This is a genomic window from Bartonella sp. HY761, assembly GCF_026743145.1.
GTDB lineage: Bacteria > Pseudomonadota > Alphaproteobacteria > Rhizobiales > Rhizobiaceae > HY038.
This window is the reverse complement of sequence record NZ_CP104887.1, coordinates 3,075,001-3,190,343: the sequence shown is the minus strand read 5'-3', so window position 1 is coordinate 3,190,343 and position 115,343 is coordinate 3,075,001. Positions and strand designations below refer to the sequence as shown.

The following is a 115,343-nucleotide window of genomic DNA, read 5'->3' as shown; positions in this document are numbered from 1 at the left end:
GCACCCGTTGATAGTCTTGATATGTTCTTCAAGCCAGAAATTGCAGAAAAATTTGCCAATTGCGGTATTGGCATCAATGATTCGCCAAATGAAATTATTCCTATTGCCTTGAACTATCTTGGACTTGATCCTTACTCTACCAACAAGGAAGATCTTGCCAAGGCAAAAGACCTTTTAATGAAATTGCGTCCCTATATTCGCCACATGCGGACAGGACAATTACTTGATGATATGGCATCAGGTGAACTTTGCCTTGCATTAATGTGGAATGGCGACGCAAATATTGGTGCCCAGCGCGCTAAAGAAGCCAATGCTGGAGTTGAAGTGATTTATCGCTTACCAAAAGAAGGCACCAGTATAACTCTTGATAATATGGTTATCCCTGTAGATGCGCCAGATCCTGAAGAAGCTTTGAAATTCATCGATTATATCATGGAACCAAAGGTAACCGCTGATATTACCAATGCAGTGTTCTTTCCTAATCCAAACACGGCGGCAACACCGTTTGTCGCCTCTGATATTCGTGACAATCCCAATCTTTATCCACCTGAAGAATTACGCAAAAAGCTTTTTGTTGATAAATTATTGTCGCCACGTGATGCGCGTGAACGCACACGTTTATGGACTGCTTTTAGAGCAGGAAAATAAGCTATACAAAGGGTGGTTTCACAACGGCCGCCCTTTTCTTACCATATTGTGCGATATGTGATTTGTGTCTTTCCGTTATTTTAGCCTGATGATTTATGGGGATAGTTAACCATGACTCCATGTGTTTCGATTAAAAATGTAACCAAGATTTTTGGTTCCTTTACTGCCGTTAATAGTATCAATCTTGATATTGGCGAAGGTGAATTTTTTTCCCTGCTCGGGCCATCTGGCTGTGGAAAATCAACCCTTCTGCGCATGATTGCCGGATTTGAAGTGCCAACAGCCGGCACGATATCCATTGCTGGAAAAAACATGACCGAGGTTGAGCCTAATAAGCGGCCAACCAATATGATGTTTCAGTCCTACGCACTTTTTCCCCATCTTACTGTTGCCAAGAATATTGCATTTGGCTTGGAACAAGAAAAGCTGTCCAAAGCTGAAATTCATTTACGATTAAAAGAAGTTGGTGAAAAATTAAAACTAACCGAATTTATGGACCGCAAACCATCAAGCCTATCTGGTGGGCAAAAACAGCGTGTGGCATTGGCACGGGCGCTAGTCAAGCGGCCAAAAGTTTTGTTGCTAGATGAGCCTTTGGGTGCATTGGATAAGAATTTGCGCACCCAAACGCAATTAGAATTAATGCGACTACAAAAGGAACTTGGTATTACTTTTATCATCGTCACTCATGATCAAGATGAAGCGATGACTGTTTCATCGCGTATTGCTATTTTGGAAAAGGGCGAAATTATCCAAATTGGCACACCAAGCGAAATTTATGAAAAGCCACTCACGCGCTATGTGGCAAAATTTTTGGGTGAAACCAATATTATCACGGCAGATTCAGCCGAAGAAGACGAAGATGGTAATAATCTGATCATTGAAAGTGCGGAAGTTGGTGGAACAATCAAGGCAGCTTATTCAGATCGTGTGTCTTTAAGTGAGAAGTTTTGGTTATCTATTAGACCAGAGCGGATTGAAATTGCTAAAGTTGGTACTCAAGGCGTTGAAGGTTTGAATGCTGTTATCGATGCAATCACCTATACTGGTATTAAACGTAACTATCGCATGCGTCTTTCAACCGGCAAAATAATCGATGCCATCCGTGTCAACCAAGGCATTGAAGATGATTTTGAAATTGGTGATAATGTTATTGTCCATTGGCAACCAGATGCTGCCTTGTTATTGGCAGATTAGGTAGGAGGCCTTTGCTTATGATAAATCCTGATAAAAAAAGTTGGGGAGCAAGGCTGCTCATCGGCATACCGGGGCTTTGGCTATTTCTATTTTTTCTTGCCCCTTTTGCCATGGTCGTGGCGATTAGTTTTTCAACCGCCCGCATTGGCATACCGCCTTATGATTTTTTGGTCGCGGTAAAAGACGAAATTGTCTCTATTACCCTCAATCTTGAAAATTTCCTTTATATTTTCTCAAGCGACACATATCTTCTTGCCGCTTGGACAAGTATCCGCATTGCCGCCATTTCTACAGTAATTACCCTGCTCATTGCCTATCCGCTTGCTTATGGTATTGCATCAGTTGATCGGCGCTATCGCAACTTTTTGGTTTTTTTGATTATTATCCCATTTTGGAGCTCGATGCTTATCCGCGTCTATTCATGGATTGCAATATTGCGCAATGACGGCTTATTAAATAATTTCTTAATGAATCTTGGCCTTATCCATGAGCCTTTGGTGATTTTAAATACCGAAATCGCTGTGTTTATTGGTATAGTCTATACTTATTTACCATTCATGGTATTGCCGCTTTATTCAACCCTTTCAGTAAGTGACCGCACCTTGATTGAGGCAGCTCAAGATCTTGGTTGTTCGCGCATTAAAGCCTTTTGGCGTATAACCGTGCCATTAAGCATGCCTGGTATTATTGCTGGCTGTGCCCTTGTCTTTATTCCAGCTATTGGTGAATTTGTAATCCCTGATCTTTTGGGCGGAGCTGATACTAATATGATTGGTCGCGCTATCTGGATCGAGTTCTTTAACAATCGCGATTGGCCGCTAACTGCTGCGGTTACTGTTGTGTTGCTCGGTGTGCTTATTATTCCGATAAGCATCATGCAAATGCTACGTTCACGACAATCAGCAAATGGGGGGAAATAATTATGCATCGCGCAACTTGGTTCAATTATTTATCCATTGGGTTAGGATTATTTTTTATCTATCTACCCATTTTTGTTCTAGTTTTTTACAGCTTTAATGCTAACCGCTTAGTATCAGTTTGGGGCGGATTTTCTACCCAATGGTATAGCGCAGTTTTTAACAATCACTCCTTGTTAACCGGAGCAAAAATCAGCTTTATTGTTGCCGCTTGTTCAGCAACAGGTGCAACATTTTTAGGCACCTTATCTGCTATTGTTCTTAACCGCTTTAAAAGATTTCGTGGTCGTAGTGTCTTTAATGCAATGTTATTGTCGCCAATGATTATGCCAGAAGTGGTTTTGGGCATATCTATGCTTTTGATGTTTGTGGCGCTTGGTATTGATCGCGGACCAATTACCATCATTATCGCTCATATTACTTTTACCATGTGTTTTGCTTTTGTGGTTATTCAATCGCGGTTGAGCGAGCTTGACCCATCACTAGAGGAAGCCGCCCGCGATCTTGGCTGCACGCCTTTTAGTGCTTTTGTCAAAGTGGCGTTACCCAACCTGGCCACCGCTTTAATATCGGCTTGGTTATTGTCTTTTACGCTTTCACTTGATGATTTGGTTATTGCCAGCTTTACCACAGGGCCGGGCGCATCAACCCTGCCAATGAATATTTATTCGCAAATTAAATTCGGTCTGACGCCAGAAATTAATGCGATTTCAACCATTATTCTTGGGGTTGTGGCAAGTGGCCTAATCATTGCGCGATTATTAACGCGGAATTCAAAATCCGCCGCTGCTGCCGCAACTATATGATGATGCGCTATCATGGTGTAAAGATTTGATAAAAAGCCGTCAGCTTTCAAGGCTGATGGCTCTTTATACCTTCAATAACGTGGACTGGGTTTTGACAACTCTCCGATTAAAACTGCGATTAAAAAAACGGGAGTTAAAAGTATAAGCTCAAAGGTGCTCATGGGTCTCGATTGCCGCGAACTTTCGCTTCGAGGCTGCGCTTTGTCCGTTTCTTTTTGTTTTTGTCGATTGTTTACATTATTTGGATTTAATTTAGGCTTACTATCATGCTTCTCACCGCTATATGCAGCCTGATAATATTCGGGCTTTTTAGTGCATGCTGCTAATAGCGATGATATAAGCAATATGCTAATTGCTATTTTAAAAAATTTGATCATTGAATTACCCCTTTAAATTGAACAATGTTCATAAAATTTACAAAAAAAATACAGTTTTTTTGCATTTAGTTAAAACCCTCGAAACAAATGCAATCTCGTCGCAAGGAAAAGCGAAGAAAACTCATTCAAAACAAGAATGCTCTAGCGTTGATTAAATCCTAATGATTTAAACTGAAGGTCAACCGGTTCAAACTTTGCCTATAAAGCTTAATCAATTTAAGATGTTAGTAACTTATATGATTGCAACGCCGCAGCAAAAAAAATGAGTTTCATGGATGCTTCCCAATTTTTTAGAAAAGCATTTTTTAAAGTCATTTAAGCCGGTTTTTAAAGTTTAGTTAAAACTGATTGGAACGACCATTAGCAAAAAATCTTTACCCCCTTTAATTGAACATCGTTCATTTTTGCAAAAAAATCAAGCGGTATTTTTGAATAATTGATAATCCAAGATATTTGAGTTAATGCGGGATAATTATAGTGGAAAAACTAAAACAGGCACTTGAGATTAAACTCATGGTCAATAAACGCCTGCCTCTAACCCGATAGACGTTTAAACTTAAATTGCTACGTTTATGGTTTCAAATTACCAATCAATTCTAACTACACCTAACAGCCATGTTGCGCCACGAAGAAAATTTTTCTTTGTGCAAAGATGCGATCTTTTAATCAAATTTACGTTATTAATAACTTGACATACAAACTCATGTTTGTTAGCGAGATATAAATCTACTTACATTCATATATTATAATAAAAAAATTCAAAATAGAATTTAAGCTTATTTTAATATAAAAAAATTTTATGTAAGAAAAAATATATCCAATATTATTGATATATAAATGCACAAGAGAATGGACATTCCAGATGAAAAGTAAAAATCAGATTTTAAGAACTTTAATGTTAACTTCAACTGTTTTTTGCCTTCATTACACCGCGGCGAATGCGCAAAGCTTAGAACATGAACAGTTAGATACGGTTGTAATTCAGGCTGATAATAATCCTAATAATAAGGATATATTGGTTGACAAGATTTCAGCCAAAGAGATAAGCGCCAAACAGGTGGACAATGTGCGTGATATTTCTCGCTTGGACCCGTTGATTAATTACAACCGTCAAAATAATAGTTTTAACATTCGTGGTCTTGATAGTAATCGCGTTTTAACCACTATCGATGGTATTCCAATGCCGTGGTTAAACGACATTTCACGCGGTGTTAAAGGTGGCCCATCGTCCTTTGACTTTGGTGCATTAACCTCGCTTGATATTGGACGCGGTTCTGATTCAAGTCTTTATGGCTCGGGTGTTTTAGGCGGCATTGTCATGCTGCAAACCATCAATCCCGAAGATCTTATTAAAAATAATAAAAACTGGGGTTCCATCACCAAGGGGTCTTATGACTCATCGGATAATAGCTGGCATATAAACCAAGCCTTTGCAGTTAAGGCGCAAAATACATATGTCATGTTGCAAGGCGGATATGTCGACGGTAAGCAGCGCCGCAATAATGGTGAAGGCGGTGGCTATGGCACGGCACGCGTTCTTGAAAACCCCGAAAATTACGATCAAAATAATCTTCTATTTAAGCTTAACCACTATATAAATCCTAATCATAAAATTGGTTTTACTGCTGAGCGCTTTAGATCAGATCGTAATATTGATGTTTACAACCAATCAACTGTTACCTATCAGGCTGGTACTGCCGAGCAAGAACAGAAAAATCGTCGTGATCGTTTTTCTTTATCTTATGATTATTATGGTGATGGTCAACAATTTCTTGACCGCTTTGCAACGGTTTTCTATTGGCAAAACCAAGAAAACAATATTGAATCTCATGCTCAACGCCTTGTGGTGCCGAAGGGAGATTTTAGGCGAAATAATGAAATCAAGGATGAAAGTTACGGCTTTAGTTTAAGGGGCGAAAAGAAGATTGAAACCGGCACAATAAGCCATAATTTCCGCTTTTTGGCCGATGGTTCATCATCAAAATTCCAACAATATGCTAGCGGAAGTGATAGCTGTCCACCTCCACCCCACACTGGTATTTATTTACAATGCCGGATGCTCCACACCAACCAATCCGATGCACCCGACACCAAAAGCAAAAGCTTTGGCTTTTCTATAGAAGATGAAATCGGCTTTTTTGATAATCGGTTACGGCTTACCCCCGGTGGACGCTTTGACTGGTATGAGCATAATCCGCAAAAAACGGCCAGCTTTGAAGTTAATCCATCCTTTAAAGGCTATCCTGAAAAAAATAACGCATCACGGTTCTCACCAAAGCTTCGGGCTGAGTGGCAAGCCAATAATGAGTTGATGTTTTATGCACAATGGGCACAAAGTTTTCGTGCGCCAAGTGTAACAGAACTCTATCTTGATTATACCAATCCTGGAATTTATCACGTTATCGGTAATTCTGCCCTAAAAGCAGAAACAGGCAATGGCTATGATATTGGATTAAAATACGGCAATGAAACTCTAAATGGTTCCCTTGGTTTATTCACCAATCGCTATAAGAATTTTATTGATTATATAGAGTTGGCGCCAACGCGTGAATATATTCGTGGGCAACGTGCTTATATTAATAAATCACGGGTAAAAATTTCCGGCATTGAAGCAAAAGGCCAATGGCAGATCACCCATAATTGGCAGGCAAATATTGCTCTTACTTATATGGAAGGTAAAGATACAGAAACAGGCGAATATCTAAATTCCATTCCACCATTTAAAGCCGTTTCCAGTATTGCATATCAACAAGAGAATTGGGGCGCAGAATTATTTATGACTGCAGCTGCAAAACGCGACAAGGTCGCCGCTAATTCACAATATGCAGTTGTACCCGGATTTGCAGTCTTTGATATGACAGCTTGGTGGCGTCCAATTGGTGAAAAGGGTCCAAGATTACAAGCTGGGATCTATAATATTTTTGATAAAACCTATTGGAATAGTGTGGAAATGCCCGCCCTTTCAAACTTTAAGAAAGACTATTATAGCGAGCCAGGCCGTAACTTTAAAATTTCTTTTGTACAAGAATTTTAATTTTTATGACAATTGGCCAAGGCAAAATTATTTGCTTTTATCAAAGTTAGGCAAGACCAAATTATGGATCATCAGACAGCACAAGCGCTGATTTCACGCTTTGAAACTGCAGTTGCAACATCAAAGGGCTTTATTCGTGAGCGCGATTTTGCCAAACAAAATGGTATAACCGAAGCAGATATTTTTGCCGCCTATAGCATTATCTCTCAATTTGAAGAATTCGTCCCCAATCTTGGTTTGCTTCTCTCCATGCTCAACCAATTGGGGCCGATCATGATTATCACGCGCAATGATTATGCAGTCCACCAATTGCGTGGTTGTTTTGACGGCTTTGATGATCAGCATGGGATTATCACAACCTTTGGCGATATAAATTTATCACTTTCAAAAAATCAATGTCATCGTATGTTTTTTAAAACCAAAATCATCGATGGGCAAAGCTATTCTTGTTTAGCCATATTTGATAATCAAGGGGTTGCGGTATTAAAATTATTTGAACAACCAAATTCCAATCATCAAGCATGGCAAGATTTGATTGAGACTTTACGAAGCAATAAGACCTTGCCAAGCAATCCATCAGTCGGTGAAATAAGCAATAATCAACCAAAACAACCAATAGAAGACAAACAGGTCACTCCTGAATTTTTAAAATCTTTAATAGAATTTTCAATTCAAAAAGGGCTTATATTTCATTGCAAAGTATGCAATCAAAGCTGCTGTCAGAGCTTTAGCGGTATCATCCATAATTTTAAAATTATAAAAACATGGTTTAACATTATGGATGGCAGTTTTAACCTTCATCTAGATATCAGCCAATGCCAATTAAGTGTTCAAAAAGATAATAAGAGATTATTCTTAAATGCAAAAAGCAGCGATAATCGCGAAGCTTGTGAAATAAGCTTGAATTTGGCTGACGTATCGGTCGAAGATTATTTTGATGAGATTACCAACCAATATGGGATAAGCAAACAATGATAAAATATTTATTGCGCATTGTTTTACTGCTATCGGCTTTTTTAACTTTTCATGTCAATTTGGCAAACAGTGCCGAACCTGCTCAGTTAAGCGAAACCCCAATAAATGAAAAGCCAGTAAATGAAAGGCTTGTGGTTATTGGTTCAGGCCTTATTGAGACAGTTTTTGCCTTGGGCGCTGGCGATGAAATTATTGGTCGTGATACCGCTTCAACTTATCCAGAACAAGCAAAAGCGATTGCTGATATTGGCTTTATGCGCGCCTTGTCACCAGAAAGCATCTTATCGCTCAATCCGCAAAAAATAATTATGTCCAAGGGAAGTGGGCCAGCGACATCAATTGAACTTTTAAAAAAATCATCGGTTCCACTTATCATTATTGACGAGGAATTTTCGCAAAAAAGCGTTATGCAAAAAATTCAAGAACTCGGACAATACTTAAACAGACAGAATGAGGCCAAGGCACTTGCAGAAAGTGTTAACCGTCAGTTTGATGAATTAACGAATTACGTCAATAAAATTGAACAAAAAAAACGTGTCTTGTTTATAATGTCTGTTCGCAATGGCCGGATCATGGCAGCTGGACAAAACACCGGCGCAAATGGCATGATCAATTTAGCCGGTGGTATAAATCCAGTGCAATATGACGGCTATAAATTGATTAATGATGAAGCAATTATTGAGCTTGCTCCTGATGTTATTTTAACAATGAACTATAATGGCATGGCGGTAACAAATGAAGAAATATTATCTGTGCCTGCACTGCGCTCAACTCCAGCCGGCAAAAACCAAGCTTTTTTTAGCATGGAAGCTCTTTATTTGATGAATTTTGGCCCAAGAACTGCAAAAGCAGCTCTTGAACTAGCAAAACACCTATATCAATAACGTCAAAGCCAATTAATCTAAGTTTACATTTTAAGCATAGCGAGAAATATCAAGCCCACTTGGGTCAATGTCGGGGCGATTACCGCTAATAATATCCGCTAAGAATTTACCGCTGCCTGTTGACATTGTCCAACCCAGTGTGCCATGGCCCGAATTAACATAAAGCCCTTTAAATGGCGTTGCACCAAGGATCGGCACACTATCGGGTGTAACCGGACGACGGCCTGACCATAATTCGCTTTGCGATGAATCGCCAGCACCTGGAAACATTAAATGCAGGGCTTCTTGCAATGTATTACGCCGCGCCTCTTTATAGGTGAGATTATAGCCAGAAACCTCTGCCATACCGCCAACGCGAATGCGATCCCCAAGCCGAGTAACGGCCACCTTGTAAATATCGTCAATAACCGTTGATACTGGTGCCTTTGCTTCGTCAATAATTGGCACGGTAATCGAATAGCCCTTTACTGGATAAATTGGCGCATAAAGACCAAGCGGCTTTAACAAAAACGGCGTAAAGGAGCCAAGGGCCACCAAAACCGCATCGGCCGTAAAACGCCCCTTCGATGTTTGGGCGCCAATCACCTTATCACCATCACGCATTAGGGAATGAATATCGGTATTAAATAAAAACTCGACGCCTTTTTCTTGGCAAAGTTTCGCTAATTTTTCAGTGAAAATTTTGCAATCGCCGGTTTCGTCATCGGGCGTACGTAAGCCACCAACAATTTTATCGCCAAGATCTGCTAAACCTGGTTCAATGGCGATACAACCTTTAGCATCTAACATTTCAAAATTGACGCCATCAGCGCGCAAAACATCAATATCCTTTTGCACTGCCTCTAATTGATGAGGATCACGAAAAAGTTGTATCGTCCCACGCATACGTTCATCATAATGGATATTGGTTTCTTCGCGCAATTCTTTAAGGCATTGCGCGCTATAATCAGAAACTCGGATCATTAAAGCCTTATTTTTTTTATACTTGTCTTCGCTACAATTACCAAGCATAGCAAACAACCAGCGAACCATATCAAGATTAGGACGCGGATGAATAATCAATGGCGAGTTTTTACGAAACATCCATTTCATTGCTTTAAGCGGCAAACCGGGGGCTGCCCATGGCGTTGTATAGCCAAAAGACACTTGACCTGCATTGGCAAAACTTGTTTCTTCTGCCGGGGCGCTTTCACGGTCAATAATGGTGACCTCATGGCCAAGCTTGCTAAGATACCAAGCTGAGCTAACACCAATAACGCCACTTCCCAAAATAAGAACTTTCATAATCATTTCCCCTTTTATATATTGCTGCATTTATAACTATGACAGTCAAAATAAGTTTTATGATTTATAGAACGAAACCCAAGGCGCTTTGCGCAATTGGCTGGCGTTATTTTTAATGCCTCCTAATTTGAAATATAACGCCGCTCATAACGCCGTCCAAGTGACGTCAATATTTCATATGGAATGGTTCCAGCATCCTTTGCCACTTCGTCTATAGTTTGATGTTTACCAATAAGTTCGACATAATCGCCACGTTTTAACTTACCCTCTGGCAAATCAGTTATATCAATGGTCATTGAATCCATTGAAACACGGCCAATGATTGGCAAACGAATACCGCTAAAATAAGCAGCACTCTTGTCGCCAAGACAACGATGCCAACCATCAGCATAACCAACAGCAATTGTTGCTAAGCGGCTTGGACGTTTGGTGACATAAGTGCCGCCGTAGCCAACCCGCACACCTTCTCCTACCAAGCGTTGTTGAATAACGCAGGCCTCAAGACTAACCACAGGGCGCAAAAATTTACCGGTTTCGCCCATTGGGTCAATGCCATATAATGCGAGGCCAGGTCGCACCAGTTGAAAGCGAAAATCTGGCCCTAAAAAAACACCGCCAGAATTAGCCAAAGCAACAGGAGTTTTCGGCAAACGCTCTAGCATTGCCTTCATACGGTTTAATTGATCAAAATTAGCAAGGTTTTCAGGTTCATCAGCGCAAGCCAAATGGCTTATTATGAATTTTATATCAGCATATTCAAATATTTCAGGATTATCCGCCAAAATTTCAAATTCTAGCTCATCAAGCCCAAGCCTACTCATGCCAGTATCAAGCTGTAATAATGCAGGTAGTTTTTTATCCAACTTCTTACAAAGTGCTTGCCATTCTAAAATAGAATCAAGCGAATTTAAAACTGGAAGAATTCCGCGTTCCGCAGCTATAGGGGCAAAACCTGGTTGAATGTCATTAAGGACGGCAATCTGGGCATCGCTTGGCAAAATCGTTTGCAATTCAATAGCTTCATTGGCTTGCGCTACAAAAAACATACGCGCCCCAGCTCGGTAAAGTGGTGGGGCAATAATATCAACACCAATACCATAGGCATTGGCTTTCACAACCGCCGAAACTTTGGCCGGATAAGCTTGCCGGACCAAAATTCGGTAGTTATGAACCAGCGCATTGAGATCAATGGTTAAAACTCCCCCCGCAGAGAGTTCCATCAACTCATCCATATCTGCCGCTGATTGATCGAATTCTAATTCTGTGCCCATAACTATCCTGCCTGACCCGTGACAGACTATTATTTTCATGAGCACCACGCCCTAAAACTAATAATAGCCCAATTTTATTCGAATGTTGTGTTTAAATATAAAATATTATACGAATTATGCATCAATATTATTAGAAACTGCGAAAAACAAAAAGATAATTGCTATGTTTCATCTCGATGCCATTGATCGTAATATAATTAGAGCATTAAGGCGAGATGGGCGCATGACCAATGCCCGTATTGCCCAAGAGGTTGGCTTGTCGGCGTCAGCCTGTTTGCGGCGTGTGCAAATATTAGAAGAAACGGGAGTTATACGCGGCTATACCGCCATTATTGGTGAAGTTGGCAATGACGAAGGCCTTAATATTATTGTTCAAATTACTTTAGAGCGCCAAAGTGAAGAATTTTTACAAAAGTTTGAAAATGCAGTGCGCCGCCATCCAGAAATAAAGGAATGCTACCTTATGGCAGGTAGCGCCGATTATTGGTTACGGGCAGAGGCGGAAAATGCCGCCGCCTATGAAATCATCCATAAGCAAATATTGTCACGCTTGCCGGGGGTTATGCACATTCAATCTAGTTTTTCGATAAGATCGGTTTTGACACAAAGACAATCATCCCAATATTGAGTAAAAACTATAGGCTGCGTCAATAGAGGTGATAGTAATTTGCGCGCATTTGGGGTACTGACTGATAGATCTTTAAAGCCTTTGCGGAACGACATCTCATGAGCGATACATTTAAACCATCTAATAAACTGTCAGACCTTAAGGTCCCCAACGACAAGCGTAAGCTACAGGATATGATCAAAAAGGCCAACCAGACCGTTACCATCAATGAAGGTGGTGTTATGATTCCTGCGGCATTTTTGATGTTTGGCATCGCTATTATATCGCTCGCCATACAAGAATTTTTAATCGGCAAGGTTTTAAGCGTCATTTTTTTGGTAGGCTTTGCTATTGTGCTATTTACCTTGTTTACCCGCGCATTATTACGCCGCCGGACGCCTTTTTTCGTTCTGACCCCACAAGGGCTTGAAACAAGTGTTTTTCAAACACCCTTGCCGTGGCGTGGTATAACAGATTTTCAAATTAATGCGACAAAATCCAATGCCTTTAATATTACTGTGGTTATGGAGTTTGACATTGATGAGAAATATTTGCCTGCTTTAAATGAAAAATGCCGCCCTGCGTCCTATTATGATGAAAAGCGTAAAATGCTTAAAGTTTCAGGTCTTAATTTTCGCCTTGATATGGGGCGCGATAAACTAAATGATTTAATCAATGATTATCGTTTAGCAGCCCTTGCAGAGCAAAAATTAACAATGCGCAAATTTAATTAGCTTTTTATCAAAGCAATATTGCGGTTATCACGTCAATATTGAACAAAAAAATGACATGTTTTGCCGCTATTTTTATGCTATCTTTCTTTATGCGCCCACCAAATGATGAGTGACGGCGATTTAGATACATATACGTAACATCAAACTGTTAGACAGCATATTCATTGTAAAATATGATAAGGCTGCACCTTTAATCTATATGATACCTTCTATATTGACTATCTTATCCACAGCCATACTTTATTTTGTCATATTGATGCGCAATTTTAAGCCATCCGATTTGAAAACCCGATTGCCGATCCAAATGTTGACCAAAGATGTCATACCAAATATCGAAAAACTCGGTCTTCAACTCTTTGGATTTGTGATAAGGAGATGACAATGCCACGTCTTTTTACAGCACTTGAAGTTCCCCATAATATTGCTTCTTCTTTATCGCTTGTGCGTGGTGGTTTGCCCGGTGCGCGCTGGCTTGAAAATGGCGACCTTCATATCACTTTAAATTTCTTTGGCGATGTTGAAGCGCATATAGCCGATGAAATTGTTCACGCCCTTGATCGGGTAGAATTGCCACGTTTTAACCTTCGCTTACGCGGACTTGACGTATTTACCCGCAAGAAACCAAGTACACTTTATGCGGGGATTGAAGCGAACTCCGCTTTGATGACCTTGCACGAAACTATAGGACGAAAATTGCGTCATCTGCCATTAGAGCGCAATAAGCGCAGTTTTACTCCCCATATTACCCTTGCCCATGTGCGGCAAAGCAAAATTGATGATCTTATTAAATATTTAACCGAGCGCGGTGGCTTTTTAACCGACACATTTGAAGCAAAGCGCTTTGTGTTAATGTCATCACGAGAACTGGTGGGTGGTGGCCCATATATTATTGAAGAAAGCTGGCCATTACACCAAAGTGTTCCAGCGACAAAAACGGCTACTGCGTTTTAAACGCTAAAATTTGATGCCGATTTTTAACCAAATAGCGCCAATCTTTATTGATTGGTGCTTTTCTATTTTACTATTGGCTAATAACAATACGGGTAATAAGCGCCTGTAATGGCGATAATGTTCACTAACACTACAGCGCTCAACAATTTTAATGCCTTGCCTATTAGCTTAAAATTGGGCAATTAAAAAATTCTATTTTTGAGTAATAATAGGCAAGTTTTCTTTAATTGCTTTTGCAATTGGTGAATTGGGTTTCTCCATCAGATTTCGTTTAATCCACGCAACTAAACTTATTGGATTAGTATTTCTTAAGATTTGCGAAGCTACAGCAAGCATGCCTTTATTATCATATATTTTTAAAATCAAAGGCAAATCTTCTTCTTGAATTGCTCTTTTTAGCCCTTCTTCAAAGCTAACCACTATTTCATCAATGTTTAGATCATTGATTTGCTCTTTGATGCTATCTGCAATTGATTGATCTTTTGTTGTTTTATCAAGAGTGATCGATGCTAACCTACTATGTAAAAACCGTTTTAAAATTCTTAAAGTTACCGCCTCAATATTTTTTTCAGAGCTAAGGTGTTTTAATAAACCCATTTTAATTTCGGCTAATTTTTCTTCAAGTTGAGGCGAAACGTAATTTTCAGATTCTAATATTGCTTTGCTCACAGTTGGCAACAAGATGATATTTTCAATTTCATTTACGGGAAGAACGTGGATATTATGTTGCAGTAAGCTTTTTATATCATCTTCTGAGCGGTGATCATTATCTACTATCCCCGCGCAGGTAATACGGGTAAAACTGCTATTATTCTGCAAGGTTTTAACCGCATTAATAACTTCAGTGCAAGACGAGCGTGGAATAACTGTCCAATTTGGATAACAGCAGCGATAAAATGCAACATCAAGGCTATCATCCGTACCCTCAACAAAAAGAATAGGATGCCTGCTACCCAATATTAGTGTTGCTAATTCTTCACTAAATTCACTATTTTGAGGTACTTCCTCAATCATCCATGCTGGTTGTGGCTTTGCATGATAATTGCGAAGGACATATTTTTGCGCATTTTGCCGCTTGGCAAATGTTAAATCATGGGTAATGAATAAAAAGGCGCAATCTGGCCGCTGTGCTTCCAACTCATCCCATAATTTAGACATGATCGATGGATGAATATGCAATTCAGGTTCATCAATAATAATAAGCTGGCCACTATCAACTGCAAGAACCTGTCCAATCAAGTAAAATAGCGACCTTTCCCCATCGCTCATTTCTGAAGCGTTATAAGGTGCAGCATTAGCTTTTTTCACAAGAATATTATCAACTGAAATATCAAGTTTGAAATTAGGCAACAATCGCGACAAAATCTCGGCAATTATTTCTAGTTTAGTGATTTGATATTCAATTTCCTCTGATTTTTCTTGGTCAAAGAATAATTTATGGGTTTTCCAAGCAACACCGGTTAACTCAGCAAATAGATATTGTATTAAATTATCATAGTCATTTAATAAAGATGTCGCCGCGTTTCTCTTCCAACGCGTCATCTCTCGATGCGAGATAAACGACATCGCCCCATGAGTATTACCAAATTTTAAATAGCTTTTTGCTCTAACTTCGTCGATTTTTTCTACATTTGCATTTAAATTTAGCGCGCGATGAGCAGATATACGATGGGCCTTTTCCTTTAGCTTATCCTCTATAAAAACCGCTAATCTGGTTTTACCGCTGCCATTTGCACCAACAAAAATGATTGGCTTTCCTACCTCAATATTGAAACTCTTTTCACCAGTATTATTTTTGTCATCAAAAATAGGTATTGTAAAACTAAGCATAATATTTCCCTATTATTCCACCCAAATATAATTTTTGCAATGATAATAATATTAGCGATGATAGCAAAGCAGAATCTAAACTAATTTCAAATTATTGCTTATTGCTATTCATTAACCAGCATTAATAACAACACGGGTAATAAGCGCCTGTAAATGTAGCGCATAGGCATTATCAAGAACCGAGCGATTAGGATCAGAGGTTACAACCACCGTTAGCGCCTTATCAGGCACGACAAAAATCATTTGTCCGCCATAGCCCCATGCATAATAAATCGGTACACCACCAGCACCGGAAATAAACCAACAATAACCATAGCCATGACCAGTAAAAATCGAGTTGGTGCGCTTAACCCATGATTGCGTTATCCAATCTGCGCTTATTAATTGCGTTCCATCGCTAAGCCTTCCTTTATTGCGATAAATCTCACCAAAGGCAGCCATTGAGTGCGGTGTCATAGCCATTTCATTGCCGCCAATAGCAATGCCTTGTTGGTCCTTTTGCCAATTGGTGATTTTAAATTCACGGCAGGGGGAAAACCATTTTGCTGCAAGCACGTCAGTAGGTGTGCCGCTTGCCTTCATCAGTATCGCTGATAAAAGATGGGTGGAACCAGTTGAATAAAGCATGCCGTCACCCGGACGGCCAATAAAGGGTTGCGCAAGGATAAAAGCAACCTTATCACGAGCCTTGGCAAATTGCCCATATTTAGGGCCAGATAGCGGCGCAAGTCCAGATTGCATCGATAATAAATCACCGATAGTTATATTATAAAGCTGACGATTGGCATTCCTAGGAAACTTGTTTTCCAAAAAATCGGCAATTTTCTGGTCAGTGTTATGAATAATATTCTTATCAATTGCCATACCAATAAGAGCTGAAACAACCGACTTTGACGCTGATTTTATATTGGTTGGTTTATTGACACTCGCGCCATTAAAACTCGCCTCATAAATACTAGAACCTTGTTCATAAATCACTATAGTTCTGATAGATTGAAGTTTAGAATAGTCCTTGATTATTTGACTAAGCTTTTCTTTTTTATAGGTTAATGTATTTTGTGAAAAACTGTGAACACCGCTCAAAATCAATGATGAACTTGCAAGGCCAGTTATAAAGCCGCGCCGATGAAGTGGTTTCATCTACCCCCCTTAAATTATCGCTCATATTTATTGTTAAAGCATTGCATAAATAATGCATAGGGCTATTTTAAGGCTTATATTTAGCTTTTATCGCCCCATTGCTCATTAAAAATCAATTCTTGCAAGGGCAAGCGATCACGCCAACCTTTACATTGCAATTCTGGCTCTTCATAGAAAAATTCCACATAGCCGAGACAAAGATAAGCGATAATTTCGATATTTTCTGGAATTTTCAATAATTGCCGTAACTTCGCTTCATGATAAATTGATACCCAGCCAACACCAATATTTTCGGCGCGTGCTGCAAGCCAAAGGTTTTGCACGGCGCAAACGGTGCTAAATTGCGACATTTGCGGGTTATGATACCGGCCAATGCCGCTTGTCCCATCGCGCTTAGTATCGCAAGTAACGCAAATATTAAGCGGCGCTTTGACAATGCCTTCAAGTTTCAATTGCCGATAAAGGCTTTGCCGTTCACCGCTAAAAACTTCAGCTTCTTCTTCATTGGCTAATTTAAAAATATTTTGGACAGCTTGTCGGCGGGCAAGGTCGCGGATAAGCAAAAAGTTCCACGGTTGCTGAAAGCCCACTGATGGCGCAAGATGGGCTGCCGATAAAATCCGCATCAAGGTTGCATCATCGATCGGCTTTGGCAAAAATTCATCGCGTACATCGCGCCGCGCTGCCATTACACGATAAATGGCTTGTTTATCCATCATGTTATTTGTCCAAATCTTTTTCAGTTAGCGCATGAAATAAGCAAGTTTTCATATTGTCGCAGCCAATTATAATTCGATTGCAGCGCAACCATTTTCGCTATAACTTGTTTTAAAGAAGTTAGCATCAACTACCAACCAAAAAATATTGGTGCAATAGAATTATTATCGCTATTTAGCGTAAATTGAGGAATATATGGAAAATTCAGCACGAAAAACTCTTGTTTTAACTGGTGCAAGTCGCGGCATTGGTCATGCCACGGTCAAGCGTTTTTCCCATGCCGGTTGGCGGGTTATCACCTGCTCACGGCAAGATTTTGCCGATAATTGCCCTTGGCCAGCTGGGCCAGAAGATCATATCAAGGTAAACCTTGCCGATGCTGAAGATGTTGGGCGTGCTATTTCAGAAATCCGCCGCCGTTTAGAAGCAGAAGGCAGCGTGTTGCATGCTTTGGTTAATAATGCTGGCATTTCTCCCAAGGGGGAGGGTGGTAAACGCCTCAATTCTATTGAAACCAATATGCAAATTTGGCGTGCCGTCTTCCAAGTTAATTTTTATGCGCCAATTATGCTAGCACGCGGTCTTTTCAATGAATTAAAGGCCGCCAAGGGTGCAATTGTCAATGTAACTTCAATTGCTGGTAGCCGAGTGCACCCTTTTGCTGGTACCGCCTATGCAACTTCTAAAGCAGCCCTTGCTGGCCTTACCCGTGAAATGGCATCTGATTTTGGCCCCCATGGCATAAGGGTTAATGCCATTGCGCCGGGTGAAATTGATACATCTATCTTGTCACCGGGTACTGAAAAGCTGGTGGAACAATTGCCTATGCGCCGTCTGGGGCTTCCTGCGGAAGTTGCTGATACCATTTATTATTTATGCGGCAGTGAAGCTTCCTATGTAACGGGGTCAGAAATCCACGTTAATGGCGGCCAGCACGTATAATAATTTCATATCTTTAAAAATATTGAAAATCCCGAAGCTAACCATCTTCGGGATTTTTTATTTGTTTCATGTGAAACATTTAACCATGCTAAACACGCTTCTATTTACGCTAAAACTGGTAGTTTAAAAAAAATAGCGTAACTACTATGATTTTTCATCACGAATAACATCATAGCAAAGCCAAACGAAATCACGTTCAATTTGCTCAACATGGCTTAATTGCAGGTAAAAGCCTTGGTTAATTTTGGCAATATCATCGCCCATATACTCCATAATTGATGGAGCGCCCGATTTACCGTAGATAGCAGGATAAACCATAATGCTATAAGCATCAATTGCATCTGCACCAAAAAAGCCGCCATTAAGCACGGCGCCCCCTTCAAGAAGTAGGCTACGCACATTGAAATAGCGTTTAATTTTTTGCAAAGCAAGATTAACATCATTACCATCTTTTCCCGCAAAAATATAAGAAATATTGAGTTGCTGCAAAGCGGCAAGATAATTAATATCTGCGCCCTCAGCAATAATTGTTACAACTTGTGCGCCTTCAATTTTATTACTTGGATAATGCACTTTGCCGTGGCGATCGACAACAATCATCAATGGTGAACCATCACGCGGCACATAAAAATCTTCATTCGCTTTGGCGGTTATATCGGTAGGAACCGCCATTTTAATGCCATCACCCAACATTTCCTCGGTGGTAGCGCGTCCCATGATAAAGCCGTCGGCATGAAATTTATGCCCTACATCATGATAAATACGCAATAATTCTGGCACATCCATTGGCTCTTTAGTCTTAGAATAATAATCGGTTTGCAACCGACCATCAATGGAACTCACCATATGACAAATAATTTTAGGACGCATATAAATTCTCCCACCCAACAGGCACTTCATTAAGAAATGCATTAAAAAAAATCATAATTTCAAATTACCTTATTATAAGTTTTAATTATCGCATTTTACAGCCGCAATATAGCCTAAAAATGAACCAACGGTATTTTAAACAGCTTACCCAAATGGTCTACAACTCACTGAAATTATTAATAATTAAAACAGTAATATGACGCAAAATGCAATTTTCTTCAAATTTTTAATTTATATTGGAACCAAATAGCCTTTAAATTAGTTGTATCTAATGTAGTCAAGAATTTAATAAAATGGAGTACTATTATGCGTCTATTTACACTAGTTGCTGCAGGCACCACCCTATTGAGTTCCGTTGCTTTGGTGCATAGTGCACCTATTGTGCAGGAAGTTTTCGTCACAGCAAATCCTACCAGTATTATCACCAGTAATATTTTAGGCTTAGATATTACCAATCATAAGGATGAAAATATTGGTAAGATAGAAGACGTTATTATTAATGATGATGTTCTTACCGGTTATATCGTCTCGGTCGGTGGTTTCCTCGGCGTTGGCGAAAAATATGTTATCGTATCACCATTGTCGGTTAAAATTACCTATTCAGAAAGCGACAAAAAGTGGTGGGCAAAAATGGATACTACCAAAGAGCTTTTGGAAAAAGCACCAGAATTTAAATATGAAGGTCGTTGGGGCAAGTAAGATTTATTAACGTACAAATCACGCAAAGCGTTTTGTATTTTAGTAGCTTATTTCACAGTCAATTTTAATTTAAAGGAAACCCAAAATGGATTGGAACCGTATCGAAGGCAATTGGAAACAATTTAAAGGTAAGGCCAAAGAAAAGTGGGGCGACTTGACCGATGACGATCTTGATAAAATCAATGGCAAAAGAGATCAGCTTGAAGGCATAATACAAGAACGTTATGGCATTGCCAAAGATCAAGCTAAAAAAGACATTGATGATTGGTACAATAATCAATAGTTGTAATATTTTTGTATTTAATCGAGTATTTTGATAATTTGTATTTTTTAATTGCGAAGCAGCTATTCTAGTCTGCTTCGTTTTTATTTGCAGATATAATTGCTTGAAATACCAAAATCTAAAGTGGTAGTTTTAACGATTTGGCCGCGACAAAACAAAAGCCGCGCTTGCGATAAAAATAACTGCGACAATAATTAGCCAAAGTAGATCTGGTTTTACTAAAAAATAAAACATGCCAAAGCCAACCACCATGCTCACTGCGGCTATTATTTTAGCTTTTGGATTGATCGCACCACGCTCTTCCCAATCACGAAGCATGGGGCCAAACACAGGTTGGTTGTAAAGCCAGCGGCTAAAACGTGGTGATGAGCGTGAAAAGCACCAAGCTGCAACGATTAAAAATGGCACCGTTGGCATAACAGGAAGCCAAACGCCAATAAACCCCAATGCAACAAATATAAAACCAATGGTTAAATAAACATAGCGCATAGAAGCGCTCCTATATTGTTTCTTAAATAACGCTACTTAAAAGCATGTTTACGAAACATAACAGCTTTAAACCTTAATAAAACCACTAAAACAAATCCGCTTCATTAATGTTTTAAATTGGCAGCCACATAAAATTTAGAACATGACCAAAACACAATAGCAATGCATTTTATTTTGAGTATTAGGTAAACTTCGCTTAAAATTAATTTTTACATTAGAAATTGTGATTTTAAAGGTAGGATCCAAAAGACTATTATTATTTCGATAATGAACCTTAACTTTTTTAAAAATAATAAACATAGTCGAGGTAGTATCAATTTTATAAAAAACTCCCTATTGCGGTCAAGTTAGTCCTGAATGAAATTTTTCATACCAATATTTACGCCATGCAAGGTCATCGCGGTCAAGATGATAAACCAGATTTAGAAGCCTATCATTTAATGGAAATTCATATGGATAGGTTGCCATTGACAAAATTCTCACATATTTGTTTAATTCATCAAATATTACCTGACTTTCTTTAAAAAGATTTTCCCTTTATACTTAATATTAATTGCTCGCACTTCATTTTATATCGTGCTGTAATCATCCTAATAGACGATACATATCTCGATATCTAATTAACTCACCTTCAAAAAATCTCTATATTCCACTAAAACACCGCTATTTCTACCGTAAATGGATGAAATCTTACTAGTTTTGGACAAAAGACTTTAATATTGCTTAATATCAAAGTTTTAAATACAAAATTTCACCTGTTATATGTAGATCTATTTAAACAATATTCATATGGTAAGTTTTACCTATAATCGAGGGAAACAATGACTGAAATGACATCTGAACAAACGGTAATTGAAATAGGAAAAATTTTGTTTCGATGCGCAGGGGAATACGCGTCTGAAGAACTGGGAAATTTTAATAATTGGGATTATGCAGGCGCTATTTTTGAAGAAGGCGGTGGAGCAGCTTTTTTATATAAAAATAGAGTTCTTTATAGTTACGGCTTTAGAGATTACCAACTCGAAATCTCAAATCTTTGGCGACAATTTCGAGCCTTGACGCAAGTCGAAGGTGATAAGCCATGGCTTAAGTGTAAAGCTGTCATTAGGAATGATGGTAGTCTTCAAATGTTATTTGAATTTGATGATGAGGATAAATGGTCAATTGGACCAAGAAACATTGATCAAATGTATGAGATTATGCTGGGCGATATATTTCCAGAAGCACTCGAAATACAAGCATAGCTTAGAGTGCTGATCTGATTGGATCAGATCGGCGCTCTAATCCATTGTTTACACCGCGTTTTTTGTCCGAAAACCGCTTCACACTTTTCGGAAAACGCTTTGAACCGACCTGCCGTTACGACACAAACTTCAAATAAAACGTCACAAAAAAACCCGCTAAAAAGCGGGTTTTCTTATATTTATGTAAGGCAAGTATTAGTCTTGGTCTTGCTTCTTAAGAGCTGCGCCAAGAATATCGCCAAGAGAAGCACCAGAATCTGCTGAACCATATTGAGCAACAGCTTCTTTTTCTTCAGCAATTTCAAGAGCCTTGATAGATACTGAAATCTTACGGGTCTTCTTATCAAATGCTGTTACACGAGCATCGATTTTCTGACCAACGCTGAAGCGTTCTGGGCGTTGTTCTTCACGGTCACGAGCAAGGTCTGCACGACGAATGAAAGCATCAAGATCATGATCAACAAGCTTCACATCAAGACCAGTTTCTTGAACGCCAGTAACTTCACAAGTTACAACGGCATTCTTACGAAGATCGCCAGAAGCAGCAGCTTCGCCAACTTTATCTTCAGAAAGCTGTTTAATGCCAAGAGAAATACGTTCTTTCTCAACATCAACATCAAGAACAACAGCCTTTACAGTGTCACCCTTTGAGAATTCTTCGATAACTTGTTCGCCTGGACGGTTCCAATCAAGATCAGAAAGGTGAACCATGCCATCAACATCGCCTTCAAGGCCGATGAAAAGACCAAATTCAGTCTTGTTCTTAACTTCGCCTTCAACGATTGTACCAACAGGGAATTTGTCAGCAAATGCGTTCCATGGGTTTTCAAGAGTTTGCTTGAGGCCAAGTGAAATACGACGCTTAACAGGATCAACTTCCAACACAACCACTTCAACTTCCTGCGAAGTTGAAAGGATTTTACCTGGATGTACGTTTTTCTTGGTCCAGCTCATTTCTGAAACGTGGATAAGACCTTCAATACCTGGTTCGATTTCAACAAATGCACCATAATCAGTGATGTTGGTAACAGCGCCAGAGATCTTTTTGCCAACTGGATATTTTGCACCAATGCCATCCCAAGGATCGCTTTCAAGCTGCTTCATGCCGAGTGAAATACGATGAGTATCTTGGTTGATACGGATAATCTGTACCTTGACAGTTTGGCCAATGGTAAGGATTTCTGAAGGATGGTTAACACGGCGCCATGCCATGTCGGTCACATGCAACAAGCCATCAATGCCACCTAGATCAACGAATGCACCGTAATCGGTGATATTCTTGACCACACCATCAACAACCTGACCTTCTTCAAGGTTCTGAACGATTTCAGAGCGTTGTTCTGCACGGCTTTCTTCAAGAACGGTACGACGTGACACGACGATATTGCCGCGGCGACGGTCCATTTTCAAGATTTCAAATGGCTGTGGGTTGTGCATCAAAGGTGTAACATCGCGGATTGGGCGAATGTCAACTTGGCTGCGTGGCAAGAAGGCAACCGCACCATCAAGATCAACGGTGAAACCACCCTTAACTTGACTGAAGATTGTACCATCAACGCGCTGACCAGCATTGAATTTTTCTTCCAAACGGATCCAGCTTTCTTCACGGCGCGCTTTTTCGCGCGAAAGAACAGCTTCACCCATGGCGTTTTCAATACGCTCAACGTAAACTTCTACTTCATCGCCTGGCTTTAATGAGCCATCTTTAGCTTTTAAACCAAATTCCTTTAAAGGAATACGGCCTTCAACTTTAAGACCTGCATCAATGATAGCCATATCTTTTTCAATGGCGATGATGCGGCCCTTAACAACATTACCTTCTGCAAGGTCTTGTTTCTGGAAAGATTCAGCTAATAGGGCTTCAAAATCTTCGGTGCTTGGATTGGATAGTGACATAAAAACTCCTGAATGTGCTTTAGATATTTCAAAGCACAAGGCGCCGGGGGTTGGTGTTGAACAAATATGGCAAAAATCCTTTGATCCATAAAATGGATACCGGCGCAGGATCTACCATGGAAAAATTGTGTATGAGCGAGCCAGATAAAACATCTTAAAATCTTTCTTTAAAAGAAATAACTATAATGATGTATCAATCACTTGGCATGCTGTTACAAACGCTGTTTCTATACTCAATTTTGTTGTATCTAGCAAGTAGGCATCTTGCGCTTGTTTAAGCGGTCCCTCATCTCTATTGCTATCACGGGCATCACGTTCAATAAGATCCGCTTCAATTTGGTTCAAATCTGCGCTGCCACCACGCGCGACTATCTCGTCAAAACGCCGCTTTGCTCGCACTTCAACCAAAGCAGTTACAAAAAATTTGACCGTTGCATCAGGACAAACCACGGTGCCAATATCACGGCCATCAAGTACAGCACCCGCACCATTTTTTGCAAATTGACGCTGTGCATTAACCAAAGCACGGCGTAATTTTGGAAAAACCGCTATTTTTGATGCAGCTTCACCGATCAAGTGATTCGATAAAATAGCCCTATCCATTTTTGAAAAGTCAACGCTTTCAGCAGTCTTAATCACCGTTTCTTCATCATCAAGGGGTAAATTATCTTCCAGCATTTTATGGGCAACGGCGCGATAGGTAAGCCCCGTATCCAAATGCGGCAAGTGATAATGCTCGGCAATCATTCGCGCCAGCGTTCCCTTACCAGAAGCAGCCGGTCCATCAATGGCAATGATCAAAGCTTCTTTCTCTGTATTGTTATTTACTGACATTCTAAATCCGCTCCAAGATTGCCCATAAGTGTGATAAATTCAGGGAAACTTGTGGCAATCATTGTACTATCATCAACACTTACCGGCTTTTGGCTCGCACAACCCATTACAAGAAAGCTCATGGCAATACGGTGGTCAAGATGAGTTGCAACTTTGCCGCCGCCAAGACCTTTGCCTTCTGGTACGCCCTCAACAATTAGGTAATCTTCACCCTCTTCGCAAACAACATTATTGGCTTTTAGACCAGCTGCAACGGCCGCAAGGCGATCAGATTCCTTAACCCGCAATTCTTCCAAGCCGGGCATAATTGTGCGCCCTTGCGCAAAGGAAGCTGCAACGCTTAAAACTGGATATTCGTCAATCATCGATGGTGCGCGTTCAGCTGGAACCGTAACGCCGCGCAAATCAGACGAGCGCACACGCAAATCTGCAACATCTTCGCCACCGGTTTGCCGTTCATTCATTAATTCAATATTAGCGCCCATTTCCAACAATGTGGTGATAAGTCCAGTTCGCGTTGGATTCATCAAAACATTGCGAATAATAATATCAGAACCCGGAACAATTAATGCCGCGACAATGGGAAAAGCTGCCGAAGAGGGGTCGCCCGGTACTTTTATGGTTTGGCCGGTTAATTTGCCTTGCCCTGCTAAGCGAATAATCCGCTCGCCATTATTGCCAATTTCCACCTCAAGATCAGCACCAAAACCGAGCAGCATTTTTTCCGTATGGTCGCGGGTCATCACCGGCTCAATCACCGTTGTAATGCCCGGAGTATTAAGCCCAGCAAGAAGAACAGCTGATTTAACCTGCGCCGATGCCATGGGCACTGTATAGGTAATAGGATTAGCCGTTTTAGGGCCAATCAATGTTAAAGGCATTTTATCGCCTTCACTTGCTTCCACTTGCACCCCCATGAGGCGTAGCGGATCAAGCACACGTCCCATTGGCCGGCGACTTAAAGAAGCATCGCCAATAAAACTTGTTTTCATGTCATAAGTGCCAACCAAGCCCATGGTAAGACGGGCGCCAGTACCGGCATTGCCAAAATCTAATGCTTGTTGCGGCTCTAATAATGCGCCATTGCCAGTACCGTGAATAATCCATTCATCGCCTTCACGCCTGATTTCTGCCCCCATAGCGGCAAAGGCTTTACCAGTATTTAAAACATCTTCGCCTTCCAAAAGCCCAGTAATACGCGTTTCGCCGCTAGCAAGCGCGCCAAACATAAAAGAGCGATGCGAAATGGATTTATCGCCAGGAATATGCACTTCACCCTTCAGGGCACGACATTGATTGGAAACCATTGGCAGGGGTTTAAGATCTGAAGACATGATGTTTTAAGCTTTATATTGAAGTGAAAACAGAATAATGCGCAAGTTAGCTATTTTAACTGCTGAGTGCAATGCTTAAAAAGACGTTCATAAATTAAAATAGCGATAAGCATTTATGGGCGATCTGCCATTAAAAGCGTTAGTTTATCCAATAAGGATTGCCAACATTGTTGTGAATAATAAAAATATCATTTTTTATCTTTGACAAATTATCAAAATTGCGCTTAACCAACAGCCAACTCTTTGCCAAAAGGCAAAATCAATTGGGCTTATTTGAAAAAAACAAACAAGCTTTGGTAAAATTATTGCAGTCTGGGTTTTTTTGTGCTTGTGATACACTAGATACAACACAAATTGTTCCCTTTAACTTTTAAGAGGCTTGCTTATGGCAAAACCTGAATTAGGCACCAAACGCATCGATCCTGAAACAGGCAAGAAATTTTACGATCTTAATCGTGATCCTATTGTTTCGCCTTATACCGGAATTTCTTATCCCCTTTCTTATTTTGAAGCATCAGCTGAAGCTAAGGGCGAAGAAGAAGAAGCTGAAGAAGAAGGCCTTGATACAGCTCTCGAAAAGCCAGAATTCATCTCACTTGATGATGATGACAAAGATGACGATTTGCCAGATCTTGGCGATGATGATGTTGATCTTGGCGATGACGATGACACATTCTTGGCCGATGACGATGATGACGAAGATGATGATGTTGCTGGCATTATTGTTGGCGGCGTTAATGATGAAGACGACATCTAATATACATCAATTAACTATTTAATTTAAAATGCCCAGCTATATTTTATAGCTGGGCATTTTTATATCATTCCCAGATTTTGCGCTTTTGTAAAAGCATATTCGCGCAATTTTGAAGTAGAAATAAAGCCTATTATCGTACTTAATAAAAAAACGGCTGAAAAACAGAGCCATGCCCAATAAGCCGAGTTGATAAAATTACCTAAAACTTCGCCAAAACTTATCCAGTTGGGTAAATATTCACTGCATATCAAAATCGCCAACATAAGTGATAATATCAACCCACGTTGTTGGGCTGAACAATTTTCCGCTAATAGAACTGGCGAAACTGCATATAACGCAGAACCGGCTAAAATAATCCACGCCCAAAATAGCATAATAGCAATGAAATAATAATCATCAATCGAAATTGCTAAGAACAGAATAATTCCAATGGCAATAAAACTTAAACTCACCCAAAAGCTATAAGTCAAAACTGGTTTGCGACCAATATTATCAGATAGTCTTGCAAAGCCAAGGGCTGAAAGTACCAAAATCACATTTGTCATATTCATGAAACGATCTGCCATAGGACTTTGGAATTTATTGAAAATATAAAATAAAACTATCAAACTAACAAAAGGTAATAGAAATAAAAATTGGGCAAGACCGATAAATGCCAAGGTGCGCTTTATTTTTTTAGTTAAATCTATGGGCGCAATTCTATCCAAAGAGATAAGATTGCTTTTTTTGACCCTATCTGGCTTTTTTAAGCAGAATATGCGTAGAACAACCAAGAAAATCATTAAAATCGCACAGAAAAGCCAAATGGAAACATCTTCAAGGACTATTTTGATAATGTCTTGTAGATAAAATGGAATGCCTAAAAGTAGTAAAGCATAAATAATATCAAGCAGAAGATTAAAACATAAAACCCGTTTTAATTGAAATTTATGCCAATTGAAAGCATAGTGATTAAATACGAGACGCGCTCCCAAAAGCGGTATGGTGAGCGATAGAACTAGTAAAAATTCAAAAAAACTCAAATAAATAGCGGTTAGGATGAAACTTACCCTAAAAGCACGATATCCCTTATCACTAGTTTCAATGAGATAAGATAAAGAAACTGCAAGCTCGGCACAATAAAATGCAAAAATAGTGACTTTCGCTAGATTAATAATCATTGATGCAATACTTAAAGGCACAAATCCTTCCACTATTACAAAAATAATTAGTGACAAGAACAGCAAAAAAACCGCATTAAACACTAAAATAGTCTTGCGGCAATAGTAATCAGAGATAGACGCTAAAACAACAGCACCGATAAGTGTAATAATAAAGAAAAGCGGTGTTGGAATTTGCCATATTTCTATATCAAGGGGGATAGAAAATACATGCTTATTATCTGCAAGACTTCCAAATATTGCTAAATAGTTATGAAACAAAAATACGCCTAAAACTATTGCTAAAATTAGCATAAAGGATTTTTGCAGCTGATCCAATCTAGTCCCCTCGCGTTAACATATTTGATGCTGCACATTTTATACGTCATGTCAAAGATATATGGGAATAAAAATTGCTATAACTCATGCATTTCTTTGTTTAATATTGCCATAATAGTGCTAATAAGGGTTAATTGAAAATATTGGCCGCCAAAGTCCGCCTCTATAAATATAATAAAGCGCATGGAGTTAAAAAATGACCAGCAATGTTGCCTTAACCGGTCTTGCCCGTGATCTTAAAGAACACGCCAAAACGGGCAAGCCTATCCGCATTGGTCTTGTTGGTTGTGGAGAAATGGGCACCGATCTTTTAGCTGGCGTCGCGCAAATGGATGGTATTGAAGTAGCAGCTGTTGCAACGCGCACACCATCAAAGGTTATACAAGCAGCTGAAATTGCTTGGCAAGAAAAGGGCCACGCGAAGGAAGTTGAAAATAACACTGCCATGAGCGCTGCCATTGAAGCTGGACTTACCGCAGCGACCGGTGATCTTGATTTAATGCTGAATAACGAGCTTATTGATATCGTTGTTGATGCTACCGGTTATCCAGAAGCGGGCGCAGAAATTGGCATTAAAACCCTTGAAAACAACAAGCATCTTGTGATGATGAATGTTGAAGCGGATGTAACAATTGGCCCCTATTTGAAATATGAAGCCGATAAGCGTGGCTTAATTTATAGTTTGGGCGCTGGTGATGAGCCATCATCTTGTATGGAGCTCATTGAATTTGTGTCCGCCCTTGGTCATCCAATTGTCGCTGCAGGTAAGGGCAAAAATAATCCATTAAAATTTGATGCTGTTCCCGATGATTATGAAGAAGAAGCTTCTCGTCGTGATATGAATGTGCGCATGCTAGTTGAATTTATCGATGGTTCTAAAACCATGGTGGAAATGGCAGCCATTGCCAATGCAACTGGCCTTGTGCCTGATTGTGCGGGCATGCACGGCCCCAAAGCCAGCGTAAAGGAATTAAGCAACGTGCTTATTCCAAAAAGCGATGGCGGTATTTTACAAAAAAGCGGTGTGGTTGATTATAGTATTGGCCAAGGCGTTTCACCTGGGGTTTTTGTGGTGGCTAAAATGGACCATCCACGTATTCATGAACGCTTGCGAGATTTAAAAGTAGGCGAGGGGCCTTATTTTACTTTTCATCGCCCCTATCATTTAACCGCTATGGAAGTGCCACTTACTTGCGCCCGCGTCATGCTTTATGGCAAAGCCGATATGGTGCCTTTACCGCGCCCAGTTGCTGAAGTTTGTGCTGTCGCCAAAAAAGACCTTATGCCGGGCGACAAGCTTGATTTTATTGGTCTTTATACCTATCGCGCTTATATTATGACCATGGATGATGCCAAGAAAAACGATGCAATTCCTTGCGGTCTATTAGAAGGCGCGAGCGTCACTGCACCAATTAAACAAGGTGAATTGATAACCCATAAAAACGCCACCATACGCGAAGACCAGTGGATTGCCAAATTACGCAAACGCCAAGATGATCTTGTAAAAAGTGGTGCTTTAACTTAATATAAAAACTAGTAATGCGGCGGCCTTGTAATAGGAATAGAGGGCTGTATTTGCTCTTCAACATTTAAAAAACGCTCGGTTAAACGATCGAGCTTTCTTTGCATGGCATCAATAATTTTCCATTGCTCGGTCAATGTAGTTGATAAATCATCAATCATTTTTTCCTGCTCAGTAATGCGGCATTGCAAGGCAATTATTTCTTTTTCCATGACGTGTTCCATAATAAGTGTAGTCTTAAGTCAATAAAGCAAACTAGGGGCAGGACCAATTAATTTCAACGAAATCTTATAAGGAGATTTTGTGGGCAGGAGAAGAGGAAGCACCAAAAAATATGAAGTTTTTGAAGCCACTTTGACAAAATTATCATGAAAATTTACGTGCATCTTGAACAGAACACCAAAACAACGGCTTAACGCTCAATCCTGTAAACCCCAATTTTTCGCTTTCCAGCGTGTATATTCCGCAGTTTATTGTGCTTTTCTCTTTCAATGAATAGGCTTACCCCAATTCTCTGTCTTGCATCTACCAACATAAAAGTGTTTCTATTGATATCAATTTAGAATGTGGTGAGCTTACATAGTTTTAAATAAGCGAGAGTTTTTACCATGATAAACACGGAAAAGTTCGTGCCAGTTAAAAATATCGAATGGTTTGAAGTATGGTTCGATGACGGACTTATGCCACCTTATATTCTACTATTAACAAAAACAAAAAATATTGATGAATATATTATTTATGATTTATTGAAGTCTCCTAAAGCTGACAGAATCTTTAATTGCTATGAAGACGCATTTTTATTCCTAACTGAAGACGAATATAGCTGCGTAAAGGGACGCGAACGAATAATATAAATTCAAATTAAACGAACGTTCTAAGAGCGTGAAATGCCTTTTTTTAAAATTAAAAAACGCCCCACTATTATAATTTATGCGAACTTTATTGGTGTTTCACAAAACCATTATTGCAATTTTCCAAATTATTTTTTCTAAATTTATCAATATGTTCTAAAAGACAACGTTTAAATATTGACCGCATTATCATTGTCATCAACAGATAATTTCATCTTATCAGTTTTACATTGTCTCATTTACGCAACAGTTGAATGAAACCGTCATAATTTTGCTACAAGCCCGCCACAATTAATCTTGACATATAGGCTCATGAATCGCTAGCAAATAGATAAATGAATTAGCTTAGGGGAAATAATTATGACTATAATGCCGAAGAAAAAGGATTATGCCCAGTCGCGACTGGTGAATAATATGGCTGTGCGCCTAGGATTGGCAGCAACGCTAACCTCCTTGCCGCTAGTAGCGCAAGCACAAAATACTAACGCAACCAATGCAAATAATAACAATACTAATGTTGGCGCCAATAATGGTTCTACCGTTCTTGAAACAGTAACCATCACCAGCGACACTGGCAGTATTAACACCAATAATGCACAAACTGGTTCTTCACGTATGCCAGGAAGCGTTCGCGAAGTTCCGCAAACAGTCAACACTGTTCCAGAACGCATTATGCAAGAGCAAAATGTAACAACCCTTGAGCAAGCTTTGCGTAATGTTCCCGGCATCACCGTCACCACTGGTGAAGGCAATGGCGGTATGAATGGTGATCGTTTTAGTATCCGTGGTTTTGAAACCTTGGGTGATACTTATCAGGACGGTTTGCGCGATTTCGGTGTTTATGTTCGTGACAGCTTTAACATGGAGCAAGTTCAGGTATTTAAAGGCCCTAACGGCGAGAATTTTGGCGTTGGTACAACCGGTGGTGCGATCAATACTGTTTCTAAAAAGGCTCGCCTTGGTACTTTTGGTAAAGTTGAAGGTACAGTTGGCAATGGCCCACTTTATCGCAGCACAATCGACTATAACAAGCAAATCAATGATACAACCGCTGTTCGTTTTAATTTAATGGGCAATTGGCAGAATATTGTTGACCGCAATCAGAACACATCTGATCGTTGGGGCGCAGCTGCATCAGTTGGTTTTGGTCTTGGTACAAATCAGACATGGCATTTAAACTATTACTTCCAACATAATGACCGTACCCCTGATTATGGTGTGCCATTCGTTAAAACGCCTAATGGTTACTTCTATCCTGTGACTGAATATGGTGTGCCACGCAAGAATTTTTACGGTAAGCATAGCGATCAGGATAAGTCTGACATCCATATGGTTACTTCAAATTATAGCAATGAAATCAATGATTGGTTAACAATCAAAAATGATACACGCTATACACATTTCTCACGCTGGTTTACCACAACACCAGTTAATTGTGGCACTTCTGGTGGGCTAACAGCCGGTTGTACAGCAGCTCTTTTTGGTGCAGGTGGCAATCCGGTTCTTGGCATTGGAGCTGGCGGTGGCCCAAGCTATGATCAAACAAGCTGGGGCATTCAAAATGTAACAACAGCGATTGCTAAATTTGAAACTGGTGCACTTCGCCATGAAGCAGTGCTTGGTCTTGATATGATGTATCAAAAAGATGAGCGTCAAGGTTATCGCTACATTGGTAGCAAAGCAACCCATGCACCTAGCCTTTGGACCGAAAATTTTGACTCAAGCTATTATCAGCTTGTTCCAAATGCTGCCAATTATAAGGATGCTAATTCACGATCATTCGCTGTTTTCTTAAGTGACCGTGTTTGGCTTACCGAACAGCTATCGATTTTGGGTGGTGTTCGTTGGGATCATCAAAAGACCAATTATGATTTGACTGGTGCGAATGGTATCACATCTACCTCTGCTAGTGCAGATTATGCAAGCCCGAAAGCTTCGCTTATTTGGGAACCAACCAAAAGCCAAAATTATTATGTAACCTATTCGGTTTCTAAGAATTTGCCAGCTGGGCAGTATATTACCTCTGACGTGAACCCAGTTTCGAGCGGCATGGCAGATTGGAAGCCTGAAAAAAGCGAACTTTGGGAAGTTGGTGGCAAACTTGATCTTTTTGATGGCAATCTTGGTCTAACCGCTGCTGTTTTCCAGGTAACTAAGGATAATTCTATCCATTCTGATCCTGATGGTGAACTTACCTTCTCTGGCGACAAAGAACGTGTTCGTGGTTTTGAAGCTGGTTTAACAGGCAATATTACCGAGCAATGGAATGTTTATGGTTCCTATACCTATTTATGGAGCCGTGTTCTTGATGCTGAGGAAACTGAAACTATTGGCAATAGCGTTGGTAAAGTTGCAAAAAATGCTGCAAGTATCTGGACAACTTATGATCTAGCACCTCATATCGCAAATCTTGATGGCAAATTGCTCATTGGCGGTGGTATGACCTATCGTGATGCTATGGCAATTCGTAGTGATGGTCTGGCTCGTGTGCCCCATAGCTTCACATTGGATGCACTTGTTTCCTATGAAAATGAAAAATGGAAAATCAGCGCTAATGCTTATAACCTTACAAATCGCTTAAACTACGATAATTTCTTTTACGGGCGAGTAGCTTCTTCTGCGCGCGCCATTCCTTCATCTGGCCGGTCATTCACTTTGAGTGTTGCTGCCAAGTTCTAATCATGTGATTTTGGTCAAAGGCTTTCCAACGCCATGGGCCACTTGAGCACTATGAACAATAAGCAGCTCCGATAAAACAGGGCTGCTTGACTATTCAACCTTAAAATCAAGTCTCGGCATAAATCTATGCTGGGCTTATATAGTAATGCTCCCCGCAAGACCGTAAAGGCCTTGTGGGTTTTGTGCTGTCTAAAAACAATAATTCTACTGAGCCTATATATTAAAAAGCATCATAGTTGAAATATAACCAAGAGAGAAAAAGGTGTAATATGATTGTACAAATACCCAATATTTTAACTCCTGAAGAAGTGAAGCTATGCCGCGAAAAATTGGAAGCCTCGCAATGGGTTGACGGTGCAGCAAGCGCAGGCGAGCAAGCTAAAAAGGTTAAGTTCAATCTGCAAATACCACAAGGCTCCAATGAGTCAAAAGAACTAGGCGAGATTATTCTAAATGCCCTTGCCCGTGATCCAATTTTTAACTCAGTAGCCATGCCAAAACATGTCTTTCCACCATTGTTCAATCGATATGATGTTGGCATGCGTTATGGCGAACATGTGGATGGCGCATTTCGATCCGTCGCTAGTGGCGCACGCATAAGGCAAGATGTTTCAACAACAATATTCCTAACCGAGCCTGAAGAATATGAGGGCGGCGAATTGGTGATTATTGATGGCCATAATGAAAGCCATATTAAACTGCCTGCTGGCTATGCAATCGTTTATCCAACCATTAGCTTGCACCGCGTTGAAGAAGTAACCAAGGGATCGCGCTGGGCATCATTTTTCTGGACACAATCCTTAATTCGTGATGTATTCATGCGCGATACATTGCATGAATTAGATATGAGTATTCGCAATTTACGCGCTATTTTGCCTGATGACCATGCCGATATTTTGCGCCTTGTGAATATTTATCACAACCTTTTGCGCCAAAATTCTGATCTTTAACAATGATGCCAGCTTTGGCTTTTAAATCAAGGCTGGCATAGTTTCACCAATTTAAATTAAAGGTGCAATTTCATGTCGCCCATTCGCCAATGGCCTGCAAAACTGCTTGATAAAATGCTTTTGCCGCAGGGGGTGAATACGAGCAATCAAGCTAGCGCACCTCTTCCTGATGCTCATATTTTTTTACTACGCCAACCCTTACTAAAAATTAGCGACTGGGAAGCGCAGTTAAAGACCAATGAAGCAGCTCTTCATGCCATGCGTCTTGCTGAACAGGGCAAAGCAAAAGCGCAAGTTCAATTTGCCCGTATTTTACTATTGGGTCTTGGTGTTGAAAAAAAACAAACGGAAGCCTTTGCATGGTTTGGCAAAGCTGCCGCCCAAGGTAATATAGAAGCCATCAATATGTTAGGGCGCTGCTTTGAACATGGTTGGGGCATTGACCAAAATTTTAACCAAGCTGCCCATTATTTTTCAAAAGCGGCCACTCTTGGTGATGATTGGGCGATGTTTAATTTAGCTGATCTTTATCGCCGTGGTGACGGCGTTCAAAAAGATGAACAAAAGGCTTTTGAACTATATAGCCAAGCAGCGCTAAAGAAAAACCCAAAATCTTTTAATATGCTTGGCCTTTTTTATGAAGAAGGCGCGATCATTCCCCAAGATATCAATGTTGCTAGCAATTACTTTCGCCAGGGGGCAGAACACGGCGATTGTTGGGGCTGTTTTAACCATGCCCGCATGCTTTTAGCCAACAACCAACCTGATGAGGCTTTTTCTTGGCTTGAAACATCGTTAAATCATCAAAATGACGATTATTGTCAAACCTTGGTAAAGCTCTTTGACCATCATAGCAATTCGCAGTTACGGGCCATTGCGCAAAAGGCTGCCGCGCTGATTGCTAATTACCAAATTGAAAAATAAGTGATAGGAAGCCAATAAAAATGACAGTCATTCCTCATGACGCAGTTTCTCTTTATGACTATGAGCGTTATTTTTGTGAAAAAATGCCTGCCGATATTCTTGGCTATATTAATGGCTATGGCGCTGATGGCATTACCTATCACAATAATCGTCATGCTTTTGATAAGCTTTCGCTTTGGCCGCGTGTGTTAAAAAGCTTAAAAAATGCCAATACCAATTGTGTATTTGGTGGGTTTTCACTACCATCACCCGTTATTATTGCTCCTATGGCCCATCATCAATTAGTTGATATTAATGGCGAAATTACAACAGCTCAAGCTGCTTCTTTAACCAAAACGCCATTTTGTGTCAGCACACAAGCAAGTTGCAGCTTAGAAAGCGTAGCAGCGAGTGCGCCTAATTTATATTTTTTTCAGCTCTATAAGCGCAAAAATATCAATGACAATCTCGACCTTGTTGATCGCGCTCAAAATGCTGGTTATAAAGCTATTGTTTTAACCGTTGATACGCCAGTGAGCGGGGTGCGCAATTGCGAAATGCGCGCGGGGTTTCAATTGCCCAAGCATATAAAATCGGTAAATCTTGCGCCCTATGGCGAAGAAGAATTCATTGCAAAAAACGCAGGAAGTCCAGTTTTTCAAGGCATGCTTGATGATGCAGCCGATTGGGATTTTTTGCAAATGCTATGCAATCATGCCCAAATACCTGTTTATGTTAAAGGAATTTTACACCCGCAAGACGCACAAATGGCAATTGATGCTGGTTGTCGCGGCATTATTATTTCCAATCACGGGGGGCGTGCGCTTGATAGTGTACCGGCCACAATTACCGTTTTGCCATTAATTGCCAAGCAAGTAGCAGGACAAGTACCGATTTTGCTTGATGGTTCTATCCGCCGTGGCAGCGATATTGTTAAAGCACTGGCGCTTGGTGCAAATGCAGTGCTACTTGGTCGGCCAATATTATATGGCCTTGGCGTTGCCGGCATGGTGGGAGTTGTCCATGTGCTAACTCTATTACAGACCGAACTTGAAATTTCTATGGCGCTTTGCGGTTGCGCAAGTCTTAGCGATATTAGCCGTGATATTATTTATTGCTCCCCCAATATATATTGATTTTTAAAGCTAAAAATATATAGTTTTACATGAATTTATAATTTTAGATTATATATTCTATAACGTAAATATAAAATAATATTTAATCTTTATTTTTTGTAATAAATAATTTAAAATTCATTAGAATTATGTTTTTATGTGGGATATAAGTAATGATTAAAATAAATAGTAAATTTCTTAAGAAATCTATCATTGTTACCTTGTTGCCCTTTGCATTATACGGTTGTAATTCTTTACCAGAAGCCACAGATGAGCAGCTTATCGAGTTTTTTTCTCATAATCCAATGGGCATGAATGGAAGATTTGGTGGGCCTCCGGTGATACCAATGTCAACAGTAGAATGCCTTGCCATTTTATCCAATGCAAGTTTTGATGGCTTTGAAAAACCACCAAAAGAATGGGCTGATATGATGCGTGTAGATTGTCAAGGATTTCTATTAGGCTTGGTGAATGATAAAGACATCAATGTCATTGGTTTTAAAATGAAGGATTTTGAAAGCAAGGAATTGACAGAACGTGTCTATAAGCTTCATGGAGTTAGTATTGCTGCCTCAGATCAATACCGAGTTGAACAAAACAAAAAGTTCGAAGAACAGAGCGAAAAAGAACGGCAAGAACAAGAAAGAAAGCGCGAAATCGAAAAGCAGCGCCAACTTGAAGCGGAAAATGAAGCTAAGCAAAAAGCAATTGCCGAATTAAAACAAGCGCGCGATCAATATGCGGCCTTTGTAACTTCACTCGATACACGCTTACCGCAATTACGAGCCACTTGTAATGAACACAAAGCTTTGAGCGACGAATATCGTAAAATTGATGCGAATAAAGGGGCGATGTATAATTTGATGCGTGATGATATTTGTACAAGTAATTTTGCCAAATTAAAATCGGAAGCAAATGAACTTTTAAGCAAATGGAAACGCCTAAAAGTGGATGGTTATGGAACGACTTGGCGCTTTCATAAGCCCTATTTGAACACATTAGCCGACGATACCCGGATTAATTCTGTCATGGAAAAACTGACTAAAGAAATAAATGAAATGAAAAGCAAATTGGGTCGCTAGGTATTTTATTGAATTAAAAATGCTTCAAGATCGGACACTACGAGTATCTTAAAAAACTAGCATGCAAATGGTCGTACCTTTTTGGTGTAGTTGTTATTAAGCATAGCAACTGCACCAAAATTTTACCCAAATGGCTTTGGCTTTAAAGGCTTACATAGTACCGGCATCGACTAAAACAAGCTCTGCATCTTCCAAGGCTGTGACCCTAATTGTGTCTTCATTGCTAATTGCGGCGCCATCACCGGTATTGATTGCAATCGTGTTAATTTCCACCTTGCCCTTGGCTGGAACTAGATAGCCAAAGCGGCTATTATCAGCAAAGTGATAGTCAACGCTTTCGCCCTTTTTTAATGTTGCTCCCAATACGCGGCCATTGGTACGAATAGGCAAAGCATCGCTATCACTATCAAAGCCACTTGCTAACACCACAAATTGTCCTGAACGCTCGCCCTTTGGAAAAGGCTTCGTGCCCCAAGAGGGTTTTTCACCTTTTTTGTCGGGGAAAATCCAGATCTGAAATATTTTTGTATCTTCATTTTCGTTATTATATTCTGAATGTTGGATACCCGTTCCAGCACTCATCACTTGCACATCGCCCGCAACAGTGCGGCCTTTATTGCCAAGGCTATCTTCATGAGAAATTGCCCCTTCACGCACATAGGTGATAATTTCCATATCATTATGGGGATGGGCTGGAAAACCAGTTCCAGCCGCAATTATATCATCATTCCATACCCGTAATTTACCCCAATGCATGCGATTACGGTCATGATAATTGGCAAATGAAAAATGATGCTTGGCATTAAGCCAGCCATGATTTGCTGCGCCAAGGTCTTTAAAAGGTCTATGTTCAATCATTGTCTCGTTCCTTGATAAATTCTATTCTGATTAATGAGGAATATAAGCTATGGCCTCCTAGTTGAGAATGAGCAAAGCAGAATAACAAACTTTCCAATTTTGATATCTCATTTGCAAATATTCAAAGATGCTTTATGCATGTGTAGTGAGCTTAAAACAGCATTGATAGGCATAGGATCAAAGGCATGGGATCAAAGGCATGGCAACAATATTACCCGATTTAGAAGGATGGGCAATATTTGCCAAAGTTGCGGAAATGGGATCTTTTGCTAAGGCAGCCTCCGAGCTTAACCTTTCACAAGCAACCGTTTCCAAGGCAATTTCCCGTTTAGAGACGCGGTTAAATGTCATGTTGGTGCAACGCACATCACGGGCAATTTCTTTAACCGAGGCTGGATATGCCGCATTAGAGCGTGCCATCGCTATTCTTGAAAATGGTCATGCAATTGAAGAAGAAATAAGCGAGCAAGCAACAAGTTTACGTGGCCGCATACGTATTTCGTTGCCAATTTCCTTTGGGGTTAAATATGTAGCACCCATCCTTGCCGATTTTTTGATGCAACACCAAGATGTTGAAATTGACGCGGATTATTCCGATAAGCAGATTGATCTTATTGAGGATAAAATCGACCTTTCTTTACGGATTGCCAATATGGTTGATTCAAGCCTTATTATCCGCAGTCTTTGTTCCGTGCGCATTCTTCTGGTTGGTTCACCAAGTTATTTTGCCAATCATGGTAAGCTCGAGCATCCGCGTGATCTTGCCAACCATAAGACATTTAAATATGCCTATAATTTTGGTAAAAAAGGTTGGAGTTTTGTTCATAAAGAGCATGGTGAATTTACCCAAATAACCAAGGCGCAAATGCAAGCTAATAATGCTGAAGCTTTAACTCCTGCTTTACTTGCTGGATTGGGTGTTGCACTCCAACCAGAATTTCTAGTTTGGGATGAGTTGCAAAATGGTAGCTTACAAACAGCATTGGATGATTGGCACATCAAGCCATTAATGCTGCATATTGTGACACCGCCAGGGCGTAAAAGACCACATCGGGTGCAAGCCCTTATCGACCATATTGCCCAAACACTAACCAAACAGCCTTGGGTTCATGCAAAAGCATAAAATTAAACGAGAATAAGCCGGTTAGAAAGTTTCAAGCGTAATTTCAACCGCCTATTAGGTAACCGCAATTGAAAGCGCTTTTTGCCTTTTGTTGTTTTGTCTGTTAACAAAGATTGCAAGGGTGCATATTCACGCAAAAAATAATCAAGCGGCGCACATTCACGAACCGGGCGTAATTCATCAAATTCGTCAATCACCATCATTGGTAAATTATAAAGATCAGCCCATAGCCGCCAATCCAATAGCACGTCATCATAATTATCAGAAATCAACAAAGGAATAGAAAGGCTAGGGTCTTTATGCACCAGCATCAATGCCAATAAATTATCATTTTTACCGCCCTTTAAACGATGGGCGCTCACACCGTAATAAGAGGATAGCGGAATAATTTTAATGACATTGCTATCTTGTGGTAAAGCGCTATTAGCTGCACTGTTATCTTGCTGCACAATAATAGTATTTTCGGTCAATGTGCCACAAAATACTGTATTTTGACCGTGAAAGGCAATTTTTTGTGGCAAATGGCAAGGATCCAATCGCAATTCATGCATATGCTCACTTTGTTCATTCCAGCAATCTGCCCAACGTCCTGCCATTATAACCCTCATTACTTCAACAAAAAATAGCACATTTCAACTTTATAAATTGAAATGGCTCAAATACCCTCCCCAACAGGGTATGTATTAAAGCTTATAAAGATAAATATTATCAGGAAACTTAATGGCTAAGGTTAATCAATTATGTTTTTAATTTAAATAAATGTTTGGTTAGCAAAAAGCTAATTTTATACTATGTTAAAAAATCCGTTTTGAAATATAAAAAAAGAGCCGTTATTACGGCCCCTTTAACGTTGGAATAACGAAAAGACTAAATGTCAAAACGCGCGGTTACCGGAACATGGTCAGATGGTTTTTCCCAGCCGCGTGCTTCTGTTTTAATATCTATCGCCTTTAAATGGCTAACCAGATCTTTTGAACCCCAAATGTGGTCAAGACGGCGGCCTCGATTAGCAGCTTGCCAATCTTTAGCGCGATAGCTCCACCAAGTGTAAAGCTTATCTTCAGGCGGAATGATTTCACGCATTAAATCGACCCAAGCACCTTGATGAAGCACTTTATTCAGCCCTTCAACCTCGATCGGCGTATGGCTAACAATTTTTAACAATTGCTTATGCGACCAAACATCGTTTTCAAGGGGAGCAATATTCAAATCACCCACTAAAATGGAAGATATACCATCATTTTCATCAGCGCGGATCGCTAACATTTCTTCTAAAAAAGCAAGCTTATGAGCAAATTTGGGGTTAATTTCGGGATCAGGTTCGTCACCACCAGCAGGTACATAAAAATTATGCAGCCGAATTTTCTTATTACCTGCTTCAAAAACTACCGACACATAACGACGGTCATCAATAGTACAGAAAAGCCTTGTTTTCATATCACTCAATGGTAAGCGTGATAGAATTGCGACACCATGATAGCCTTTTTGGCCACTAATCGCCATATATTCATAGCCGGCAGCCTTAAAATTTTTAGACGGAAAGGCATCATCAGGACATTTTGTTTCCTGTAAGCATAAAATATCAGGTTTTTCTTGGTTTAAAAAATCAAGCACGATATTTTCGCGCAACCGCACCGAATTAATATTCCAAGTGGTAATAGATAAGGTCATGGGGTTTAGAACGTTCCTTGCAAGTATCAGTAGGGCAGAAAAATACTGCTTTATTGATAGTTTTTTTAGGGTTAGAACCTATTATATTATAAAAACGGTAAAATAGCGCAAAACTATATAAATACAAGCATAATGTCCATTCAAGCTTTTCACAACTCGTTACAATAAGATGCTTTATATATTTTATTTGCGTTTTTATTTTCGGTGATGATCGCCAAAACAATCACCACAAGCGGCAAGGGTTTCAATAACGCGGCAATCATGAATGGTGTGGTTTTCACATTTTTCAGTCATGCGAACCAGTTCTTTTTCCAATAATTTTAACCGTTCAATGCGTTGACGCACCGCTTGCAATTGGGTCACAGCAATGTGATCGGCTTCACCGCAGGGTTGCTCTGGATGTTTTGACAATTTAATCAACTGCCTTATTGCTTCTATCGAAAAGCCAAGCTCACGTGCATGAAGGATGAAAAGCAGGCGGTTGTAATGCGTTTCGTCATAGCGGCGTTGGTTGCCGCTGGTACGTTGTGCTTCATCTAAAAGACCAATTTTTTCATAATAGCGAATGGTTTCGATATTGCAGCCAGTGCGTTTTGCCAGTTCGCCAATAGAATTTTGCCGCATGGTCATTTTTCCTCTTGAACCTGTAGTTACTACAGGGATTACATAAGAAAGACAGGAATAAAATACCAGCCTTTAGTTGCAATGAAAGGCTAAAAAATTGGAGCTTATACCATGTCAAACAATGAATTTACGCAAAAAGGGCAAAGTGTAGACGATCAAAAGCATGACCATAATCATCACCACGATCATAATCATCACCATGACCAAGAGATCGCGCTTATTGAAGGTGACGAAAATATACCCCAACAAGGTGATATAGTTTGGGCGATTAAAGGTATGGATTGTGCTGCCTGCACAGTAAAAATCACCAATGCAATGAAAAATATGCAAGGCGTTGATAATGTCCGTGTATCATTAATGCGCGAAACCTTGTCTTTGCAAATAGATGAAAGCAAAACCACCCCACAACAAATCGAAAAGACAATTGCTAGCCTTGGTTATAGTGCAAAGCCGCTAAATGACCAAAAGCAACCAAATAAAACAGATGACGTTGTTTGGTGGCAAACAGCTAAAGCACGCATGGTGTTTTCAGCGCTTAGCCTTGTCATACTTGCCTATATTATTAGTTTTATTAAACCGCAATGGGCTGCGCCAGCTTTCATGGCTGCAAGCCTAATTTCCCTTTATCCAGTTGCAAGCCGCGCCTTTGCCGCCATACGCACAGGTAGTTTTTTCACCATTGAGATGTTGATTACCATCGCCGCTATTGGTGCAATTTTTATCAATGCTGCGGAGGAAGCCGCCATTGTCATTGTACTTTTTTTGATTGGCGAATTATTAGAAGGGGTTGCGGCAGGGCGTGCCCGCGCGGGCATCAAAGCATTGCATGACCTTGCCCCTAAAACTGCGTTTATTGAAACAAAAGAAGGGCTTATTGAAACATCCGTTGATGCTTTGAAAATTAACGATATTATTATTGCCCGCACCGGTGATAGCATTGCTGCCGATGGCGTGGTTCTTGATGGTATATCAAGCGTAAATGAAGCACCGATAACCGGTGAATCAATGCCAAAGACCAAAGAGCAAGGCGATAGTGTTTTTGCCGGCTCGATTAATCTTGGTGATGCCATGCGCATTAAAGTGCTAAAAAACGCTAGCGATAATACCATTGCCCGCATTATTGAACTGGTTGAAAATGCCCAAGAAGCAAAAGCTCCAACCGAGCGCTTTATTGATAATTTTGCCCGCTATTATATGCCGATTATCGTTGGAATCGCCTTACTCACAGCATTGATACCACCGCTATTGTTTGATGGTGATTGGCAAAAATGGATTTATAAAGCGCTTGCTCTCTTATTGATTGGCTGCCCATGCGCTTTGGTTATTTCCGTTCCAGCCTCAATTGCATCGGCTTTAGCAAGTGGTACCAAACGCGGATTATTGATTAAAGGCGGGCAAGTGTTAGAAACGCTTGCCAAAACAAGCATTATTGCCTTTGATAAAACTGGTACGCTCACCAATGGCACGCCAATCCTTAGCAAAGTATTTGCAGTCAATAATAATGCGCTTGATGAAAACGTGGGCAATATAGTTAGTATCGCAAGCGCCATGGAAAGTATATCAAGCCACCCGCTTGCGCAAGCCATTGTCACTTATGCAGCAGAGCATGATATAAAGCCATGTGATTTAAGCAATGTAAGCACATTGCAAGGCAAAGGCTTAACTGCCAATTATAATGGCAAAACACTGTTTCTTGGCGCACCACGCTTTGCCAAGAATTATGCCGCCCTAACGCCATTGGTTGAAGCTGAAATTACCAAGTTAGAAGAAAAAGGCAATACAACAATCGTACTTGTTGAACAAAATGCAGTCATTGGCATTATTGCAATGCGAGATGAACCAAGAAAAGACGCAAAATCGGCAATGACCGCCTTAAAGCAGCTGAAGATAAAGCCACTTATGCTAACCGGTGACAATACCCGGACAGCAAATGCTATTAGCCAAGAGCTTGGGATAGAAGCCTATAGCGAGTTGCTACCGGAAACGAAATCGAAAATTATTGCCGATTTAAAAACCAAAGGTTTAACTGCAATGGTGGGCGATGGCATTAATGATGCACCAGCGCTTGCCTTGGCTGATACTGGCATTGCCATGGGCTCTGGCACCGATGTTGCACTAGAAACGGCAGACGCTGCTATTTTACGCAACCGTGTTAGCGATGTTGTAACCTTAATAAAAATGGCCAAAGCTACGATGCGTAACATTCACCAAAATGTTGCCATTGCGCTGGGGTTAAAAATTGTATTTTTGCTTGCTACTTTATTCTGGTTTACCGATTTATGGCTAGCCATTTTTGCTGACACCGGTGCAACTTTGCTAGTAACCTTAAATGCGCTGCGGCTCTTAGCTTGGAAAAAAGATTAAAGCTAAGGTCAGGCGTTGATTAAGCATCACCATTTATTTTAACCCAAAAAAGGTGCTTCACACAATTTGCGAATTGCTCTAATAGAATAGGGTAATAAAGATTGGATGATGGAGAGCTTTTATGAGTGGTGATGCACAAGGTTTAATCGATAAGGCATCCGCCTTGGTTGAGGCAGCAAAAAAGGCTGGTGCCGATGCGGCTGATGCTGTGGTTATCCGCTCACGCTCACGGCAAGTTAGTGTGCGGCTTGGCAAAGTTGAATCGACCGATAGTTCAGAGAGTGATGATTTCTCATTACGCGTTTTTTTGGGCAAAAAAGTTGCAACTATTTCGGCTAATTCTCAATCCGATCCTCAAGCTTTGGCAATTCGCGCCGTTGCTATGGCAAAAGTATCTCCTGAAAACCCTTTTGAAGGTTTGGCTGATCCTAAACTTTTGCAGCATAAGCCACGTGATCTTGATTTATTTGATGCAACAGATTTAGATAGTGCAGCTTTAACCCATGAAGCGCTTGCAATGGAAGAAGCCGCATTAGCTGTAAAGGGCGTCAGCAATTCTGGCGGTGCAGGGGCAGCATGTGGGGCAGGCGGCATGGTATTGGTGACAAGTGATGGTTTTTGCGGCCATTATATGAGTTCGCGATTTTCGCGCTCTTGCAGCGTTGTTGCCGGCACTGGCACAGCAATGGAACGCGATTATGATTATAGTACGGCACTGCACTTTGCAGACCTTGATCATAGCCATCATATCGGACAAAGAGCAGGTGAGCGTACTGTTGCCCGCCTTGGCGCGCAACGGGCAAAGACTGGCACAGTCGATGTGATTTTTGATCCACGCATGGCGCGCGGTATTGCCGCCCATATTGCTAGTGCAGTTAATGGTGCATCAGTTGCTAGAAAAACCAGCCTATTGCGTGAGAAAATGGGGCAAGCCATCATGCCGCAAGGCATCACTATCACTGATAATCCGCTCAAAGTGCGGGGCAGCTCGTCCCGCCCGTTTGATGGGGAAGGCGTTGAAGGACAAATGCTGGAAATCGTTAAAGATGGTGTTTTGCAAAATTGGCTCTTATCCACCTCTGCCGCAATGGAGCTTGGCTTAACAACCAATGGCCATGGCGTACGCTCATCCAATAGCGTTGCGCCGGCATCCACTAACTTTACTATTGAAAGCGGTGATACCAGCCGCGAGGATATGATAAAGTCACTTAAAAGCGGTTTTTACGTCACCGAATTGGTTGGTCATGGTGTCGATCTGGTAACTGGCCAATATAGTCGTGGTGCATCGGGCTTTTGGATTGAAAATGGTGAGATTACCTATCCAGTGAGTGAAGTAACTTTGGGCTCCAACCTTTTACATATGTTTGCTCATATGCAAGCGGCAGACGATCTTGACCGCCGTTATGGCATTGCATCTCCAAGCCTATTGATTGAAGGAATGACTCTTGCCGGAAAGTAATAGCTTAAGACATCAAGCAATAAACGATGATTTAAGACTGATAAGCGATGTGGCGCGTCAAGCTGGTCACATCGCTATGAGCTTTTTTAAACAAAATCCCCAAATTTGGCATAAGGAGGGTAACTCTCCGGTAACAGAAGCTGATTTTGCGGTTGATCGCTATTTGAAAGAGGCTTTGCTAAAAGCGCGTCCGCAATATGGTTGGATATCTGAAGAAACAGCCGATGAACGCCCCGCCCAGCAATATCAACGTTTCTTTGTGGTTGATCCCATTGATGGCACGCGTGGTTTTATCGAAGGCCAAAATAACTGGTGCATTTCTATTGCGATTATTGAAAATGGGCGTCCAATTTGCGGCGTCCTGCATTGCCCGGTAACTGGCGAGCATTTTATCGCCCCCATTAATGGCAAAGCGTATAATAATGATATGGTTTTAGCCATTGCCAATGATGAGTATTTGCGCCGCCCTGTTATTTCATGCGCTGGTTCATGGATGAAAAATATTACACCAGAACTGCACCAAGACTATATTTTTAAAGCCAATGTGTCGTCACTTGCTTATAGATTAGCCCTTTTTGCCAGTGGCAAGGTTGATATGGTTTTGGTGCGCCCCAATGCCCATGATTGGGATATTGCCGCTGCCGATATCATTGTTGAATGTGCAGGTGGTGCTTTGCTTAACAGGCAGCAAAAGCCACTCATTTATGGAAAAGAACCATTTTGTCACGGTATTTTGATTGCCGCATCAGCAAAAAATTTTAAAATAGCTTTAGATATTGTACATAAAGCGTTAAAAGATTAATCATCATTATTATAATTCAAATATACGAAATAAAGCGGTTTTAAAGTAGTTTTACCCAATGTTATTGCACTTTAAAATTATTAAAATTCAAGGAGACTATAATGCCCGCAACAGCTGAAAAAAAACAGCTTCTACACCTTGTTTTTGGTGGCGAGTTAAAGAGTGTTGACAGTAGCGAATTTCGCGATCTTGATAAGCTTGATATTGTCGGCATTTACCCAGATTATGCTTCAGCACAAGTGGCATGGAAAGCCAAAGCACAAGCCACAGTTGATAATGCATTGCAACGCTATTATGTTGTGCATCTTCACCGTTTGTTAAATCCTGAAGATGAAGGCGCATAGGTTTAGTATTCTAGGTTAAAACCTTTATTTTTAATTGGGCATTTTTGGTTGTTTTTATGAATTGCCAAGTGCCCAATTTTGTTTGTTAGTGCATAAACAAATTATGCAGCAATTTTTAGATCATGACGCAATTACTCTGCCTTGATGATTTGCGGTTCACCAAGCGATAGCATCAAACGATTTGCCCAGTTAAAAAAACTAGCGGCATGAATAACATCACCAATTTCATCATCATTAAGCCCAGCATCATGCAAAGCATCAACATGGCTTTGATTAAAATGTGGCGGTGTCTGGGTAAGGGCAATAGCTGCTGCAGTAATGGCATTCCAACGCGGTTGCAAATCTACATTAACGCCATTTTTTAACAAATTATCAACATCATCAATACGTTTGGAATATTGTGCAGCATGGCGAGCATGAACTGAGGCACAATAAATACAGCCATTAAAACGTGATGTTGCGGTGGCTGCCAATTCACGTTCTGCCCTTGGTAATCCATCCTTAGTATTATAAAAAATGTCCTTATCTGCTAAGGTGCGTGCTTCCAAAATATCTGGATCACGCGCTAAAAGGGTAAAATATTCAGATTTTGCCCTTGCACTATCAACAAGAGCTGTTCTTTGCCGCTCGCTCAGTTCAGCCTCAAGAATGGGTAATAACCAAGGTAACCAATCAAAAAAATCGCGAGAAAAAACATTTGGCGCATTATTTTGTAATACGTTATTAGCAGCGTTATTGCTCATCATATGCCTCCCTTATCGCTTTTGCACAGATTGCGGTTTATTGGCTAAAACTTTCAAACCAACGACAAGGCGAATTTGATAGCTAAGAAAAGCAATAAGCTGGGAAAGCGTCACAATATCATCATTAGACCAACCAGCATTAACAAGCTTATCAATATCATTTTTCGCACTATCACGCGGATGAAAGACCAATAAATGACCATGCTCAAATCCGGCAATTAACTTATCACCAAGAGAACTGCGCAAACTATCATCAGCCCGCCATAAAAGCCCATCTTCATCTTCACGACTTAAAGGACCAACAGGATAATGCCCATAAGGACCCGTAGTTAAGCCGGTTTTTGCCGCTTGTTGAACAAAATCTGCCTTTTTGGCATCAATTTTTAATAATTGTTCAAGGTAAAACTGAGCAGCTTCATCCACTTGGTGTAAAAGTGCAATAAAAGCTGCTACAGCAAAACGATCGGCTATAGAAAAACTAGCATTATCTTTATTTTCAAACAAAGCTTCATAGCTTTTTTGGGTTTGAGTAACCGTAATTGGTCGGCGTTGCCGCAGCGCAAGTTTTTGCCCAACCATTTTATCAATAACATCACTATCAGCCATCAAATCAACCCTTTATCGAAAACATATTGAAATAAAATACCTAATCAATTTCGCATTTTTATTGTGATACTTAATGATTAAGTGAAAGACCAAGCGCCGGTGCAACCTCTTGGGCGGTAAGCTCAATCGATTTTAGAATATCTTCATGCGGTGGCTCTACCGAATGGACTTGGAAGACAACATCTGTTGCCCGCAACAAAGTTGTATCCTTTTGCAAAGATGCAATCACCTCGTCAGGCGTGCCGACATGCAAATCAAAAGAAGCTATCAATTCTTCAAGGCTATGTCCGCGAGCTGGTTGCCCCGCTTTTTCAAAACGCTCAGCCGCACGACGTAGGCCAACTTCAGCAAGGCTTAATGCTCGCTGGCGATCCGTTGATACAAAAAGGCTGCGCGATGCCATAATGCGCGGTATTTTACCTTTTGGCAATGCAGCCAAATAGGCATCAATAATCGGGTTTTGCAAGGCATCAAGGCTCGCATCACTATTGTCTTTTGGGCGTGGTTGGGTGCGCGATAACATCAACCCATCACTTGCTTCACCGGCAAGTTTACCGCCAAAGCTTGAAAATGTCGCCATCCAAAAACGATTTAATAAATGCGGTGCAGTTGGATAAAGATGATTGCCTTTGTAAAGATCTTCACCGTTAAAGGCAGCGCGTAAAACTTTAAGGTGATTTGCATATACTTCGCCGCGATTATCCGGATCAACGCCAAAGGCTTCAAAAGACTCGCGCGTGCCACCAGTGCCAAAGCCAAGCTCTAAGCGCCCATCAGATAATAAATCCAAAACGGCAGTATCTTCTGCAACTCTTATCGGATTTTCCATCGGCAAGGTGATAACACCTGTGCCAAGGCGAATTTTATTAGTTTTAGCGGCTAAATTTGCCAAGAAAGCAACAGGGGAGGGCAAGCCACCTTCATCGGGATGAAAATGGTGCTGCGCCACCCAAGCAGTGTGAAAGCCAAATTTTTCAGCATGGATAATTTGTTGTTGCGCCAAGGCATAGCGTTGTTTTGCGTCAACATCATCTAATAAACGGGTAAAAAAGCCAAGTTTTCGTTTTTTAAAAAAATCATTTACATTTGTCATAGCAAACCTTTAAATTTCAAAATCTATGTCATTTATAATTGGGCAGAAAGCACCGATTTATGCAAAGCATTAGCCTTGCCCGGAATTGCTGCAATAAGCTCTTTGGTATAATTTTGCGAAGGGTGAGTGAAAATATCTTCAACACAGCCACTTTCAACGACACGTCCATTTTGCAAAACGGTAACTGTATCAGATATTTTACGCACAACTGAAAGATCATGGCTTACAAAAATATAGGTCAAATTTGCTTCTTTTTGAAGCCGCTCAAGCAGGGTCAATATTTGTGCTTGCACCGTAACATCAAGGGCTGAAACGGCTTCATCTAAAACCAAAATATCTGGTCTTAAAATAAGCGCGCGGGCAATTGCTACCCTTTGACGCTGTCCGCCAGAAAGCGCATGGGGGCGGCGATCAATAAAATCTTGTGGTAACTCCACCTCAGCCAACAAATCCAACACACGCGCGCGCCGTTCTGCTTTACTCACAGGTTGAAAATTGAGTAAGGGTTCCTCGATAATTTTGCCAATCGTATATTGCGGATCAAGCGAGCCATAAGGATTTTGATAAACAAGTTGAATATGGCGGCGAAATTGGCGTAATTCTTCGCCTTTTAAGCCGGTCATATCGGTGCCATCAATAATGATTTCGCCACTTGTTGGTTTTAAAAATCCACATAAAGCTCGAATAGTGCTAGTTTTACCCGAACCAGATTCACCAACAATTGCATGGGTTGTACCGCGCTGCACACTAAATGAGAGATCATCAATAGCACGATAGGTTTGCCGTCCACCATAATCAATATCAATATGACGCAACTCAACCAATATATCACGATCAACCAAATCGAGTTGGCGGATCGGCGGCACGGTTAAAGACGGATCATTAGCAACCAGTTTTTTGGTGTAACTTGATTGCGGATTGGATAAAATCGCGCGGCTATCACCACTTTCTTGAATGGCACCATTTTGCATGACGATAATGCGATCAGCACGGTCGCTTGCAACACCAAGATCATGGGTTACCATTAACAAACTTGAGCCAAAATCTTGGCGAATATCATCAATCAAATCAAGAATACGTCTTTGTACCGTAACATCAAGCGCTGATGTCGGCTCATCAGCAATAATAAGCTGCGGTTTTAATGCAATAGCAATAGCAATCAACACACGCTGACGCATGCCGCCTGATAATTCATGCGGATATTGATCAAATCGCCGTTGCGGATCGCTAAGCCCAACCTGATGTAGTAAATCAATTACTCTTTCCTTGATTTCTGCTTTGGCGACCGCTTTATGAATTTTAAATATTTCGCCAATTTGCTGACCAATCGTCATTAATGGATCAAGTGACGAAGACGGATCTTGCGGAATTAAGCTAATCACCTTACCGTGCAGGTTACGCAATCGCCGCGCTGACCAATCGCTAATTTGGGCATTGTTAAGTGTAATTGACCCATGATCAATACGCGCATTATTAGGCAATAGACCTAAAATTGCTTGGGCGGTTGTGGTTTTACCTGAACCCGATTCCCCAACAAGAACCAAGGATTCGCCTGCCTTCATACTAAAGGATACATCATGGGTAACACGGCGCCAGTTGTTTTTATCACGATAGGCGATGGAAAGATTTTGCACATCAAGAAGCAAGTTGGTCATCATGGCCTCCACTGGGTAAGGGCGCGGCTAACGCGGTTGGCGGCCAAAACCACCGCAATAATAAATAGCCCGGGAATGATGGTAAGCCACCATGCGGTCGCAACATAATTTCTACCCTCAGCAATAATCAATCCCCATTCAGGCGTCGGTGATTGCACGCTATAACCAAGAAAGCCAAGGGTTGCGATTTGCAGCAAAGCATGACCAAACTGCAACGCCGCATAGCCAACCACCGTATAAAGCGCATTGGGCAAAATATGACGATAGATCACCTGCAAAAATTTACCACCAGAACCAAAGGCAGCTTCCACATATTCGGCATGACGAATACGCGAAACCTCGGCACGGCTAAGGCGGGCAAAACCAGCAACCGATGTAACACCAACGGCAATCGCCACTTGCAGCGTACCAAAGCCCATTAAAGTAATGAGACTAAGCGATAATAGCAGTGATGGAATTGCTAATAAAACATCAATAAACCGCATAATAATAGTGTCTGTTTTACCACCTACCGAGCCTGATATAAGACCAAGCAAACCACCAATAACAAAACCAAAAGCGACCGCTGCCAAAGCGCCTGAAATGGAATAGACCGCCCCATAAATAATACGTGCATATAAATCACGGCTTAAATCATCGGTACCAAACCAATGATCGGCGCTTGGGGGTGCAAGTTGTGGGCCACTTTCAACAATTGGATTATAGCCAGTAAAAAGCGAGGGAAAAACAATAAAAGCCAAAGCCAAAACAAGAATAAGAATGGCTAGTAAAAGACCAATTGGTTGGCGCAAAAATGACAGCTTTAAAACTTTATCGTGACCACTCATGCGGCTTTTCCTTGACTTTTTTTAAGGCGCGGATCAATGAACGGGAATGATAGGTCAATCAATAAATTGATCGTTACAAAAGCAAGGGCGGAAATAACAACAATTGCTTGCAAGACAGTAACATCTTGCGAGCGCACCGCCTGTTCTGTCATTTTGCCAATTCCACTTAGGCCAAAAACTGTTTCAGTTACGACCGCACCGCTGATTAATTCACCAAACAGCAAGCCAGCAACAGTTAAGGTTGGCAAAGCGGCATTGCGCAAACCATGCTGCCAAAAAATTCGCCATTTGCTTGCCCCCTTCGCTTGTAAAACCATAATAAAGGGACGGGTTTCAATTTCATCCATAGCGCGCATTAATATTTGCGCCATAGGGGCAGAAATGGGAATGGCAAGCGTTGCAATTGGTAAAATCAACCCTTCAATTGGCCCGGGGGCAATAACCGAAATCCAGCCTAATTCAAAGGAAAAAACCTGCACCATGATAATGCCAATCCAAAAAAGCGGAACCGCAAGAAAAAGGCTTGGCAATGATAGAAATAAATTCTTTAACCACGCAAATGGAGAAAAGCTCGATAAAAGAGTGAGCAAAAATGCCAATATAATTGCCGCAAGAAAAGCAAAGCCAGCCAATTGCAATGTTGGCGGCAAATTAACGACCAATTGCTCTGTAACTGGCACACCAGCTTGAATGGAAAAACCAAGATCACCATGAAGAAAATTACTAAGGCTTTTTAAATATTGCAAAAAGACTGGCTGATCAAAGCCATAACGGCCGCGCAATTCTTCAATCTGCTGTGCGTTTAACCCATATTCAGGATTTAAAAATTTAAGCAATGCTGCATCGCCCGGCATAACCTGCAAAAGGATAAAAGATGCGGTAAATGCAGCCCATAAAACAATGAGTGCCTGACCCAGCCGATTAAGACTATAACGCAGCATGATATTCTTTCCTTAAACTGGCAAGAGCATTTTGTAAAAAGAGAAGCGGTTTTATTATAGATAAGGTAATAAGCTATTGAACCGCTTCATATTTCTAATTTATTTTTCAATCCATGTATTATAAAAATACGGGCGACCAACCGCTTCAAACGCGATACCTTTAACGTTTGGAGCACCACCATAAACCTGTGGTTCTTCAAAAATTGGAATAGCATAGGCTTGATCAATAATGTAATCGGTCGCCTCGATTAACAAGACATTACGCTTTTGCGGGTCACTTTGTGTTGCGACATCTTCAAGATAAGTATTAAGCTTATCATCGCGGAAGCTCTTAACCTTGTCGCTCAAACCACCTTTTTGCAAAAGTGCATCGCGGTTAAGTGGATAAAACAGGCTTTTAACCACATCGGCATCGGCGCGGCCAACCATATGAGGGATCACCGGAGTTTTTTCTGGATTAAGATTATCGATCAATGTTGATGAACCATCGTAATTCTTAATATTTAAAATAACACCAATCTTACGCCATTGCTGGGCAATAAGCTGCAACATCGCTTTACTTTGCGGTTGCTGCAAGGCTTCTGACGCGGTTAAAATAAGTTGCTCACCATCCTTGCTACGAATGCCATCACTACCAAGCTTCCAACCGGCTTCATCTAGCAGGGCGGCAGCGCGGGCGCTGTCATATTTAAGCTTTGCACTTTGATCGGAATAGCCAAAGGCATCATGGGCGACCAATGAAGTAGCAAGAGGATAATTTTTAGAATAGAGGTTTTTGACAATTTCTTCGCGATTAGTAGCAAAGCGCAAGGCTTCACGCACTTTTATGTCGGCAACAATGGGATTATCAGGGCGAAATGTAAGCGAGTTGTTAACCCCGCGCGTACCTGCTGAATAAACAATATTACCCGCTTTACTCACGCGATCTTCATCATAGGCTTGCAATTGTCTAACAAAATTGGCCTGCTTGGCAATAAGCGCACCAATACGAACATTATCTTCTGGAATGGTAAGATATTTTAATTCATCTAGATAGGCTCGGCCTTGATGAGCAAATTTTTCTGGCGCCCAATTATAATCTTCACGCACTTTAAGAACCAGTTCTTTGCCTAATGTTTCACGTGAGACAAAAAATGGACCAGAGCCAATAATTTTGGTCGCATCACCCAATTGATCAAGCGATAGACTTAATGTTTTAGGTGAAACAATGCCCGAACCTATCACTGAAGTGCCTTGTAAAAAGCCCGGCGATGGTTTTTTAAAGTAAAAACGCACCGTTAAAGGATCAATCACTTCGCTGCGATCATAATTATTAATGACTTCCGAAACAGATAGTTTTAAGTCCTTATTGCCAAGGCCGTAAGTATCGAAATTTTTGGCAATAGCTGCGGCATCAACGGGTGTTTTATCAGAAAATGTCACCCCATCACGCAGATGAAACGTATAAATGGTGGCATCGTCATTTACTTCCCATGATTTTGCCAGCCACGGTTCAATTTCTAATGTTTGTGGATTTTGCCAGGTTAAACGATCGGTAATCTGGTTAAGAATACCCCCATTGGTATAATTTCCGCCCAAGGGCGGATAAAGATTATGATGGGTTTGCTTATCTAAATAAACAAGAACACCGCCTTGACTTGGCTGCTCGGCTTTGGCACTAAATGATGACAAGGCAAATGTTGTCGCAAGGCTTGCTGCTAAAAAAATGGATTTCAAAGACGGCTTGACCATAATAATCCTCTCAAAGTTGATACTTGCAAGGATAAACAAGCCCCGTTATTTTTAAACGCACATTCATGATGAAATTTTAGAAATTTTAGTGTTTGATTTTAAATTTTTGCAATGTTTTAAAAAAAAATTCTAATATTTAAAATTTTCATTGGTTTGCAGTTTATGAAATTATTCCACCTTCCATAGCTACTATGAGATTTCACTATTTTTAATTGGAAAAAATTTATGTTGCAGCGTGATGCTTTTGAAAAATTACTAAAGCGCGAAAAGCTTGATGAGCTTGCAATATTTATTGATGATTATGAAAGCTTTGAAGAATTTCCATTAATATCGCGCTATACACATCTAGCCACCTTAAAAAAACGTATAAACATCGGCGCAAGGAATGAAAATAAAATCGATGTAGAAACCGCTTTGATTAAATTTTCAAGCCTTTATATTGATAAAATAAATTGCCATGCCAAAGAAAATCTTAACCCTGAAGACTATGACAACTTTTTTTGCTGCCTAACATTTTTTTACTATAGAAAGAAAGAATATTATTATATTCCGCATTTCCTTGTTTCTAGAAAAAAGCAGTTAGTTAAGTCTTTAAGCGATAATAAAATCTCACTTTCATCTCAAAATTATTTTTATCCAATATTTGCGCAGTTAAATATCATCAATTCATTTCGATATTTTATATCAAAAAATGATGATCCTGATTTAAATCGCCTTTATTGCCTGCCCGTTTATCATCACAAGCCATGATTTTTTAGATCAATAATCGAAAAAATAGAAAGAGGGTTAGATTTGCGGATTTTTAAAAATCTGCTAAGTTCAAACACCCAAAATAGTTGCCGTTTAAAAGGATAGACCCATGCAATTAAAGCGCAATATTCCTGTAACCATCCTTACTGGTTTTCTAGGATCTGGTAAAACCACCCTTTTAAACACCTTATTGCGCGATAATATGCTTAAAGACAGCGCAGTCATTATCAATGAATTTGGTGAAGTGGGCATTGATCATCTTTTGGTTGAAAAGGCAGATGAAGGGATAATTTCCCTTTCTGATGGTTGTCTATGCTGCACTATTCGGGGTGATCTTGTTGATACGCTAGCAGAATTAATTGATAAATTACAAATGGGTAAAATTAATCATTTAACCCGCATCATCATTGAAACAACCGGTCTTGCTGATCCTGCGCCGATATTACAAATATTGCTTGCTCATCCGATCATTATTGAAGCGTTACAGCTTGATGGTGTTATTACCACCCTTGACGCGGTAAATGGGGTTAAAACCTTGGAAAATTATCAAGAAGCCGTCAAGCAATTGGCCGTTGCTGATAGGGTTATTATAACCAAGGCTGATATGGTTGAAGGAAAAAACCAATTAGCGGCTTTACGAAGCAAAATCGCCAGCATCAATCCACGCGCCGAGATTTATTTAAGCAGCGATATTGAACAGCATATTGGCGACTTATTCCGCAGTGGTATTTATGATATTGATAATAAAACTGCTGATGTCAAACGCTGGCTTGCCGATGAAGACCAACACGACCATCATAATGCCCATAATCACGAACATAACCACGCGCATAATCACCATGACCACAGTCATCATCATGATGTAAACCGGCATAGCGATAAAATCCGCTCTTTTAGTCTTACCCATAATCAACCGGTCGATTATGCAGCAATTGAAGCCTTTGTTGATTTAATGCGTGCATCACAAGGCGACCGTATTTTACGTATGAAGGGCATTGTCCAAACCATTAAGCGCCCAGACCAACCCTTAATTATTCATGGCGTGCAAGGCATGTTCCATCCGCCAAAACGCCTTGATAGTTGGCCAGATGATAAGGCAGAAACACGTCTTGTGATTATTGGTGATGGTTTGGATGAAACCTATGTGCGCGGGCTTTTTGATGCATTTTTAAACCGACCCGCAATTGATACAGCAGATAGGCAAGCATTAAGCGATAACCCATTGAGTATCCCAGGTTATAAGTTCTAAAAACTTAACTGATACTTTTTATCATTGATAAAAAAGCCCTAGTCACAATTGATGACCAGGGCTTTTTTAAATGTATTGAGCACTTTTATGCAAAAGCATTTAAAACTTGGCATTTACCCCTAAGCGGAAAGTTCTGCCTGGTGCTGGCATAAAGCTATGCGCCAAAGGATCAAGGCAATACAATCTGTTAAATTTTGCACTGGCGTATTAAAACTTGCATGCTTATTTAACTTATAGCTGGTGAAAATATCTACAACTGTCACCGGTTGATAAACAATTTGCGGTGTGGTTGCTGAAGTTTGCCAAGGCTCTTTGATTTCCGCCGTTGGCCCAGATGTATAGCTAACGCGGCTGCCAATCACCCATTTTTCATCAAAAAAGCGCATACCGGTTAATAAGTTAATTGCATATTTGGGTGGATTTTGCGCATTTGTATAAGCGCCCATAAAACCACCCTTAGTGCAATTGGGTGTATTTTCTGTTTCTTGCCAAATATTAGCAGTTTTACGCAAATAGGCGGCAAAATCAGCATCACATGTTTCAGTATTTAAATAATAAGTTGCCGATAAATCGCCAAAGAAACGACCACTATCATAATGCGACTGAAATTCTATACCACTTGTCTTATAATTATCCGCATTTCTAAAATACATCATGCCATTTGATTGTGGATCATAAAAACGAGTGATAAAATCCTTCACATTATTATTGAAATAGGTAATTTTTGCCGACGCTGTATCACCAGTTGTAATAAAGCTATTCACCGTTCTTGATGCACCAATTTCAAAGCTTTTTGACCGCTCGGGCTTTAATTGATCTGTTGGGCTAAGTTGATTGGTACCATAGGTCGTTTCAAAAAGTGAAGGTAAGCGCACGCCTTGTGTATAATTTGCATAAACAAATGTATCAGGCACAATTTCATAATTAAAGCCAACAGATGGAGAAAATGCATTATCTTTTAAATGCAATGGCTTACTGATTTCAAAACCAGTTACTGTTGATGTTATACTGGGCCCATAAACATAGGTACTGGTTGCGCCATAATCATTATAGCGAATACCATCAAATGGATTATTGGTATCTTTAAAGACAATGCCATTATTTAAACGCGGATCATTTGCATCGGTAAAATTACCATTTTCGTCAGCAACCCAATACATATAGCCATAAGTTGATGCATTATTGACAGAAATCCAACTGCCGTAAAGATCTTCGGTAATTGCTTTAGAATAGCCATTTTTATCGCGCGAGCGATAAAAGCTAAAACGACCCGCGCCCCAAATTGATAATTGTTCAATGGGTTTATAATCAAGTTTAGCGGAAATATTGGTTTCTTCTCTCACACCATTTCGCAAAATACGATTTTGAAAAATGTCATTTTGGGTAATGACCACTCGTTTTTGTGGTCTAATATCTTCATGCTGATAAGCGCCCGCCAAAGTTAGATCAAATTCACCTATTTGGGTGTTGAATTTTGATTCATTGGATATATCAACGCCAATACGCTTATTTTCCATCCGAACCCAATTGCGATCGGTCATAAATTTTTGCGATGTTGGCCCATTGACACCATTTAACTGACTGCTTTTAGATCCCGTCCACCATAAATTGGCTTTTAAATTAATTAAATCTGAATCAGGATTAAAAGTATAACGTGCTGTTGCACTGTTAATAAGCATTGTTCCTTCAGGATATTGATAAATATTACCAGTACCAAAACGGAAAATATCAGATGGCATAATTTCGCCAAAACTGCCATCAAAACGGCGATAACTTAATTCTAATGCTTGATTATCACTAATATTAAAACCAGTTTTTAAAAGAAAACTTTCGGTACTCACCGAAGTATTTAGAATTTCGTTGCCTTCTTCATAATTAGTGGCAACCGATGCCTGTTCTGTTCCACTTTCACTAAACATTCTATACTTATCACGACCGTATTTACCGGCAAAATAATTGCCTTGTTCACGCTTTGCGTAAGCCGTAACTATACTAAAATTGTCGTTGGCATAAGCAAATGCAACACTACCAGATTTAGCAGCTGAATTAATAATACTACTACGCGATGTTTCGGGAGTTTGAGAGAGTTCACTACTTGAGAAAATATTATTCGAACGATTGGGAATAGAAACTCCGTTATTCCATAATTCACCCTTTAATCGAAAACCTATATTATTACCGGGCAAAATAATATCATCTGCTTTTAAAGTATTTATCTCAATTGTGCCACCAATAGCACTAGCGGTTGCAGGGTTAAACCCAGGGCCTTTTGTGATAATCATATCGCTAATAAGATCTTGATCAATATAACTGCGTTGTTGTGTACCAGCATAGCCACGATATACATTTAATGCTTGTTGTGATCCATCAATGGTGATGGCTACACGACTTTGCCCTTGTAACCCACGAATATTCACATCAAGTGCACCACCATTTCGGCTATCACCAACTTGCACTCCTGGAATACCTTTTAAACTATCAGCAACTGACACACTACCAAAACGATCAAGATCTTCACCAGTAACATAAACCGTTGATTTTGGGGCAATATACATATCGATAGCACTACTGCCACCACTAATGATTACCGGATTTAAACTATTTTCATCACTGCCGATATTAGAAAGGTTTTCTGATGCACGCTCACTATAAAGGCTAACGGTTCGTGCATTAATAAAACGATATTGAAGATTACTATTTGATAACATCATGGATAAGGCTGCCGCCGCAGACTGACGACCATTTACCGCAACTGAATTTCCTTGGATGGAACCACCATTTTCATGAATAACTTGTATTCCTGTAAGGTTAGTAAAACTACTTAATGCTGATAATAACGGCTTTGATGGAATATTAAAATTATAAATATTTCCTTGCTGTGTCTGTTGCGCAAAAGCCGATGGTACGAAAGGCATGGTTGCCAATAAAGCAATTGTTGAAACCCCCGCCACCGATAAAAAAGTCTTAAAACTTGAAATCACGAACCTGTCCCTCTTCATGTTTCTATAAAACCATAAGTTTTTAACGCGCCAAAAATTTTTATTTTTCGTGAACATTATCCCGTATGTCTTCATTGCGGTTTAAAACCGCAATAATGTTAAAAATTTTTGATATGTTAAAAATTCACTTAAATATCACCATGCCTTTTGCTACTTTTCAGCGGCAAAACTGGTCATTCAATTAAGAAACGATTTGAGGGATAAAAAGCCGTAAAATTATTTTGAAATAAATAACAATAGATCCGAAACCTTATAGATTTTTAACCCCATAACGGTCTCAAAACTGTTAAAAATTGTTTGATTATCATTGGTTAAGAATATGCCAGTAACGGGTAAATCACCCAAGGATTGATCGGCAAAGATTACCTTGGCCTTAGAATAACGCGAAATTTGATTGACCACATCCCGTAAAGGTTTTTGATTTACGATAATCATACCTTTACGCCAAGAAAGTGCAATATCTGGATCTATATTTTCCATTCTCAAAATATTTTTATTCGAAATATGCGCCGCATCATTTTTCTCTAACACCAATTGGTCATTATTATTGTTTTTAACCAATACCTTACCGCGTTCAACAATAACTTCGACATCATTGGAAATTTTTTCTGCAGTAAATACTGTGCCAAGAACTTCAATTTGTGCTTCAGCAGTTTTAACAATAAATGGTCTATTTTCATCCCTTGCAACATCAAACCATACCCTGCCACGAATGAGTTCAATTTGACGAGTTTCATGCGAAAAATTGGTATTAATTGCACTGTCACTATCTAAATAAAGATGTGATCCATCAGCAAGTTCAATATTTTGAACTTTTCCAATTGCGGCAGAATATTGGGCAAAATGACGTTCAATCAAACCATTATCAAACCAAAAAATAAGGGCAGCTAATAAGCAACATAGACCAGCAGAAATAGCACTCCATTTGAAAGAAAATTTAGTGGGGGCTTTTTTAATGGGTTTATACGCACCAGTTTTAGCCAAAACCGTAGCAGGCAACGCTAAATCTTCCCAAAGTGCCAAAGTCTTATCATACGCAATCTGATTATTTTCATTTTGTTTAAGCCAAGCATTAAAAGCATTTTTTGTTTTTTTATCAATATTTTTCGCTTGCATGCGCGCAAACCAAGCCGATGCTTGTTCAATTTCTATGTCACTCAATTGGTGGTCTTGGTTGGTATTTTGCATATTGGCCAATATAATTACTTAATTTGATAAAAAAACAAATATTTAGTCATGCGACTGCTTCCATTTATGACAAAATGCAATAGCTGCGGCCATTTCTTTTTCAACCGTGCTTTCCGAAATATCAAGCATTTTTGCAATTTTTTTATAAGATAAACCGTCAACCCGCGATAGAAGTAATATTTGCCCTCGTCGTTTTGGCATATTTTCAATAGCATTTAAAAATATGCTTAAATTGTTTTTTGACGAAGTAATTATTTCAGGATTTATCGTTTCGCATTGTTGTTCAGTGGCTAAGCTATCGTGAATATTTTGTGTCTGTCTCTTTTGTCTACGTATTTGATCAATAGCAAGGGTTTTAATCGTTGCAAAAACCAAGCCTTTATCATTTTCAGATAAGTCACGATGAGATAATTTAACATAAGTATCTTGAACAACATCTTCAGCATCTTGCGAATTGCCCAATATTTTTGCAGCAAAACGCTTTAAACGTGAACGCTCCCTGGTAAAAATATGTTCAAAAACCATACTCATAAAAAAATTATTCTCTTCCCTAAAAGATGATTTTTTTAGTATAGTATTTTTATGGTTGCAATAATTAAATTATATGGCTTAAAAATATTTTATTTTATTATTTATTTTCAAATAATTAGCGGTAACGTGGTCTTAAAGCCAAAATTGCAGCAGCTGTTTCTTCAATTGAACGGCGGGTGACATCAATAAGCGGCCAATTTTGCCGGTTACAAATACGCCGCGCATAATTTAATTCTTCTGCAATTTCAATTCGATCAATATAGGCTTGCGTATTGATACCGCCATCAAGATCCCTTGCACTGCGCACTGTTGCCACCCGATCAACTGATGCCACTAAACCTACAATTAACGGATTTTTGGCTTTTAATAATTGTATTGGCACTTCAAATTGCGGAACCAAGGGAACATTAGCAGTTTTAATACCGCGATTGGCAAGATAAATACTAGTTGGTGTTTTTGACGTGCGCGAAATTCCAACAAGAATAATGTCTGCTTCATCAATATTTTCAAGCATTTGACCATCATCATGCTCCATTGTGAAATTTAATGCATCAATTCGGTGAAAATAATCAGCATTCAACACATGTTGCGCGCTAGCGCGGCGCATTTTTACCTGCCCCAAATAGGATTGAAAGGTTGAAATGACCGGATCTAAAACGGATGCACAAGGAACACCCATTTTTTGGCAGGCCTTATTAATCTCATCGGCAATCGTTTCATCAACAACCGTATAAAGCACAATTCCAGGTTCTGCATCAATTTCACCCATCACGTCACGCAGCTGCGACTCGCTACGAATGAGCGGATAAATATGCTCTATCGCCCGGTGGCTGGGATATTGGGCCGAAACTGCGCGGCCAGCAGACAATAAAGTTTCCCCTGTTGCGTCTGAAATCATATGAAGGTGAAAGTAAGAAATTGATTTAGCCACAGAAAAATGCCCCTGCTGTTGATAAATGTTAGAGTCGAGGATGACCGCAGAGGACTCCTTATAGTGTTGGGGATAACCAACAGTTTCTTCCACAATAGCATCACCTGTTTGAAAGCTTTTCCACCTAGCTAATTTTACGTGGATTATAGTGCATTTTTCAAAAAAAAGACACAAGATTTCCACATAAACGCGCCTATACTCAATATTTTGGATTCATAAGCTTTTTTTCATTTTTTTTTAGCTATATACACAGGCATGGATTAATTTGTACATATAGCCCTATTGAAAGTTCGAACTGTGGAAAAATGACTGGTTTTTGATAATCCACATTACTCACAGACTATAATAATAAGAATCCTCTTTTAAGAAAGATTCTTTATTTAAGAAAATAAAAAAACGGAAAAAACCTGATGACAAAAAAATTGGTAAGCGTGCTCAAAGGTGAAACATTTAGCGTACCGCCTTTATGGATGATGCGTCAGGCAGGACGTTATCTTCCTGAATATAGGGAATTACGAAAAAAAGCGGGTTCATTTCTAGATTTGTGCTACCAACCAGAACTTGCTGCAGAAGTAACATTACAACCAATTGAACGCTTTCAATTTGATGCAGCTATTCTTTTTTCAGATATTCTAGTTGTTCCCCATGCCCTTGGTAGAAATTTAAGATTTGAAGAAGGACGTGGTCCTATTCTTGAACCAATTGATCTTAATGGCATAAAGGCTCTTGAAAAAGAAGAAGCGCAGGCACGCTTAGCGCCTTCTTTTGAAACGATTAAGCTTGTTAAACAAAAACTTAACGATCAAACTGCACTTATTGGTTTTTGTGGAGCACCTTTTACCGTTGCAACCTATATGATTGCCGGTCATGGTACGCCAGATCAGGCGCCTGCACGGCAATTTGGCTATCAAAACCCGCAAGAAATGCAAGAACTATTGACAATTCTTGCCGATGTTTCTGCTCAATATTTGATTAATCAAATTGCTGCTGGTGCGGATGTGGTGCAAATTTTTGACTCTTGGGCGGGAATTTTAGACGAGCAATCTTTTGAAGCATGGTGCGTAAAACCAATTTTATTGATGGTTGAAAAAATTAGAGCCGTTTATCCAGAAGTGCCAATTATTGGTTTTCCGCGTGGCGCCGGCGCACTTTATGAAAATTTTGCTGAAAAAACTGGGGTTTCTGCCTTGGGGCTTGATTGGAGTGTACCGTTGTCTTTTGCAAAAAAACTTCAAAAAACAACTGCTGTGCAAGGTAATCTTGATCCACTTCGCCTTGTTTGTGGTGGCAAAGCTCTTGATGATGGTGTTGATGCAATTTTAAAAACCCTTGGTAACGGTCCATTGGTTTTCAATCTTGGTCATGGCATTACACCTAATACGCCAATTACCCATGTTGAACAGATGATTTCTCGCGTTCGCAATTTAAAATCATAAATTTGTAATTATATTAAGATACTGATTTAAAATATTATTTTTAAAAAAAGCCGAGGATTTTTCCTTGGCTTTTTTTGTTGTGTCGAATTGTCACGAATTATTTTTGCATATTTTCTAATTTCTTCGCTATAATCTCAAGAATTATTCTAGATTCCTTTGCTTTTTCAGCAATTTTTTAGAATTTATAAATCAGTAAAACTATGTGTATTTCAAAATTAGGCAAAAAAATGCAAAATGAAAAATCAAGCTCAATGAGCAAAACAACTATTTGGATAAGGGCAATTGTTTCATTACTGATTGTTGTTATTGGTTTATTTCTTTTGCTAAAAATTGAAAGCCCAATGGCTCAGCTCTGGTTTAAGGCTGTCCACATTATCGCTGTTATTAGTTGGATGGCGGGAATGCTTTATTTGCCGCGTCTATTTGTCAATCATTGCCGGGTAAAAATTGGTTCTGAAACATCTGAAGTTTTTAAAGGCATGGAAAAGCGCCTTTTGCGCTACATCATCAATCCAGCGATGATTGTTACTTGGATTACAGGGCTTTGGCTTGCCTTAACGATTGGCGCATTTCATGATGGTTGGTTCCATTTGAAATTTACGGCGGTTATTTTGCTTTCGGCATTTCATGGTGTTTTATCACGTGGTGTCCGGCTTTTTGGCCAGGATAAGAATACTAAGTCTGAAAAAACCTGGCGAATTTTAAATGAAGTTCCAACAATTTTAATGATTATTATCGTTATTTCAGTAGTTGTACTACGTTATACTTTATAATTTCGTTTTGAAATTTATATATTAATATTATAAAAATATAGTTTTAAAAAAAATAAGACCGTCGTGGTGAGGGGAACCACAACGGTCTATCTGTGCACTTTAATAGTAGATTTCCGGAGAGGGGATCGGTTTCTACTATATCTGGAAATAAAGAAATAATCTTAAAAATCCAGATACCAACTTAATTGGTTGATAGGTTTTATTTAATAATTCAAAAGTGGCATTTCAAAGGCATTTAAATTAATAATTCGTAACATTTTAGTGAGTAGGTTTGCTGGGATTGTTGAGTAGAAAAGTTTTAGGAAATTTTTTAAAAAAAATAAAAAAATATTTATAATCAATGGGTTAAAAAATATTTTTAAATTAGCTTAAGCGAATCGGTTTTTTTATGGCAGTTTTTAAGCTATGAAAGACGTTAAAGCTTTAAAAATGCACGTTGTAATTACTATTTTCGGATATCATAATGGATAAAAATAGCCATCTTTTTCTCGTTGATGGGTCGGGATATATATTTCGCGCATTTCATGCGCTGCCGCCTTTGACGCGTAAAAGTGATGGTTTGCCAGTCGGTGCAGTTGCTGGTTTTTGCAATATGCTATGGAAATTAGTGCGTGACTCACGTGAAACATCGGTTGGCGATGCACCGACACATTTTGCCGTAATTTTTGATTATTCATCGGCAACTTTTCGTAAAGAAATTTATCCAGAATATAAGGCTAATCGTTCAGCGCCACCTGAAGAGCTAATTCCACAATTTGGGTTAATTAGGCAAGCAACCCAAGCATTTAATTTGCCTTGCATTGAAAAAGAAGGTTTTGAAGCCGACGATATTATCGCAACTTATGCAAAACAAGCCAGCAACGTAGGTGCGCGAGTTACAATAGTATCTTCAGATAAGGATTTGATGCAGCTGGTTAATGACCATGTTGGTCTTTATGATGGCATGAAAGATCGCCATATTGACGTGGCTGCGGTTATTGAAAAATGGGGTGTTGGCCCTGAAAAAATGGTTGATTTGCAGGCCATGATGGGCGATTCAACCGACAATGTTCCCGGTATTCCCGGTATTGGGCCAAAGACTGCGGCGCAACTGATCGAACAATTTGGTGATCTTGATAATTTATTGGCAAAAGCTGATGAAATTCCGCAAAAAAAACGGCGTGAAAATATCATTGAATTTGCTAATCAAGCGCGTTTATCGCGCGAATTGGTAAAATTATGCGATACTGTTCCGCTTGATATTGACCTTGATGGTTTGTTTTTAGAGGCAGAAAATGGTCCTAAACTCATTGCTTTTTTAAAAGCCTTGGAGATTAACACGCTAACCCGCCGTGTTGCCGAAGCCACCAATTGTGATGCAAGCGCCATAAGTCCTGCAACGCTTGATATTGAATGGGGCAGTAAAGCGCATGGGCCTGATTTGGATGTTGATGAAACAGACGGTAAAAGTGCAGGGCAGGGCGATCTTTTTGGTGACCCAATTGCTAAAACGCCAGTTGAAACAACAATAAATGCGAATGGCGATCCCATTTTTAGTTTCGCGCAATTGGCTGAAGAAACACGCCTTGAAGCTGCCTCATCAAAAATTATCTATGAAGATTATACGACAATTCGCGATGAAGCTATTTTGAAACAATGGTTAGATCAGGCAATAGATCAAGGTTTTATGGCGTTTGATACCGAGACAACAGCTCTTGATCCAATGGTGGCAGAGCTTGTTGGGTTTTCTATTGCGCTCGCGCCTAATAAATCTGCTTATGTGCCGCTAAACCATATTAGCGGCAAAAAAGATCTTTTAAATAGTGGTGTGGTTGAAAATCAGCTTGACCAAAATATTGCTTTGGATTTGTTAAAACCAGTGCTTGAAGATAGTTCTGTCTTAAAAATTGCGCAAAATATGAAATATGACTGGTTGGTTATGCATCAACATGGCATTGATATTACCGCTTTTGATGACACCATGCTATTATCCTATGTACTTGATTCTGGTGCTTTTTCTCACGGTATGGATGCTTTGTCCGAGCGTTGGCTTGGGCATAAACCAATCAGCTACAAAGACGTTACCGGTAGTGGCAAAACTGCTATTTCCTTTGCGGCAGTTGATATTGAAAAAGCAAGCCAATATGCGGCCGAAGATAGCGATATTACATTGCGCCTTTGGCAGGTTTTAAAACCGCAAGTTGATGCAAATGCTCTTGCCCGTGTTTATCAGCGTTTAGAACAACCGCTTGTAACCGTTCTTGCCAAGATGGAAGAACGTGGCATATTGGTTGATAGGCAAATTCTATCGCGGCTTTCTGGCGAATTTGCTCAAAAGGCTGCAGGAATTGAAGACGAAATCTATAAGCTTGCTGGTGAAAAATTCAATATTGGTTCGCCTAAACAATTGGGTGATATTCTTTTTGATAAAATGGGCTTACCAGGCGGCGCTAAAACAAAAACCGGTCAATGGTCTACTTCGGTGCAAGTTTTAGATGAATTGGCTTTATCAGGCCATGAATTACCGAGCAAAATTGTTGAATGGCGGCAACTAAGCAAATTGCAATCTACCTATACTGACGCATTGCCTAATTTCATTAATAAAAAAACGGGGCGTGTCCATACAAATTATGCAATGGCAGCAACCTCAACAGGGCGGTTATCATCATCAGAACCCAATTTGCAAAATATTCCGGTCCGTACCAAAGAAGGTCGGCAAATTAGAACCGCGTTTATTGCAGGGGAGGGCAATGTTTTGCTTTCTGCTGATTATAGCCAGATTGAACTGCGTGTTCTTGCCCATGTTGCTGATATTCCCCAATTGAAAAAGGCTTTCGCCGATGGTTTGGATATCCATGCCATGACAGCAAGTGAAATGTTTGGGGTGCCTATTGATGGTATGCCCTCAGAAACGAGAAGACGCGCCAAAGCAATTAATTTTGGCATTATTTACGGCATATCCGCTTTTGGCTTGGCAAATCAGCTTGGCATTTCTCGAGAAGAAGCCTCGCAATATATTAAAACTTATTTTGAGCGCTTTCCAGGTATTCGTAATTATATGGAAGATACTAAGGAATTTGTTCGCAATCATGGTTATGTCGAAGATATTTTTGGCCGCCGTGCTCATTTTCCAGAGATTAAATCGTCCAAGGCACAAATTAGGGCATTTAACGAGCGGGCTGCAATTAATGCGCCTATTCAAGGGGCTGCTGCTGATATTATCCGCCGTGCGATGATCCGCATGGATGATGCATTGTTCAATAATGACTTAAGTGCAAAAATGTTATTGCAAGTTCATGACGAATTGATTTTCGAATTGCCTATTGATGAAAGCGATAAGACGATTAAAGTCGTTAAAGATATAATGGAAAATGCCGCTATGCCTGCGGTTAATCTTTCTGTTCCATTGCAAGTTGATGCTCGTACCGCTAAAAACTGGGATGAAGCGCATTAATCTCATTGTTAAGTTTTTGTAGCGCTGTTGCTTATAGCTTTTATTGGTAAAATTATTAATAGATTAAACGCAATTTTAAGCTCGTCAATATATTTGCGTTTCATTTTAAAGTCGAGATTAAATCCTTAACATTGAGACTGTTGGTGCTGCGCTAACTTGTCAAAGCACCAAGGATTGACGATATTTGGTATTAATTTTCAATATTGAGATATCTTTACCAATCTAGGCATTTCTCATCCCTATAACCCACAAATGTTCTGATTAATTCAGTGAAATGCATTAACCATGCAAAAAGATTATTCTTTGCATAGTTAAATGTTGAAGTAGGGGTAATTAGCTTGTCAGAAAAAACAATCAATTACAAAATCATCATATGGACCACCGTTATTGGCGGCTTTTTAGGCTCGCTCGTCAAATGGGGATATGGGGTTAACATGGCACCCACTTGCTTGGTGAAGTTTCACAACCAGGGGCTCATATTGATGATTGACTTGCTTGGCTAGAGGTAGATTAGCACTCTCTAGATTACATCTATCAAGGTAATAGCGTGCTTGGCGTAGTAACTCTTTATCATTGGTTATTTAGTTTTGCCTTTGCCTTTGTTTATGTTGTTTGGTCAATTTATTGGCCTACAATACGCTTATGGCACAGCACGTTATTCGATATTATTACTTTTGTCATGCATGGTTTCTTTATTGCGTTGCTTGGCTTTAGAAATTCTATATACGCCGATGGTTGTGTTGGTTGGCTATGGAATTTAAACTAGTATGAGCTTTGGAGTGAAATTTTAGGTCATATTTATCGGGCGGTTTCTATTGAAATTTGTATGATTGCCGTACTTGCTCATTTTGCACGACCAATTTCAGTGCATTGGTGACGTTAATATTTGGGACTTTTAAAAATGCTATAGGCTTGAGATTGTCATAGGTCTTAAGCCTTCAGTGTAAATTTTACATTTTATAGCGTTACTTTTTTATGACCACCAATTCGAGTAGGCATTAATAATTCTCCTTGCTTTTTTAGGCTTTTTCCCCTATATAACATCCATCCCTCCTTTTTGTCTTCCATCATCATTTAATCTGCTATCTCTAGCGACATGTTGGCGACAAGTTTTTCCATTATTATTATATGAGATTTTTATGCAAGAAATGAAGCTTCAAGAACTGAAGAGCAAAACACCGGTGGAGTTGCTTGCACTCGCCGAAACGCTTGAGGTTGAAAACGCCAATGCAATGCGCAAACAAGAATTGATGTTTGCAATTTTGAAAAAATTGGCTCTACAAGATGTTGAAATTATTGGTGAAGGTGTTGTTGAAGTATTGCAAGATGGCTTTGGTTTCTTGCGTTCAGCTGATGCCAATTATTTGCCAGGCCCGGACGATATTTATCTTTCACCATCGCAAATTCGTCGTTTTTCTTTAAAAACAGGCGATACGGTTGAAGGCCCAATTCGCGGCCCTAAAGAAGGTGAGCGTTATTTTGCCCTTCTTAAAATTAATCTAATTAATTTTGAAGATCCTGACAAAATCCGTCACAAGACCCATTTTGATAATTTAACGCCGCTTTATCCAAATGAGCGTTTACGGATGGAAACCGATAATCCAACCCAAAAGGATATGTCACCACGGGTAATCGATCTTGTTGCACCCTTGGGTAAGGGGCAGCGCGGTCTTATCGTTGCGCCTCCGCGTACTGGTAAAACCGTTCTTCTACAAAATATTGCCCATGCTATTACCGAAAACCATCCTGAATGCTATCTCATCGTTTTATTGATTGACGAGCGTCCTGAAGAAGTGACGGATATGCAGCGCTCGGTTAAGGGTGAAGTTGTATCTTCAACTTTTGACGAACCAGCAACCCGTCACGTTCAAGTCGCTGAAATGGTCATTGAAAAGGCCAAGCGCTTGGTTGAACATGGTCGCGATGTGGTTATTCTTCTTGACTCGATTACGCGTCTTGGCCGCGCTTATAATACGGTTATTCCTTCATCAGGTAAGGTTTTGACCGGTGGTGTGGATGCAAACGCATTGCAACGGCCAAAGCGCTTTTTTGGTGCAGCGCGTAATATTGAAGAAGGTGGCTCGCTCACCATTATTGCAACGGCGCTTATTGATACCGGTAGTCGTATGGATGAAGTTATCTTTGAAGAATTTAAAGGTACCGGCAACTCAGAAATCGTGCTTGATCGTAAGGTTGCTGATAAGCGTATCTTCCCAGCCATGGATATTCTTAAATCTGGTACTCGTAAAGAAGACTTGCTTGTAACCCGTCAAGACCTTCAAAAAATCTTCGTTCTGCGCCGTATTCTTTCATCAATGGGCACTACCGATGCTATCGAGTTCTTGATTGATAAGTTGAAGCAAACCAAAAATAACGACGAATTTTTTGATTCAATGAATACGTAATTTTAAAATTACTCTCATTTCTAAACTTTATAATGCCGACCTTTGGGTCGGCATTTTTGTTGAATATATGGTTCACCTTGTATAATCTATTTAGAAATTTGATTTATAAAACAGGGTTAGTTTTTGAAATTAGATGCTTGTAATATGTGAGCATAAATTTAACTAATCATAATTAGTTTGAATAAACATTGACACATATGTTTTGTGCAAGAAGTCATTATTGAGGTTTAATATGGAAACGATTTTCGCGCTATCAAGTGGTGCCTTACCATCTGGTGTAGCGGTGATTAGGATTTCGGGTACTGAAACCAAAGCGGTTTTATCAGCGCTTTGTCAGGGCATATTAAAACCGCGTGTTATGCATTATCGTACACTAAAAGATGGGGGTGGTGATATTATTGATAATGGCTTGGTGGTGTTCTTTAAAGGGCCGCAAAGCTTCACGGGTGAAGATTGTGCAGAACTCCATATTCATGGTGGTCGTGCAGTGGTACAAAAACTGTTGGATGTGCTTGGTGCGTTCCCCAATTGTCGTCAAGCAGAAGCAGGGGAGTTTGCCCGCCGTGCTTTTGCTGAAGGCAAGTTAGATCTAACTGAAGCAGAAGGCTTAGCCGATCTTATTGAAGCGGAAACTGAAAGCCAACGCAAATTGGCACTTATGGGTGCAAGCGGTGCGTTGGCAGAGCTTTATCGCAATTGGCGAAAGGAATTGATATTTTGCCGCGCCATGATCGAGGCAGAACTTGATTTTGCCGATGAGAGTGATGTTCCAGGTTCAGTATCGAATGAAGTCTGGCAAAGAGTGAGTGCATTAAAGCAGTCTATAGAACAACATATTGAGGATGGCAAACGCGCAAATATTATGCGCGATGGTTTACGCATTGTTATTGCAGGTGCTCCTAATGCCGGCAAATCAAGTTTGATTAATCGTTTAGCTGGGCGTAAAGTTGCTATTGTTACTAATGAGGCTGGCACCACAAGAGATGCGTTGGAAGTACGACTTGTGATTTCAGGAGTGCCTGTTTTAATTACCGACACCGCTGGACTGCGTAAGACCGATAATCACATTGAAAAGGCTGGCATTGAAATTGCTGAAGAACATATCCTAACTGCTGATCTTGTTCTTATGCTCGAAGATATGCAAAATCCAACGCCGATCGAATTGCCAAAGACAGAGGCTAATATTTGGCATATTGGCAATAAGCTTGATTATGGGGAAGGGGAGGCGGCGCGTTGGCCCCTACAAATTTCAGCCGCAACCGGTGAGAATTGGCAAGAATTTATTGATAGACTCGAAGCCTTCTGCAGTGCGCGGGCAGGCGATGTAAGTAAGCTAGTGCCGGCACGAAAAAGGCAAGTTAGCCTTTTGGTTAGTGGTATGCAAGAACTGGAATATTCGCTAGTTAAACACGATATTGACTTAGAGTTACGCGCTGAGCATTTGCGTTTAGCGGCTAATGCAATTGGGCGAATTACTGGCGATGTTGATGTTGAAGATCTCTTAGATGTCATTTTTTCAGAATTTTGCGTTGGCAAATAAAGGTCAATATTCGTGTCAAAATGGATACGTGATGGCATGTTTGCTTTGCTAAGCCGGTCATCGTGAGCGTTGTAATGCTCCTAGATATCAGTTAATATGGCTATTCTCCTGCCGTGATCCAAGTCGCCCCAACATTATAGCTAAGCTTCCAACGCCTGCGGTTAGGTTTATCGCTATATTAATAACCTATTAACCAAACATATTTTGTGATGTTTCACGTGAAACATTTAAATATGTTGGAAGGCATTGCGCTAGTTGTTTCACGTGAAACAAAGTTTTTTTAAGCAAATTAAATTACTAAATTCGCTTGATGGAAAAAAGATTTCCACTGCTATTTTGCTGTAAATAACACCATTTCAGCACGAATCTAAAGAAGCTTCTTTGCATTCACTATATTATGCAGTAAAGACTAAATCAGATATCTGATAAAACAATGGCATTTCTGAAACACTATGATGTGTCATTTGGTTTATCTTCAACTGCTGTCCTATCTTTTTATGCAATGCAGAATGTAAAATTCGACCGACGCGAGGCCACGCGATGAATTGGTCAAGGTGAAATATTATGTCAATGAATTATGATGTTATTGTTATTGGTGGAGGGCATGCCGGTACTGAAGCAGCAGCAGCCTCGGCACGGCTTGGTGCTAAAACCGCTTTAGTAACATTTTCATTTGAAACAATCGGTGTTATGTCATGTAATCCAGCCATTGGTGGTTTGGGTAAAGGCCATTTGGTTCGTGAGATCGATGCGTTAGATGGCATTATGGCGCGTGCTGCGGATCGTGGTGGTATTCAGTTCCGTCTATTAAATCGGCGTAAGGGGCCGGCAGTTCGCGGTCCCCGTACCCAAGCCGACAGAAAACTATATCGGTTGGCCGTGCAAGATCTTATTGCAAACCAACAAAATCTTACGGTGGTAGCAGGCGAAGCAGTTGACATCTCAATTGTCAACGGAGTTGTTAAAGGTGTGGTGCTTGCAGATGGGCTGCAACTCAATGCACCATCAGTGGTGCTAACAACGGGAACTTTTTTACGTGGACTAATCCATATTGGCGATAAAAATTGGCCTGCAGGGCGTATGGGTGAAGCACCGGCTGTTAAGTTGGCAGAGCGCTTGAACGAGCATGGCATTGTTCTTAGTCGTTTAAAAACGGGAACGCCGGCACGTTTGGATCGTGAAACAATTGAATGGGATCGATTGGATAAGCAGTCGCCAGATGATGTTCTAGTACCATTTTCTAGCCTTACCGATAGCATTAAGACCCCGCAAATTGATTGTGCTATTACGCGCACTAATGAACGCACCCATGCTATTATCCGTGAAAATATTCATCGCTCTGCAATGTATTCCGGTGCTATTGAGGGGATTGGCCCCCGTTACTGTCCATCTATTGAGGATAAAATTGTAAAATTCGGCGATCGCGATGGTCATCAAATATTCTTAGAGCCTGAGGGTTTAGATGATAATACAGTCTATCCTAACGGTATTTCAACCTCTCTACCTGAAGACGCGCAAGATGCGCTCATTCATTCGATTGATGGTTTGCAAAATGTTCGTATTTTGCAGCCGGGTTATGCAATTGAATATGATTTTGTTGATCCTCGTCAACTCCATCGTTCATTACAATTAAAAGCAGTGACTGGCCTATATCTTGCAGGCCAAATCAATGGTACTACTGGATATGAAGAGGCCGGCGCACAAGGCTTGATTGCCGGGTTAAATGCAGCGCGTTTTGCAGCAGGGCAAGAACCAATCATTATGCAGCGCAGCGATTCATATATTGGTGTGATGATCGATGATCTTGTGTCGCGCGGCGTCAGTGAGCCTTATCGCATGTTTACATCGCGAGCTGAATTCCGCTTGTCTTTGCGTGCTGATAATGCGGATGAGCGTTTGACACCATTAGCTATTGAACTAGGTCTTTGCGGATCAGAGCGCATTGCCGCCTATGAGGAACGCGAAGGCAAATTGGATGCCTTGCGCGCTCTACTAAAATCCGTCAACCTTACGCCCAATGAAGCCGCCCAACATGGCTTACAGATTAATCGTGATGGGCAACGGCGCACCGCCTATGATCTTTTGTCTTATAATGATATTTCCATTGCTAGCCTTACTAGTATTTGGCCAGAACTTAATGGCGTAGATGCTAAAACAATTGAGTTGATGGAGATAGAAGCTCAATATGCTGTTTATATGGAACGTCAAGAGCAAGACATGGCTGCACTGCGTCGCGATGAAAAGCTTTATATTCCTGAGGATCTTGATCTCAATTCGATATCTGGCCTATCAAATGAGCTGAAGATTAAGATCGCGGCTCGGGCACCACGTACAATTGCCGAAGCGCAGCGTATTGATGGTATAACCCCTGCTGCTTTATCTTTAATTATTACCCATATCCAAAGGCAACGCCGCAGCCAAAAGGATGTAGCATAATGGTAGATAAATTTGATCAATTGAAAGCGATATTGCCAGATGTTTCACGTGAAACATTTGATAATTTAATCGCTTTTGAAGAGCTGGTTTTGAAATGGCAAGCCAAAATAAATTTGGTGGCAAATAACGCAATTAGTGAACTTTGGCAGCGCCATATCCTTGATAGTGTTCAGCTTTATCAATATGGGCTTGGCGCCAATCAATGGTTTGATATAGGATCTGGCGGCGGCTTTCCCGGCATCATTCTTGCAATATTGATGAAACAGCAAGGGCAAGGCGAAATCTGCCTTATCGAGAGTAATAGTAAAAAATGCGCATTTTTAAATACCGCAATTGCGCATTTCGATCTGACTGCCAAAGTATATAATGATCGCATTGAAAATAGTAGCTTAGTTCAACAAGCACCAGATATTATTTCGGCGCGCGCTTTAGCTTCGCTGACCGAATTATTTGGTCTATGTCAAAACTGGCTTGCTAAACCGAGTACTTATGCTCTTTTTCAAAAGGGTAAAAATTATAAGGATGAGATCTTGGAAGCACAGCTTTTATGGTCTTTCGATGTTGAGGTTTTCCAAAGTGTGATCGATAAAGATTCGGTTATTTTGAAAATCTCCAATCTTTTTCCGTTAACAAAGGAAGCGTAACATGAGTGATCAGGTACGTATTATTGCAATAGCTAACCAAAAGGGTGGCGTTGGTAAAACAACCACAGCGATTAACCTTGCTACTGCTTTGGCTGCTATAGGCGAAAAAGTCTTAGTATTGGATATCGATCCACAAGGAAATGCGAGTACCGGACTTGGTATTGACCGTAATAACCGCCGTCTATCATCCTATGATGTGGTGATTGAGGGTGTTTCAGTCGTTGATGCTGCGCTTGCTACCGATGTTCCAAACCTTTCCATCGTGCCATCGACCCTTGATTTGCTAGGTGTTGAAATGGAAATAGCGGCGCGCGCGGACCGTTCTCATCGTTTGCGTTTGGCTTTACGTGATGACCCAAGAGTTAAACATAAGTTTTCTTACATTCTTATTGATTGCCCACCATCTTTCAATCTTTTAACTCTAAATGCCATGGGTGCTTCGGATTCTGTTCTTGTACCACTGCAATGTGAGTTTTTGGCATTGGAAGGTTTAAGCCAGTTGTTAGAAACAATTAAGCAAGTGCGTTCAAGCCTTAATCCGCATCTTACCATACAAGGTATTGTCCTTACCATGTATGATGGGCGTAATAATCTTGCTAATCAAGTGGTGGATGATGTACGTTCTTTTATGGGTGAAAAGGTATATCGTACTGTCATTCCTCGTAATGTGCGCGTATCTGAAGCACCAAGCTTTGGTAAGCCGGCGCTACTATATGATTTGAAATGTGCGGGTAGCCAAGCCTATTTGCAATTGGCGTCAGAAGTTATTCAACGAGAACGGCGTTTGCGTTACGAAAATGCATAAATCGCGTGATTTATAATTTATGGAACATTGGTTTTGCCATTTAGTGTTATTATCATTATTGGGCGATCTATTTTCTAAGTTTAGAAAAGCTTGCGGAAAACGGAATTAATATGAGTGAAGATAAATCAAAAAAAAGATTAGGGCGTGGGCTTGCTGCGCTAATTGGCGATATTGAAGCCCCGCAGGCTTCGCCCGACGTAGTGGTTACACAGATTGCATCAGAAAAGCAGGTGCCAATTGAATTGGTATCGCGCAATCCCCGTAATCCCCGCCGAACATTTGTTGAAGCCGAGTTAGATGATCTCGCGCAATCTATTCGGGAGCATGGTATTGTGCAGCCGCTTGTTGTGCGTCCATTAGGCGGCGATTATTTTGAATTGATTGCCGGTGAACGACGCTGGCGTGCAGCGCAGCGTGCTGGCCTTGTACGTGTGCCGGTTATTGTCCGTGATGTTGATGACCGCACTGCTTTAGAGCTTGCTATTATTGAAAATGTTCAGCGTAGTGATCTTAATCCAGTGGAAGAAGCTCTGGGTTATCAGCAACTGATTGACGAACATGATTATACTCAAGCCGATCTTGCCCAAGTGATTGGTAAAAGCCGTAGCCATGTTGCCAATACTTTGCGGCTTTTAAAATTGCCACCTGAAGTGCAACAAATGGTTAATGATGGGTTACTTTCAGCTGGGCATGCACGTTGCCTTATTACTGCATCTGATCCATTGAGCCTTGCACAAAAAATTATTGCTGAAGGCTTATCAGTGCGTCAAGCGGAGGCATTGGCAGCAAAAGGCCCAGAAGAAGAAAAGCCAGCTAAAATACCGGTTGAAAAAGATGCTGACACCAAGGCATTAGAGCGGCGTATTGGTGATTGCCTTGGACTTAAGGTTGATATTAAATATAATAAGAAAGGTGGAGATATCCGTATTTCTTATAAAACGCTTGAGCAGCTCGATGATCTTTGCCAGCGATTAGGCGCACAAATTGCTTGATTTTCGATGATTTAATAATTTTAGGCCCGGCAGATAAGTTATCTGCCGGGCTTTAACTTTCCACTTAATAGCATAATTGCTATGTGCGTTCACTTATTCGTTTGCTGATTTTTTGGTATAGATAGGTTATTGATCTGCTCCCAAGGGATTGGTCCACCAAATATGTCTTGTGTATTTTCGTCTGCCTCATATTGTGGATAGCGCTTCAATATCTTCATAGCTAATATTTGCCTATTTTTACTTTGTTCATCACCGCGCTGTTTATATGCTGAAATATAAGCCATTGCGTCGACAATATCATTCATTTGAATATTGTCTAAATATCCTTCGTCAATGAGCTTAGATAATTCTTCGTAACCAGTTATTGATAGACCTAACTGCCCAACGAGATTTATGCCGTTATCATTGCGAGCCCAGATATTCGCACCAGCTTCCACTAAAATGTGAACACCATCATAATTCTGCGCAAGGGCAACCATCATCACCAATGGTCTATCATTAGCCTGTCTAAATCTAAAGTTAGGATCGCCACCATGTTTTAAGTAAATTTCAATAAGTTTGGTTCGGTATATGCGATCTGCAGCTTCGTCATTGTCGCCAAATGAGTCCAAAGCACTAATGAATTCCGGTTCACTATTTAATAGCGGTCTTTTCGCCATGGTATAATCAGCGCCATTGCCGATAAGTAAGTCAATTGCTTGAACGTTATGTTGTGCCATGGCATGAAAAAGCAATGTGGTTTCATCTCCATAACGTTGATTTATTCCGTTGGGTGGAAGCGCCGCCAGCTCACTTTGGTTAATTGTTTGTTCACGTTCTATTTTTTGCGCCAAATGATAGACGGGCTCACCATAATCACGAAAGAGACGATCTGATCGCGGTGTTGACTGCTTATCATAGTCAAAAGCAATTTGATGAGGTCTTTCTTGTCCAAAATCACATTTTATCACTAGACCGATAATGGTTAAAAGACTTGCGCTGATAACCAATGTGATTTTAATTTTTTGTAAGGTTGATCTCATCTTTAAGATACCCCGATTTGCAGCTGCTACATCATTGAATTTTAATCCAAATGGCCTATTTTTGGATAATATTTATTCAAAATATTAATTACGATCCAAAGGCAAAGCAGTTGGCTTGACGTATAAATAAAAGTAACAGCTGCCACGTGAATGATGGTTGATAGAGCATAAACTACATCCATTACCGCATTTGGGTTATGACCTAAATAAGAAACAAAAAGCCAAATTATCGTGACCAAGTTAACCAAAGTAGCCAAATACATAAAGTTTTTAAATGACAATTGCTTTTTATAATTTAAAATAAAGATAACTGCCAAACCGATAAATATAACACTCATATCACTTAATGTGTCAATGAGAACTTTAATCGATAAATCCTGAATACGCATATATCCTATCTGATTATAAGCTATGTGAGATAGCATTTGGGTTGCAAAGCTGAAACAGGCATTGACAATAATAAAAAGAAAGAAAAATAGTGCATAATAAACAAAATCTGCTTTTTCTTTATCAATAATAAATAATTTTTTAAAATCCTTATCAAACAGCCATTTCAAAATAATTATCACCGCAATCGTTGCTATAAGTACATTACGCTGGCATTTCAAAAAAAATGACATTGGGGTTTCAATTGTGCCAAAAGTCATGGCCTCTGGCGGAGTTGTAACGTGGATTAGTCCTAACTTGGCAATGGCTAAAATTAAAGCGAATTGGATCATAAAGCCAATGATGACGTATGTTATTTTAATTAATTTAAATTTTTTGAAAGAAAGTGCAGCTGAGCCAGATATAATGGCTATTGCCACCACAAACGCAGCTATTGTTTCTATCAATTGCCTAAAGCCATCCGAGCCACCACTATAATAAGAATAAAACAATGTCGAAAAATCATTGAAAATTATGATAGCAAGCATAAATATTAATGATGTAAAAAAGACATTAAAACTATTAAAATTTTTCCGCATAAGACTTCCTTAAATTTAAAAATTTTTGCTAATATTTTAGATAACAATAAAATTTGTACGAATACTAGATTATTATCATATTTATATAACTTCAAATTTGAAATATTAATATTTTGATATAATTTTACCTAACATTATATAGTTGTTGGAATCAGACAAAATTGGTTTTGCGGGAGATGGTGAATGTCAAAACATGATTATACGATTCAACCCCTGATAGGCTTGGGATCTTTAAGGTTTAATAGCGCTTCGGAAGATAATTTTGCCTTACAAGAGGTCTATGGTAGTTTTCGCAGTATTGATCGAACGGGTGATCGTTCTTATTGGGAAGAACAAATAAAAAAAGCAAAAGATTTGGATCAAAGGAAACGTTATGAGAGCATATTAAATGCTATGAAGAACTTTGATTATACTTTAATCACTTATTATTACGGTAACTGCATTTTTGCTTGCTATAAAGATAATAAGTTAGTCGAAATTGGCGCTAATGATAAATCTATTGATATTTATTATAAAGACATCAATATTTTTAAAGATGATCCTAAAAATGTTGTAGATAGATTAATAAAAGAACTGGGTGAATTTCCTTATATTGATGATCAGCAAATTTATTTTAAAAATGCAGCTATTACACTTTCTTGCTTTATTGAAGGGGTTGTTGAGGGCGAAGTTTTATGGGCTGAAGAACATTCAGATGCAGCGGAGGAAAAATCTATGGCTTTTAATACGCATATAGATATTAGCGATGACGAATTTGCGACCTATTATCGCTATAAAGCTGGTGAGATTTAGTGATCTTTTAAATGTCTCATTTTAGATATGATGCCAAACATCTGCCTATTAGTTTGAGGGTTGATCTAACTCAGATCAACCTTGATGCCGCACGCCAATAACAGTTCTTCAATATCCCTATAGCTTAAACAATAACAATGATACTTGTTTGTAGCCTGAATACTGCTCATTGCATCAAAATGCCGAACTATTTAAATTGGCTTTATATGAATGATATTTGCAACAGAAACGGATAATCAACCAAATTTTGAAAACTTAATTCAATAACTTCGTCATGAGTAAGAAATTTCTTATACTATTTATAATTGAGTTAGCCATCAACAAAGCCCATTCCCAAATTAACTATATTAGAAAACCTTTCCATTAATGGAATAAGTATATGTGATGATTTAAGTTCCAATATCGTCATGATAGCTATTGTTTGAGGCATTTACTGATTGCTAATATGGCGTTATAATTTCGATTTGTTTCTGGAGAAAGTGGCACCCTTATTCTTTTATTATTTTTTTTTGTAAATATATCCGGTGTTAAAATAATTAAAGCATCATTTTTAATATTGTAATTAATCAGGTAATTGTTTTTCATATAAGTAATGTTCATATTTTTTTTTATTAAAAATATTTTTAAATTTTTCCTTTTTTATATCAGTATAGTAATATATGATATTATCATAATTAATATGCCCATTATCATAAAAATAAATTTCAATAGATGAATTGTAATATTCATATAACTTAAATTTATAATCAAGAGCCGTAATATTTTTGCTATTTTTATCATATGCAATAAATTTATTAATATATATATCTTCTTTTTTTATGCATTCTTTTAAAGAAAAAATTCTATGATTATTTAAATTTTTATAATTTATCCAAATGCTATCTACAGCAAATGAATTCTTTACTGAAAATAATAGTAACAATAATAATGTATATTTCATATTTAACGGCCTTGTCGCAAAATTTAAATATATAAAACATAGACCTCCAGATGTTTTAGCATTATTATTAGGTCCGTACTGGTTTATAAAGATCAATTGCTATTAGCGTTTGCTACGTTTTTTATCGCCATTTTCATCAAATAATGCTGCCAATTGCTCGGTAATTGCACCAGCAAGCTCTTCTGCATCAACAATAGTAACAGCACGGCGATAGTAACGCGTCACATCATGTCCGATACCAATGGCGATAAGCTCGATAGGCGAGCGTGTTTCAATCTCTTCAATCACACCGCGCAAATGTTTTTCTAAAAAATTACCCGGATTAACCGAAAGGGTTGAATCGTCAACAGGTGCACCATCAGAAATCATCATTAAAATGCGTCTATGTTCACTGCGTGCCAATAAACGTTGATGCGCCCAAACAAGTGCTTCACCATCAATATTTTCTTTGAGCAAGCCTTCACGCATCATCAAGCCGAGATTGCGCCTTGCTCGGCGCCAAGGTGTATCAGCGCTTTTATAGATGATGTGGCGCAAATCATTTAAGCGACCCGGATTTGCTGGCTTGCCGCGTTGTAACCATGCTTCGCGTGACTGGCCGCCACGCCATGCTTTGGTGGTAAAGCCCAATATTTCAACTTTCACGCCGCACCGCTCTAAGGTGCGAGCAAGAATATCCGTACAGGTTGCAGCAACTGTAATTGGACGACCGCGCATGGAACCAGAATTATCCAAGAGTAGGGTAACAACCGTATCGCGAAACTCTGTATCACGCTCACGCTTGAAAGAAAGCGGTTGGGCAGGATCAATAACCAAGCGGGTCAAGCGTGCTGTATCAAGATAACCTTCTTCAAGATCAAAATCCCATGAACGGTTTTGTGCGGCCATTAAGCGCCGTTGCAAGCGGTTGGCAAGTCTGCCAACGACCCCTTGCAAATTGGCCAATTGCTTGTCTAAATGGGCGCGTAACTTATCAAGCTCTTCCTCATCACAAAGCTCATTGGCTTCCACCGTTTCATCAAATTCGCGTGTGAAAACCTTATAATCGCCCAAATGCTCAAGATCAGCCAAAGCATTTTGTGGACGCCTTGTTTCACCTGGTTGCATTTCAGAATCAAGATCTTCAGTTTCCGATGCTTGTTCATCAGAATAATCAGCAGCTTCCATTTCGCCGTCTTCGGTCTCTTCCGAGCCTTGTTCGGCATTTTCGCTTTCACCACTTTCGGCGTTTTCAGGATTATCGGCTTCGCCCTCCTGATCTTCGTCTGATTGGCTTTGATCTTCCTCATCGCCATTTTCGTCAGGATTTGGATCATCGCGTAATTCTTCGCCAAGCTCCATTGCGGTTAGCATATCACGGATAGCGCGCGCAAAAGCATTTTGATCGTTGAGCTTATCGGTTAAATTTTCAAGGTTTTTACCGGCACGCGCTTCCACCCAGTCGCGCCATAGATCAACCAATGAGCCAGCTTCAACAGGGGCTTTTCGACCAGTTAATTTTTCACGCACCATCAAAGAAAGCGCTTCAGCTAGCGGCGCATCATCTTGGGATTCAATATCTTTGTAATTAGCCCGCGCATAACGCTCGCCAAGCATAGCATCAAGATTATCTGCCATACCATCCATCATTCGCGCGCCGATGGATTCAATACGGGCTTGTTCAACCGCGTCATAAATAGCGCGAGCATCATTACCTTCAGGGGCTAATTTTGCATGAATGGAAGCATTATGCCAAGCTTTGCGCAAGGACATAGAGTCACCAAGGCCACGTGTAACGGCAATATCACGCATTGTTGGGCGGCGGGATAAATCTGGCAGCCGCGCAGTGTCGCCACTTAATGAAGGGCGATCATTGGTGAAGGTCACATTAAGTTCACGGTCGGCGGCAACAGCACGCATTGTTGCGCTAATCGCACGCTTGAATGGCTCACTATCAACAGGTTTTGTCCTATTGTCGCGGCTATTATCTCCCGGTTGTGCTGCCATGGTTCTGCGCTTTTCTCTATTCTTAAACAAAGGCTTATAAAGCTAAAAATCTTAAGGAGCTTGATTTAACAAGCCCCTTTGCCTGTCACTGTTTTATGCAAAAACGGTATTGACGATCGAGTCTGGAAGATCTTCGCCAAAGGCACGTTGATAGAACTCTGCAACAATTGAGCGTTCAAGTTCATCACATTTATTTAAGAAGGTAAGGCGGAAAGCAAAACCAATATCTTTGAAAATTTCAGCGTTTTCTGCCCAAGTAATAACCGTTCTTGGGCTCATTACTGTTGATAAATCGCCATTGATAAAGGCTTGGCGGGTAAGATCAGCAACGCGCACCATGCGGCTGATAATATCGCGGCCATCGGCTTGGGTTTTGAAATGTTTCGCTTTTGCAAGAACGATTGCCACTTCATTATCATGGGGCAAATAATTCAAGGTGGTGACGATTGACCAACGATCCATTTGCGCCTGGTTGATTTGCTGTGTACCGTGATAAAGACCGGTTGTATCGCCAAGCCCAACAGTATTTGCCGTTGCAAAAAGTCGAAATGCTGGATGAGGGGCAATGACGCGGCTTTGATCAAGCAAGGTCAAGCGGCCAGAGGATTCAAGCACACGTTGGATAACAAACATCACATCAGGGCGACCTGCATCATATTCATCAAAAACCAAGGCAACATTATGCTGGTATGCCCAAGGTAAGATGCCATCTTTAAACTCGGTTATTTGTTTGCCATCTTTAACAACAATGGCATCCTTACCAACAAGGTCAATACGGCTGACATGGCTATCTAGATTAATACGCACGCAGGGCCAGTTAAGGCGGGCAGCAACTTGCTCAATATGGGTGGATTTACCAGTACCGTGATAGCCAGAAACCATAACACGGCGATTAAAAGCAAAGCCGGCTAGAATGGCAAGAGTTGTTTGGCGATCGAAAAGATAATCAGGATCACTCTGTGGCACATAATCATTGCCTTGTGAAAATGCTGGCACTTGCATATCTGTATCAATGCCGAATACATCACGGGCAGACACAGTAATGTCAGGCAAGTGCATGGTCGATTGATTATCCTCTTTCATTCTCTTTAATGCCTCCTTGGGCGAAAAATGATTTTTCCGCTTTATGATAAATATAGTGTTTTTTAAAACTATATTTAGTTTCATCTGCAAAAATATTGCAATAATTTGCCTTTTAAAATGCTTTGTTTCAAGAAAAAATTTAAGAAAACAAAGCGAAAGCCCCATCATATTCTGTTGATAGGCTGCTATACCGATGAATTGGTTATATCAGAGCAAGACATAAACACAACGCAGAAAATGCCGGATTTGTTACAATTTTGAGTGTTGTTAGTTTAAACCCATCTTGTCACTATATGCGCGTCAGGTTAAAGTTTTGATCTTCAAGCTCGCAGATAAGGTTTTGCCAATATTTCTTCATTTCTTCAATGCCGCCAATCGCACCTTCTGGCAATGGCGTATAGCGGATGAGCGGACTTAATATTTGCGGATAATCTAAATTGGCGGAAAAGCTTTCTATTTCTTGATAAGGATCATCAAACATCGTCTCATACTTCAATAAGTATTTTAGAAAAATATATATCCAATATTTTTTTGCTAGCAGTTCATTATAATTGGGTATTAGCTTTTTAAGACTAGCAACAAAATTAAAATCATGATCTTGCGCTATGAGATCGTAAAGTATATTTTCACTTCTTTCATTAAGGCTTTGAATAATATAAGCCCTTAGGTCTTTAACGCCAATAAAGCCGTTTTGTAATCCAAAATATAGGCTACCCAAATCAAGGCTATCATTAATATCGTATAGGTCTTTGCGGCTTATCGTCCAATTCATGGTTTACTCTTGTCTTTTTGAATAGAGCTAAAATTTTGGTTAAAATGGCAATAATATTGGCACAAGGATAAGGGTTACCAACATTGTTAATAATGAAAACGGCACGCCAAATTTTACAAAGTCAATAAAGCGGAAATTACCCGGCCCTTGCACCAATGCATTTACCGGTGATGATACGGGCGTTATAAAGGCGGTGGAAGCAGCAAGAGCAACCGTCATAGCAAAGGGCAAGGGCGACACACCCATTTGCTGAGCAAGGCTAATGGCAACAGGTGCCATAAGAACGGCGGTTGCTGTATTCGATATAAACAGCCCCAATATAGCTGTAACAATAAATAAGCTTGCTAGTAACACCCTTGGTTCGCTTTGCCCGGCAAGCGAAAGCACAAAATCGGTTGCTAAAGTAATACCGCCAGTTTTTTGTAAAGCGAGTGAGAAAGGCAGCATGCCTGCAATTAAAACAAGACTTTGCCAGTGAATTGAGCGATAGGCGGCATCAAAATCAATACACCGTGTTAACCCCAAAAATAGACAAACCAATAAGGCTGCCAACACATTGGGGATAATACCGCTAACCATTAAAACAATCATCACACCAAGACCGATAAGCGCATAAGGCGCACGGGTAGGTGCTGGGGTTGCATCATCAATTTCTTCAGGTAAATCCAAAACAACAATATCATTGCCGTAATTCGCAAGGCGGCGAATATTGCGCCATGGTCCGATAACTAATAAAATATCGCCCATTTTAAACGGCATATCGGCAACACTATCACTTACAGCTTTGTTGGCGCGTTTCATGCCAACAATGGAAAGATCAAAACGCTTTCTAAATTTAACGCTGGCTGCAGTTTCATTGATTAAAGCTGAGCTTGCTGGTATCATAATTTGCGCCATGCCAAGTTGTTGGGTACTATCGGCAAAATAACCACTAGCAAGACGCATTTGTTCAAGCTTATAGGCACCACAAAGACTGGCTACCGTTTCACTTTCCGGCATATTGACCACATCAAGCAGCAAAATATCATCTTGTAATAAAAGCGTATCTGGGCGCGGTGTAACAAGTTTTTTGGTAAGACCGGAGGTGCGTTCAATTGCCAAAATATTAACACCATTGGCTTGGCGTAAATCGAGCTCTTCCAATGTTTTACGAATAAGTGGCGAGTTTTTTAAAATTTTTATACGTGCTTCACGTTGATAAAGCTGATACTCCTCAACCCAATCAGCAATATGCGGGCGTTGATAGGTTGATTTTGGCTTTTGCTCTGTTCCTAAAAATTTACGGATAACAAACATATATAAAATGGCAAGGATTAAAAGCGGCAAGCCAAAAGGCGTAAAAGAAAAAAAACTAAAAGTAGGAAGGTTATGGCGAACAAGTTCGCTTTGAACGACAAGATTAGGTGGTGTAGCAACAAGGGTAAGCATACCGCTTAATAAAGCTGCATAGCTTAGCGGCATCATCAAGCGGCCAGCGGCTATATGGGTTTGTTTAGCAATGCGCAAAACAACCGGAATAAAAATGGCAACAACACCGGTTGAGCTCATAAAAGCACCAACACCTGCCACAGCCACCATTAAAAATATTAGCAATTGATTTTCATTGGAGTTTGATTTCTTCAGCAACCAATCGCCAATATATTGCACTATGCCCGTGCGCGCTAATGCTTCACCAACCACAAAAAGCAAGGCAATAAGAATAACGGCGGAATCTGAAAAGCCTGATAGTGCCTCGTTGACGGTTAAAATGCCACTTAATGGCAAGGCGCAAATCATAATAAGCGCGACAGCATCCATGCGTGGCTTATTAAGCGCAAACATAACAACTGCAAGAGCCAGTAAAATAAGAACAATGCTTAAATCTTGGCTCATAATCTCAGCCTTGATGTTGTTGGACAAAAGTACCCTTTAAAATGAAGCCAAAATAAATTTTGTGCCATCTTAGATATATAGCTTAATTTTATATTTCAAAATATTTAATAATAAATTGATAGGATCAATTTTTATACTGCCAATTAGATTATAAACATAGTTCAACCGGTAACTTTTAAATATTTTATAATTGTTTTAACGGTTTATTTCATTTAAATCCATCAACTCGCCGCTTACTTTAAATAAGATTTAAGGGGATAGCTTAGGGGCAGGACCTATTAATTTGATGGAAATGATGGAGGAAATTTTTGTGAGAACCCAAAGATTAAAGGTGAGACGATCCACAGGAAATATAAATATTTTCAAGGGCCTTCGACAAAGTTATCGCGAAAATTTACTTGTATCCTGAAAGGAAACAAAAACAGCTGTAATCTACAGCGTCGTAAAGCTCAAATGGGTTTAACCCCCCTTTTTGCTTTCCTCACCTTTTTACAAAAATGTATATTTTTGCTGTTTATTGTGCGTGTTTGTTTAAAGTGATAGGTACTGACCCTAAACATTTTGTGCTAGTTATTCTAAAATGGAGCCGTAAAAATTTTACACCGCAAATAAAATCTTGCTTAAACTTTAGGTTCTGACCCTAAGGAACCATTTCATTAAGGTGTAGTCCTGATTTTTGTTTAATGCCCTTTTGCTTCTTTTGCATCCAGAAATAGCCAATCACCCCAACAATAGCGATTAGCGCCGACACAATTCCTGCGCCGGCTGGCTTATGAGGCATGCTAAAACTTATGGTCCCAGGCAAGATAATCAACATTAGGAAGAGCAAACTAAGCATCTGTTTTGCAAAAATGCCCTTAGGATAGCCCACTTCAAAGGATCGTGTCTCATCACTTTTTAAGGTTATTGCAATGCTATTGCTACAGTTCGATTTAGGATTTAAGCCAATTTTTAACGCATAATCACCATCGGCAACTTCTAGCTCCACCGTTTTACCATTGCCGATTTTTCCAACAACTTTATCATCAAGATAGATGTTAAAACGGCTTGCCGCTAGATTAATACTTGAGTTGCGTTTGATAATGAGCGTTGCCATATAATTTCCAATTGAAACAAATGATATCAAGATTTTCATAAAGTATAAATATAATATAGTTTATTATCATTGCTTAAATAATCGCAAGCCTTTTTCTGTTAAAAGTGCTTGTAAAGGAATGTCATGGTCCTCTGCTGCTATGGAGTTCACCTCTTGGCAACCAAAGGCAAGTCCCACCAAAAATGGTTGTTTCTGCCGTGATCTCATGTCAGCAATGATGCGGTCATAAAAACCACCACCATAACCTATACGGTTGCCGATTGCATCAAATGCCGCAAGCGGTAGCAAAATCAAATCGGGATCAACGACAGGCGCACTTGCAGGTGGGCCCATAGTGCCATAGCCCATCGGGATTAATTCATCTTCACAACTAAATTGGCGAAATTGCATTTGACGGGCTTTGCTATCGATTATAGCTGGCAGGCAAATGGTTTTACCTTGCTCTTGCAGCACTAACAATAACGCTCTTGGGTCGATTTCACTACCAATCGGCCAAAAGCCGGCGACAATGCTTGCTTCATCAATTGCCAAAAGCGCATTTGCTTCATTTGCTAATTTTTGAGCAGCTTGGCGGCGAAAATCTGTCGCCAAACGATCACGCTTGGCTAATGCTTCATGGCGTTGTTGCTGTTTTGTCATTCTATTATCCGTCAAGAAACGTTCACTATCAGCATAAACACTTTTATGATGGGAAAAACCAATTTTAACAAAACTGCCTTTTTGGATAAGTGCCACGAAGGGCGGTAAAGAAGTGGCGTCCACGACAACCGATGGAATTTTTGATCCTAGGAACCTACATAGTAGGTGGGCGCCATATGACGAAGCCCACGGGCCTCATCAGGGACGGCTCCCTTTAAGATCATTAAGGCCCTAGGGATGCTGTTATCCTGTCGCGAAGCGCAGAACGCCACTAACCACTATAAACCAATGTTTTACAAAATGCCAATAGGATTTATATTATTTTAAAGGCAGCTTTAATGGTTAAGCCATATCTAAGAAAATAGCTAAATGGCTCTATCGGTTGATTTTTCTAATAAATCAGCCATGCGCTTTTGCACCTTGACCATTTGCGGATAAATATCAAGCGCTTTATTATAAATATCAATCGCCATTGGTTCACGGTTGGTCATTTCAAAAATAGCACCAAGCTGCATCAGCGCATTAAAATGGCGTGGTTCAATTTGTAGCACCCTATTTAATTCAAGAACGGCAAGGGAAATATCATTCATCTGGATATGAATGGATGCGCGCCGCATCCAACCTTCAGCATAATTGGGATCAAGCGCTACAACATTATCCAAAAAATCCATCGCTTGTGCATAATCTTGGTTTCGCGCCGCATCTTCTGCCCAGCCCATCAACAAATCTATTGTTGCACTACCCGATTGAGACCAAAGCCCCTGTATTTGTTGACTAATTTTTTGAGCTTCTTTGACATCAGCGCTGCGCTTCAAACTGGTAAAAAGTGTGTTTAATTCATCCGTCTTTTTAACTAATGGCAATAGATTTTTAGATTTATTTGTGTTTTCAATAGTTTGATCGGGTTTAATATTAGGGCGCAAAGGCACAACATCATCGGGCTCAAGCGGCGATTCAAGTGGTTCATGCTCTGGTGGAAATTGCGGTGCTTCTTGCGCCTGGCTAAATGAAATCATCACCACTGACAAAGCTGGTGCCGTCAATAAAACAGCACAGCAAGCAAATATAAGATCTCGATATTTCAACTTCTTTTCCACACTCTAACCATTGATTAAAATTTTATTTTAATATGGCTTAGTTTAAGATCAATTAAAAGGCAGTAAAATGGCATATTGCTATTAAAAGTAAACCAGCCAAAACTATAATTTAGCCATAAATGCTTTTTAGGTTCACCAAAACGTGAAGCACGCGAAATTTTAGAGCGTTTTCCGAAAAGTGTGAAGCGGTTTTCGGACAAAAAACGCGCTGTAAACAATGTATTAGGGCGCGGATCTGATCTAATCAGATCGAAATGCGCTCTAAGATTAAAGGGAAGATAATCAAGATGAAGTGGCTAAAAAGGCTGATCTTATTTTTGTTAATTTGCTATTTATTACCGATTGGTGCAAGTGCCCTTTGGTGGTGGCAATTAGATCGCCCACAAAGCTACCGCGTTGCTGATTGGACAAGCGCAAATTTCTTACCAAAACCGCAAGCGCAAGGCTCTAGCCTTTATATTATGGGCGCAAGAACGGGGGGCATGAAGGGTGCAATTTCACTTCACACTTGGATCGTCTTTAAAAAGGCCGGTGAAAGCCAGTATAATCGCTATGATGTTGTGGGTTGGGGCAAAGCACTGCGCCACAATGCCTATGCTGCCGATGCGAAATGGTATTCCAATGCGCCATTTATTATTTATGAATCCCATAATAATGATGCGCTGATTAATAAGGTTGAAGCGGCTATAAAGCGCTATCCCTATGGTGGGAGTGGTCAATATGTTATCTGGCCGGGGCCTAATTCCAATAGTTTTGTCGGCAATATTTTGCGTGACGTGCCGGAAATCAATATGGCATTGCCACCGCTTGCTGTGGGGCGCAATTTTTTACGCAACAATAAATGGTATTTTTACGATAAGGATAATAGCGATCTCATCATAAATTATCATGGCTTTGGTGGTTTGGCGATTGGTGGAAAAAGTGGGCTTGAATTGGATATTGGTGGCTTTGTTTTGGGCTTAGATATCAAAAATCTTGGCGTAAAAATCCCCGGTATTGGCAGAGTTGGCTTTTAGTAAAACTATTTACAAGAATATAAATTATCTATTAAAAAAAGCGCCTTTGAATAAGTTCAAAGGCGCTTTTTTATAAATTAACTGATAGGGCTAAATTATTTTTTAGACATATCTTGTGCAACGGATAAGTATAATTGTTCGGCAAGTTCGTTGGCTGCACGTTCAATCGCATCTTTTTCGGCCGCAAGATTAGCATATTCTTGGCGTGGACGATCAAAAGAAGCATCAACCGAACGGCTACGCTTGGCAACAACCTTACCATCCATATCACTAATTGTATAAGTACCTGTTGCGCGTGCAGTACCAGCTGACGCACGACCAGTACGATCGGTACGGTCACCAACATTAACCCGCACTGCCGCCAACACAGTCGTGCTGACATTTAATGCTAGCTTATATTGCGGCGCCCCACTTTCGCCAGCACCACCATTAAACAGATAAATCAAACGGTTGCGCACAATTTGAGTTGTGCGGTCACCGGCTTCGCTAATCTCAATAGACTTAAGTTTTGCCCGCATTGGTGAACTTGCATTAAGCATAGGGCTGCCATCGCTATTGCTGCCCTGATAAAGCGGTTGCACTGTGCAAGCACTTATTGTGATAGCAGACACCATAAGCGCCGCCAGAGTAATGCTTTTTAATGCTATAATTGGTTTAGATAACAACATTAATAATCCTTTGCGGTACAACAACCAACTTTTTTGGTGCCTTGCCATCAAGAGCTTTTTGAACAAAAGGCAATTGCAACACAGCAGCTTCAACGGCATTCTTGTCCGCATCACGGCTAATTGTCAAATCACCACGCTTTTTACCATTAATTTGCACAGGCATTGTGACATCATTATCAACGGTCAAAGCTTCATCATATTGCGGCCAAAGCAAAGTTGCCACCATTTTATCACCACCCAAGGCGGCGTGGCACTCTTCAGCAAGATGCGGCATCATCGGTGCAATCATGGCAATAAAGAAATCAAATGCCTGCTTTAGTGCAGCCTTGGTATCATTATCAGCCGTTTCAATATTTTGCGCAACCGGCGACAAAATATTTAGCAACTCATAAAGACGGGCAACTGCACGATTAAAGGCAAGCTTTTCAATATCATCAGCAACTGCTTTCAAGGTGCGGTGGGCAGCCTTGGAAATATCAAGAGCAGTGCCGTCTTGCGCAGCTTTGCCTTCAACACCTTGCAAATGTTCTTCAGCAAGTGCCACCATGCGCCAAACGCGCTGCACAAAACGGAATGCACCTTCAACACCAGATTCAGACCAGATAACATCGCGCTCTGGCGGCGAATCAGAAAGCATGAACCAGCGTGCCGTATCAGCGCCATAGGATGCTAAAATATCATCAGGATCGACAATGTTGAATTTTGACTTCGACATTTTTTCGATTGGCCCAATTTCAACCGGCGCACCATCGGATAAACGGAAAGCTGCACGCTTACCATCTTTTTCTTCAATCTTAATATCAGATGGGAAGACATAGCCCGTTTCATCACGGTAAGATTCATGCGTCACCATGCCTTGGGTGAATAGGCCCTTAAATGGCTCTTCAACCCCAACATAGCCAACTTTTTTCATCGCACGGGTAAAGAAGCGCGAATATAAAAGATGCAAAATAGCATGTTCAATACCGCCAATATACTGATCAACTGGCAACCAACTATCAGCCATAGCTCGCTCTGTTGGTTCATCAGCATTTGGATCAGTAAAGCGGATATAATACCATGATGAATCAACAAATGTATCCATGGTATCGGTTTCGCGTCGTGCGGGTTTACCACAATTTGGACAATCAACATTTTTCCAAGTTGGGTGATGATCAAGCGGATTACCTGGCTTTTCAAAGGTAACATCGTCAGGCAAACGCACGGGCAAATCCTTGCGCGGTACTGGCACCACCCCACATTCCACACAATGGATCATTGGAATTGGGCAGCCCCAATAGCGTTGTCGGGAAATACCCCAATCACGCAACCTATATTGTACGCGGCGTTCGGCCTGTGGTTTACCATTAAGCATTGTGCTCTCTAAACGGTTTGCCACCTCATCAAAAGCTTGTGTTGGCGTTAAACCGTCAAGAAAGCTTGAATTAATCATCACGCCATCTTCGGTATGTGCTGTCTCGGTCACAATAAAGCTAGATGGATCTTGTCCCACTGGCAGCACCACAGGGCGCACTGGCAATTCATATTTATTAGCAAAATCAAGATCGCGCTGATCATGGGCAGGACAGCCAAAAACCGCACCAGTACCATATTCCATCAATACGAAATTGGCGACATAAACCGGCAATTGCCAATTTTCATCAAAAGGATGGGCAACGGTAACGCCGGTATCAAAGCCTTGCTTTTCAGCTGTTTCAATAGCGGCAACTGATGTGCCAATGCGCTTACATTCTTCAATAAAGCCCTGCAATTGTGAATTGTTTTCAGCAATTTGCTTGGCTAATGGGTGGTCAGCAGCAATGGCAATGAAGGATGCACCAAAAATCGTATCGGGGCGAGTTGTATAAACTTCAATTGTATCAAAGCCAGCTGGCGCATTTTGGGCAATTTGCCAACGCAATGCTAAGCCTTGTGATTTACCAATCCAGTTCTTTTGCATAAGGCGAACTTTATCAGGCCATTCCTCAAGCTGATCTAAACCTTGCAATAGGTCTTCGCTATAATCGGTAATTTTGAAGAACCATTGGGTTAATTCGCGCTGCTCAACCAAGGCACCCGAACGCCAGCCCTTACCATCAACCACTTGCTCATTAGCAAGCACAGTCATATCAACTGGATCCCAATTAACCTTGGCGCTTTTACGGGTAACAAGCCCTTTTTCCACCATATCTTGGAAAATCATTTGTTGGCGATGATAATATTCAACATCACAAGTGGCAAATTCACGCGACCAATCCAGTGATAGACCCATGGATTTTAACTGCGAACGCATGGTGGCAATATTTTCATAAGTCCATTCTTTAGGATGAACCTTATTTTTCATTGCCGCATTTTCAGCCGGCATACCAAAAGCATCCCATCCCATTGGGTGCAGGACATTAAACCCCTTTGCCCGCTTATAGCGCGCTACCACATCACCCATGGCATAATTGCGCACATGGCCCATATGGATACGGCCTGATGGATAGGGAAACATTTCTAAAACATAATATTTTTCACGGCTATCATCATTATCAGTCTTGAAAACATCTTGAATGTCCCAAGCCGATTGCCATTTTTTTTCGGTAGCGCGTGGATTATAACGTTCGGTTGCCATTGCTTTTATTCTCTTGCGAAGATTAACTAGTTTAAAAATCTGTCAATGGAGCTTCAACACACATTGTGTAAGGCGTCAACTGGCGATAGTATTTTGAATATATAGGCAATAAAGGATATCTCGATGAATGACAAGCTAGATAATCAGACTTCAGTGCAGGAAGCCCATGATGTTTGTGCGGCACTTAAATATGTGCGGGCAGAAATTTTGGCAAGCGCCAGTGAAGCCAAACGATCAGCTAGCGATATTGATCTTATTGCTGTTTCAAAAACATTTGATGCCAATGACATTCGTCCCGTGCTTCAACAAGGGCAGCGGCAATTTGGTGAAAACCGTGTTCAAGAAGCACAAAGCAAATGGCCGCAATTGCGCGATGAATTTTCGGATATAGAATTACATCTCATTGGGCCACTGCAATCCAACAAGGCGGCGGAAGCCGTTGCACTTTTTGACGTAATTGAAAGTGTTGACCGCGAAAAAATTGCCGCAACCTTAAGCGCGGAAATGAACAAGCAGGCACGCAATTTACCATGCTATATTCAAGTTAATACGGGTTTAGAGCCGCAAAAGGCAGGCATTGCCCCACAAGATACGCTTGATTTTGTCAAACGCTGCCAAAATATCCATGGTCTTAATATTATTGGTTTAATGTGCATACCGCCAGCTGATGAAAATCCGGGTCCCCATTTTGCATTGCTTGAAAAACTCGGCAAACAAGCAGGCTTGCACAAATTATCCATGGGCATGTCGGGTGATTTTGAACTAGCGATTAAGTTTGGCGCAACAAGTGTGCGGGTCGGATCGGCAATATTTGGCTACCGCCCGATGAAGAACGACGATGATGCCTCAATTGAGGAGTAGTCGAGAATAAAGACTGCATAAGATAAATGAATGAGCATTTTTGCAAGCATTGGTTACATTTTGCAAAAATGCTTTAATCATGATTAGCTAATTATTTTGAAGGTTTAAAAATGAATGTTTTGCGGATAATCTGCCTTGCCTTGTTTTTGTTAGCTTTTTTCAACCTGTCCGTACAAGCAGATGACTTTGTCAATCACCAAGATATGTTGGGACGCAGCGCAGAAGATCCCGTTTTTAAAACTTACATGGAACAGCAACGCAAACTTTATCCATTAAGGCCTGTGCCAAAAGATGCTCCCGCTTGGGAAACACAAGATTTTGATACGGGCTTTAATGTTTCGATGGAAGAATATGATTTATTCAATTATTCACATGGTGAGCCAAAGTCCAGATTTAGCACGAATGACGATGAGAAAATTGTCTTATACATTGAATTTGGCGACAGTGATAGTCTTCGAACCGAGCAAAGACCTTATAAGCATCCACTACCCTTTGGTTTAAGATTTGGTGATACACCGCAAATTGTCGCCCAAAAACTTAACACGAAACCGGGTATGCAAACAAAAAGCAGTTGGCTGCCAGGTGTTAGCGATGAAAAATATAGTATATCGTATAGGGTTGGAAATCTAAATGTTATTGCAACTTATACGGGCGAAGAAAAATTGATACGTCTCACTATTACGTTGCTAGATCGCGCCGATATACGTGCGCGCGAACGACAACAAAATGTGAAGAATTATATCATTGACCCTAAAGCAAGCGCAGGATTAGAAATATATCGTCAGAGATTTCCAACCAAGCGTTGGCGTAAACTGATTGGCTTGGATAAGGGGTATAATGAGCAAGATATTCGTGCGGTAGAAGAACAGCTTAATATTTTTATTGATAACGTCAAGGCTGCTACCCAAAAAGCTGATGCAGAAGCAATCTATAAGGCGGTCGAAATTCTTGTTGTAAACGTCAATGACATTAACGACCGCAATGGTTTGGTCGAAACTTTGGAGCGTGATGAACTAAGCATCTTTATTGATAAGGTTGTTGCACAAACGGGCTTTCTCATTGAAGAAAATGAAGATATTACCAGTGAATGGCGGCGATGGTAATGCCTCTATAATGGGCAATCCTTATAGCCTGTACAAATACATCTTTGGGCTGCTAATTCTGCTTGTCGTACCTGCTTTTTAGAAAGCTTGGATGCGAGAATATCCTTTGCTGATGGATATTTACCCTCAACCAAGGATATAATATGGCTCCAAATATAGGCTTTGGTATAATCCTTTTTTACGCCAAGTCCTTTTTCATACATTCCAATTAACATCGACTGCGCATAAAATGCGTCAACGTCACCGCTTTTAGCCGATTTTTGGTACCATATTGCGGCCTTTGCCAAATCCTTATGAAAACCTAAGCCGAGGTCATACATTTCGCCGATATGATATTGTGCAAATGAATTATTTTGTCCGGCAGCTTTAAAATACCAATCTAGTGCTTGCTGATAATTTTGTTCAACACGTTTACCCGTTTGATATTCATAACCAAGCTGAGCTTGAGCCGTTGCATATCCATTATTTGCAGATTTTTTCAATAAAAACAATGCTTTATCTAAATCTATAAAATTGTTATAGTTAATGTCATTTTCATAAATTCTAGAGAGTTCATAGTCAACCGCTGGGTCTTCGTGTTCGGCAGCTTTTTGGTACCAATATAAAGCTTGCTGCTTGTTTAATTTGGTGCCGCGTCCAAATCGATACATGTCCCCAAGTTTTAATTGAGCTTGCGCATTATTTTGATCTGCTGCTTTTTTATACCAGCTAAAGGCAAGCGCATCATCTTTTTCTATTTCCAATCCTATTCTCTTGCCTTTTTCATAAAATTCAGCAAGGTGCAATTGCGCGTTAACATGACCTTGCTCGGCAGATTTTTGATACCATTTAAATGCTTCAGTAAGGTTTGCTTGCCATCGGTTGCCAAAATCATATTGCCTTGCAAGATTAAATTGTGCCTTTGCATCGCCTTGCTCGGCACTTAAGCGATATTGGTTAATTGCATCTTGCTTTAATGCGTCAATATTTTGATTTTTTTGAAAATTTTTACATGAAAATCCTTGAGCCGCAACAGGATTTTGTAAAGAGAACGCAAAACCGCCTATAACGAGCATATAGATAATATAATTAAAGCTTTTAATTGCTAAATTTTTCATCAAAATCCCCCAATATATTTTGCTTAAAATTAATTGACTGTGCAGGTTTTATAATTGGTGTCTTTACATCGTTTGACGGCAATTTTTACCTTGTCAATTTGCTCAGCTGATAATTTTTTGGCAAATTTATTTTTTGCATCTAAAAATTTATTATCATTTGAAGCAGCTAAACTTGCCCACATATAGGCTATTTCATAATCTTTTTTTACGCCCTCCCCATCTAGATACATATTAGCAAGCTTATTCTGCCCCAAAGCATTTTTTTGCACCGCAGCTTTGTGATACCATCGCATTGCTTCAGTATGATCTTTTTTGACACCAATGCCATCTTTATAAAGATCACCTATGTTTACTTGCGCAAAACCATGGTCTTTACCGGCAGCTATGCGAAACCAATTCATTGCTTGTTTAGCGTCTTGTTTGACACCCAATCCAGCTTGGTACAAAAGGCTAAGGTTATTTTGCGCGTCGGCATTATCTTGGATTGCAGCTTTGCGATACCATCTTGCTGCCTCCCTATAGTTTTGCTTAACACCATGGCCTTTTTCATATGCAATGCCCAAATTCAAATATGCCACGATATTGCTTTGTCTAGCGGCTTGCTCATACCAATATAGCGCCAGATCATAATTTTGTTTATCGCCAAGACCGCGCTTATATAATGAGGCTAAGTTAAGTTGCGCATCTACTTGTTTTTGCTCGGCGGCGCTTGAGTACCAACGCCTGGCTTTTTGATAATCTTGCTTGGTACCCTTACCCATCTCATATAATAAGCCTAAATTCATCTGGGCATCTTTATAATCCTGTTCTGCTGATTGGCTATATAATTTAAAAGCTTCAACATCGTTTTTTGGTACACCCAAGCCATCTTGGTACATGGTCGCCAAATTATACTGTGCTATTTTATCGCCTTGCTTGGCTGCTAATTCAAACCAGCTTTTTGCCGCTTTATAATCCTGTCTCACACCTTGACCGTTTAAATATAAATATCCTAAATTAATTTGCGCATCTATGTTGTTTTGCTCGGCTGCCTTTAAATACCATTTTTTTGCTTCTTCATAATTTTGCTTAGTGCCGCGGCCATCATCATACATGCGGCCAAGAATATTTTGTGCTTTTGCAAAACCATTTTCTGCCGATTTTTGCAGCCACTTAACCGCTTCAGTCATATTCGTGCGATTAGCATTTATATCGGAATATAATAAATATAAATTAAATTGGGCTTTGTAATTGTTTTGTTGGGCGGCTTTTTGAAACCATTTTTCAGCTTCATCATAATCGTTTTCAACACCGTCACCATGATAATACATAGAACCAACCGCGTTTTGTCCGTCGGCATTGTTTCTTTTGGCAGCTTTTTGAAACCATTTCATGGCTTCAACATAATTTTGGGTGACACCATCTCCTCTGTCATAAATACGCCCAAGCATATACTGGGCATCGGCATCGCCTCCTATTGCTGCCTTATGAAGTTTACTTATTTTTTCACTATTTGCTGCAGCTTGTTGCTTTTGCAGTTGATGATTAATAGCAGAATTTTGTGCGCTTGCTTGACCGGAAAAAACAACGAAGGCACCAGCCGCCCAAAGTGCGTTTTTAACATAATAAATGCCTTTACCCCAATATATATTCATGAAGCATCCCCATGCATGAAACGTCAGATTTTAAAAATACGTCAAACAATAGCCCTAAACATATTTAATTTACTATATTTCATACTGATTTTTAGTCCAAAATATGGATATTTCATTATATAAACAGAGAAGTCACTCTAATATACAAGTTTTACCTGTAGTTTAGAAGTGCACTTTTAAAAAGCTAAAATATAAGTTATAGAGATGTTCAAGCATTTTAGAACGCGTTTTTTTATTGTCAAAGCAATGTCGTGCTCTAAATTCTTTATTTTGGCGCATTGTCCAAACGCAAAAGTTGAAACAACCTTTGCTGGAAATGTTTTAATTATCTTTGAAAGCGTATCTATGCGATTTTTATTTTTGGGCGACATGGTGGGGCGGTGTGGTCGCACTGCCGTTTATGAGCGCCTTCCTGGTTTAATTTCAGATTATAAGCTCGATTTTGTTGTCGTAAATGGCGAAAATGCCGCCTCTGGTTTTGGTATTACCGAAAAAATTTACCTCGAAACACTTGAAGCGGGTGCCGATGTGGTCACAACCGGCAATCATGCTTTTGACCAAAAGGAAACCCTTGTTTACGCCAATCGCTCGGAGCGATTTTTGCGCCCAGCTAATTATCCACGCGGTACAGCTGGCAAAGGTTCAGGCCTATTCATTGCCAAAAATGGCGCACGTGTATTGGTTTCCAATGTTATGGGCCGCGTTTTCATGCATCCAGAACTTGACGATCCTTTTAAATCAGCTGAAGAAATTGTTTCCGCTTGCCCGCTTGGTGAACAGGCAGATGCAATTATTTTTGACTTCCATGCCGAAGTAACCAGCGAAAAACAGTGTTTTGGTCATTTTCTTGATGGGCGTGCCAGCGTTGTTGTTGGTACTCATACTCATGTGCCAACCGCTGATATGCAAATTTTAAATGGCGGCACTGCCTATATGTCGGATGCTGGTATGTGCGGCGATTATGACTCGTCGCTTGGTATGGATAAGGAAGAACCGTTAAACCGTTTTTTAACCAAATTGCCGCGTGGGCGTTATGAGCCTGCCTCTGGTCCTGCAACAATTTGCGGTTTAGCCGTTGAAATATCTGACCGCACTGGTTTAGCAGAAAAAATCGCTGCCGTGCGCATTGGCCCACGTTTGCAAGAATCCTTGCCCGATTTTTGGTAAATTCTAGGATCAAGACCCATTAATTCTACTCTTCATCACCAATGATGTGATGAAGAGTGGAACATATTTATAAAACAACGATCTGTTGCTTGCCTTCTACCACTTCACCAATGATACTAGCGCGCTCATAACCGTTAGACAAAGCCAATGCCATAACATCCTTGGCATTTTCAGGGGCAACAGCAACCAACAGACCGCCAGAGGTTTGCGGGTCTGTGAGCAGCGCTTTTTGATGATCGCTCAAGGCTTTTTCAAAACGGATAGCATCGCCATAACTATCAAAATTGCGCTTTGATGCGCCGGTAATATAGCCTTCACCTGCAAGCTTTAACGCATCGCTTAAAAAGGGTAGCCTATCAAAGTGCAAACGCAATTCAAGGTTAGAGCCACGTGCCATCTCAAGAGCATGACCAAGAATACCAAAGCCGGTTACATCGGTCATAGCATGCACGCTATCCATTTTTGCAAGCTCCATACCAATTATGTTAAGCTTGGTCATGGATGCGACCATCTCATTATAATTGCCATCACTTAACGCGCCTTTTTTAAAGGCTGCCGAATAAATGCCAACCCCTAAGCCCTTTAATAAAAGCAATGTGTCGCAAGCTTTAGCCGTATCATTGCGACGCAAGGTTTTAGGCGTTGCACTACCAATCACGGCAAGCCCATAAACTGGCTCTGGACAATCGATAGAATGACCACCTGCAACAGCAATACCAGCTTCTGCGGCGATTTCTTGCCCACCTTGCAAAATCTTGGCAATTATATCAGGTGATAATTTATCAATCGGCATGCCAAGGATAGCAAGCGCCATAAGTGGTCGCCCGCCCATGGCATAAATATCTGATATGGCATTGGCACCAGCAATGCGTCCAAACATAATGGGATCATCCACCATTGGCATGAAAAAATCAGTTGTCGCAATGATAAGATTATTGTCATCAAGCGCATAGACAGCCGCATCATCACTTGCTTCATTACCAACCACAAGACCATTAAACGGCCCAAATTTGGGTTGATTGGTTAGCATTTTTTGTAAAACCGCCGGCGCCAATTTACAACCACAACCACCACCATGGGCAAGTTTGGTTAGGCTTACTGTTTGGTTACTCATCACGCCGCTCCCAATTATAGCTAGATTTGACAAAATTTTGGCGAATAAATGCAAAAGGCAATATATTTTACCATGCATGATATTTGCTATTTTTGTTTAAAACATAGGCTCAATTTCACCTTATTAAAAGATGTAAATATTGATAAACGCATGAAAAATGACTTAAAATTATAGATTAACAACAAGTATTGAAAAAAATTGCTTTATTACAAGCATAAAATGATGTATGGAAACACCCAAGCCAATATAATTCTTTTCTGGGATGAATTCGTTTATGAATCTTAAGCGGCGCTCGCCCTCTTTCTTTTAAGAAAAAAAAGCTGTATTGCGCTTGTGTTCGAACGTTAACCGAATTAACGGTTATTTTCTCCAATCCCACGAACAAAAAGAAGAATTATCATATGAAATTGCGCAATATCGCGATTATCGCTCACGTTGACCATGGCAAAACTACACTGGTTGACGAGCTTTTAAAACAGTCCGGTGTGTTCCGTGACAATCAGCGCACAACAGAGCGTATGATGGACTCTAACGACATTGAACGGGAGCGCGGCATTACCATTCTTGCCAAGGCAACTTCCGTTGTTTGGAAAGATACCCGTATTAACATCGTTGATACGCCAGGCCACGCCGATTTTGGTGGTGAAGTTGAGCGTATTTTGAACATGGTTGACGGCGCTATCGTTCTTGTTGATGCTGCTGAAGGCCCAATGCCACAAACCAAATTTGTGGTTGGTAAAGCCTTGAAAGTTGGCTTACGTCCTATCGTTGCTATTAATAAAATCGACCGTCCAGATGCGCGCGCAGAAGAAGTGATCAATGAAGTATTTGACCTTTTTGCAGCCCTTGACGCAACGGATGAACAGCTTGATTTCCCTGTTCTTTACGGTTCAGGCCGCGATGGTTGGATGGCTGAAAGTCCAGAAGGTCCAAAAGATGAAGGTCTTGGCCCATTATTTGACCTTGTTTTACGCCATGTTCCTGAACCCAACACTGGTGAAGGCCCATTCCGCATGATCGGTACGCTTTTGGAAGCAGATCCTTTCTTGGGTCGTATTATCACAGGTCGTATCCATTCAGGCAGCATTAAGCCAAACCAAAACATCAAAGTTTTGTCACAGACTGGCGAACTTGTTGAAACTGGCCGTATTTCACGTATCCTTGCTTTCCGTGGTCTTGAGCGCCAACCAATTGAAGAAGGTGTTGCCGGCGATATCGTCGCAATTGCAGGTCTTCAAAAAGGTACGGTTGCAGATACGTTCTGTGATGCTGCTGTAACTGAGCCATTAACCGCACAGCCAATCGATCCACCAACTGTTACTATGAGCTTTATCGTTAATGATAGTCCGCTTGCTGGTACTGAAGGTGACAAGGTAACGAGCCGTGTTATTCGTGACCGCTTGCTTAAAGAAGCAGAAGGCAACGTTGCGTTAAAGATTGAAGAATCCAACGATAAGGATTCTTTCTATGTTTCAGGACGCGGCGAATTGCAGCTTGCTGTTTTGATTGAAAACATGCGCCGTGAAGGTTTTGAGCTTAGCATTTCGCGTCCACGCGTTGTTATGCAAGAAGACGAAAATGGCAATGTTCTTGAGCCAATCGAAGAAGTTGTTATCGACGTTGATGAAGAATATTCAGGCACTGTTGTGCAAAAAATGTCTGAACGCAAAGCCGAAATGGTTGAATTGCGCCCATCGGGTGGTAATCGCGTTCGTATGGTATTTTATGCACCAACACGCGGGCTTATCGGCTATCAATCAGAGCTTTTAACCGATACACGCGGTACGGCGATTATGAACCGTTTGTTCCATGATTATCAACCATTTAAAGGTGATATTTCTGGTCGTAATAATGGCGTTCTCATCTCCAATGATAATGGTGAATCGGTTGCCTATGCACTGTTCAACCTTGAAGATCGCGGCCCTATGGTTATTGATGCAGGCGTAAAAGTCTATCAAGGCATGATCATCGGTATCCACTCGCGCGACAATGATTTGGAAGTTAATGTCCTTAAGGGCAAAAAACTTACCAATATTCGTGCAGCTGGTAAAGATGAAGCTGTTAAGCTTACACCGCCAATCCGCATGACGCTAGAACGCGCTTTATCATGGATTCAAGATGATGAATTGGTTGAGGTAACACCAAAATCTATTCGTTTGCGCAAGCTTTATCTTGATCCAAATGAACGCAAGCGTTTTGGCAAAAGCCGCGGATAAACTGATTAATAAGATTTAAAAGCGGGATTTATTTTCCGCTTTTTATTTTGCTTTTACATAAAATGAAAATTGATATTAGCGCTCCCTTAAAGGTACAAAATAACGAATTTGTGCATAAAAGATCACTGTTTTAACCCGTTTTAAAAAAATATATCCTTGCAAAAGGACTTTTCTTGGTTCAAAACACAGCTATTAAAAAATGTCATACCAACAAATATTGAGCCGTTACGGTTATCCATGGTACAATGAAAGGGCAATGAGATGAAGATTGATGCTATCTCTATTGGTAAAAATCCTCCTGAAGATGTGAATGTTATCATTGAGGTGCCAGTTGGTGGCCAACCAATAAAATACGAAATGGACAAAGAGTCAGGAGCACTTTTTGTTGACCGTTTCCTTTATACGCCAATGACCTATCCTGGCAATTATGGTTTTGTACCGCATACCTTATCAGAAGATGGCGATCCAATTGATGTGCTTGTGTGTAATACTCGGCCCTTAGTTCCCGGTTGTGTCATCAATGTACGCCCAATTGGCGCATTAATTATGGAAGATGATGGCGGCAAGGATGAAAAAATTATTGCTGTTCCAACTCCTAAAATGACTCAACGCTATGTTGATGTTCATGATTATTCCGATTTGCCTGAAATCTTTTTAAAGCAAATTGAACATTTCTTTGCCCATTATAAAGATCTAGAACCTAATAAATGGGTTAAAATTGAAGGTTGGCGGGATGAAGATTTTGCTCGTGAATTGGTTGTGCAAGCCATTGAACGCGCAAAAGCTGCAGGTAAATAATTTTTAGCCACCAATTTGTTTATAAAGCGGAGTGCCACAAGCGCTCTGCTTTTTTTATTGCCTTTGTGGGCATTCTAAAGATAAGGGATATAGGCGAGCTCAACTAAATGTATTCTGCTATGTTAATTAATATAGTACCTATGCCGCTAAAATATGGAGTAAATTTTTTTGCTTAAAATCACTTGGCCTAGTATTTGGTGTTGGGGGTAAAATGCATTTTTTACGAATTTTGGTTTTTTTGCCGTTTTTTATTTACTCGGGATTTTGTTACTCTGCTAAAAATGCTGATAATGAGGTTAAGAATAGACTTGTTGGTCAGTGCTGGAAGTATAAATATTTTACGAATGCGATAACTCTATACGAAAAGGACATTTGCTTTCACCAAGATGATATCCATATGGGCATTTACGAGTTTTATATGGGGGTTGGAATGGGTAGAGATATGGGCTGGGAAAATTGGTACACAAATGGCAACAAAATTTATTTGTTGGGGAGGTATGACGAAGATTTGGGCGAAGATCGTTGCCATATAGAAATAAAAGATAATGTGCCGCAATTTTATAGCTGCACACCAGCAGCGAAGGAATGGTTGGAGGTGCCATGGGGAACAACAGTTATTCGCCAAAAAATCAAGTAAGCCAAAATAGAACAATAATTTCAAGTAACATCGCTTCTTAGGCTTGAGTTAGATAGGCTGTTCTAATTATCTATTTTTAACAGTTTTATTGTTTTATGGTCGTTATAAGTTGTCTGAGCTTGATGTCTTTTATTTTAAAAGTGATCGATATTTTGACCGCGTGTTAAAGCTGCCAGTTTTTATCGTTATAAAGCCATTGTCAAAATTGTAGGGTTTGATTTTGCCTTACCTGTATTTGCCTTATTATTTTGATAAGAACGTATGGCAAGATATTGATTTTAGGCGCTCTCTTGATCTTGCCATTGCCGCAAGGGATGAAATGACCTTTGGCGAAGGACCGCAGCACCAGATGTTTGAAACTTATGCTGATGCAGTAAGTGATATGGATGGCACAATTTGTGTTAAAGCTGCCGCTTACGCCAAACAGCAGGGGTGGAATGATCTTGAAGATGATTGGTTTATTCTTTGTGCTTTATAAGGCGGCGGTCAAGTTGATTTTCAATTTTGGGATTAGGGTTGCTTTATCTTTGCTGCAAATCGTAAAGACACCATAAAAGGCGATTTCAGCAGAACCCATGCGGCCATCGATTCATCTTGAATTGATTTTTAGGTTTATCCACACACTATCTGGACCAAGAATCAAACCCTATTTTCAACCATTAGAGCGTTTCCGAGAAGTGTGAAGCGGTTTTTGGGTAAAAAACGCGGTGCAAACAATGGATTAGAGCGCCGATCTGATTCAATCAGATCGAAATGCGCTCTAAAAGTTAAGCCGCTCGTTGGCATTTAAGGTTTCTAAATAGCTTTTTGCTTGTTTATAGGCCGAGCGTTCTTGGGTTCTTTTTAAAAATGCTTGAATATGTGGACATTGGTCTGGAATTATAGAAGATAGCGCTTCTAACGCAAAACTCATTTGGATATCTGCAAAACTAAAATTGCCGGCAAAGTAATCATGTTTGGACAAATGATCCTCAACAAATGTGATGTGGTCATTTAATCGTGGTTGGCTAAAATTGGCTTTAATACCTGTTGTGATGATATTAACAATTGGGCGAATTATAAATGGAACTTTTTCGCTTACCTTATTCATAACAAATTGAAACATTAATAAAGGCATTAATGAACCTTCAGCATAATGCATCCAATATAAATATTGAAAAACATCAATATCTTTTTGTGGTTTGAACTGATGTTGTTGATCATATTTATTTTGAAGATATTCCAAAATAACCGCAGACTCAGCAATGACATCATCATTATCTTGTAGAATTGGCGCTTTGCCCAAAGGGTGAATCTTTTTCAATTCAGCCGGAGCCGAAAATGTAAGGGATCTTTTGTAATACTTGATTTCATAGCTTTTCTGTAGTTCTTCAAGCGCCCAAATAATGCGAAAAGAGCGAGACCGTTCCAGATAATGTAATGTTAACATATTGCCCTCTTATAGAGTCTCCAATAGCATTAATAGTATGCCTATATGTTTAAAAGATGTCATCCATACATGATCTGATTTCAATCGCTTAAATTGGTCTTGACAAAATATATTTTATCCAATATTCTAACAATCATTAGAATATTGGAATTTATATGGTAACGAAACATCAGATAGAACTTGCATCCCAAATGTTTAAGGCTCTTGCTGATCCGTTGCGGCTCAAGACCATTATGCTACTTGCGCAAGACGAGCGTAGTGTCGGAGAATTATCACAAATAGAAGGTGATAAAATTGGCACCGTATCGGCTCGTTTGAAAGTGCTTTTAAATGCACGTTTGGTGGAAAGACGCAAAGATGGCCAAAGGGTTATTTATTCCATTGCAGATCATCATATTCTTGCATTGGTCAGCAATGCGTTGGAACATGCTTGTGAACATCGGATTGATAATCAATTAACTGATAATACAGCAAATAAAGAGGAATTTATCATGAGTACTTGTAATCATCCCCAGCATGCCAATCACGATCATGAACATGGCGAAAATTGCGGTCATACTGCGGTAAAGCACGGCGATCACATCGATTTTTTGCATGATGGTCATTTACATCATCCCCATGATGGCCATGTTGATGAGCATGTGATTGAAGTAAGTTCAGAAAATCCAGATGGTTGCCATCCAATTGCGGATCATCTTGGCCATGATCATGCCCATGTTCATGGCCCAAATTGCGGTCATGAAGCTGTACCGCATGGCGATCATGTTGATTATTTGGTTGATGGCCGTTTACACCATCCTCATGGCGATCATTGTGATGATCATGGTCCATTGGAAGTTGTTTCAAAATAATTTCGAAATTTTGTGAGTGTTGGGGGGTAAGCAATTATCCCCCAAATGCTTTATGCGGTTAAATAGTGCCGATTGTAATGTAACAATCGCAATAATTAATCTTCTTTAGGTGGCACCATAGCAATCGTAATCCAGTCGGCTGTCAATGCTGGTTTTTTGCTATTTTCAATTTCAAGTGTCACATTATAATGGAAAACAATTCGTCCCGAGGGGCGAATTTCTGCATCGGAAACGACAAAACGTGCCCTAACTTTGCTGCCCGTTTTGACTGGTGCCATGAAGCGTACCTTGTCAAATCCATAATTAATGCCAAAAGTTTGGCCTTCGAGTTCTGGCAATGCTTCATAGGCAAGGGTAGATAACAGCGAAAGTGTCAAAAATCCGTGTGCAATCGTACCACCAAAAGGTGTTTCTTTGGCTTTTAGAGGGTCAGTGTGGATAAATTGATGGTCATCAGTTGCATCAGCAAATTGGTTGATCATATCCTGGCTAACAACACGCCAATCGGATAGGCCTACTTCTTGGCCAATTGATTGCGGAATATCCGCAACTGTTACTTTTTTTGCCATAATGGCCTCCATTCAATTACCCTTTATTCAACTGCACTCTGGTTTGCTTGGCAGCAAACCCTTTGCTTCACCTTATTTAGAGCATTTTGCAAAAATATACGTCTGTTGACGTAAAAATGCGATAAATAAACAAACTAGCGCACGCCACTGCCTGAATATAGGCTGAGGGTGTTCTAAGGTGCAGATCATTAATATCAGCGTTAAAACCCATTTACATAAATATGTGCGGCCCATGTGCTAAGTCTAGATCTGTGTGCAATCGCATAGCAGCTTTATGACCAAAAAAAAACTATTTTGGCTTTTTATATTAGCAATAATATGATTTACCGAGATTATTTTATCATTATCTGTTGATTTCGGCATTATGTGCTGATTTTGGTTAGTTAAGAAGCTGTAAAAAATGCTTTTTTTAAAAAATGCATAAAGGCATAGATTAATTTATGCGAGAATTTATCACTAGAGTTTCTCATATTGTTTAGAAAAAATATAACTATATATTTGATTAACATAACCATGTCGTTATGATTACAATATTTTTTTTGACTTCTAATATTAAATTAGTTATAAAAATGAAAAATGGGAGACGAGGAGTATTCCATTTCATTTTAAGAAAATAAATGACGGTGATTTCAAAACAGCTTTGCAGATAGGTTAAAGTTCAATACTTTAATTGGTGCTGCCCATTGGTTGGAAATCGCAAAATGTATTTTTAAAAAAGCTTGCATTGGGGAGCTCTTTAGATAATGCAATAGGAGCAAATTATCGATTTTTTCAAAACGTAAAATTGGTAAGCACTTGGGTCTTATTGTTGGTGAAAGAGTGCGGCATCTTTTTTGAAAATTCTCTATAGTCATCAGGAGGAGACAAAATGGGCACATCAGTAAATAATTCCACACCTCAAACAAAGGAATCGCGCAAGGCTGCGGCGAGTGGTTGGATTGGGTCAACCCTTGAATATTATGACTTCTTTATTTACGCTATGGCGGCATCATTTGTATTTCCGACATTGTTCTTTCCCGCTGGCAATCAAACAATAGGTATCATTGCCTCTTTGGCGACTTATGGTGTTGGTTATGTCGCTCGGCCAATTGGTGCTATTGCGCTTGGTCATTGGGGTGATCGTCATGGCCGTAAAAGCGTGCTCATTCTATGTATGTTTCTAATGGGCATATCGACAATTGGCGTTGGTTTGCTGCCAACCTATGAACAAGTCGGTATTCTTGCTCCTATTCTTTTGGTGTTGTTGCGTCTCTTGCAAGGGTTTGCTGTTGCAGGCGAAATGTCGGGTGCGGGTTCGCTGATCCTTGAGCAAGCCCCACTTGGACGGCGCGGTTTTTACGGTAGCTTTGCTCAACAGGGTATTAGCTTTGGCCAGCTCCTTGCTGCAGGTATTTTTATTCCTTTTGCTTACTTTTTACCTGATGAAGCGTTTATGTCGTGGGGATGGCGCGTGCCATTTTTGCTATCCATCATCGTCATCATTGCCGGCATTATGATCCGCCGCCATGTTAATGAAACAAAAACATTTACCAATGAAGTTAAGCAGGGCAAAAAGCCAAAAGCGCCAGTCATGCAGGCATTAAAATATCATTGGCGCGATATGCTTAAAGTCACTTTCATGTCGTTAAATAATATTGTGCCGGTTACCATTGCTGTTTTTGGCGCAACTTATGCAACGCAAGCTGCTTATGGTATTAATATAACCAAGGACGCATATCTTTGGGTTACACTATTAGCCAATATTGTTGCTGTTATTGCAACGCCTTTTATGGGCATGGCATCGGATAAATTTGGCCGCCGCCCCGTTGCAATCATTGGTATTGTTGGCTCTGGCGCTATGTCTTATTTCTTCTTGAATGCGATCAGCCAAGGCGACCTCTTTACCGCAATCATTTATGCAATGGTTGGTTGGGGCTTTATCTATCAAGGTTTTAATGCGGTTTATCCTTGCTATTATCCTGAACTTTTCCCACCTGAAGTACGTGTTTCAGCGGTTGCTATTGCCAATAATATTGGTGTGCCTGCTGCCTCTTTCATGGCATCGGTTTTTGTTTGGGTCGCTTCGCCCGGATCTGCAAATATTGCTTTAACAATTGGTCTATTTAGCTTTGGCATAACATGCCTATCTGGCTTTGCGGTTTTCGTTTCACGTGAAACCTATCGCCTTCGTGGCGAAGATCTTGGTAATCCTGATGCGCAGCCAGTTGATGGGGAAGAATATGAAAAAGCCCGCACTAGCTCTGTTTTACGTATCGTAAAACCAGCCTGATAGCGTTTATAATAAGCCAGCATTTCGATTAACCAAGCGAAATGCTGGCTTACAAAGCTCAATATTCAGTTTGAATCAGCATGTGATTAAACAATAACTTTTTCAAATATGGGAGAAATGACATGAATAAAACAATTGGCAGTCTAGCCGATGCTGTCAAAAATATCCATGATGGCGCAACCATAATGATTGGCGGATTTGGCGGTTCAGGTGCACCAATTGAACTTATTCATGCGTTGATTGATAAGGGCGCAAAAGACCTCACCGTTATCAATAATAATGCCGGCAATGGGCGCATTGGAATTGCCGCAATGATTGATGCTGGCATGGTCAAAAAAATGATTTGTTCCTTTCCGCGCTCGTCTGATCCGCGTGCCTTTACCGATGCTTATCTTGCCGGCAATATTGAACTTGAACTTGTACCACAAGGCACATTAGCTGAACGTATCAGAGCAGGGGGGGCAGGTATTCCTGCTTTTTATACACCGACAGCCTATGGCACGGAATTAAGTGAAGGCAAACCAATCGCCGAATTTGATGGTCGGTTTTATGTACAAGAACGTTGGCTAAAAGCTGATTTTGCACTGATTAAAGCAAAACTTGGTGATGAGCAGGGCAATCTTACCTATAATAAAGCCGCCCGCAATTTTAATCCGCTTATGTGTATGGCAGCGCAAAATACCATTGTGCAAGTATCCCAAATTGTAACTGCTGGCGAAATTGATCCTGAAGATGTGATAACACCGGGAATATTTGTCAATGCTGTTGTGGAAGTGACCAATCCTCAACAGGAAGAAGAATTGATCAGAGCAGGAGTGGTATATCAATGAGCCTTAATGTTTTTGATGAGATTAAATTATCCAATGCGCAAATTGCATGGCGTGCAGCCCAAGATATTATGGAAGGCGCTTATGTTAATCTTGGTATTGGCTTTCCTGAAATGGTGGCACGTTATCAGCCAGCCGGTCGGCAAGCAATCTTTCACACCGAAAATGGTGTTTTAAACTTTGGTGAAGCGCCACCAAAGGGTAGTGAAGACTGGGATTTGATTAATGCTGGCAAAAAGGCCGTTACACTAAAGCCGGGTGCTGCTTTCTTCCACCATGCCGATAGCTTTGCTATGGTGCGTGGCGGCCATCTCGATGTTGCTATTCTTGGTGCCTATCAGGTGGCACAAAATGGCGATCTTGCTAATTGGCGCGTTGGTAGCAAGGGTGTGCCGGCAGTGGGTGGTGCTATGGATCTTGTTCATGGTGCAAAGCAGGTTTTTGTTATTACCGAGCATGTTACTAAAAAGGGTGAACCCAAATTGGTTGAGGCTTGCACCTTTCCGCTTACTGGCGTGCAATGTATTACCCGTATCTATACTAGCCACGCGGTTGTTGATGTGGTTGATGATCATTTTGTTTTGCGTGAAAAACTAGCCAATATGTCGGTTGATGATTTACAAGCGATGACCGGTGCTAAGTTGCATCTTGATGGTGATGTTAAAGAATTAATTGTACCAGAGGTTGGGGAATAAAATGGGCGACGCTTTTATTTGTGATTATATTCGTACTCCTATTGGCCGTTTTGGTGGTGCTCTTGCTCCTATGCGCCCCGATGATCTTGGTGCGCTGGTGCTAAAAGCTTTGATGGAAAGACAAACCTCAATCGCCTTTGACGAAGTTGATGATGTTATTTTCGGTGGCGCCAATCAAGCAGGCGAGGATAACCGCAATATTGCCCGTCAGTCGCTTTTATTAGCTGGAATGCCAGTTAATGTCAGTGGCACAACAATGAACCGCCTTTGTGGTTCCGGTATGGATGCAATTATTGCAGCTTCCCGCGCGATTAAGTCGGGTGAAGCTGATCTTATCATTGCGGGCGGCGTTGAAAGCATGTCACGCGCGCCTTTTGTTTTGCCAAAGGCTGAATCAGCTTTTTCCCGTAAGGCGGAAATCCATGATACAACTATTGGTTGGCGTTTTGTCAATCCAGTGATGAAAGCGCAATATGGTGTGGATTCAATGCCGGAAACCGGCGATCATGTGGCGATTGACTATCATATCTCCCGCGAAGATCAGGATCACTTTGCCATGCGCAGCCAAGAAAAAGCAGCAATTGCTCAAAATAATGGTCGTCTAGCCAAGGAAATCATCGCAGTAAGTGTACCACAGGGTAAAAAAGAACCGATCTTGGTAAGCAAAGATGAACATCCGCGTGCAACATCATTGGAAGCATTGGCCAAATTAAAGACCATTAATAAAATGGCAGGCGCTACAGTCACTGCTGGCAATGCATCGGGCGTTAATGACGGTGCGGCAGCACTAATTATTGCATCAGAAGCTGCGATTAAAAAATATAATCTTAAACCATTAGTGCGCATTTTAGGCGGTGCTATGGCCGGCGTGCCACCGCGCATTATGGGCATTGGCCCAGCTCCTGCGACACAAAAATTATGTGCACGTTTAAATATCGCGCCGCAAGATTTTCATGTTATTGAGCTTAATGAGGCTTTTGCCAGCCAAGGCATTGCGGTTTTGCGTGAACTGGGTCTTGATGAAAAGGCTGATTACATTAATCCTAATGGTGGTGCTATCGCCCTTGGTCATCCGCTTGGCATGTCGGGCGCGCGTATTACTGGCACGGCTGCACTAGAATGTGCGCTTAACAATAAAAAGCTTGCTCTTGCCACCATGTGTATCGGGGTTGGCCAAGGCATCGCTATCGCGCTTGAAAAAGTGTAAATTTGTTTGCAATAAATAATGTTTAAAAATAATATTCTAGGCTAAGTTGTTTGCCAAAACTAAAACAGCTTAGCAATCCCACCTTTTGCAGGTTTTTAGGAGTGATGTGATGAAGACTTCCATAGCCACTGTATCCATTTCTGGAACCCTGCCGGAAAAATTGGCTGCTATTGCCAAAGCAGGTTTTGACGGGGTTGAAATATTTGAAAATGACTTTCTAACCTTTGATGGTAAGCCCGAAGATGTAGGCAATATGGTGCGCGATCATGGCTTGGCCATTACGCTCTTCCAGCCTTTTCGTGACTTTGAAGGCATGCCTGATCCTTATCGTCAACGTGCCTTTGATCGCGCTGAAAAAAAATTTGATATTATGCAGAAATTGGGTGCTGATATGCTATTGGTGTGCTCCAATCTTTCCGCTGTTTGTCTTGGTGGGATTGAACGCGCCGCCGATGATTTTCGTGAGCTTGGTGAACGAGCCAAACAAAGAGGCATAAAGGTTGGTTTTGAAGCCTTGGCTTGGGGCAAGCATATTTATGACCACCGCGATGCGTGGAAAGTAGTGCAACAAGCAGATCACCCCAATATTGGACTTATTCTTGATAGTTTTCATAGTTTGTCACGCGGTATTGATAGTCAAACAATAAAGTCAATCGATAAAGATAAGCTATTTCTTGTGCAATTGGCGGACGCACCACTTTTGGATATGGATCTGCTTTACTGGAGCCGGCATTATAGAAATATGCCGGGTGAAGGTGATCTCGCGGTTAAAGATTTTACCGCTGCTATAACTGACATTGGCTATGATGGTTATTTTTCACTAGAAATATTTAATGATCGCTTTCGTGGCGGTTCACCATTTTTAATTGCTCATGATGGTCATCGTTCATTGCTCAATCTTGCCGATAGCGTACGGCGGCAAACCCATTCTAAAACGTTACATTTAAAAAAAATGCCGGCGCCTATTAAGGTAAATGGTATTGATTTTATTGAGTTTTCAACCGATAACAAACAAGCTAGTGCGCTTTTTTCATTGCTTGCCCAATTGGGCTTTAAAAAGAGTGGCCAACACAAAACCAAAAATGTTGATTTATTCACCCAAGGCGATATCCGCCTCATCGTTAATCGCGATGAAAATGGATTTTCTAATTTATCTTTTGTGATGCATGGCACTATGGCCTATGCGGTTGCCTTAAATGTTGATGACGCAGAGGCGGCGTTCAAACGCGCTGTTGCATTGGATAGTGTGCCATTTGAACAGGCGGTACCTGACGGGCAGACCAAAATTCCAGCTATTCGCGGTGTTGGCGGTGGCATTATCTATTTCATTGATGATAAATCTGGACTGAAAGACTTTGCAATCAATGATTTTGAACCTGTGGTGAGTGATAATAAGGTCGCTACGGCCAGAACAAGTTCAAAAGATGCAGAGATAATTGATGCAAATTTAATTGATGCTGGGCTCTTGCATATCGACCATATTGCGCAAACGGTTGATTTTGATGAGATGCTGAGTTGGGTATTGTTCTATACATCCATCTTTGATGTGCAAAAAACGCCCGCCGTCGATATTATTGATCCATCAGGTATTATTCGCAGCCAAGTCATAGCCAATGAGGCAGGGAGTTTGCGTATTACCCTTAATGGTGCAGAAAACCGCCATACTTTAGCGGGGCATTTTATCGCCGATAAATTTGGTGCAGGTATTCAGCATATTGCTTTTTTAACCGATGATATTTTTAAAACGGCAAAAGCTTTACGCCACAATGGTTTCAAGACATTGAAAATATCGCCTAATTATTTTGATGATGTTGAAGCGCGATTTGGTCTTGATGAGGCTTTTTGCCAAAAATTGCGTGAAAATCATATATTGTTTGATAGCGATGAAAATGGCGATTACTTTCAGCTTTATAGTGAAACTTATGGCGAGGGTTTCTTTTTTGAAGTTGTGCAGCGCCAAGCTAAAGGTGAAAACAGTAAAAAGCCTTATGATGGTTATGGCGCAGCTAATGCAATTTTTAGAATTTCTGCCCAGAAAAAGCAGATTACTCCGCGAGGGATGCCAAAAATTACCGCTTCGCCAAAGGATTAAATCATTTTTAAAAAGTAAGTTGATCCTTTGCGCTAAATTATCATCTCAAGATTTCAAATACCTTGTGTCATAGATTTGTAATCCTAGTCAATTAAACTTGCCCCAAATATAGTTTTCATAATATAGCTCGTATATTCAAATCCAATGTATTTTTACTACTTTAATTTTTTATTGTGAAGACTATTCCATTTAATTGTACAAACGGGGTGTTTGATGAAAATATTAAAGCAATTCAAAACAATTGGTATTTTAGCTTTAGGGCTTGCGGCATTAGCAGGGATTAATTCTTCATCGGCTGAAAAATTTACTATTGGAGTTATTTCTGATACGCAAAATTATAATGATATAACCATGGCACAGCCACGCGGTGTCAATACATTTATTCAACAAATGCAATATATTGCTGACCAAAAGCAGGAAAAAAATATTGTTTTTGTTAGCCATATTGGTGATGTCGTTCAACATGGTGATGGGCAATTCCGCACCGGCATTGTTGGTCAATATACCTATTGGGATACCAGAAGCGAATGGGATTATGCGAATATTGGCATATCCGTTCTTTCAGAAAGTGGCATCCCCTTTTCAATTGTCCCAGGTAATCATGATTATGATAATTACTCTTGGTATGATGGCTTTAATAGTCCAGGTAAAAACCGTCCACTAAAATTGGGTTCCGTCTTTAATCTTTATTTTGGCCCGCAATCACGCCACTTTGTTGGTAAGGACTGGTATGGTGGTGCTTATGGCGGCGGTCTTAATAGCTTTCAGATTTTTGAAGCTGCTGGCAAGAAAATGCTGCATATAGGCTTGGAGCAAGAGCCAAGCGCCCGCGTTTTGGATTGGGCACAAAGGGTGGTTGATACTAATCCCGATATGCCAATTATTGTCACTACTCATGAATGGATAGAACCAAATTTTAAAGGTAAAACAGATCGTTCTAATAATTATAAGAATTATTTTGAAGGAACAGACCACTTACCGCCGGATGAAGTTTGGGATCAGTTCATTCGTAAAAATTCCCGCATTTTTATGGTGCTATCGGGTCACCATTATACGCCGCCGGTAGCAGGTGTTTCCAATGGTCAGAATATGCGCGTTGATAAAAATGAAGCTGGTTTTCCTGTTTATCAATTAGTACAGGACTACCAAGGCAATACCGTAGGCCTTGATGGTAAGCCTGAAACCGCTAATGGCGGTGCCGGTTGGATGCGCTTTATTGAATTTGATACTAAAAGGCAAAAGATCCATTTTTATACTTATTCAACTCTTTTGAATAAATATGCTGGTCGCGATGGTGAACATACATTTGGTCAAGATCCAAGCTTTTCAGATTTCGAGATTGATTTTCCACCGCAACTTGCTGATCCAATAAAATTGAAACGCGAATTTTAAAAAGCGCACTAATCTTTATAACAACCTATAAAAGGCTATTTCAATTATAGAAATAGCCTTTTTAATTTTAATGCATATTTTAAAAACTTATTTTTTCCGCGCAAAAGCACCTAAAAATGCAAGAAAAGCAAAAAAGAGTGACGCGATTGCATTCATGCCTGCCATAGAGATACCAAAAATCTGAAAGGCTGCGTCAGAGCAGGACACAGGGCGTGTTGCATTTAAGCGACTTAATAATGTTGATGCATCGCTGCCAATAGAAAGTTGTGAGCTTGAGCAATCGCTTGGCCCTTGCCAAAATTTATATTCCGCGCCAGCATGATAAACCGATAGAGCAAAATTATAAAATGTTAAAACAAATATAATAATAAAGATAAGACGGATAAGTGCACCAGGTCCGCGCATATAGCTTAATATAAAACACAGTGCTAGCAAAGGTGTGCCAATATAATAAGGGATGCGTTCTTCAAGGCAAAGCTTGCAAGGCAAAAAACCGCCAATGTATTGAAAGCCTAATGCGGTCAAAATAGTCGCTGCCATTAAAACAAATAAGATAGCGGATAATCCAATTTGCGTCGCATCAGTTTT

At 40.3% G+C, this 115,343-nt stretch carries 101 protein-coding genes and 1 other RNA gene (2 of these 102 only partly in view); 54 read left to right on the top strand and 48 right to left on the bottom strand.

All coding sequences use genetic code 11. The annotated features are described in order from the left end of the window. The 4 genes from N6A79_RS13710 to N6A79_RS13695 all read left to right on the top strand — a co-directional run. A protein-coding gene (locus tag N6A79_RS13710) for a polyamine ABC transporter substrate-binding protein (protein ID WP_262079142.1) crosses the window boundary here: on the top strand, positions 1–648 show its 3' portion. Its footprint begins 456 nt before the window's first position; 648 of the gene's 1,104 nt are visible here — the last part of the coding sequence; its start codon lies beyond the left edge, outside the window; its stop codon occupies positions 646–648. Positions 649–759: 111 nt separating this feature from the next. Then, entirely contained in the window at positions 760–1,845 is a 1,086-nt protein-coding gene (locus N6A79_RS13705) for an ABC transporter ATP-binding protein (RefSeq protein WP_268546374.1), read from the top strand. Between the two features lie 17 nt (positions 1,846–1,862). Then, a complete protein-coding gene (locus N6A79_RS13700) occupies positions 1,863–2,765 on the top strand; it encodes an ABC transporter permease (RefSeq protein ID WP_262079141.1) in 903 nt (300 codons plus the stop codon). Positions 2,766–2,767: 2 nt separating this feature from the next. Next, a complete protein-coding gene (locus tag N6A79_RS13695; RefSeq protein ID WP_182418170.1) occupies positions 2,768–3,568 on the top strand; it encodes an ABC transporter permease in 801 nt (266 codons plus the stop codon). Between the two features lie 71 nt (positions 3,569–3,639). Here N6A79_RS13695 and N6A79_RS13690 read toward each other — a convergent pair whose 3' ends face one another. After that, a complete protein-coding gene (locus tag N6A79_RS13690; protein WP_268546373.1) occupies positions 3,640–3,945 on the bottom strand; it encodes a hypothetical protein in 306 nt (101 codons plus the stop codon). Between the two features lie 862 nt (positions 3,946–4,807). Here N6A79_RS13690 and N6A79_RS13685 point away from each other — a divergent pair. The 3 genes from N6A79_RS13685 to N6A79_RS13675 all read left to right on the top strand — a co-directional run bounded on the left by N6A79_RS13685 (position 4,808) and on the right by N6A79_RS13675 (position 8,838). Then, positions 4,808–6,979 carry a TonB-dependent hemoglobin/transferrin/lactoferrin family receptor gene (locus N6A79_RS13685; RefSeq protein WP_268546372.1) on the top strand — a complete coding sequence of 724 codons (2,172 nt, stop codon included), beginning with the start codon at positions 4,808–4,810 and terminating at the stop codon, positions 6,977–6,979. Positions 6,980–7,042: 63 nt separating this feature from the next. After that, the gene (locus N6A79_RS13680; RefSeq protein WP_268546371.1) at positions 7,043–7,954 is read left to right on the top strand and encodes a ChuX/HutX family heme-like substrate-binding protein; all 912 of its coding nucleotides are present in this window, start codon (positions 7,043–7,045) and stop codon (positions 7,952–7,954) included. Further along, complete coding sequence (locus tag N6A79_RS13675) at positions 7,951–8,838, top strand: heme/hemin ABC transporter substrate-binding protein (protein WP_268546369.1); 888 nt, start codon at positions 7,951–7,953, stop codon at positions 8,836–8,838. Before N6A79_RS13680 ends, N6A79_RS13675 begins: the two co-directional genes overlap by 4 nt. A gap of 30 nt (positions 8,839–8,868) precedes the next feature. Here N6A79_RS13675 and N6A79_RS13670 read toward each other — a convergent pair whose 3' ends face one another. After that, positions 8,869–10,122: a D-amino acid dehydrogenase gene (locus tag N6A79_RS13670; RefSeq protein ID WP_268546368.1), complete on the bottom strand. Its 1,254-nt coding sequence runs from the start codon at positions 10,120–10,122 to the stop codon at positions 8,869–8,871. A gap of 122 nt (positions 10,123–10,244) precedes the next feature. Continuing rightward, positions 10,245–11,354 (bottom strand): alanine racemase, encoded by a 1,110-nt coding sequence (alr, locus tag N6A79_RS13665; protein ID WP_182419780.1) that lies wholly within the window; start codon positions 11,352–11,354, stop codon positions 10,245–10,247. 202 nt (positions 11,355–11,556) lie between these two features. Between alr and N6A79_RS13660 the strand changes: the two genes are divergently transcribed. From N6A79_RS13660 to thpR, 3 genes are all read left to right on the top strand, one after another. Next, a complete protein-coding gene (locus N6A79_RS13660; protein WP_182418164.1) occupies positions 11,557–12,021 on the top strand; it encodes an Lrp/AsnC family transcriptional regulator in 465 nt (154 codons plus the stop codon). Positions 12,022–12,119: 98 nt separating this feature from the next. Continuing rightward, positions 12,120–12,734, top strand: coding sequence for a hypothetical protein (locus N6A79_RS13655; RefSeq protein WP_182418163.1), 615 nt, complete (start codon positions 12,120–12,122; stop codon positions 12,732–12,734). A gap of 381 nt (positions 12,735–13,115) precedes the next feature. Beyond that, on the top strand, positions 13,116–13,685 hold the full coding sequence (gene thpR, locus N6A79_RS13650) for an RNA 2',3'-cyclic phosphodiesterase (protein WP_268546367.1): 570 nt from the start codon (positions 13,116–13,118) through the stop codon (positions 13,683–13,685). A 192-nt stretch (positions 13,686–13,877) separates the two neighbouring features. On the opposite strand, the gene N6A79_RS13645 is transcribed toward thpR, so the two are convergent. From N6A79_RS13645 to bluB, 3 genes are all read right to left on the bottom strand, one after another. After that, positions 13,878–15,515: an AAA family ATPase gene (locus N6A79_RS13645; RefSeq protein WP_268546366.1), complete on the bottom strand. Its 1,638-nt coding sequence runs from the start codon at positions 15,513–15,515 to the stop codon at positions 13,878–13,880. 111 nt (positions 15,516–15,626) lie between these two features. Then, positions 15,627–16,655 (bottom strand): serine hydrolase domain-containing protein, encoded by a 1,029-nt coding sequence (locus N6A79_RS13640; protein WP_268546365.1) that lies wholly within the window; start codon positions 16,653–16,655, stop codon positions 15,627–15,629. Positions 16,656–16,735: 80 nt separating this feature from the next. Beyond that, positions 16,736–17,374 carry a 5,6-dimethylbenzimidazole synthase gene (gene bluB / locus N6A79_RS13635; protein WP_268546363.1) on the bottom strand — a complete coding sequence of 213 codons (639 nt, stop codon included), beginning with the start codon at positions 17,372–17,374 and terminating at the stop codon, positions 16,736–16,738. Positions 17,375–17,567: 193 nt separating this feature from the next. Between bluB and N6A79_RS13630 the strand changes: the two genes are divergently transcribed. Beyond that, on the top strand, positions 17,568–18,314 hold the full coding sequence (locus N6A79_RS13630) for an SDR family NAD(P)-dependent oxidoreductase (RefSeq protein ID WP_182418158.1): 747 nt from the start codon (positions 17,568–17,570) through the stop codon (positions 18,312–18,314). 144 nt (positions 18,315–18,458) lie between these two features. Here the strand turns inward: N6A79_RS13630 and N6A79_RS13625 are convergent, their stop codons facing one another. Further along, positions 18,459–19,184 carry a RibD family protein gene (locus N6A79_RS13625; protein WP_268546362.1) on the bottom strand — a complete coding sequence of 242 codons (726 nt, stop codon included), beginning with the start codon at positions 19,182–19,184 and terminating at the stop codon, positions 18,459–18,461. Positions 19,185–19,490: 306 nt separating this feature from the next. Here N6A79_RS13625 and N6A79_RS13620 point away from each other — a divergent pair, with 306 nt between their 5' ends. Continuing rightward, entirely contained in the window at positions 19,491–19,883 is a 393-nt protein-coding gene (locus tag N6A79_RS13620) for a PRC-barrel domain-containing protein (protein WP_182418156.1), read from the top strand. 85 nt (positions 19,884–19,968) lie between these two features. Continuing rightward, positions 19,969–20,166, top strand: a complete 198-nt coding sequence (locus N6A79_RS13615) for a CsbD family protein (RefSeq protein ID WP_182418155.1) — start codon at positions 19,969–19,971, stop codon at positions 20,164–20,166. 132 nt (positions 20,167–20,298) lie between these two features. On the opposite strand, the gene N6A79_RS13610 is transcribed toward N6A79_RS13615, so the two are convergent. Together N6A79_RS13610 and N6A79_RS13605 are read right to left on the bottom strand one after the other, a co-directional pair. Continuing rightward, a complete protein-coding gene (locus N6A79_RS13610) occupies positions 20,299–20,655 on the bottom strand; it encodes a YbaN family protein (protein WP_268546361.1) in 357 nt (118 codons plus the stop codon). A gap of 342 nt (positions 20,656–20,997) precedes the next feature. After that, entirely contained in the window at positions 20,998–21,123 is a 126-nt protein-coding gene (locus tag N6A79_RS13605; protein ID WP_262079128.1) for a hypothetical protein, read from the bottom strand. A gap of 353 nt (positions 21,124–21,476) precedes the next feature. Between N6A79_RS13605 and N6A79_RS13600 the strand changes: the two genes are divergently transcribed. Further along, the gene (locus N6A79_RS13600) at positions 21,477–21,899 is read left to right on the top strand and encodes a hypothetical protein (protein WP_268546360.1); all 423 of its coding nucleotides are present in this window, start codon (positions 21,477–21,479) and stop codon (positions 21,897–21,899) included. A 195-nt stretch (positions 21,900–22,094) separates the two neighbouring features. Here the strand turns inward: N6A79_RS13600 and rpsA are convergent, their stop codons facing one another. The 3 genes from rpsA to aroA all read right to left on the bottom strand — a co-directional run bounded on the left by rpsA (position 22,095) and on the right by aroA (position 25,963). Beyond that, the gene (gene rpsA / locus N6A79_RS13595) at positions 22,095–23,795 is read right to left on the bottom strand and encodes a 30S ribosomal protein S1 (protein ID WP_182418152.1); all 1,701 of its coding nucleotides are present in this window, start codon (positions 23,793–23,795) and stop codon (positions 22,095–22,097) included. A gap of 180 nt (positions 23,796–23,975) precedes the next feature. Next, complete coding sequence (cmk, locus tag N6A79_RS13590; protein WP_268546359.1) at positions 23,976–24,629, bottom strand: (d)CMP kinase; 654 nt, start codon at positions 24,627–24,629, stop codon at positions 23,976–23,978. Next, positions 24,620–25,963 carry a 3-phosphoshikimate 1-carboxyvinyltransferase gene (aroA, locus tag N6A79_RS13585; RefSeq protein WP_268546358.1) on the bottom strand — a complete coding sequence of 448 codons (1,344 nt, stop codon included), beginning with the start codon at positions 25,961–25,963 and terminating at the stop codon, positions 24,620–24,622. The genes cmk and aroA overlap by 10 nt, the downstream gene beginning before the upstream one ends. A gap of 385 nt (positions 25,964–26,348) precedes the next feature. Here aroA and N6A79_RS13580 point away from each other — a divergent pair, with 385 nt between their 5' ends. Continuing rightward, positions 26,349–26,720 (top strand): TIGR02300 family protein, encoded by a 372-nt coding sequence (locus N6A79_RS13580; protein WP_182418149.1) that lies wholly within the window; start codon positions 26,349–26,351, stop codon positions 26,718–26,720. Between the two features lie 59 nt (positions 26,721–26,779). On the opposite strand, the gene N6A79_RS13575 is transcribed toward N6A79_RS13580, so the two are convergent. Beyond that, entirely contained in the window at positions 26,780–28,141 is a 1,362-nt protein-coding gene (locus tag N6A79_RS13575) for a hypothetical protein (protein ID WP_268546356.1), read from the bottom strand. A gap of 253 nt (positions 28,142–28,394) precedes the next feature. Here N6A79_RS13575 and N6A79_RS13570 point away from each other — a divergent pair, with 253 nt between their 5' ends. Further along, complete coding sequence (locus N6A79_RS13570) at positions 28,395–29,723, top strand: NAD(P)H-dependent oxidoreductase (protein WP_268546355.1); 1,329 nt, start codon at positions 28,395–28,397, stop codon at positions 29,721–29,723. An 8-nt stretch (positions 29,724–29,731) separates the two neighbouring features. Here N6A79_RS13570 and N6A79_RS13565 read toward each other — a convergent pair whose 3' ends face one another. After that, positions 29,732–29,932 (bottom strand): SlyX family protein, encoded by a 201-nt coding sequence (locus tag N6A79_RS13565; protein WP_182418146.1) that lies wholly within the window; start codon positions 29,930–29,932, stop codon positions 29,732–29,734. Between the two features lie 999 nt (positions 29,933–30,931). Between N6A79_RS13565 and N6A79_RS13560 the strand changes: the two genes are divergently transcribed. The 5 genes from N6A79_RS13560 (at position 30,932) to N6A79_RS13540 (ending at position 37,300) form a co-directional block, all read left to right on the top strand. Then, positions 30,932–33,250: a TonB-dependent receptor gene (locus N6A79_RS13560; protein ID WP_268546354.1), complete on the top strand. Its 2,319-nt coding sequence runs from the start codon at positions 30,932–30,934 to the stop codon at positions 33,248–33,250. Positions 33,251–33,519: 269 nt separating this feature from the next. Continuing rightward, positions 33,520–34,200 carry a Fe2+-dependent dioxygenase gene (locus N6A79_RS13555; RefSeq protein WP_262079119.1) on the top strand — a complete coding sequence of 227 codons (681 nt, stop codon included), beginning with the start codon at positions 33,520–33,522 and terminating at the stop codon, positions 34,198–34,200. A 72-nt stretch (positions 34,201–34,272) separates the two neighbouring features. Further along, entirely contained in the window at positions 34,273–35,124 is an 852-nt protein-coding gene (locus N6A79_RS13550) for a tetratricopeptide repeat protein (protein WP_268546353.1), read from the top strand. Positions 35,125–35,144: 20 nt separating this feature from the next. After that, the gene (locus tag N6A79_RS13545; RefSeq protein WP_268546352.1) at positions 35,145–36,239 is read left to right on the top strand and encodes an alpha-hydroxy acid oxidase; all 1,095 of its coding nucleotides are present in this window, start codon (positions 35,145–35,147) and stop codon (positions 36,237–36,239) included. 152 nt (positions 36,240–36,391) lie between these two features. Continuing rightward, positions 36,392–37,300: a hypothetical protein gene (locus tag N6A79_RS13540; RefSeq protein ID WP_268546351.1), complete on the top strand. Its 909-nt coding sequence runs from the start codon at positions 36,392–36,394 to the stop codon at positions 37,298–37,300. Between the two features lie 150 nt (positions 37,301–37,450). Here the strand turns inward: N6A79_RS13540 and N6A79_RS13535 are convergent, their stop codons facing one another. Further along, positions 37,451–38,158 (bottom strand): pirin family protein, encoded by a 708-nt coding sequence (locus N6A79_RS13535; protein WP_268546350.1) that lies wholly within the window; start codon positions 38,156–38,158, stop codon positions 37,451–37,453. Positions 38,159–38,357: 199 nt separating this feature from the next. Here N6A79_RS13535 and N6A79_RS13530 point away from each other — a divergent pair, with 199 nt between their 5' ends. Then, positions 38,358–39,281: a LysR family transcriptional regulator gene (locus N6A79_RS13530; protein WP_268546349.1), complete on the top strand. Its 924-nt coding sequence runs from the start codon at positions 38,358–38,360 to the stop codon at positions 39,279–39,281. A gap of 2 nt (positions 39,282–39,283) precedes the next feature. On the opposite strand, the gene N6A79_RS13525 is transcribed toward N6A79_RS13530, so the two are convergent. The 3 genes from N6A79_RS13525 to N6A79_RS13515 all read right to left on the bottom strand — a co-directional run bounded on the left by N6A79_RS13525 (position 39,284) and on the right by N6A79_RS13515 (position 41,576). Then, a complete protein-coding gene (locus N6A79_RS13525; RefSeq protein WP_268546348.1) occupies positions 39,284–39,877 on the bottom strand; it encodes a DUF6101 family protein in 594 nt (197 codons plus the stop codon). A 271-nt stretch (positions 39,878–40,148) separates the two neighbouring features. Beyond that, complete coding sequence (xth, locus tag N6A79_RS13520; RefSeq protein WP_268546347.1) at positions 40,149–40,952, bottom strand: exodeoxyribonuclease III; 804 nt, start codon at positions 40,950–40,952, stop codon at positions 40,149–40,151. A gap of 195 nt (positions 40,953–41,147) precedes the next feature. Continuing rightward, positions 41,148–41,576 (bottom strand): MerR family transcriptional regulator, encoded by a 429-nt coding sequence (locus N6A79_RS13515; protein ID WP_268546346.1) that lies wholly within the window; start codon positions 41,574–41,576, stop codon positions 41,148–41,150. 111 nt (positions 41,577–41,687) lie between these two features. Between N6A79_RS13515 and N6A79_RS13510 the strand changes: the two genes are divergently transcribed. From N6A79_RS13510 to N6A79_RS13495, 4 genes are all read left to right on the top strand, one after another. After that, complete coding sequence (locus N6A79_RS13510; RefSeq protein ID WP_268546345.1) at positions 41,688–43,940, top strand: heavy metal translocating P-type ATPase; 2,253 nt, start codon at positions 41,688–41,690, stop codon at positions 43,938–43,940. Between the two features lie 121 nt (positions 43,941–44,061). After that, complete coding sequence (locus N6A79_RS13505) at positions 44,062–45,399, top strand: TldD/PmbA family protein (RefSeq protein ID WP_268546344.1); 1,338 nt, start codon at positions 44,062–44,064, stop codon at positions 45,397–45,399. After that, a complete protein-coding gene (locus N6A79_RS13500) occupies positions 45,386–46,201 on the top strand; it encodes a 3'(2'),5'-bisphosphate nucleotidase CysQ (protein WP_268546343.1) in 816 nt (271 codons plus the stop codon). The genes N6A79_RS13505 and N6A79_RS13500 overlap by 14 nt, the downstream gene beginning before the upstream one ends. A 101-nt stretch (positions 46,202–46,302) precedes the next feature. Then, positions 46,303–46,545: a DUF4170 domain-containing protein gene (locus N6A79_RS13495; protein WP_262079102.1), complete on the top strand. Its 243-nt coding sequence runs from the start codon at positions 46,303–46,305 to the stop codon at positions 46,543–46,545. A gap of 131 nt (positions 46,546–46,676) precedes the next feature. Here the strand turns inward: N6A79_RS13495 and N6A79_RS13490 are convergent, their stop codons facing one another. The 7 genes from N6A79_RS13490 to N6A79_RS13460 all read right to left on the bottom strand — a co-directional run bounded on the left by N6A79_RS13490 (position 46,677) and on the right by N6A79_RS13460 (position 54,141). Further along, on the bottom strand, positions 46,677–47,288 hold the full coding sequence (locus N6A79_RS13490; protein WP_268547599.1) for an alkylhydroperoxidase domain protein: 612 nt from the start codon (positions 47,286–47,288) through the stop codon (positions 46,677–46,679). A 12-nt stretch (positions 47,289–47,300) separates the two neighbouring features. Next, positions 47,301–47,894, bottom strand: a complete 594-nt coding sequence (locus tag N6A79_RS13485; RefSeq protein ID WP_268546341.1) for a CMD domain protein — start codon at positions 47,892–47,894, stop codon at positions 47,301–47,303. Between the two features lie 70 nt (positions 47,895–47,964). Then, positions 47,965–48,987: a putative FMN-dependent luciferase-like monooxygenase gene (locus N6A79_RS13480; protein ID WP_268546340.1), complete on the bottom strand. Its 1,023-nt coding sequence runs from the start codon at positions 48,985–48,987 to the stop codon at positions 47,965–47,967. A gap of 32 nt (positions 48,988–49,019) precedes the next feature. Continuing rightward, positions 49,020–50,642 (bottom strand): dipeptide ABC transporter ATP-binding protein, encoded by a 1,623-nt coding sequence (locus N6A79_RS13475; protein WP_268547598.1) that lies wholly within the window; start codon positions 50,640–50,642, stop codon positions 49,020–49,022. Continuing rightward, a complete protein-coding gene (locus tag N6A79_RS13470; RefSeq protein ID WP_268546339.1) occupies positions 50,642–51,469 on the bottom strand; it encodes an ABC transporter permease in 828 nt (275 codons plus the stop codon). The genes N6A79_RS13475 and N6A79_RS13470 overlap by 1 nt, the downstream gene beginning before the upstream one ends. After that, a complete protein-coding gene (locus N6A79_RS13465) occupies positions 51,466–52,410 on the bottom strand; it encodes an ABC transporter permease (protein WP_268546338.1) in 945 nt (314 codons plus the stop codon). Before N6A79_RS13465 ends, N6A79_RS13470 begins: the two co-directional genes overlap by 4 nt. Before the next feature lie 99 nt (positions 52,411–52,509). Beyond that, positions 52,510–54,141 carry a TIGR04028 family ABC transporter substrate-binding protein gene (locus N6A79_RS13460; RefSeq protein WP_268546337.1) on the bottom strand — a complete coding sequence of 544 codons (1,632 nt, stop codon included), beginning with the start codon at positions 54,139–54,141 and terminating at the stop codon, positions 52,510–52,512. Positions 54,142–54,366: 225 nt separating this feature from the next. Here N6A79_RS13460 and N6A79_RS13455 point away from each other — a divergent pair, with 225 nt between their 5' ends. Both N6A79_RS13455 and N6A79_RS13450 read left to right on the top strand, forming a co-directional pair. Next, a complete protein-coding gene (locus tag N6A79_RS13455) occupies positions 54,367–54,891 on the top strand; it encodes an Imm15 family immunity protein (protein WP_268546336.1) in 525 nt (174 codons plus the stop codon). 109 nt (positions 54,892–55,000) lie between these two features. Next, positions 55,001–56,140 carry a CobW family GTP-binding protein gene (locus N6A79_RS13450; protein ID WP_268546334.1) on the top strand — a complete coding sequence of 380 codons (1,140 nt, stop codon included), beginning with the start codon at positions 55,001–55,003 and terminating at the stop codon, positions 56,138–56,140. Between the two features lie 119 nt (positions 56,141–56,259). Here the strand turns inward: N6A79_RS13450 and N6A79_RS13445 are convergent, their stop codons facing one another. From N6A79_RS13445 to N6A79_RS13430, 4 genes are all read right to left on the bottom strand, one after another. Further along, positions 56,260–59,121 (bottom strand): TonB-dependent receptor, encoded by a 2,862-nt coding sequence (locus tag N6A79_RS13445; RefSeq protein ID WP_268546333.1) that lies wholly within the window; start codon positions 59,119–59,121, stop codon positions 56,260–56,262. 234 nt (positions 59,122–59,355) lie between these two features. Next, positions 59,356–60,327: a FecR family protein gene (locus N6A79_RS13440; protein ID WP_268546331.1), complete on the bottom strand. Its 972-nt coding sequence runs from the start codon at positions 60,325–60,327 to the stop codon at positions 59,356–59,358. Between the two features lie 42 nt (positions 60,328–60,369). Further along, complete coding sequence (locus tag N6A79_RS13435; protein WP_268546330.1) at positions 60,370–60,858, bottom strand: RNA polymerase sigma factor; 489 nt, start codon at positions 60,856–60,858, stop codon at positions 60,370–60,372. Positions 60,859–60,973: 115 nt separating this feature from the next. Beyond that, on the bottom strand, positions 60,974–61,789 hold the full coding sequence (locus N6A79_RS13430) for a pyruvate, water dikinase regulatory protein (RefSeq protein ID WP_268546329.1): 816 nt from the start codon (positions 61,787–61,789) through the stop codon (positions 60,974–60,976). Between the two features lie 410 nt (positions 61,790–62,199). On the opposite strand from N6A79_RS13430, the gene hemE reads away from it, so the two are divergent. The 10 genes from hemE to N6A79_RS13385 all read left to right on the top strand — a co-directional run bounded on the left by hemE (position 62,200) and on the right by N6A79_RS13385 (position 76,253). Continuing rightward, a complete protein-coding gene (hemE, locus tag N6A79_RS13425; protein WP_268546328.1) occupies positions 62,200–63,225 on the top strand; it encodes a uroporphyrinogen decarboxylase in 1,026 nt (341 codons plus the stop codon). A gap of 251 nt (positions 63,226–63,476) precedes the next feature. Continuing rightward, positions 63,477–63,998 (top strand): protoporphyrinogen oxidase HemJ, encoded by a 522-nt coding sequence (gene hemJ, locus N6A79_RS13420; RefSeq protein WP_442784286.1) that lies wholly within the window; start codon positions 63,477–63,479, stop codon positions 63,996–63,998. Positions 63,999–64,461: 463 nt separating this feature from the next. Further along, on the top strand, positions 64,462–67,431 hold the full coding sequence (gene polA, locus N6A79_RS13415) for a DNA polymerase I (RefSeq protein WP_268546326.1): 2,970 nt from the start codon (positions 64,462–64,464) through the stop codon (positions 67,429–67,431). A 547-nt stretch (positions 67,432–67,978) separates the two neighbouring features. Further along, positions 67,979–68,197, top strand: a complete 219-nt coding sequence (locus tag N6A79_RS15925) for a DUF1440 domain-containing protein (RefSeq protein ID WP_442784238.1) — start codon at positions 67,979–67,981, stop codon at positions 68,195–68,197. 373 nt (positions 68,198–68,570) lie between these two features. Further along, positions 68,571–69,836 carry a transcription termination factor Rho gene (gene rho, locus N6A79_RS13410; RefSeq protein ID WP_182418116.1) on the top strand — a complete coding sequence of 422 codons (1,266 nt, stop codon included), beginning with the start codon at positions 68,571–68,573 and terminating at the stop codon, positions 69,834–69,836. A gap of 232 nt (positions 69,837–70,068) precedes the next feature. Beyond that, complete coding sequence (mnmE, locus tag N6A79_RS13405) at positions 70,069–71,376, top strand: tRNA uridine-5-carboxymethylaminomethyl(34) synthesis GTPase MnmE (RefSeq protein WP_268546325.1); 1,308 nt, start codon at positions 70,069–70,071, stop codon at positions 71,374–71,376. Positions 71,377–71,940: 564 nt separating this feature from the next. Then, positions 71,941–73,812, top strand: coding sequence for a tRNA uridine-5-carboxymethylaminomethyl(34) synthesis enzyme MnmG (gene mnmG, locus N6A79_RS13400; protein ID WP_268546324.1), 1,872 nt, complete (start codon positions 71,941–71,943; stop codon positions 73,810–73,812). Beyond that, positions 73,812–74,456 (top strand): 16S rRNA (guanine(527)-N(7))-methyltransferase RsmG, encoded by a 645-nt coding sequence (gene rsmG, locus N6A79_RS13395; protein WP_442784237.1) that lies wholly within the window; start codon positions 73,812–73,814, stop codon positions 74,454–74,456. The genes mnmG and rsmG overlap by 1 nt, the downstream gene beginning before the upstream one ends. A 1-nt stretch (position 74,457) precedes the next feature. Then, positions 74,458–75,261, top strand: coding sequence for a ParA family protein (locus N6A79_RS13390; RefSeq protein ID WP_182418113.1), 804 nt, complete (start codon positions 74,458–74,460; stop codon positions 75,259–75,261). A 110-nt stretch (positions 75,262–75,371) separates the two neighbouring features. After that, positions 75,372–76,253: a ParB/RepB/Spo0J family partition protein gene (locus N6A79_RS13385; RefSeq protein ID WP_268546322.1), complete on the top strand. Its 882-nt coding sequence runs from the start codon at positions 75,372–75,374 to the stop codon at positions 76,251–76,253. Between the two features lie 89 nt (positions 76,254–76,342). On the opposite strand, the gene N6A79_RS13380 is transcribed toward N6A79_RS13385, so the two are convergent. Both N6A79_RS13380 and N6A79_RS13375 read right to left on the bottom strand, forming a co-directional pair. Beyond that, positions 76,343–77,275, bottom strand: coding sequence for a hypothetical protein (locus N6A79_RS13380; RefSeq protein WP_268546321.1), 933 nt, complete (start codon positions 77,273–77,275; stop codon positions 76,343–76,345). A gap of 41 nt (positions 77,276–77,316) precedes the next feature. Beyond that, positions 77,317–78,240, bottom strand: a complete 924-nt coding sequence (locus tag N6A79_RS13375) for a hypothetical protein (protein WP_268546320.1) — start codon at positions 78,238–78,240, stop codon at positions 77,317–77,319. Between the two features lie 183 nt (positions 78,241–78,423). Between N6A79_RS13375 and N6A79_RS13370 the strand changes: the two genes are divergently transcribed. After that, on the top strand, positions 78,424–79,032 hold the full coding sequence (locus N6A79_RS13370; RefSeq protein WP_268546318.1) for a hypothetical protein: 609 nt from the start codon (positions 78,424–78,426) through the stop codon (positions 79,030–79,032). A 562-nt stretch (positions 79,033–79,594) separates the two neighbouring features. Here N6A79_RS13370 and N6A79_RS13360 read toward each other — a convergent pair. The 9 genes from N6A79_RS13360 to N6A79_RS13320 form a co-directional block, all read right to left on the bottom strand. After that, on the bottom strand, positions 79,595–79,972 hold the full coding sequence (locus N6A79_RS13360) for a hypothetical protein (protein WP_268546317.1): 378 nt from the start codon (positions 79,970–79,972) through the stop codon (positions 79,595–79,597). Positions 79,973–80,074: 102 nt separating this feature from the next. After that, positions 80,075–81,958, bottom strand: a complete 1,884-nt coding sequence (gene cobT / locus N6A79_RS13355; RefSeq protein WP_268546316.1) for a cobaltochelatase subunit CobT — start codon at positions 81,956–81,958, stop codon at positions 80,075–80,077. A 93-nt stretch (positions 81,959–82,051) separates the two neighbouring features. Next, on the bottom strand, positions 82,052–83,041 hold the full coding sequence (gene cobS / locus N6A79_RS13350; RefSeq protein WP_182418107.1) for a cobaltochelatase subunit CobS: 990 nt from the start codon (positions 83,039–83,041) through the stop codon (positions 82,052–82,054). A 289-nt stretch (positions 83,042–83,330) separates the two neighbouring features. Then, a complete protein-coding gene (locus tag N6A79_RS13345; RefSeq protein WP_268546314.1) occupies positions 83,331–83,813 on the bottom strand; it encodes a DUF2247 family protein in 483 nt (160 codons plus the stop codon). 39 nt (positions 83,814–83,852) lie between these two features. Further along, positions 83,853–85,685, bottom strand: a complete 1,833-nt coding sequence (locus N6A79_RS13340; protein ID WP_268546313.1) for an SLC13 family permease — start codon at positions 85,683–85,685, stop codon at positions 83,853–83,855. A gap of 640 nt (positions 85,686–86,325) precedes the next feature. Next, positions 86,326–86,781 (bottom strand): hypothetical protein, encoded by a 456-nt coding sequence (locus tag N6A79_RS13335; RefSeq protein WP_268546312.1) that lies wholly within the window; start codon positions 86,779–86,781, stop codon positions 86,326–86,328. Positions 86,782–86,847: 66 nt separating this feature from the next. After that, positions 86,848–87,543 carry a 5-formyltetrahydrofolate cyclo-ligase gene (locus tag N6A79_RS13330; RefSeq protein WP_268546311.1) on the bottom strand — a complete coding sequence of 232 codons (696 nt, stop codon included), beginning with the start codon at positions 87,541–87,543 and terminating at the stop codon, positions 86,848–86,850. Next, positions 87,534–87,690, bottom strand: a non-coding RNA gene (gene ssrS / locus N6A79_RS13325) — 6S RNA. The genes N6A79_RS13330 and ssrS overlap by 10 nt, the downstream gene beginning before the upstream one ends. Before the next feature lie 95 nt (positions 87,691–87,785). Further along, complete coding sequence (locus N6A79_RS13320) at positions 87,786–88,505, bottom strand: tetratricopeptide repeat protein (RefSeq protein WP_268546310.1); 720 nt, start codon at positions 88,503–88,505, stop codon at positions 87,786–87,788. 299 nt (positions 88,506–88,804) lie between these two features. Here N6A79_RS13320 and N6A79_RS13315 point away from each other — a divergent pair, with 299 nt between their 5' ends. After that, positions 88,805–89,533 carry a DUF3750 domain-containing protein gene (locus tag N6A79_RS13315; protein WP_268546309.1) on the top strand — a complete coding sequence of 243 codons (729 nt, stop codon included), beginning with the start codon at positions 88,805–88,807 and terminating at the stop codon, positions 89,531–89,533. A gap of 95 nt (positions 89,534–89,628) precedes the next feature. Here the strand turns inward: N6A79_RS13315 and lptE are convergent, their stop codons facing one another. Beyond that, the gene (lptE, locus tag N6A79_RS13310) at positions 89,629–90,201 is read right to left on the bottom strand and encodes an LPS assembly lipoprotein LptE (RefSeq protein ID WP_268546307.1); all 573 of its coding nucleotides are present in this window, start codon (positions 90,199–90,201) and stop codon (positions 89,629–89,631) included. Further along, the gene (leuS, locus tag N6A79_RS13305; RefSeq protein WP_268546306.1) at positions 90,188–92,797 is read right to left on the bottom strand and encodes a leucine--tRNA ligase; all 2,610 of its coding nucleotides are present in this window, start codon (positions 92,795–92,797) and stop codon (positions 90,188–90,190) included. Before leuS ends, lptE begins: the two co-directional genes overlap by 14 nt. A gap of 123 nt (positions 92,798–92,920) precedes the next feature. Here leuS and N6A79_RS13300 point away from each other — a divergent pair, with 123 nt between their 5' ends. After that, on the top strand, positions 92,921–93,658 hold the full coding sequence (locus N6A79_RS13300) for a YggS family pyridoxal phosphate-dependent enzyme (RefSeq protein ID WP_268546305.1): 738 nt from the start codon (positions 92,921–92,923) through the stop codon (positions 93,656–93,658). Positions 93,659–93,768: 110 nt separating this feature from the next. Then, entirely contained in the window at positions 93,769–94,761 is a 993-nt protein-coding gene (locus N6A79_RS13295) for a hypothetical protein (RefSeq protein WP_268546304.1), read from the top strand. 5 nt (positions 94,762–94,766) lie between these two features. Here the strand turns inward: N6A79_RS13295 and N6A79_RS13290 are convergent, their stop codons facing one another. Together N6A79_RS13290 and N6A79_RS13285 are read right to left on the bottom strand one after the other, a co-directional pair. Beyond that, a complete protein-coding gene (locus N6A79_RS13290; protein ID WP_268546303.1) occupies positions 94,767–95,858 on the bottom strand; it encodes a tetratricopeptide repeat protein in 1,092 nt (363 codons plus the stop codon). Between the two features lie 29 nt (positions 95,859–95,887). Then, complete coding sequence (locus N6A79_RS13285; protein WP_268546302.1) at positions 95,888–97,492, bottom strand: SEL1-like repeat protein; 1,605 nt, start codon at positions 97,490–97,492, stop codon at positions 95,888–95,890. Between the two features lie 345 nt (positions 97,493–97,837). Here N6A79_RS13285 and N6A79_RS13280 point away from each other — a divergent pair, with 345 nt between their 5' ends. Beyond that, a complete protein-coding gene (locus tag N6A79_RS13280; RefSeq protein WP_182418093.1) occupies positions 97,838–98,659 on the top strand; it encodes a TIGR00282 family metallophosphoesterase in 822 nt (273 codons plus the stop codon). Between the two features lie 67 nt (positions 98,660–98,726). Here the strand turns inward: N6A79_RS13280 and selD are convergent, their stop codons facing one another. Further along, positions 98,727–99,773, bottom strand: a complete 1,047-nt coding sequence (gene selD / locus N6A79_RS13275; RefSeq protein WP_268546301.1) for a selenide, water dikinase SelD — start codon at positions 99,771–99,773, stop codon at positions 98,727–98,729. A gap of 401 nt (positions 99,774–100,174) precedes the next feature. Here selD and typA point away from each other — a divergent pair, with 401 nt between their 5' ends. The 4 genes from typA (at position 100,175) to N6A79_RS13255 (ending at position 103,902) form a co-directional block, all read left to right on the top strand. After that, positions 100,175–101,989 (top strand): translational GTPase TypA, encoded by a 1,815-nt coding sequence (typA, locus tag N6A79_RS13270; protein WP_268546300.1) that lies wholly within the window; start codon positions 100,175–100,177, stop codon positions 101,987–101,989. A 261-nt stretch (positions 101,990–102,250) separates the two neighbouring features. Beyond that, entirely contained in the window at positions 102,251–102,787 is a 537-nt protein-coding gene (ppa, locus tag N6A79_RS13265) for an inorganic diphosphatase (protein WP_182418090.1), read from the top strand. Between the two features lie 211 nt (positions 102,788–102,998). After that, positions 102,999–103,424, top strand: coding sequence for a hypothetical protein (locus tag N6A79_RS13260; protein WP_268546299.1), 426 nt, complete (start codon positions 102,999–103,001; stop codon positions 103,422–103,424). A 220-nt stretch (positions 103,425–103,644) separates the two neighbouring features. Further along, positions 103,645–103,902, top strand: a complete 258-nt coding sequence (locus tag N6A79_RS13255) for a hypothetical protein (protein ID WP_268546297.1) — start codon at positions 103,645–103,647, stop codon at positions 103,900–103,902. Positions 103,903–104,184: 282 nt separating this feature from the next. Here the strand turns inward: N6A79_RS13255 and N6A79_RS13250 are convergent, their stop codons facing one another. Continuing rightward, positions 104,185–104,853, bottom strand: coding sequence for a glutathione S-transferase (locus tag N6A79_RS13250; protein WP_268546296.1), 669 nt, complete (start codon positions 104,851–104,853; stop codon positions 104,185–104,187). A 155-nt stretch (positions 104,854–105,008) separates the two neighbouring features. On the opposite strand from N6A79_RS13250, the gene N6A79_RS13245 reads away from it, so the two are divergent. Then, positions 105,009–105,704, top strand: coding sequence for an ArsR/SmtB family transcription factor (locus N6A79_RS13245; protein WP_268546294.1), 696 nt, complete (start codon positions 105,009–105,011; stop codon positions 105,702–105,704). A 95-nt stretch (positions 105,705–105,799) separates the two neighbouring features. Here the strand turns inward: N6A79_RS13245 and N6A79_RS13240 are convergent, their stop codons facing one another. Next, a complete protein-coding gene (locus N6A79_RS13240; RefSeq protein WP_268546293.1) occupies positions 105,800–106,273 on the bottom strand; it encodes a MaoC family dehydratase in 474 nt (157 codons plus the stop codon). An 868-nt stretch (positions 106,274–107,141) separates the two neighbouring features. On the opposite strand from N6A79_RS13240, the gene N6A79_RS13235 reads away from it, so the two are divergent. The 6 genes from N6A79_RS13235 (at position 107,142) to N6A79_RS13210 (ending at position 114,755) form a co-directional block, all read left to right on the top strand. Further along, positions 107,142–108,542: an MFS transporter gene (locus tag N6A79_RS13235; RefSeq protein ID WP_182418085.1), complete on the top strand. Its 1,401-nt coding sequence runs from the start codon at positions 107,142–107,144 to the stop codon at positions 108,540–108,542. A gap of 122 nt (positions 108,543–108,664) precedes the next feature. Continuing rightward, positions 108,665–109,372 carry a 3-oxoacid CoA-transferase subunit A gene (locus N6A79_RS13230; protein ID WP_268546292.1) on the top strand — a complete coding sequence of 236 codons (708 nt, stop codon included), beginning with the start codon at positions 108,665–108,667 and terminating at the stop codon, positions 109,370–109,372. Continuing rightward, positions 109,369–110,064 carry a 3-oxoacid CoA-transferase subunit B gene (locus N6A79_RS13225; protein ID WP_268546291.1) on the top strand — a complete coding sequence of 232 codons (696 nt, stop codon included), beginning with the start codon at positions 109,369–109,371 and terminating at the stop codon, positions 110,062–110,064. The genes N6A79_RS13230 and N6A79_RS13225 overlap by 4 nt, the downstream gene beginning before the upstream one ends. A gap of 1 nt (position 110,065) precedes the next feature. Further along, positions 110,066–111,271, top strand: coding sequence for a 3-oxoadipyl-CoA thiolase (gene pcaF / locus N6A79_RS13220; protein WP_268546290.1), 1,206 nt, complete (start codon positions 110,066–110,068; stop codon positions 111,269–111,271). Positions 111,272–111,380: 109 nt separating this feature from the next. Then, positions 111,381–113,363 (top strand): bifunctional sugar phosphate isomerase/epimerase/4-hydroxyphenylpyruvate dioxygenase family protein, encoded by a 1,983-nt coding sequence (locus N6A79_RS13215; protein WP_268546289.1) that lies wholly within the window; start codon positions 111,381–111,383, stop codon positions 113,361–113,363. A gap of 213 nt (positions 113,364–113,576) precedes the next feature. Continuing rightward, positions 113,577–114,755, top strand: a complete 1,179-nt coding sequence (locus N6A79_RS13210; RefSeq protein ID WP_268546288.1) for a metallophosphoesterase — start codon at positions 113,577–113,579, stop codon at positions 114,753–114,755. Between the two features lie 87 nt (positions 114,756–114,842). On the opposite strand, the gene N6A79_RS13205 is transcribed toward N6A79_RS13210, so the two are convergent. Further along, on the bottom strand, positions 114,843–115,343 hold the 3' portion of the coding sequence (locus tag N6A79_RS13205; protein ID WP_182418079.1) for a disulfide bond formation protein B. The gene runs 27 nt beyond the window's last position; only the last 501 of its 528 coding nucleotides appear in the window; the start codon falls outside the window, past its right edge; it ends in the stop codon at positions 114,843–114,845.

Bases quoted from the DNA above. Each gene is read 5' to 3' on its own strand.
- N6A79_RS13705 (WP_268546374.1), top strand. From the start codon at position 760: ATGACTCCATGTGTTTCGATTAAAAATGTAACCAAGATTTTTGGTTCC.
- N6A79_RS13700 (WP_262079141.1), top strand. From the start codon at position 1,863: ATGATAAATCCTGATAAAAAAAGTTGGGGAGCAAGGCTGCTCATCGGC.
- N6A79_RS13695 (WP_182418170.1), top strand. From the start codon at position 2,768: ATGCATCGCGCAACTTGGTTCAATTATTTATCCATTGGGTTAGGATTA.
- N6A79_RS13690 (WP_268546373.1), bottom strand. From the start codon at position 3,945: ATGATCAAATTTTTTAAAATAGCAATTAGCATATTGCTTATATCATCG.
- N6A79_RS13685 (WP_268546372.1), top strand. From the start codon at position 4,808: ATGAAAAGTAAAAATCAGATTTTAAGAACTTTAATGTTAACTTCAACT.
- N6A79_RS13680 (WP_268546371.1), top strand. From the start codon at position 7,043: ATGGATCATCAGACAGCACAAGCGCTGATTTCACGCTTTGAAACTGCA.
- N6A79_RS13675 (WP_268546369.1), top strand. From the start codon at position 7,951: ATGATAAAATATTTATTGCGCATTGTTTTACTGCTATCGGCTTTTTTA.
- N6A79_RS13670 (WP_268546368.1), bottom strand. From the start codon at position 10,122: ATGAAAGTTCTTATTTTGGGAAGTGGCGTTATTGGTGTTAGCTCAGCT.
- alr (WP_182419780.1), bottom strand. From the start codon at position 11,354: ATGGATGAGTTGATGGAACTCTCTGCGGGGGGAGTTTTAACCATTGAT.
- N6A79_RS13660 (WP_182418164.1), top strand. From the start codon at position 11,557: ATGTTTCATCTCGATGCCATTGATCGTAATATAATTAGAGCATTAAGG.
- N6A79_RS13655 (WP_182418163.1), top strand. From the start codon at position 12,120: ATGAGCGATACATTTAAACCATCTAATAAACTGTCAGACCTTAAGGTC.
- thpR (WP_268546367.1), top strand. From the start codon at position 13,116: ATGCCACGTCTTTTTACAGCACTTGAAGTTCCCCATAATATTGCTTCT.
- N6A79_RS13645 (WP_268546366.1), bottom strand. From the start codon at position 15,515: ATGCTTAGTTTTACAATACCTATTTTTGATGACAAAAATAATACTGGT.
- N6A79_RS13640 (WP_268546365.1), bottom strand. From the start codon at position 16,655: ATGAAACCACTTCATCGGCGCGGCTTTATAACTGGCCTTGCAAGTTCA.
- bluB (WP_268546363.1), bottom strand. From the start codon at position 17,374: ATGATGGATAAACAAGCCATTTATCGTGTAATGGCAGCGCGGCGCGAT.
- N6A79_RS13630 (WP_182418158.1), top strand. From the start codon at position 17,568: ATGGAAAATTCAGCACGAAAAACTCTTGTTTTAACTGGTGCAAGTCGC.
- N6A79_RS13625 (WP_268546362.1), bottom strand. From the start codon at position 19,184: ATGCGTCCTAAAATTATTTGTCATATGGTGAGTTCCATTGATGGTCGG.
- N6A79_RS13620 (WP_182418156.1), top strand. From the start codon at position 19,491: ATGCGTCTATTTACACTAGTTGCTGCAGGCACCACCCTATTGAGTTCC.
- N6A79_RS13615 (WP_182418155.1), top strand. From the start codon at position 19,969: ATGGATTGGAACCGTATCGAAGGCAATTGGAAACAATTTAAAGGTAAG.
- N6A79_RS13610 (WP_268546361.1), bottom strand. From the start codon at position 20,655: ATGCGCTATGTTTATTTAACCATTGGTTTTATATTTGTTGCATTGGGG.
- N6A79_RS13605 (WP_262079128.1), bottom strand. From the start codon at position 21,123: ATGGCAACCTATCCATATGAATTTCCATTAAATGATAGGCTTCTAAAT.
- N6A79_RS13600 (WP_268546360.1), top strand. From the start codon at position 21,477: ATGACTGAAATGACATCTGAACAAACGGTAATTGAAATAGGAAAAATT.
- rpsA (WP_182418152.1), bottom strand. From the start codon at position 23,795: ATGTCACTATCCAATCCAAGCACCGAAGATTTTGAAGCCCTATTAGCT.
- cmk (WP_268546359.1), bottom strand. From the start codon at position 24,629: ATGTCAGTAAATAACAATACAGAGAAAGAAGCTTTGATCATTGCCATT.
- aroA (WP_268546358.1), bottom strand. From the start codon at position 25,963: ATGTCTTCAGATCTTAAACCCCTGCCAATGGTTTCCAATCAATGTCGT.
- N6A79_RS13580 (WP_182418149.1), top strand. From the start codon at position 26,349: ATGGCAAAACCTGAATTAGGCACCAAACGCATCGATCCTGAAACAGGC.
- N6A79_RS13570 (WP_268546355.1), top strand. From the start codon at position 28,395: ATGACCAGCAATGTTGCCTTAACCGGTCTTGCCCGTGATCTTAAAGAA.
- N6A79_RS13565 (WP_182418146.1), bottom strand. From the start codon at position 29,932: ATGGAAAAAGAAATAATTGCCTTGCAATGCCGCATTACTGAGCAGGAA.
- N6A79_RS13560 (WP_268546354.1), top strand. From the start codon at position 30,932: ATGACTATAATGCCGAAGAAAAAGGATTATGCCCAGTCGCGACTGGTG.
- N6A79_RS13555 (WP_262079119.1), top strand. From the start codon at position 33,520: ATGATTGTACAAATACCCAATATTTTAACTCCTGAAGAAGTGAAGCTA.
- N6A79_RS13550 (WP_268546353.1), top strand. From the start codon at position 34,273: ATGTCGCCCATTCGCCAATGGCCTGCAAAACTGCTTGATAAAATGCTT.
- N6A79_RS13545 (WP_268546352.1), top strand. From the start codon at position 35,145: ATGACAGTCATTCCTCATGACGCAGTTTCTCTTTATGACTATGAGCGT.
- N6A79_RS13540 (WP_268546351.1), top strand. From the start codon at position 36,392: ATGATTAAAATAAATAGTAAATTTCTTAAGAAATCTATCATTGTTACC.
- N6A79_RS13535 (WP_268546350.1), bottom strand. From the start codon at position 38,158: ATGATTGAACATAGACCTTTTAAAGACCTTGGCGCAGCAAATCATGGC.
- N6A79_RS13530 (WP_268546349.1), top strand. From the start codon at position 38,358: ATGGCAACAATATTACCCGATTTAGAAGGATGGGCAATATTTGCCAAA.
- N6A79_RS13525 (WP_268546348.1), bottom strand. From the start codon at position 39,877: ATGGCAGGACGTTGGGCAGATTGCTGGAATGAACAAAGTGAGCATATG.
- xth (WP_268546347.1), bottom strand. From the start codon at position 40,952: ATGACCTTATCTATTACCACTTGGAATATTAATTCGGTGCGGTTGCGC.
- N6A79_RS13515 (WP_268546346.1), bottom strand. From the start codon at position 41,576: ATGCGGCAAAATTCTATTGGCGAACTGGCAAAACGCACTGGCTGCAAT.
- N6A79_RS13510 (WP_268546345.1), top strand. From the start codon at position 41,688: ATGTCAAACAATGAATTTACGCAAAAAGGGCAAAGTGTAGACGATCAA.
- N6A79_RS13505 (WP_268546344.1), top strand. From the start codon at position 44,062: ATGAGTGGTGATGCACAAGGTTTAATCGATAAGGCATCCGCCTTGGTT.
- N6A79_RS13495 (WP_262079102.1), top strand. From the start codon at position 46,303: ATGCCCGCAACAGCTGAAAAAAAACAGCTTCTACACCTTGTTTTTGGT.
- N6A79_RS13490 (WP_268547599.1), bottom strand. From the start codon at position 47,288: ATGAGCAATAACGCTGCTAATAACGTATTACAAAATAATGCGCCAAAT.
- N6A79_RS13485 (WP_268546341.1), bottom strand. From the start codon at position 47,894: ATGGCTGATAGTGATGTTATTGATAAAATGGTTGGGCAAAAACTTGCG.
- N6A79_RS13480 (WP_268546340.1), bottom strand. From the start codon at position 48,987: ATGACAAATGTAAATGATTTTTTTAAAAAACGAAAACTTGGCTTTTTT.
- N6A79_RS13475 (WP_268547598.1), bottom strand. From the start codon at position 50,642: ATGACCAACTTGCTTCTTGATGTGCAAAATCTTTCCATCGCCTATCGT.
- N6A79_RS13470 (WP_268546339.1), bottom strand. From the start codon at position 51,469: ATGAGTGGTCACGATAAAGTTTTAAAGCTGTCATTTTTGCGCCAACCA.
- N6A79_RS13465 (WP_268546338.1), bottom strand. From the start codon at position 52,410: ATGCTGCGTTATAGTCTTAATCGGCTGGGTCAGGCACTCATTGTTTTA.
- N6A79_RS13460 (WP_268546337.1), bottom strand. From the start codon at position 54,141: ATGGTCAAGCCGTCTTTGAAATCCATTTTTTTAGCAGCAAGCCTTGCG.
- N6A79_RS13455 (WP_268546336.1), top strand. From the start codon at position 54,367: ATGTTGCAGCGTGATGCTTTTGAAAAATTACTAAAGCGCGAAAAGCTT.
- N6A79_RS13450 (WP_268546334.1), top strand. From the start codon at position 55,001: ATGCAATTAAAGCGCAATATTCCTGTAACCATCCTTACTGGTTTTCTA.
- N6A79_RS13440 (WP_268546331.1), bottom strand. From the start codon at position 60,327: ATGCAAAATACCAACCAAGACCACCAATTGAGTGACATAGAAATTGAA.
- N6A79_RS13435 (WP_268546330.1), bottom strand. From the start codon at position 60,858: ATGAGTATGGTTTTTGAACATATTTTTACCAGGGAGCGTTCACGTTTA.
- hemE (WP_268546328.1), top strand. From the start codon at position 62,200: ATGACAAAAAAATTGGTAAGCGTGCTCAAAGGTGAAACATTTAGCGTA.
- hemJ (WP_442784286.1), top strand. From the start codon at position 63,477: ATGAGCAAAACAACTATTTGGATAAGGGCAATTGTTTCATTACTGATT.
- polA (WP_268546326.1), top strand. From the start codon at position 64,462: ATGGATAAAAATAGCCATCTTTTTCTCGTTGATGGGTCGGGATATATA.
- rho (WP_182418116.1), top strand. From the start codon at position 68,571: ATGCAAGAAATGAAGCTTCAAGAACTGAAGAGCAAAACACCGGTGGAG.
- mnmE (WP_268546325.1), top strand. From the start codon at position 70,069: ATGGAAACGATTTTCGCGCTATCAAGTGGTGCCTTACCATCTGGTGTA.
- mnmG (WP_268546324.1), top strand. From the start codon at position 71,941: ATGTCAATGAATTATGATGTTATTGTTATTGGTGGAGGGCATGCCGGT.
- rsmG (WP_442784237.1), top strand. From the start codon at position 73,812: ATGGTAGATAAATTTGATCAATTGAAAGCGATATTGCCAGATGTTTCA.
- N6A79_RS13390 (WP_182418113.1), top strand. From the start codon at position 74,458: ATGAGTGATCAGGTACGTATTATTGCAATAGCTAACCAAAAGGGTGGC.
- N6A79_RS13385 (WP_268546322.1), top strand. From the start codon at position 75,372: ATGAGTGAAGATAAATCAAAAAAAAGATTAGGGCGTGGGCTTGCTGCG.
- N6A79_RS13380 (WP_268546321.1), bottom strand. From the start codon at position 77,275: ATGAGATCAACCTTACAAAAAATTAAAATCACATTGGTTATCAGCGCA.
- N6A79_RS13375 (WP_268546320.1), bottom strand. From the start codon at position 78,240: ATGCGGAAAAATTTTAATAGTTTTAATGTCTTTTTTACATCATTAATA.
- N6A79_RS13370 (WP_268546318.1), top strand. From the start codon at position 78,424: ATGTCAAAACATGATTATACGATTCAACCCCTGATAGGCTTGGGATCT.
- N6A79_RS13360 (WP_268546317.1), bottom strand. From the start codon at position 79,972: ATGAAATATACATTATTATTGTTACTATTATTTTCAGTAAAGAATTCA.
- cobT (WP_268546316.1), bottom strand. From the start codon at position 81,958: ATGGCAGCACAACCGGGAGATAATAGCCGCGACAATAGGACAAAACCT.
- cobS (WP_182418107.1), bottom strand. From the start codon at position 83,041: ATGAAAGAGGATAATCAATCGACCATGCACTTGCCTGACATTACTGTG.
- N6A79_RS13345 (WP_268546314.1), bottom strand. From the start codon at position 83,813: ATGAATTGGACGATAAGCCGCAAAGACCTATACGATATTAATGATAGC.
- N6A79_RS13340 (WP_268546313.1), bottom strand. From the start codon at position 85,685: ATGAGCCAAGATTTAAGCATTGTTCTTATTTTACTGGCTCTTGCAGTT.
- N6A79_RS13335 (WP_268546312.1), bottom strand. From the start codon at position 86,781: ATGGCAACGCTCATTATCAAACGCAACTCAAGTATTAATCTAGCGGCA.
- N6A79_RS13315 (WP_268546309.1), top strand. From the start codon at position 88,805: ATGAAGTGGCTAAAAAGGCTGATCTTATTTTTGTTAATTTGCTATTTA.
- lptE (WP_268546307.1), bottom strand. From the start codon at position 90,201: ATGTTGTTATCTAAACCAATTATAGCATTAAAAAGCATTACTCTGGCG.
- leuS (WP_268546306.1), bottom strand. From the start codon at position 92,797: ATGGCAACCGAACGTTATAATCCACGCGCTACCGAAAAAAAATGGCAA.
- N6A79_RS13300 (WP_268546305.1), top strand. From the start codon at position 92,921: ATGAATGACAAGCTAGATAATCAGACTTCAGTGCAGGAAGCCCATGAT.
- N6A79_RS13295 (WP_268546304.1), top strand. From the start codon at position 93,769: ATGAATGTTTTGCGGATAATCTGCCTTGCCTTGTTTTTGTTAGCTTTT.
- N6A79_RS13290 (WP_268546303.1), bottom strand. From the start codon at position 95,858: ATGAAAAATTTAGCAATTAAAAGCTTTAATTATATTATCTATATGCTC.
- N6A79_RS13285 (WP_268546302.1), bottom strand. From the start codon at position 97,492: ATGAATATATATTGGGGTAAAGGCATTTATTATGTTAAAAACGCACTT.
- N6A79_RS13280 (WP_182418093.1), top strand. From the start codon at position 97,838: ATGCGATTTTTATTTTTGGGCGACATGGTGGGGCGGTGTGGTCGCACT.
- selD (WP_268546301.1), bottom strand. From the start codon at position 99,773: ATGAGTAACCAAACAGTAAGCCTAACCAAACTTGCCCATGGTGGTGGT.
- typA (WP_268546300.1), top strand. From the start codon at position 100,175: ATGAAATTGCGCAATATCGCGATTATCGCTCACGTTGACCATGGCAAA.
- ppa (WP_182418090.1), top strand. From the start codon at position 102,251: ATGAAGATTGATGCTATCTCTATTGGTAAAAATCCTCCTGAAGATGTG.
- N6A79_RS13260 (WP_268546299.1), top strand. From the start codon at position 102,999: ATGCATTTTTTACGAATTTTGGTTTTTTTGCCGTTTTTTATTTACTCG.
- N6A79_RS13250 (WP_268546296.1), bottom strand. From the start codon at position 104,853: ATGTTAACATTACATTATCTGGAACGGTCTCGCTCTTTTCGCATTATT.
- N6A79_RS13245 (WP_268546294.1), top strand. From the start codon at position 105,009: ATGGTAACGAAACATCAGATAGAACTTGCATCCCAAATGTTTAAGGCT.
- N6A79_RS13240 (WP_268546293.1), bottom strand. From the start codon at position 106,273: ATGGCAAAAAAAGTAACAGTTGCGGATATTCCGCAATCAATTGGCCAA.
- N6A79_RS13235 (WP_182418085.1), top strand. From the start codon at position 107,142: ATGGGCACATCAGTAAATAATTCCACACCTCAAACAAAGGAATCGCGC.
- N6A79_RS13230 (WP_268546292.1), top strand. From the start codon at position 108,665: ATGAATAAAACAATTGGCAGTCTAGCCGATGCTGTCAAAAATATCCAT.
- N6A79_RS13225 (WP_268546291.1), top strand. From the start codon at position 109,369: ATGAGCCTTAATGTTTTTGATGAGATTAAATTATCCAATGCGCAAATT.
- pcaF (WP_268546290.1), top strand. From the start codon at position 110,066: ATGGGCGACGCTTTTATTTGTGATTATATTCGTACTCCTATTGGCCGT.
- N6A79_RS13215 (WP_268546289.1), top strand. From the start codon at position 111,381: ATGAAGACTTCCATAGCCACTGTATCCATTTCTGGAACCCTGCCGGAA.
- N6A79_RS13210 (WP_268546288.1), top strand. From the start codon at position 113,577: ATGAAAATATTAAAGCAATTCAAAACAATTGGTATTTTAGCTTTAGGG.